Source organism: Citricoccus sp. K5 (assembly GCF_902506195.1).
Classification (GTDB): Bacteria; Actinomycetota; Actinomycetes; order Actinomycetales; family Micrococcaceae; genus Citricoccus.
On sequence record NZ_LR732817.1, the window covers coordinates 2,948,734 to 3,060,875 of the forward strand.

The 112,142-nt window shown below is 69.4% G+C and carries 108 protein-coding genes and 4 tRNA genes (1 of these 112 running past the window's edge); 44 read left to right on the plus strand and 68 right to left on the minus strand.

The window, feature by feature from the left end; translation table 11 throughout:
• Both BOSE125_RS13215 and BOSE125_RS13220 read left to right on the plus strand, forming a co-directional pair.
• Positions 1-1,100, plus strand: partial view of an MFS transporter gene (locus BOSE125_RS13215; RefSeq protein ID WP_236558007.1) — the 3' portion only. It extends 82 nt beyond the left edge of the window; 1,100 of the gene's 1,182 nt are visible here — the last part of the coding sequence; its start codon lies off the left edge, out of view; its stop codon occupies positions 1,098-1,100.
• 134 nt (positions 1,101-1,234) lie between these two features.
• On the plus strand, positions 1,235-1,762 hold the full coding sequence (locus BOSE125_RS13220; protein ID WP_159553239.1) for a septum formation family protein: 528 nt from the start codon (positions 1,235-1,237) through the stop codon (positions 1,760-1,762).
• On the opposite strand, the gene BOSE125_RS13225 is transcribed toward BOSE125_RS13220, so the two are convergent.
• The 4 genes from BOSE125_RS13225 to BOSE125_RS13240 are packed head-to-tail and all read right to left on the minus strand — an operon-like array spanning position 1,752 to position 5,162.
• Positions 1,752-3,515, minus strand: a complete 1,764-nt coding sequence (locus tag BOSE125_RS13225; protein WP_159553241.1) for an MDR family MFS transporter — start codon at positions 3,513-3,515, stop codon at positions 1,752-1,754. The two genes, BOSE125_RS13220 and BOSE125_RS13225, sit on opposite strands and share 11 nt — an antisense overlap.
• Entirely contained in the window at positions 3,512-4,141 is a 630-nt protein-coding gene (locus BOSE125_RS13230) for a TetR/AcrR family transcriptional regulator (RefSeq protein ID WP_159553243.1), read from the minus strand. The genes BOSE125_RS13225 and BOSE125_RS13230 overlap by 4 nt, the downstream gene beginning before the upstream one ends.
• A 58-nt stretch (positions 4,142-4,199) precedes the next feature.
• Positions 4,200-4,586 (minus strand): thioredoxin, encoded by a 387-nt coding sequence (gene trxA, locus BOSE125_RS13235; protein ID WP_159553245.1) that lies wholly within the window; start codon positions 4,584-4,586, stop codon positions 4,200-4,202.
• 60 nt (positions 4,587-4,646) lie between these two features.
• Complete coding sequence (locus BOSE125_RS13240) at positions 4,647-5,162, minus strand: MarR family winged helix-turn-helix transcriptional regulator (protein ID WP_159553247.1); 516 nt, start codon at positions 5,160-5,162, stop codon at positions 4,647-4,649.
• Between the two features lie 76 nt (positions 5,163-5,238).
• Between BOSE125_RS13240 and BOSE125_RS13245 the strand changes: the two genes are divergently transcribed.
• The 4 genes from BOSE125_RS13245 (at position 5,239) to BOSE125_RS13260 (ending at position 11,960) form a co-directional block, all read left to right on the plus strand.
• Positions 5,239-7,167 carry an ABC transporter ATP-binding protein gene (locus BOSE125_RS13245; protein ID WP_159553249.1) on the plus strand — a complete coding sequence of 643 codons (1,929 nt, stop codon included), beginning with the start codon at positions 5,239-5,241 and terminating at the stop codon, positions 7,165-7,167.
• Between the two features lie 139 nt (positions 7,168-7,306).
• The gene (locus BOSE125_RS13250; RefSeq protein ID WP_159553251.1) at positions 7,307-9,535 is read left to right on the plus strand and encodes a catalase; all 2,229 of its coding nucleotides are present in this window, start codon (positions 7,307-7,309) and stop codon (positions 9,533-9,535) included.
• Positions 9,536-9,652: 117 nt separating this feature from the next.
• Positions 9,653-10,411: a DUF1648 domain-containing protein gene (locus BOSE125_RS13255; protein ID WP_159553252.1), complete on the plus strand. Its 759-nt coding sequence runs from the start codon at positions 9,653-9,655 to the stop codon at positions 10,409-10,411.
• 82 nt (positions 10,412-10,493) lie between these two features.
• Positions 10,494-11,960 (plus strand): YdiU family protein, encoded by a 1,467-nt coding sequence (locus tag BOSE125_RS13260; protein WP_159553253.1) that lies wholly within the window; start codon positions 10,494-10,496, stop codon positions 11,958-11,960.
• A 4-nt stretch (positions 11,961-11,964) separates the two neighbouring features.
• Here BOSE125_RS13260 and BOSE125_RS13265 read toward each other — a convergent pair whose 3' ends face one another.
• Together BOSE125_RS13265 and BOSE125_RS13270 are read right to left on the minus strand one after the other, a co-directional pair.
• Entirely contained in the window at positions 11,965-12,498 is a 534-nt protein-coding gene (locus BOSE125_RS13265) for a metallophosphoesterase (protein WP_159553254.1), read from the minus strand.
• A 67-nt stretch (positions 12,499-12,565) separates the two neighbouring features.
• Positions 12,566-13,021 carry a VOC family protein gene (locus tag BOSE125_RS13270; RefSeq protein WP_159553255.1) on the minus strand — a complete coding sequence of 152 codons (456 nt, stop codon included), beginning with the start codon at positions 13,019-13,021 and terminating at the stop codon, positions 12,566-12,568.
• Positions 13,022-13,121: 100 nt separating this feature from the next.
• Here BOSE125_RS13270 and BOSE125_RS13275 point away from each other — a divergent pair, with 100 nt between their 5' ends.
• The 3 genes from BOSE125_RS13275 to BOSE125_RS13285 all read left to right on the plus strand — a co-directional run bounded on the left by BOSE125_RS13275 (position 13,122) and on the right by BOSE125_RS13285 (position 16,122).
• A complete protein-coding gene (locus BOSE125_RS13275; RefSeq protein ID WP_159553256.1) occupies positions 13,122-14,111 on the plus strand; it encodes a YafY family protein in 990 nt (329 codons plus the stop codon).
• 170 nt (positions 14,112-14,281) lie between these two features.
• Complete coding sequence (locus BOSE125_RS13280) at positions 14,282-15,610, plus strand: O-acetylhomoserine aminocarboxypropyltransferase/cysteine synthase family protein (protein ID WP_159553257.1); 1,329 nt, start codon at positions 14,282-14,284, stop codon at positions 15,608-15,610.
• Positions 15,607-16,122 carry a CoA-binding protein gene (locus BOSE125_RS13285; protein WP_115932583.1) on the plus strand — a complete coding sequence of 172 codons (516 nt, stop codon included), beginning with the start codon at positions 15,607-15,609 and terminating at the stop codon, positions 16,120-16,122. Before BOSE125_RS13280 ends, BOSE125_RS13285 begins: the two co-directional genes overlap by 4 nt.
• Before the next feature lie 117 nt (positions 16,123-16,239).
• On the opposite strand, the gene BOSE125_RS13290 is transcribed toward BOSE125_RS13285, so the two are convergent.
• Together BOSE125_RS13290 and BOSE125_RS13295 are read right to left on the minus strand one after the other, a co-directional pair.
• Positions 16,240-16,479, minus strand: a complete 240-nt coding sequence (locus BOSE125_RS13290) for a hypothetical protein (RefSeq protein WP_159553258.1) — start codon at positions 16,477-16,479, stop codon at positions 16,240-16,242.
• Positions 16,480-17,104: 625 nt separating this feature from the next.
• The gene (locus BOSE125_RS13295) at positions 17,105-17,911 is read right to left on the minus strand and encodes a carbon-nitrogen hydrolase family protein (RefSeq protein ID WP_159553259.1); all 807 of its coding nucleotides are present in this window, start codon (positions 17,909-17,911) and stop codon (positions 17,105-17,107) included.
• 54 nt (positions 17,912-17,965) lie between these two features.
• Between BOSE125_RS13295 and BOSE125_RS13300 the strand changes: the two genes are divergently transcribed.
• A complete protein-coding gene (locus tag BOSE125_RS13300) occupies positions 17,966-19,708 on the plus strand; it encodes an FAD-dependent monooxygenase (protein WP_159553260.1) in 1,743 nt (580 codons plus the stop codon).
• Here BOSE125_RS13300 and BOSE125_RS13305 read toward each other — a convergent pair.
• Positions 19,695-20,990 (minus strand): adenylosuccinate synthase, encoded by a 1,296-nt coding sequence (locus BOSE125_RS13305; RefSeq protein WP_159553261.1) that lies wholly within the window; start codon positions 20,988-20,990, stop codon positions 19,695-19,697. The two genes, BOSE125_RS13300 and BOSE125_RS13305, sit on opposite strands and share 14 nt — an antisense overlap.
• A 251-nt stretch (positions 20,991-21,241) precedes the next feature.
• Here BOSE125_RS13305 and BOSE125_RS13310 point away from each other — a divergent pair, with 251 nt between their 5' ends.
• Genes BOSE125_RS13310 through BOSE125_RS13325 form a run of 4 tightly spaced genes read left to right on the plus strand, consistent with a single transcriptional unit; the run spans position 21,242 to position 24,857 of the window.
• Positions 21,242-21,589, plus strand: a complete 348-nt coding sequence (locus tag BOSE125_RS13310; RefSeq protein ID WP_159553262.1) for a DUF6507 family protein — start codon at positions 21,242-21,244, stop codon at positions 21,587-21,589.
• A 2-nt stretch (positions 21,590-21,591) separates the two neighbouring features.
• Entirely contained in the window at positions 21,592-22,986 is a 1,395-nt protein-coding gene (locus BOSE125_RS13315) for a hypothetical protein (protein WP_159553263.1), read from the plus strand.
• Between the two features lie 57 nt (positions 22,987-23,043).
• Positions 23,044-23,442 carry a hypothetical protein gene (locus BOSE125_RS13320; RefSeq protein WP_159553265.1) on the plus strand — a complete coding sequence of 133 codons (399 nt, stop codon included), beginning with the start codon at positions 23,044-23,046 and terminating at the stop codon, positions 23,440-23,442.
• A 35-nt stretch (positions 23,443-23,477) separates the two neighbouring features.
• Positions 23,478-24,857, plus strand: a complete 1,380-nt coding sequence (locus BOSE125_RS13325; RefSeq protein ID WP_159553267.1) for a hypothetical protein — start codon at positions 23,478-23,480, stop codon at positions 24,855-24,857.
• Positions 24,858-24,878: 21 nt separating this feature from the next.
• On the opposite strand, the gene BOSE125_RS13330 is transcribed toward BOSE125_RS13325, so the two are convergent.
• Positions 24,879-25,313, minus strand: a complete 435-nt coding sequence (locus tag BOSE125_RS13330; RefSeq protein ID WP_159553269.1) for an SRPBCC family protein — start codon at positions 25,311-25,313, stop codon at positions 24,879-24,881.
• 239 nt (positions 25,314-25,552) lie between these two features.
• Between BOSE125_RS13330 and BOSE125_RS13335 the strand changes: the two genes are divergently transcribed.
• Positions 25,553-26,875, plus strand: coding sequence for a short-chain fatty acid transporter (locus BOSE125_RS13335; protein WP_159555181.1), 1,323 nt, complete (start codon positions 25,553-25,555; stop codon positions 26,873-26,875).
• A 48-nt stretch (positions 26,876-26,923) separates the two neighbouring features.
• Here the strand turns inward: BOSE125_RS13335 and BOSE125_RS13340 are convergent, their stop codons facing one another.
• The 4 genes from BOSE125_RS13340 to BOSE125_RS13355 all read right to left on the minus strand — a co-directional run bounded on the left by BOSE125_RS13340 (position 26,924) and on the right by BOSE125_RS13355 (position 29,681).
• Complete coding sequence (locus BOSE125_RS13340) at positions 26,924-27,616, minus strand: thymidine kinase (RefSeq protein WP_159553271.1); 693 nt, start codon at positions 27,614-27,616, stop codon at positions 26,924-26,926.
• Between the two features lie 30 nt (positions 27,617-27,646).
• Positions 27,647-27,925 (minus strand): muconolactone Delta-isomerase, encoded by a 279-nt coding sequence (gene catC / locus BOSE125_RS13345; protein WP_159553273.1) that lies wholly within the window; start codon positions 27,923-27,925, stop codon positions 27,647-27,649.
• 106 nt (positions 27,926-28,031) lie between these two features.
• On the minus strand, positions 28,032-29,246 hold the full coding sequence (locus BOSE125_RS13350; RefSeq protein ID WP_159553275.1) for a beta-propeller fold lactonase family protein: 1,215 nt from the start codon (positions 29,244-29,246) through the stop codon (positions 28,032-28,034).
• A 3-nt stretch (positions 29,247-29,249) separates the two neighbouring features.
• A complete protein-coding gene (locus BOSE125_RS13355; RefSeq protein ID WP_159553277.1) occupies positions 29,250-29,681 on the minus strand; it encodes a DUF3151 domain-containing protein in 432 nt (143 codons plus the stop codon).
• A gap of 178 nt (positions 29,682-29,859) precedes the next feature.
• Here BOSE125_RS13355 and BOSE125_RS13360 point away from each other — a divergent pair, with 178 nt between their 5' ends.
• The 3 genes from BOSE125_RS13360 to BOSE125_RS13370 are packed head-to-tail and all read left to right on the plus strand — an operon-like array spanning position 29,860 to position 33,308.
• The gene (locus BOSE125_RS13360) at positions 29,860-30,819 is read left to right on the plus strand and encodes a putative selenate ABC transporter substrate-binding protein (protein WP_159553279.1); all 960 of its coding nucleotides are present in this window, start codon (positions 29,860-29,862) and stop codon (positions 30,817-30,819) included.
• Positions 30,820-30,822: 3 nt separating this feature from the next.
• Positions 30,823-31,602 carry a phosphonate ABC transporter ATP-binding protein gene (locus tag BOSE125_RS13365; protein WP_159553281.1) on the plus strand — a complete coding sequence of 260 codons (780 nt, stop codon included), beginning with the start codon at positions 30,823-30,825 and terminating at the stop codon, positions 31,600-31,602.
• Entirely contained in the window at positions 31,599-33,308 is a 1,710-nt protein-coding gene (locus tag BOSE125_RS13370) for an ABC transporter permease (protein ID WP_159553283.1), read from the plus strand. Before BOSE125_RS13365 ends, BOSE125_RS13370 begins: the two co-directional genes overlap by 4 nt.
• Positions 33,309-33,322: 14 nt before the next feature.
• Here BOSE125_RS13370 and BOSE125_RS13375 read toward each other — a convergent pair whose 3' ends face one another.
• The 4 genes from BOSE125_RS13375 to BOSE125_RS13390 form a co-directional block, all read right to left on the minus strand.
• Complete coding sequence (locus BOSE125_RS13375) at positions 33,323-33,613, minus strand: hypothetical protein (protein WP_159553285.1); 291 nt, start codon at positions 33,611-33,613, stop codon at positions 33,323-33,325.
• A gap of 71 nt (positions 33,614-33,684) precedes the next feature.
• Positions 33,685-34,707, minus strand: a complete 1,023-nt coding sequence (gene fbaA / locus BOSE125_RS13380; RefSeq protein ID WP_159553287.1) for a class II fructose-bisphosphate aldolase — start codon at positions 34,705-34,707, stop codon at positions 33,685-33,687.
• 106 nt (positions 34,708-34,813) lie between these two features.
• Entirely contained in the window at positions 34,814-35,479 is a 666-nt protein-coding gene (locus BOSE125_RS13385) for an RNA methyltransferase (protein WP_159553289.1), read from the minus strand.
• Positions 35,476-35,805 (minus strand): hypothetical protein, encoded by a 330-nt coding sequence (locus BOSE125_RS13390; RefSeq protein ID WP_188806997.1) that lies wholly within the window; start codon positions 35,803-35,805, stop codon positions 35,476-35,478. Before BOSE125_RS13390 ends, BOSE125_RS13385 begins: the two co-directional genes overlap by 4 nt.
• A gap of 116 nt (positions 35,806-35,921) precedes the next feature.
• On the opposite strand from BOSE125_RS13390, the gene BOSE125_RS13395 reads away from it, so the two are divergent.
• Entirely contained in the window at positions 35,922-36,920 is a 999-nt protein-coding gene (locus tag BOSE125_RS13395) for a magnesium and cobalt transport protein CorA (RefSeq protein ID WP_201301210.1), read from the plus strand.
• Between the two features lie 99 nt (positions 36,921-37,019).
• Here BOSE125_RS13395 and pyrE read toward each other — a convergent pair whose 3' ends face one another.
• Positions 37,020-37,592 (minus strand): orotate phosphoribosyltransferase, encoded by a 573-nt coding sequence (pyrE, locus tag BOSE125_RS13400; RefSeq protein WP_159553293.1) that lies wholly within the window; start codon positions 37,590-37,592, stop codon positions 37,020-37,022.
• Positions 37,593-37,644: 52 nt separating this feature from the next.
• Between pyrE and BOSE125_RS13405 the strand changes: the two genes are divergently transcribed.
• Together BOSE125_RS13405 and nadE are read left to right on the plus strand one after the other, a co-directional pair.
• On the plus strand, positions 37,645-38,109 hold the full coding sequence (locus BOSE125_RS13405) for a MarR family winged helix-turn-helix transcriptional regulator (protein WP_159553295.1): 465 nt from the start codon (positions 37,645-37,647) through the stop codon (positions 38,107-38,109).
• A gap of 26 nt (positions 38,110-38,135) precedes the next feature.
• Positions 38,136-38,960, plus strand: a complete 825-nt coding sequence (nadE, locus tag BOSE125_RS13410) for an ammonia-dependent NAD(+) synthetase (RefSeq protein ID WP_159553297.1) — start codon at positions 38,136-38,138, stop codon at positions 38,958-38,960.
• A 13-nt stretch (positions 38,961-38,973) separates the two neighbouring features.
• Here nadE and BOSE125_RS13415 read toward each other — a convergent pair whose 3' ends face one another.
• The 3 genes from BOSE125_RS13415 to BOSE125_RS13425 are packed head-to-tail and all read right to left on the minus strand — an operon-like array spanning position 38,974 to position 41,296.
• Positions 38,974-39,756: a hypothetical protein gene (locus BOSE125_RS13415; RefSeq protein ID WP_159553299.1), complete on the minus strand. Its 783-nt coding sequence runs from the start codon at positions 39,754-39,756 to the stop codon at positions 38,974-38,976.
• A complete protein-coding gene (locus BOSE125_RS13420; RefSeq protein ID WP_236558011.1) occupies positions 39,753-40,895 on the minus strand; it encodes an ATP-binding cassette domain-containing protein in 1,143 nt (380 codons plus the stop codon). Before BOSE125_RS13420 ends, BOSE125_RS13415 begins: the two co-directional genes overlap by 4 nt.
• 8 nt (positions 40,896-40,903) lie before the next feature.
• The gene (locus BOSE125_RS13425) at positions 40,904-41,296 is read right to left on the minus strand and encodes a GntR family transcriptional regulator (protein ID WP_159555187.1); all 393 of its coding nucleotides are present in this window, start codon (positions 41,294-41,296) and stop codon (positions 40,904-40,906) included.
• Positions 41,297-41,501: 205 nt separating this feature from the next.
• On the opposite strand from BOSE125_RS13425, the gene BOSE125_RS13430 reads away from it, so the two are divergent.
• From BOSE125_RS13430 to BOSE125_RS13465, 8 genes are all read left to right on the plus strand, one after another.
• Complete coding sequence (locus tag BOSE125_RS13430; protein ID WP_159553301.1) at positions 41,502-42,320, plus strand: exodeoxyribonuclease III; 819 nt, start codon at positions 41,502-41,504, stop codon at positions 42,318-42,320.
• An 11-nt stretch (positions 42,321-42,331) separates the two neighbouring features.
• Positions 42,332-43,162 (plus strand): hypothetical protein, encoded by an 831-nt coding sequence (locus BOSE125_RS13435; protein WP_159553303.1) that lies wholly within the window; start codon positions 42,332-42,334, stop codon positions 43,160-43,162.
• Between the two features lie 132 nt (positions 43,163-43,294).
• Entirely contained in the window at positions 43,295-43,702 is a 408-nt protein-coding gene (locus BOSE125_RS13440; RefSeq protein ID WP_159553305.1) for a hypothetical protein, read from the plus strand.
• Positions 43,703-43,734: 32 nt separating this feature from the next.
• Complete coding sequence (locus BOSE125_RS13445; protein WP_159553307.1) at positions 43,735-45,306, plus strand: hypothetical protein; 1,572 nt, start codon at positions 43,735-43,737, stop codon at positions 45,304-45,306.
• 23 nt (positions 45,307-45,329) lie between these two features.
• Entirely contained in the window at positions 45,330-46,670 is a 1,341-nt protein-coding gene (locus tag BOSE125_RS13450) for a hypothetical protein (protein WP_159553309.1), read from the plus strand.
• 84 nt (positions 46,671-46,754) lie between these two features.
• Positions 46,755-47,429 carry a hypothetical protein gene (locus tag BOSE125_RS13455; protein ID WP_159553310.1) on the plus strand — a complete coding sequence of 225 codons (675 nt, stop codon included), beginning with the start codon at positions 46,755-46,757 and terminating at the stop codon, positions 47,427-47,429.
• A gap of 23 nt (positions 47,430-47,452) precedes the next feature.
• Positions 47,453-48,337, plus strand: a complete 885-nt coding sequence (locus tag BOSE125_RS13460) for a hypothetical protein (RefSeq protein WP_159553311.1) — start codon at positions 47,453-47,455, stop codon at positions 48,335-48,337.
• Entirely contained in the window at positions 48,334-50,247 is a 1,914-nt protein-coding gene (locus tag BOSE125_RS13465; protein ID WP_159553312.1) for a glycoside hydrolase family 13 protein, read from the plus strand. The genes BOSE125_RS13460 and BOSE125_RS13465 overlap by 4 nt, the downstream gene beginning before the upstream one ends.
• Before the next feature lie 52 nt (positions 50,248-50,299).
• Here BOSE125_RS13465 and BOSE125_RS13470 read toward each other — a convergent pair.
• From BOSE125_RS13470 to BOSE125_RS13480, 3 genes are all read right to left on the minus strand, one after another.
• Positions 50,300-50,375, minus strand: a tRNA-Phe gene (locus tag BOSE125_RS13470).
• A gap of 73 nt (positions 50,376-50,448) precedes the next feature.
• Positions 50,449-50,522: transfer RNA gene (locus BOSE125_RS13475), tRNA-Asp, on the minus strand.
• Positions 50,523-50,614: 92 nt separating this feature from the next.
• Positions 50,615-50,687, minus strand: a tRNA-Glu gene (locus BOSE125_RS13480).
• A 179-nt stretch (positions 50,688-50,866) separates the two neighbouring features.
• Between BOSE125_RS13480 and BOSE125_RS13485 the strand changes: the two genes are divergently transcribed.
• Together BOSE125_RS13485 and BOSE125_RS13490 are read left to right on the plus strand one after the other, a co-directional pair.
• A complete protein-coding gene (locus BOSE125_RS13485; protein WP_159555189.1) occupies positions 50,867-51,220 on the plus strand; it encodes a metallopeptidase family protein in 354 nt (117 codons plus the stop codon).
• Positions 51,221-51,496: 276 nt separating this feature from the next.
• Positions 51,497-53,083 carry a C40 family peptidase gene (locus tag BOSE125_RS13490; protein WP_159553313.1) on the plus strand — a complete coding sequence of 529 codons (1,587 nt, stop codon included), beginning with the start codon at positions 51,497-51,499 and terminating at the stop codon, positions 53,081-53,083.
• 102 nt (positions 53,084-53,185) lie between these two features.
• Here BOSE125_RS13490 and BOSE125_RS13495 read toward each other — a convergent pair whose 3' ends face one another.
• From BOSE125_RS13495 to BOSE125_RS13515, 5 genes are all read right to left on the minus strand, one after another.
• Positions 53,186-54,157, minus strand: coding sequence for a universal stress protein (locus tag BOSE125_RS13495; protein ID WP_159553314.1), 972 nt, complete (start codon positions 54,155-54,157; stop codon positions 53,186-53,188).
• A 61-nt stretch (positions 54,158-54,218) separates the two neighbouring features.
• The gene (locus BOSE125_RS13500; RefSeq protein ID WP_201301212.1) at positions 54,219-55,181 is read right to left on the minus strand and encodes a spermidine synthase; all 963 of its coding nucleotides are present in this window, start codon (positions 55,179-55,181) and stop codon (positions 54,219-54,221) included.
• Positions 55,171-55,731, minus strand: coding sequence for a GNAT family N-acetyltransferase (locus BOSE125_RS13505; RefSeq protein WP_236558016.1), 561 nt, complete (start codon positions 55,729-55,731; stop codon positions 55,171-55,173). The genes BOSE125_RS13500 and BOSE125_RS13505 overlap by 11 nt, the downstream gene beginning before the upstream one ends.
• Positions 55,728-56,063 carry a thiamine-binding protein gene (locus BOSE125_RS13510; protein ID WP_159553315.1) on the minus strand — a complete coding sequence of 112 codons (336 nt, stop codon included), beginning with the start codon at positions 56,061-56,063 and terminating at the stop codon, positions 55,728-55,730. Before BOSE125_RS13510 ends, BOSE125_RS13505 begins: the two co-directional genes overlap by 4 nt.
• A 50-nt stretch (positions 56,064-56,113) precedes the next feature.
• Positions 56,114-57,460 (minus strand): Nramp family divalent metal transporter, encoded by a 1,347-nt coding sequence (locus BOSE125_RS13515; RefSeq protein WP_159553316.1) that lies wholly within the window; start codon positions 57,458-57,460, stop codon positions 56,114-56,116.
• Between the two features lie 56 nt (positions 57,461-57,516).
• Between BOSE125_RS13515 and pta the strand changes: the two genes are divergently transcribed.
• The gene (gene pta / locus BOSE125_RS13520) at positions 57,517-59,610 is read left to right on the plus strand and encodes a phosphate acetyltransferase (RefSeq protein WP_159553317.1); all 2,094 of its coding nucleotides are present in this window, start codon (positions 57,517-57,519) and stop codon (positions 59,608-59,610) included.
• Between the two features lie 4 nt (positions 59,611-59,614).
• Complete coding sequence (locus tag BOSE125_RS13525) at positions 59,615-60,784, plus strand: acetate/propionate family kinase (RefSeq protein ID WP_159553319.1); 1,170 nt, start codon at positions 59,615-59,617, stop codon at positions 60,782-60,784.
• Here the strand turns inward: BOSE125_RS13525 and BOSE125_RS13530 are convergent.
• Entirely contained in the window at positions 60,781-62,529 is a 1,749-nt protein-coding gene (locus BOSE125_RS13530) for a gamma-glutamyltransferase (RefSeq protein WP_159553321.1), read from the minus strand. The genes BOSE125_RS13525 and BOSE125_RS13530 overlap by 4 nt on opposite strands.
• Before the next feature lie 159 nt (positions 62,530-62,688).
• Between BOSE125_RS13530 and BOSE125_RS13535 the strand changes: the two genes are divergently transcribed.
• Positions 62,689-63,777, plus strand: a complete 1,089-nt coding sequence (locus tag BOSE125_RS13535; RefSeq protein ID WP_159553323.1) for a DUF418 domain-containing protein — start codon at positions 62,689-62,691, stop codon at positions 63,775-63,777.
• 3 nt (positions 63,778-63,780) lie between these two features.
• Here the strand turns inward: BOSE125_RS13535 and BOSE125_RS13540 are convergent, their stop codons facing one another.
• Positions 63,781-64,734, minus strand: a complete 954-nt coding sequence (locus BOSE125_RS13540) for a glycerophosphodiester phosphodiesterase family protein (RefSeq protein ID WP_371300598.1) — start codon at positions 64,732-64,734, stop codon at positions 63,781-63,783.
• 96 nt (positions 64,735-64,830) lie between these two features.
• Here BOSE125_RS13540 and BOSE125_RS13545 point away from each other — a divergent pair, with 96 nt between their 5' ends.
• Positions 64,831-66,099, plus strand: coding sequence for a DUF445 domain-containing protein (locus BOSE125_RS13545; protein WP_159553325.1), 1,269 nt, complete (start codon positions 64,831-64,833; stop codon positions 66,097-66,099).
• A 19-nt stretch (positions 66,100-66,118) separates the two neighbouring features.
• Here the strand turns inward: BOSE125_RS13545 and BOSE125_RS13550 are convergent, their stop codons facing one another.
• The 4 genes from BOSE125_RS13550 to BOSE125_RS13565 all read right to left on the minus strand — a co-directional run bounded on the left by BOSE125_RS13550 (position 66,119) and on the right by BOSE125_RS13565 (position 69,786).
• Positions 66,119-67,159: a hypothetical protein gene (locus BOSE125_RS13550; protein WP_159553327.1), complete on the minus strand. Its 1,041-nt coding sequence runs from the start codon at positions 67,157-67,159 to the stop codon at positions 66,119-66,121.
• A 40-nt stretch (positions 67,160-67,199) separates the two neighbouring features.
• Positions 67,200-67,919 carry an alpha/beta hydrolase gene (locus BOSE125_RS13555; RefSeq protein WP_159553329.1) on the minus strand — a complete coding sequence of 240 codons (720 nt, stop codon included), beginning with the start codon at positions 67,917-67,919 and terminating at the stop codon, positions 67,200-67,202.
• Between the two features lie 7 nt (positions 67,920-67,926).
• Positions 67,927-69,309: an endonuclease/exonuclease/phosphatase family protein gene (locus BOSE125_RS13560; protein WP_159553331.1), complete on the minus strand. Its 1,383-nt coding sequence runs from the start codon at positions 69,307-69,309 to the stop codon at positions 67,927-67,929.
• A 404-nt stretch (positions 69,310-69,713) separates the two neighbouring features.
• Positions 69,714-69,786 (minus strand) — tRNA-Lys (locus BOSE125_RS13565).
• Between the two features lie 215 nt (positions 69,787-70,001).
• Between BOSE125_RS13565 and BOSE125_RS13570 the strand changes: the two genes are divergently transcribed.
• The 3 genes from BOSE125_RS13570 (at position 70,002) to BOSE125_RS13580 (ending at position 72,506) form a co-directional block, all read left to right on the plus strand.
• A complete protein-coding gene (locus BOSE125_RS13570; protein ID WP_159553333.1) occupies positions 70,002-70,676 on the plus strand; it encodes a hypothetical protein in 675 nt (224 codons plus the stop codon).
• 178 nt (positions 70,677-70,854) lie between these two features.
• Entirely contained in the window at positions 70,855-71,481 is a 627-nt protein-coding gene (locus BOSE125_RS13575) for a hypothetical protein (RefSeq protein WP_159553335.1), read from the plus strand.
• Between the two features lie 5 nt (positions 71,482-71,486).
• Positions 71,487-72,506, plus strand: a complete 1,020-nt coding sequence (locus BOSE125_RS13580) for an inorganic phosphate transporter (protein WP_159553337.1) — start codon at positions 71,487-71,489, stop codon at positions 72,504-72,506.
• A gap of 36 nt (positions 72,507-72,542) precedes the next feature.
• Here the strand turns inward: BOSE125_RS13580 and pstB are convergent, their stop codons facing one another.
• The 4 genes from pstB to pstS all read right to left on the minus strand — a co-directional run bounded on the left by pstB (position 72,543) and on the right by pstS (position 76,758).
• A complete protein-coding gene (gene pstB / locus BOSE125_RS13585; protein WP_159553339.1) occupies positions 72,543-73,322 on the minus strand; it encodes a phosphate ABC transporter ATP-binding protein PstB in 780 nt (259 codons plus the stop codon).
• 32 nt (positions 73,323-73,354) lie between these two features.
• Positions 73,355-74,536, minus strand: coding sequence for a phosphate ABC transporter permease PstA (pstA, locus tag BOSE125_RS13590; RefSeq protein ID WP_159553341.1), 1,182 nt, complete (start codon positions 74,534-74,536; stop codon positions 73,355-73,357).
• Entirely contained in the window at positions 74,536-75,504 is a 969-nt protein-coding gene (gene pstC, locus BOSE125_RS13595) for a phosphate ABC transporter permease subunit PstC (RefSeq protein ID WP_159553343.1), read from the minus strand. The genes pstA and pstC overlap by 1 nt, the downstream gene beginning before the upstream one ends.
• A 150-nt stretch (positions 75,505-75,654) precedes the next feature.
• The gene (pstS, locus tag BOSE125_RS13600) at positions 75,655-76,758 is read right to left on the minus strand and encodes a phosphate ABC transporter substrate-binding protein PstS (RefSeq protein WP_159553345.1); all 1,104 of its coding nucleotides are present in this window, start codon (positions 76,756-76,758) and stop codon (positions 75,655-75,657) included.
• A gap of 393 nt (positions 76,759-77,151) precedes the next feature.
• Between pstS and BOSE125_RS13605 the strand changes: the two genes are divergently transcribed.
• Both BOSE125_RS13605 and radA read left to right on the plus strand, forming a co-directional pair.
• Complete coding sequence (locus BOSE125_RS13605; RefSeq protein WP_159553347.1) at positions 77,152-78,324, plus strand: aromatic acid exporter family protein; 1,173 nt, start codon at positions 77,152-77,154, stop codon at positions 78,322-78,324.
• A 71-nt stretch (positions 78,325-78,395) separates the two neighbouring features.
• Positions 78,396-79,796, plus strand: coding sequence for a DNA repair protein RadA (gene radA / locus BOSE125_RS13610; protein ID WP_159553349.1), 1,401 nt, complete (start codon positions 78,396-78,398; stop codon positions 79,794-79,796).
• A 37-nt stretch (positions 79,797-79,833) separates the two neighbouring features.
• On the opposite strand, the gene BOSE125_RS13615 is transcribed toward radA, so the two are convergent.
• Entirely contained in the window at positions 79,834-80,559 is a 726-nt protein-coding gene (locus tag BOSE125_RS13615) for a hypothetical protein (RefSeq protein ID WP_159553351.1), read from the minus strand.
• Positions 80,560-80,637: 78 nt separating this feature from the next.
• Between BOSE125_RS13615 and BOSE125_RS13620 the strand changes: the two genes are divergently transcribed.
• Positions 80,638-81,558, plus strand: coding sequence for an A/G-specific adenine glycosylase (locus tag BOSE125_RS13620; RefSeq protein WP_159553353.1), 921 nt, complete (start codon positions 80,638-80,640; stop codon positions 81,556-81,558).
• Between the two features lie 85 nt (positions 81,559-81,643).
• Here BOSE125_RS13620 and BOSE125_RS13625 read toward each other — a convergent pair whose 3' ends face one another.
• The 23 genes from BOSE125_RS13625 to dacB all read right to left on the minus strand — a co-directional run bounded on the left by BOSE125_RS13625 (position 81,644) and on the right by dacB (position 105,572).
• Complete coding sequence (locus BOSE125_RS13625; protein ID WP_159553355.1) at positions 81,644-81,841, minus strand: CsbD family protein; 198 nt, start codon at positions 81,839-81,841, stop codon at positions 81,644-81,646.
• Between the two features lie 80 nt (positions 81,842-81,921).
• Positions 81,922-82,434, minus strand: a complete 513-nt coding sequence (locus BOSE125_RS13630; RefSeq protein WP_159553357.1) for an amino-acid N-acetyltransferase — start codon at positions 82,432-82,434, stop codon at positions 81,922-81,924.
• A gap of 128 nt (positions 82,435-82,562) precedes the next feature.
• Positions 82,563-85,100, minus strand: coding sequence for an ATP-dependent Clp protease ATP-binding subunit (locus tag BOSE125_RS13635; RefSeq protein WP_159553359.1), 2,538 nt, complete (start codon positions 85,098-85,100; stop codon positions 82,563-82,565).
• A 152-nt stretch (positions 85,101-85,252) separates the two neighbouring features.
• The gene (locus tag BOSE125_RS13640; protein ID WP_115932523.1) at positions 85,253-85,552 is read right to left on the minus strand and encodes an Lsr2 family protein; all 300 of its coding nucleotides are present in this window, start codon (positions 85,550-85,552) and stop codon (positions 85,253-85,255) included.
• 405 nt (positions 85,553-85,957) lie between these two features.
• Positions 85,958-86,233 carry a hypothetical protein gene (locus tag BOSE125_RS13645; protein WP_236558018.1) on the minus strand — a complete coding sequence of 92 codons (276 nt, stop codon included), beginning with the start codon at positions 86,231-86,233 and terminating at the stop codon, positions 85,958-85,960.
• Complete coding sequence (gene lysS, locus BOSE125_RS13650) at positions 86,233-87,774, minus strand: lysine--tRNA ligase (protein WP_159553361.1); 1,542 nt, start codon at positions 87,772-87,774, stop codon at positions 86,233-86,235. Before lysS ends, BOSE125_RS13645 begins: the two co-directional genes overlap by 1 nt.
• Positions 87,775-87,858: 84 nt before the next feature.
• Positions 87,859-89,937, minus strand: a complete 2,079-nt coding sequence (locus BOSE125_RS13655) for a M13 family metallopeptidase (protein WP_159553363.1) — start codon at positions 89,935-89,937, stop codon at positions 87,859-87,861.
• Positions 89,938-89,995: 58 nt separating this feature from the next.
• On the minus strand, positions 89,996-90,466 hold the full coding sequence (locus BOSE125_RS13660) for an SRPBCC family protein (protein WP_371300792.1): 471 nt from the start codon (positions 90,464-90,466) through the stop codon (positions 89,996-89,998).
• A 163-nt stretch (positions 90,467-90,629) separates the two neighbouring features.
• Positions 90,630-91,643: a pantoate--beta-alanine ligase gene (gene panC / locus BOSE125_RS13665; RefSeq protein WP_159553367.1), complete on the minus strand. Its 1,014-nt coding sequence runs from the start codon at positions 91,641-91,643 to the stop codon at positions 90,630-90,632.
• A 52-nt stretch (positions 91,644-91,695) separates the two neighbouring features.
• A complete protein-coding gene (locus tag BOSE125_RS13670) occupies positions 91,696-92,604 on the minus strand; it encodes a Rossmann-like and DUF2520 domain-containing protein (RefSeq protein WP_159553369.1) in 909 nt (302 codons plus the stop codon).
• Positions 92,601-94,214, minus strand: a complete 1,614-nt coding sequence (locus BOSE125_RS13675; protein WP_159553371.1) for a PH domain-containing protein — start codon at positions 94,212-94,214, stop codon at positions 92,601-92,603. The genes BOSE125_RS13670 and BOSE125_RS13675 overlap by 4 nt, the downstream gene beginning before the upstream one ends.
• Positions 94,211-94,735, minus strand: a complete 525-nt coding sequence (locus BOSE125_RS13680; protein WP_159553373.1) for a PH domain-containing protein — start codon at positions 94,733-94,735, stop codon at positions 94,211-94,213. Before BOSE125_RS13680 ends, BOSE125_RS13675 begins: the two co-directional genes overlap by 4 nt.
• On the minus strand, positions 94,713-95,264 hold the full coding sequence (locus BOSE125_RS13685; RefSeq protein WP_159553375.1) for a DUF3180 domain-containing protein: 552 nt from the start codon (positions 95,262-95,264) through the stop codon (positions 94,713-94,715). Before BOSE125_RS13685 ends, BOSE125_RS13680 begins: the two co-directional genes overlap by 23 nt.
• On the minus strand, positions 95,261-95,839 hold the full coding sequence (gene folK, locus BOSE125_RS13690; RefSeq protein WP_159553377.1) for a 2-amino-4-hydroxy-6-hydroxymethyldihydropteridine diphosphokinase: 579 nt from the start codon (positions 95,837-95,839) through the stop codon (positions 95,261-95,263). The genes BOSE125_RS13685 and folK overlap by 4 nt, the downstream gene beginning before the upstream one ends.
• Positions 95,836-96,225, minus strand: a complete 390-nt coding sequence (gene folB, locus BOSE125_RS13695) for a dihydroneopterin aldolase (protein ID WP_159553379.1) — start codon at positions 96,223-96,225, stop codon at positions 95,836-95,838. The genes folK and folB overlap by 4 nt, the downstream gene beginning before the upstream one ends.
• Before the next feature lie 3 nt (positions 96,226-96,228).
• A complete protein-coding gene (gene folP / locus BOSE125_RS13700) occupies positions 96,229-97,167 on the minus strand; it encodes a dihydropteroate synthase (RefSeq protein WP_159553381.1) in 939 nt (312 codons plus the stop codon).
• 85 nt (positions 97,168-97,252) lie between these two features.
• Positions 97,253-97,864, minus strand: a complete 612-nt coding sequence (gene folE / locus BOSE125_RS13705; protein WP_371300794.1) for a GTP cyclohydrolase I FolE — start codon at positions 97,862-97,864, stop codon at positions 97,253-97,255.
• Positions 97,865-97,965: 101 nt separating this feature from the next.
• The gene (gene ftsH, locus BOSE125_RS13710) at positions 97,966-100,131 is read right to left on the minus strand and encodes an ATP-dependent zinc metalloprotease FtsH (RefSeq protein WP_159553383.1); all 2,166 of its coding nucleotides are present in this window, start codon (positions 100,129-100,131) and stop codon (positions 97,966-97,968) included.
• Between the two features lie 207 nt (positions 100,132-100,338).
• On the minus strand, positions 100,339-100,890 hold the full coding sequence (gene hpt, locus BOSE125_RS13715) for a hypoxanthine phosphoribosyltransferase (protein WP_159553385.1): 552 nt from the start codon (positions 100,888-100,890) through the stop codon (positions 100,339-100,341).
• Positions 100,891-100,926: 36 nt separating this feature from the next.
• On the minus strand, positions 100,927-102,165 hold the full coding sequence (tilS, locus tag BOSE125_RS13720; protein WP_236558020.1) for a tRNA lysidine(34) synthetase TilS: 1,239 nt from the start codon (positions 102,163-102,165) through the stop codon (positions 100,927-100,929).
• On the minus strand, positions 102,135-103,307 hold the full coding sequence (locus BOSE125_RS13725) for a zinc-dependent metalloprotease (protein ID WP_159553387.1): 1,173 nt from the start codon (positions 103,305-103,307) through the stop codon (positions 102,135-102,137). The genes tilS and BOSE125_RS13725 overlap by 31 nt, the downstream gene beginning before the upstream one ends.
• Positions 103,308-103,330: 23 nt before the next feature.
• Positions 103,331-103,816 (minus strand): DNA-binding protein, encoded by a 486-nt coding sequence (locus tag BOSE125_RS13730; RefSeq protein WP_159553389.1) that lies wholly within the window; start codon positions 103,814-103,816, stop codon positions 103,331-103,333.
• Between the two features lie 85 nt (positions 103,817-103,901).
• Positions 103,902-105,572, minus strand: a complete 1,671-nt coding sequence (gene dacB, locus BOSE125_RS13735) for a D-alanyl-D-alanine carboxypeptidase/D-alanyl-D-alanine-endopeptidase (protein WP_159553391.1) — start codon at positions 105,570-105,572, stop codon at positions 103,902-103,904.
• A 120-nt stretch (positions 105,573-105,692) separates the two neighbouring features.
• On the opposite strand from dacB, the gene BOSE125_RS13740 reads away from it, so the two are divergent.
• Together BOSE125_RS13740 and BOSE125_RS13745 are read left to right on the plus strand one after the other, a co-directional pair.
• Entirely contained in the window at positions 105,693-106,274 is a 582-nt protein-coding gene (locus tag BOSE125_RS13740) for an inorganic diphosphatase (RefSeq protein WP_159553393.1), read from the plus strand.
• A gap of 138 nt (positions 106,275-106,412) precedes the next feature.
• Entirely contained in the window at positions 106,413-107,054 is a 642-nt protein-coding gene (locus tag BOSE125_RS13745; protein WP_159553395.1) for a hypothetical protein, read from the plus strand.
• 3 nt (positions 107,055-107,057) lie between these two features.
• Here the strand turns inward: BOSE125_RS13745 and BOSE125_RS13750 are convergent, their stop codons facing one another.
• Together BOSE125_RS13750 and serS are read right to left on the minus strand one after the other, a co-directional pair.
• The gene (locus BOSE125_RS13750) at positions 107,058-107,885 is read right to left on the minus strand and encodes an HAD family hydrolase (RefSeq protein WP_236558190.1); all 828 of its coding nucleotides are present in this window, start codon (positions 107,883-107,885) and stop codon (positions 107,058-107,060) included.
• Positions 107,886-108,114: 229 nt separating this feature from the next.
• Positions 108,115-109,419 (minus strand): serine--tRNA ligase, encoded by a 1,305-nt coding sequence (gene serS, locus BOSE125_RS13755; protein WP_159553399.1) that lies wholly within the window; start codon positions 109,417-109,419, stop codon positions 108,115-108,117.
• 136 nt (positions 109,420-109,555) lie between these two features.
• Here serS and BOSE125_RS13760 point away from each other — a divergent pair, with 136 nt between their 5' ends.
• Positions 109,556-110,788 (plus strand): diacylglycerol kinase family protein, encoded by a 1,233-nt coding sequence (locus tag BOSE125_RS13760; RefSeq protein ID WP_159553401.1) that lies wholly within the window; start codon positions 109,556-109,558, stop codon positions 110,786-110,788.
• A 3-nt stretch (positions 110,789-110,791) separates the two neighbouring features.
• Here BOSE125_RS13760 and pheA read toward each other — a convergent pair whose 3' ends face one another.
• Entirely contained in the window at positions 110,792-111,724 is a 933-nt protein-coding gene (gene pheA, locus BOSE125_RS13765) for a prephenate dehydratase (RefSeq protein ID WP_159555201.1), read from the minus strand.
• A 71-nt stretch (positions 111,725-111,795) separates the two neighbouring features.
• A complete protein-coding gene (locus BOSE125_RS13770; protein ID WP_159553403.1) occupies positions 111,796-112,122 on the minus strand; it encodes a rhodanese-like domain-containing protein in 327 nt (108 codons plus the stop codon).
• Positions 112,123-112,142 lie beyond the last annotated feature (20 nt).

The window sequence follows — 112,142 nt, forward strand, 5'->3', positions numbered from 1 at the left end:
ACCGTTTCGCGGTCAGCCCGCTGCTGGTCTTCCTGGCCGTGGACCTGGGCGCCTCCCTGGACGAGGCGGTGGCCGTGGCCGGGGTGTACTTCCTCGCCTACGGCTTTACCCAGCCGCTCTGGGGCGGCCTCTCGGACCGGTTCGGGCGGATGCGGCTGATGCGGATCGCCCTGGCCGGGTCCGTGGTGTTCGGCCTGCTCTCCGCGATCGCGCCCACCCTGCCGCTGCTGATGCTCTTCCGCTGCCTGACCGGCGCGTGCTTCGGCGGGATCATCCCCACCGCCATCACCTTCATCGGGGACACCGTGCCGCCACTGCGCCGCCAAGCCGCGCTGGCGGACAACATGGCGGCCATCGCGGTGGGGACGGCGATCGCGACGGCCGCGGCCGGCATCGTGGGCGAGACGGTGGGCTGGCGGCTGATGTTCGCCCTCCCGCCGGTGCTGGCCGTGGGCTGCATCGTGGCCCTGTGGACCACCGCCGAACCTCCGCTGCCGGCCCGGCGGCCCCTGCTGGGGGCGTTCGCCGAGGCGCTGCGGCACCGCTGGATGCTCGCGGTGATCGGGCTGGTGTTCGTAGAGGGGGCCGTGGTGCTGGGGTTGCTGACCCTGCTGGCACCGGCCCTGCAGGACCAGGGGCTGGACGCGTCCGTGGCGGGCCTGGCCGTTGCCGCGTACGGGGTGTCCACCCTCGCGTGCAGTCGGCTGGTCCGGCCCATCCTCCGCCGGCTGTCCGTTCCGGCGACCATGGCCCTGGGCGGGGCCGGCATGGTGGCCGGCTATGCCGCCGTCGCCGTCCACGTCTCGGTGCCGACCGTCGCGTTCGCCGCCGCGGCGCTGGGCTGGACGTGGGCGCTGCTGCACACCTCGCTGCAGGCCTGGGCCACGAACGTGTTGCCGGGACTGCGTGGAACGGCCGTCGCGCTGTTCGCCGCGTCCCTGTTCGCCGGCAGCTCTGTGGGCACCCTGGTGGCGGGCCCCCTCGCCGACGCCGGCCAGTGGGCCTGGCTGTTCGGTGCCACAGCCGCGGTGGGCGCGGTGCTGGTGGGGCTCGTGGTGGTGGCGCAGCGGCGCTACCTGCGCTCCGACCCGCCGTCCTGAAACACTGCGGCCAGTACGGATCCGAACGTTGAATCGCGGCCCGACGAGCTATGATCCTGTGGTCATCACCGCTCATCGCCCCCGCCGGAATGCTCCCCCCGCCGACGTCCGGGCTCGCACCGAAAGTCCTGCACATGTCCTTGCCTCGCCCTGCCCGGACCCTGGTTCCGGCCGCCCTGTTGACCGCCAGCCTCCTGACCGTCTCCGCCTGCTCCGCTGTGCCAGAGGAGGTGGACGAGGCCGCCCGGGCCTTCGGGGTCGAGCTCAATCCCGAGCGGACGGACGCCAACGACCTGGTGGCGGGTGAGTGCTTCATCGAGCCGGAGGCCGACGAGCTCATCGGCGTCAGCACCGTGGATTGCGGCGAAGAGCATGACAACGAAGTGCTGCACGTGGTCTCGGTCCCTGGGTCGGTCGAGTACCCGGGCGAGGATCCCGAGCTGTGGTGGGAACACCAGGAGGTCTGCGCCGGCCAGGTCTTCGAGGATTACGTGGACGAGGCCTGGGAGGACTCACCCGACTGGGACTTCTATCCCCTCCTGCCCAACGAGTACTCCTGGGAGAGCGGCGAGCGGAACATCCACTGCGTGCTGTACCGGATGGACGGCACCTCCTGGACGGGCAGCCCCGCCACTGGGGACGCCGAGCCCGTCAGCGGCTGAGCACTTCGCTCCGGCCCGTCTTCGCCTCCGCCGACTGAGGCTCGTCGGCCCTGGGCCCTTCACCGGCCGTGGCAGGGATGGTCGCCCGGGCTGCCTCAGGAGAGACGATCGACATGCTTCCGGTGGCCAGCGGTTCGGTCTCGACCGCACGCTCGATCCGGGTGGCCAGCGGCTTCTCCTTCACGAAGCACAGCAACACGGCGGCGAGCAGGGCCAGCGGCGCGATCCACAGGAAGATCGGCGTCAGGGCGTCACTGTAGGCGGTGATCACCGTGTCATGGAGCGGCTCCGGCAGTCCCTGCACGGCGGCGGGGGTCAGCGAGTCGGCGTTGCCCATCTGACCGGATGCCGCGGCGGGAATCCGCTCGCTCATGAGGTTCGCCAGGCGGGACGCGAACAGGCTGCCGACCAGCGAGGAGCCCAGGGTGGCACCGATCTGACGGAAGTAGTTGTTCGAGGCCGTGGCGGTCCCGACCATGGAGATCGGGAAGGTGTTCTGCACGATCAGCACGAGGATCTGCATGGACAGGCCCAGGCCGAGGCCGAGGACCGCCATGTAGGTGCAGACGATCCAGATCGGCTGATGCGGATCCATCAGGGACAGCAGACCCATGGCGCCGGTGATCACGAAAGCACCGACCACCGGGTACCACTTGTACCTGCCGTACTTGGACACGAGCTGCCCGGACACCGTGGAGGTGACGAGCATGGTGGCCATCATGGGGATCATGGCCAACCCCGCCACGGAGGCCTCCAGGCCGAACGACATCTGCAGGTAGGTCGGCATGTAGCCCAGCGCGCCGAACATGGCGACGCCGACGAACAGCCCCGAGATGGTGGTCAGCACGAAGTTGCGCTCCCGGAACAGCGTCATCGGGATCAGCGGCTCGGCGGTGCGGCGCTCCACCAGCACGAAGACGACGGCGGCCACCACGAACACGGCGATGAGGCCCAGGATCATCGGGTCGGTCCAGGCGTAGGTGCTGCCGCCCCACGTGGTCACCAGGACCATTGAGGTGGTGGCGACGGCAATCAGCGCCATGCCGGCCCAGTCGAGCGTCAGGCGGCCATGGTTCTTGCGGGGGAGCTTGAGGAAGAAGACGGCCGCCAGCAGTGCCAGCACGCCGATCGGCAGGTTGATCCAGAAGGCCCAGCGCCAGCCGGGGCCGTCCGTGAACCAGCCGCCCAGCAGGGGGCCGATCACGGAGGACAGGGCGAAGACGCCACCCATGATGCCCATGTACTTGCCGCGCTCACGGGCGGGGACCACGTCCGCGATGGCAGCCTGGGACAGGATCATCAGGCCGCCACCGCCGAGTCCCTGGATGACGCGGGCCACGATCAGGGTGGTCATGTCCGGGGCCAGGCCGCCGACCACGGAGCCGGCCATGAACACGGAGATGGCGAAGATCAGCAGCGGCTTGCGGCCGATCTGGTCACCGAGCTTGCCGTAGATCGGCATGGCGATGGTGGTGGCCAGGATGAACGCCGTGATGACCCAGACCATGCTGCTGACGCCGTTGAGCTCACCGACGATGGTCGGCAGGGCGGTCGAGAAGACGGTCTGGTTCAGGGAGGCCAGCAGCATGGCCAGCATGAGGCCGATGAACAGTGGGACGAGCGTTCCCTTCGGGACCGCGGAACCGGACGTGGCCTGGGGTGTGGCCGGGCCGGCGTCGGACACGGTCTTCTGGACCGGTGCGGCGGGGGCGGATGCGGACCCCTTGAGAGCATCCTCGGGGTGGTGGGTCATGAAAGCTTCCTGTAGAGGTCCTGATAGAGGTCAAGGGCGTCGTCCACGGAGGACTGTGCGAGATATCCGCCGGCCGCGCCACGGGTCACGATGAGATAGCGCAGCGGGACGCCGGCCGCCATGGTGAGCATGCGGGCTGTCCGCTCCACGCTGTGGCCGTTGAGCCCGCCGGACCATGCCGGGTGGTCGGCCATGGCCGTGGCGATCATCTGATAGACGAGGTCCTCGCCCTGCATCATCATTTCCCGGCGCCGCAACAGCAGGTGCGGGAACTTCTCGAAGAGTCTGCTCCGCCGGTCAGCATCACCCTCCGCGTACGTGCTCCGGCCGACGGTCAGCAGGAGTTCCGTGGTGCGGTGAATGAGCCCCTCTTCATCGAGGAAGTCCTCGGGAAGTTCAGGCGCGCTGGGCGGCATCACGCCGAGAATGGCATCTTCCTTGGTGGGGAAGTAGTTGAAGAATGTCCGTTGGGAGATTCCAGCCTCGCTGGCAATGGCCTCGACGGTGACGTGCTTGGTGTCATCATCGAGGGCGAGTTCTGCGGCAGCGTCATGGATGGCGTGCCAGGTCTCGGTCTTCTTGCGCTCGCGAAGGGACGTCGAAGCAGGGGTATCCGTGGGGGGCATGCCTCTATTTTTGCACGACTGCACTTATTGCGCAACTGCAAAATTGCAGTGATGCAGCTCACCCCAGGCGTGCTGGGTCAGGCTGCGCAGCCTGCTCCTCCGCCATGCGGCGCACCTTGGCGATCTCCATGCCCTTGACCTGGTCCAACAACTCTCCGAGGGCAGTACCGGGCAGGGCTCCGGCCTGGGAGAAGACCAGCACGCCACCGCGGAAGGCCATCAGCGTGGGGATGGACGTGATGCCGGCCATCGCGGCCAGCTGCTGCTCGGCCTCGGTGTCCACCTTGGCGAACACCACATCGGGGTGCCGTTCGGAGGCAGCCTCGAACACGGGGGCGAACTGGCGGCACGGGCCGCACCACGCGGCCCAGAAATCCACCAGGACGGTGTCATTCTCAGCAACGGCGGTGCCGAAGGTCTCTACGGAGAGGTCAACGGTGGCCATGGGGCTCCTGTCAGGAGAGAGGTCGGAATCTACACCCCTCAACCCGTCCGCCCCGGCCTGCTATTCCTGGGCGCGCGCCAGCTCGGTCAGCAGCCGGGCCAACTCGGCCTGGTCGGGCGGGGACAGCACAGAGAAATAGTCGCCGGCCTCCCGGCGCCGGGCCTCACGGACGTCTTCCCGCAGCTGGACGCCGGCCGTGGACAGGCTGATGCGGGTGGCCCGCCGGTCCTCGGGGTCGGGCCGGCGCTCCACGAGCCCCTTGGCCTCGAGCTGGTCGATGACCTCGGTGGCCGAGCGCGCGGCGATCCGCAGGCGGTCGGCAATGTCCTTCAGGCGCAGGCCCTCCTCGATATGCCGGCCCGCCTCCTGGCAACGGCGGTGGTCAGCACACGCCCCGTGACCATCCGGCCCATGCCCGTGGGCACCACCCCCCACGGCCTGCAGGGCCCGGAACTGATACGGCGTCAGGTCGAAGGGGGCCAGCTGATGACTCCAGCGGTGGCGCAGCCGGCGGAAGGCGGCGTGCATGAGGTCGCCGAGGTCGGGGGTCTCGGCCGGGGGGCCACCAGCAGTCATGCCCCTCATCCTACGCGATTATTGACTTCCAACCTCTTAGTGAGGTAACCTCTCTAAGTCTCCTGAAGGGAGGACCATGAGCAACTCCGCCCCCCACACCCCCTCCGACCCGCCCAGCGGCGGAGGCCGCGGCCCAGCCAAGGTGGACCCGGCTGACAAGACCCAACTGCAGCGCCACCCCGTGTCCCTGCGCCGCATCGCGGCGCTCTTCACCCCGCACAAGGTGACCATCACCGTCGTCGTGCTGTTGATCTCCGTCTCCTCGGTCGTCAATCTTGCCCAGCCGTTCCTGGTCCGCGGGGTGATCGATGACGCCTTGCCGAACCGGGACCTCTCCCTGTTGGCCCTCCTGGCCGGTGCGATGGTCGCCGTGGCGGCCGTGACCGCCGTGATCGGCGTGGTCCAGACGTGGATGGCCACGCAGATGGGTCAGCGGGTCATGCACACCCTGCGCGTCAAGCTCTTCACGCACCTGCAGCAGCAGTCGCTGGCGTTCTTCACCAGGACCCGCGGCGGCGAGGTCCAGTCCCGCCTGACGCATGACATCGCAGGCATGCAGTCCGTGGTCACATCCACCGCCACGGGCGTCGCCACCAACCTGACCACCACGGTGGCCACCGCCGTCGCCATGGTGGCCCTGTCCCCGCAGCTCTCGCTGATCTCCCTCGTGGTGCTGCCGCCGGCCATCTGGCTCTCCCGCCGGGTGGCCATGATCCGACGCGCCGTCACCGCCGAACGCCAGCAGACGCTCGCGGCGCTGCACACCCAGGTGGAGGAGGGCCTCTCCGTCTCCGGCGTGCGCCTGACCAAGACCCTCGGCACCACCGAGCGGGACGCCCGCCGCTTCACCGACCGCTCCGAGGCGCTCTTGGGCCTGGAGATGCGCTCCCAACTGGCTGGCCGCTGGCGGATGGCCACCATGCAGATCATCTTCGCCGCCATCCCCGCCGTCATCTACCTGGCCGCCGGCTTCCCGGCGACCTCCGGCGGCATGACCATCGGCACGCTCGTGGCGTTCACCGCCCTACAGGGCACCGTGTTCCGCCCCGTCATGGGCCTGCTCGACATCGGCGTCCAGTGGGTCACCGCGCTGGCCTTCTTCTCCCGCATCTTCGAATACCTCGACCTCGATCCCGAGTTGAAGCCGCCGTCCTCACCCGCCGCGATCGAGCCGAAACAGGTCCGTGGCGAGGTGCGCTTCGAGAACGTCTCCTTCGCCTACGACGACGGCGCCGCCCCCACCGCGGACGGCGCGCCTGCCGCGGGGCGCAACCCGGGGACCGGGCCACGCCACGTGCTCGACGGCATCGACCTGGTGATCCCGGCTGGGACGTCCACGGCCGTCGTCGGCCCCACGGGGTCAGGCAAGTCCACGCTCGCGTCACTGCTGCCCCGGCTGTATGACGCCACGGGAGGCCGGGTGACGATCGACGGGACTGATGTCAGGGACATCGCCCCGCAGGACCTGGCGAGGATGGTCGGGGTGGTCTCCCAGGAGACGTATCTGATCCACGCCTCTGTGCGGGAGAACCTGCTCCTCGCGGACCCGGAGGCCACCGATGCCCGCCTCTGGGAAGTCCTGGGCGCCGCCTCGCTGGCTGACACCATCGCGGCCCTGCCCGACGGGCTGGACACCCTGGTCGGCGCCCGCGGACACCGCTTCTCCGGCGGCGAGCAGCAGCGGCTGGCCATCGCCCGGACCATCCTGCGCGATCCTCCCGTGCTGGTCCTGGACGAGGCGACCTCCGCGCTGGACAACACCACCGAGGCCCGCGTCCAGGCCGCCCTGGACCGCCTCTCCGTGGGCCGCACCACGCTGATGATCGCCCACCGCCTGTCCACGGTCACCGAGGCGGACCAGGTCGTGGTGCTCGGCGCCGGCCGGATCGTGGAGCAGGGACCTCCGGCTGCGCTCCTGGCCGGGAATGGCCCGTTCGCTCTCCTTGCCGCCCGCGGCGAACAGCCGACGGTCACGGCCCTCAGATCGCCAGTCGCCACGGGCTAGCCAGGCCACCGGGGGCCGTGCCTAGGGTGGCCACGGACCCACCCCAGTCCTGCAGTCCGGGATCCCGTCCCGCACGACGTCGTCGGCGCCTTCCGCGCCACAGGTCACGGCCTGCAGGGCCCGACGAAAGGCCAGTTCCATGCCCGAGCAGCAGCCTCCGATCCCCGGCTCCCCCGGCAGCACCGAACCCACCATCGAGGAGCCCACCACTCCGGCCGGGCCGCTGCCGCCCTCGCCGGACCAGTCCGGGCCGGCCACCGTGTCCCCCACCGGCCAGGAGACGGGCACCCCACAGGAGAAGGTGGCCCAGGGCGGGAAGTTCCTCACCACCGCACACGGCGCCCGACTGAAGGACTCCGACCACTCCCTGCGGGCCGGCGCGCGGGGTCCGGCGCTGCTGCAGGACCACCACTTCCGCGAGAAGATCAGCCACTTCGACCACGAGCGGATCCCCGAGCGGGTGGTCCACGCCCGGGGCGCCGGGGCCCACGGCGTCTTCCGCGGCTACGGCTCGGCTTCGAAGATCAGCCGGGCCGGTGTGTTCGCCAAGGGCAAGGAGACGGAGGTCTTCGTCCGCTTCTCCACGGTGGTCGGCTCCCGCGGGTCCTCGGACCTGGCCCGGGACACCCGCGGCTTCGCCACGAAGTTCTACACGGACGAGGGCACCTGGGACCTCGTGGGCAACAACATCCCGGTGTTCTTCATCCAGGACGCGCTCAAATTCCCGGACGTGGTGCACGCCGTGAAACCACACCCGGACCGGGAGATCCCCCAGGCCCAATCCGCCCATGACACCTTCTGGGACTTCGTCTCCCTGCACACCGAGGCCCAGCACCACACCATGTGGAACATGGCCGACCGCGGCATCCCGCGCTCCTTCCGGATGATGGAGGGCTTCGGGATCCACACGTTCCGCCTCATCGCCGAGGACGGCTCCACCGTGCTGGTGAAGTTCCACTGGAAGCCGAAGCTCGGCGTGCACTCCGTAACCTGGGAGGAGGCGCAGATCATCAGCGGCGCCGATCCGGACTTCCACCGCCGGGACCTCGCCGACGCCATCGAGGCCGGAGCCTTCCCCGAGTGGGAGCTGGGCGTTCAGGTCTTCGAGGACACCGAGGACCAGATGTTCGCGGGGATCGACCTGCTGGACCCCACCAAGATCGTGCCGGAGGAACTGGTGCCGGTGGAGCCGATCGGCCTGATGACCCTGAACAAGAACACCTCGAACTACTTCGCCGAGACCGAGCAGGTGGCTTTCAACCCGAACAACCTCGTCCCGGGCATCGACGTCACCAATGACCCGCTGCTGCAGGGCCGCCTGTTCTCCTACCTGGACACCCAGATCACCCGACTCGGCGGACCGAACTGGAACCAGCTGCCCATCAACCGCCCGCACGCCGCCGTGAATGACATGCTGCGGGACGGCATGCACCAGACCGCGGTGCACACCGGGGTGGCCCCCTACCGGCCGAACTCGCTGGACGGGGGCAACCCCTTCGAGACGCCCGACGGCGACCGGCCGTTCATCGATCACCCCGCCCCGGTGCCCGCCTCGGTGAAGGAACGGGCCCTGCCGGCCTCGTTCGACGACCACTTCAGCCAGGCCCGGTTGTTCTTCCAGTCCCTGTCCGAGGTGGAGAAGGAGCACACGGCGCAGGCCTACACCTTCGAGCTCGGCAAGTGCTACGAACAAACCGTCCGCGAGCGCCAGTTGAAGGCCCTGGCCGCGATCGACTCGACCCTGGCGCAGGTCGTCGCGGATGGGCTGGGCCTGCCGGTGCCGAAGCCGGCGGAGTCCCCGGCCGACGTCGTACCATCCCCGGCACTGTCCCAGGTGGGCCGGGAATGGCCCCTCGACGGACGGCAGGTGGGCATCGTGGTCGGACCGGAGGTCGATGCCGGCGAGCTGTCCGGTGCGGTCACCGCGGTGCACCAGGCCGGACTGGTGCCGCTGGTCATCGCGCCGAGCGGAGGGGATGCCGCCACCCGGCTGCTGGGCAAGGACCTGACGGCCCAACGCACCTACCTCACCGCCCGGTCCATCGAGTTCGACGCCGTCCTGATCGCCTCGGCGACGCCGCCGGCCCCGGACGCCGCCAATGGGCTCGACAGCAAGGTCGGGGCCTCCACCCCGGACGGCATCGATCCCCGGGTCTCCCTGCTGCTGGGCGAGGTGTGGCGCCAGGCCAAGGCCATCGGTGCCTACGGGGCCGGCGAGGACGTGCTGCGCACGGCCGGGTACCTGGAGGGTGCCGGCGTCGTCACCGGTGCCGGCGGCGAGGAAGCGGTCCAGCAGCTGCTGCGCCTGATGCCCGCGCACCGGGTCTGGGATCGGTTCCCGACGACGGGCCGCTTCGCGACCGCCTGATCCGGCCCCGCTCCGCCCCAGCATCCGGCCGCCCCTCCGGCCCGCCGCCGGCCACGGCGCCTCCATCGGCGTCTGACCTGCGGCGGGCCGGTCTGGGGTGCCGGTTAGGATCGGGGCGTGAGCGATGACAACAGCCCCACCCTGCCCGGTCTCCGCCAGGGCAGGTCAGCCGCTTGGCTTCCGTTCCTCCTGAGCGTGCTCGCCCTGGCGGCCGTCGTTGTCTGGGGACTCCGGGTCTACCCCGACCTGCCCGAGACCATACCCACGCACTGGGGCCCCGGCGGGGTACCCGATGCCTGGGAGGAGAAGTCCTTCGGCACCGTGTTCATGCCGCAGATGATCGCCGCCGGCACCACCGCGCTGATGGCGGTCCTGGCGCTCATCATCCCCGCGCTCATGAACCCGCCGAAGGATCCCTCGGCGTGGAAGCGGTACCGGCTGGAGGGTGCCGAGCGTGCCACCATCTCCGTGCTGGGCTGGATCTCCCTGTTGACCGTGTTGTTCGTCGGGTACCTCGGCGTCCAAGGCTGGGTCACGCCGGATGAGGTCTCTTTCAAGTGGCCGATGGCCCTCTACCTCCTCCTGGTCTTCCTCATGATCTTCCTGCCCTACCGGCGCTGGAGCCGCTGGGCAGACGCCCAGGCTGGCGAGCACGGCTTCACTCCCACCGCAGAGGAACAGGCCGAGGAGAAGCTCTGGCTCCCCGGGGGGATCTACAACAACCCGGATGAGCCGCTGATCTTGGTCCCCAAGCGGGAGGGCCACGGCACCGGGGCCACCATCAACGTGGGCAATCGCGCCGGCCGGATCACCGTGATCGTGTTCCTCGTCGTGTTCGTGGGTGGCCCGTTGGCGCTCGTCTTCGCGGTCGGCTGATCGGTTCCCGCGTCATAGTCGATCTGGCGATGGTGCCGGTGGAGGCTCGTCCACGCAGGGGTACCCGGATACCGTGGAGAGCGTGAGCCGCTTTCCCCAACCCACCCTGTCCCTGCAGGCGAACTTCGCCTCCGATCTGCCGGAACTGGCCATCCCGTGGCAGGCCGAGGAGACCCCGGAGCCGCGGCTGTTGGTGGTCAACGAACCATTGGCCGCCGATCTCGGCCTGGATCCGGAGTGGCTTCGCAGTCAGGACGGCGTCAGCCTCCTGACCGGCAACCGCGTACCCGAAGGTGCCACACCCGTGGCCCAGGCCTATGCGGGACATCAGTTCGGCTCCTACGTCCCCCGGCTGGGTGACGGCCGGGCCCTGTTGCTGGGCGAGATCACGGACACCGGCGGCCATCGGCGGGACATCCACCTCAAGGGTTCCGGGCGCACGCCCTTCGCCCGCGGCGGGGACGGGCGGGCCGTCGTCGGGCCCATGCTCCGGGAGTACCTCATCAGCGAGGCCATGCACGGGCTCGGCATCCGGACGACCCGCTCGCTGGGGGTGGTCGCCACCGGCCGGACCGTCCTGCGCGAGGAGGGTCCGTTGCGCGGGGCCGTGCTCGCCCGGGTGGCGGCCAGCCACCTGCGCGTCGGCAGTTTCCAGTACGCCCGCAACCATGAGGATCCTGCGCTGCTCCGCCGCCTGGCGGACCAGGCCGTGGCCCTGCACTATCCGACGGCGGCTCAGGACGAGAACCCTTACCTGTCCCTGCTGCGCGGCGTCTTCAGGGCGCAGGCCGGCCTGGTGGCCCAGTGGCTGCTGGTCGGGTTCGTGCACGGGGTGATGAACACGGACAACATGACCATCTCCGGCGAGACCATCGACTACGGCCCCTGCGCCTTCATGGACGCCTTCGACCGCAACGCCGTGTACAGCTCCATCGACACCGGCGGGCGCTATGCCTACGGGAACCAGCCGGCGGTCGCCCAATGGAACCTGGCCCGCTTCGCCGAGGCCCTGCTGCCGTTGCTGGACGAGAACGAGGACCGGGCGGTGGCCCTGGCCACCGAGGCCCTGGGAGAGTTCCCCCGGGAGTTCGGGACCGCCTTCTCGGCCGGCATGCGCCGCAAGCTGGGCCTGCCGGCGGATTCCCCGGACAAGACCGTCGGCCCGCTGATCGATGACCTCCTCGCCCTGCTGCACCAGGACCACGTGGACTACACCCAGTTCTTACGCCGCCTGGGCCAGGCCGCTCGCGGAGACCTAAGCCCGGTGCAGGCCGTGTTCACCGACCGGCCCACCCTCGACGCCTGGATCGAGCGCTGGCAGTCCTTCACCCCGGATCCCGAGTCGATGGAGCGCGCGAATCCGGCGTATATCCCCCGCAACCATCTGGTCGAGGAGGCCCTCGAAGCCGCATCGGCCGATGACCTGGCGCCCCTGTACCGACTGCTGGAGGCCGTCAGCGAGCCCTTCCGCGAACGCCCCGGCTTCGAGCGCTACGCGGAGTCCCCGCCAGAGGACTTCGGTCAGTACCGCACCTACTGCGGGACCTGAACGGTCAGGGCGTCCGGTCCACGGCGACCAGCCGGACGTCCGCCAACCGCCCGTCCTGCACCGCAGCGGTCATCAGGGTGCACTCGGGTTGCCTCCGGCGGTCCGTCGGCGAACCCGGATTCAACAGTCGCAGGCCGGGATTCGCCGTTTCGTCGCCGGCCACCGAGTCCCAAGGGATGTGGCTGTGGCCGAAGATCAGCACGTCGTCCTCCACGAACGCGGTGGCCATCCGCTGTTCCCGGCCACGGGCCGCCCCGGTCTCATGCGTCATGGCGAACCGGACGCCACCGATCTCCACCCGCGCGATCTCTGGCAGTCGCCGGCGCAACTCCGCGCCGTCATTGTTGCCCCACACGCCCACCAGGCGATGGGCTCGGGCCTGGAGCTCGTCCAGCACCTCCGTAACCTGCCAATCCCCGGCATGGAAGACGACGTCGGCCGCCTCCACGGCCTGCCACACCTGCGCGGGGAGGGCGCGCGCCCGGGTGGGGACGTGCGTGTCCGCCAGCAGCAGCAGGCGGACCGGAGCGGTGGACATGCCCTGAGACTAGCGGCCTCGCCGCGGATCGAGTCGTGTCGATCCGCGGCGCAGGAAGCAGAAGTGGTCAGGCAACGGTGACGGTGACGCTCCAAGTGACACCGAACCGGTCGGTGAGCATCCCGAACCCGGCGCTCCAGGCCGACGCAGCCAGCGGCTCCACGATGGTCGCGTCCACAGCGAGGGCGTCCCAGTAGCCCTGGAGCTCGTCGAGGGTGTCAGAGCCGATCGAGACGAACAGCGCCTGGTCGGTGACGGTGGTGTTGTTCTCGCGGCGGGTCGAGCCGCCCCCCGCGATCGGGCCGTCAGTCTGGCCAGGGATGTCGTAGCCCATCAGCCGGAAGCCGTTCTCGGCGGCAACGAGACCGAACACCACCTTGTCAGCACCAGGAACATCTGCCGGCATGCCGAAATCGGCGTAGGTGTTGATGACGGTGTGACCGCCGAAGACGGACTGGTAGAACTCCAGCGCCGAGCGCGCGTCGCCACGGAAGTTGAGGTGGGTGGTCGTCTGAATGGTCATCTTCACTCCTTGATGAAAGTCGGCCGGATCCGGCCGATGCCTCAACGGTTCCAGGCGTATAGGCACGTTTCTGTCCTAGACTCGAATTAGGGTGAGAAACATGACGACAACATCACGGTTGCTGAACTTGTTGTCGCTGTTGCAAACGCGACGGGACTGGCCGGGGTCGATTCTGGCGTCCCGGCTAGAGATCAGCGACCGCACGGTACGCCGGGACATCGAACGGCTACGGGACATGGGCTACAGCATCCAGGCCACGATGGGACCGGATGGCGGGTACCGGCTCGACGCGGGCAGCGAGCTCCCTCCACTCCTGTTCGACGACGACCAAGCCGTTGCCGTGGCGATTGCCCTGCAAGCGGCACCAGCGGTGGGAGCAGGGATCGAGGAAGCGGCGATCCGCGCCCTGGGGACGATCCGTCAGGTCATGCCCTCACGGCTACGACACCGCCTCGACGCGCTCGATGTCACCGCGATCGACCGTCCCGGCGACGCCGTATCCACACACGTCTCGCTCGACGTTCTCGTCACACTCGCCAACGCCATCCGCGACCGGACGAGCCTTCGGTTTGACTACGCTGCACGCGACGCCATGCAAGACGACCAGCAACTCCCTGCCCGCCGGGTGGAGCCTCATCACCTCGTCACCTCCCACGGGCGGTGGCACCTCGTCGCGTGGGACCTCGACCGCGAAGACTGGCGCCTCTACAGCGCCGACCGTATCCATCCACGCACACCCAGCGGCCCCCGCTTCACCTCTCGAACGGTGCCCGGCGGCGGCGTGGGAGAGTTCGTCTCCGCACGATTTAAAGGTTCCGATGTCAACGGATGGCCCTGCCGCGGGACCGTGATCCTGAACCTCCCTGCTCGCGAGGTCTTGCCATTCGCCGGAGACGGCACGGTCGTCACCCTCGACGACCACCGGTGCAGTCTCGAAGCCGGCTCATGGTCATGGGGGTCGCTCGCGGCCTCCTTCGGAAGATTCGAAGTACCAATGGAGGTCATCGGCCCTCCAGAACTCGCCACTGCGTTCGCCACGCTCGCAACGCGATACGCGACAACGGCTCACAACGTCGTGGCGCAAGACTAACCAGTAGCCGCGCCTCTCGAGGCCGTCCCAGGTCATCTTGCGACCCCCAGTTAAGGAGAACGGGCCGGCGTCGGGAACAATGAATGCAACGGGACCGTTGCGCCAGTCACCGCCACCCGGCACCGCCCTGGCGCACCACCCCCGACCCTGTCCCCGCTGGAAGGATCTTCGTGGCAGAACACCAGTTCGGCTTCCGTACCCGCGCGCTGCATGCCGGCGCCGTCCCTGATGCCGTGCACGGCTCCCGCGCCGTGCCGATCCACCAGACCACCTCCTACGTCTTCGAGTCCGCCCAGGACGCCGCGAACCTCTTCGCGCTGCAGAAGTACGGCAACATCTACTCCCGCATCGGCAACCCCACGGTCGCCGCCTTCGAGGAGCGCATGGCGGCGCTGGAAGGGGGCATCGGGGCGGTCGCGACGGCGTCCGGCATGTCCGCCGAGTTCGTCACCTTCGCCGCGCTGGCCGGCGCGGGAGACCACATCGTGGCCTCGTCCAAGCTCTACGGCGGCACCATCACGCAGCTGGATGTCTCGCTGCGCCGCTTCGGGGTGGAGACGACCTTCGTGGACTCGATGGAGGCGGCTGACTTCGAGGCCGCCATCCAGCCGAACACGAAGGCCGTCTACACGGAGATCGTGGCCAACCCCTCGGGAGACATCGTGGACCTGCCGGGCCTGGCCCGAGTCGCCCACGCCGCCGGGGTGCCGCTGATCGTGGACGCCACCCTGACCCCGCCTTACCTGATCCGCCCCTTCGAGCACGGCGCGGACATCGTCATCCACTCCGCCACCAAGTTCCTCGGCGGCCACGGCACCACCCTGGGCGGCGTCGTCGTCGAGTCCGGGTTGTTCCCGTGGGACAACGGCAGGTTCCCGGCCATGACCGAGCCCGTACCCTCATACGGCGGTGTCTCCTGGTGGGGCAACTTCGGCGAGTACGGCTTCCTGACCAAGCTGCGCTCCGAGCAGCTGCGCGATTTCGGCCCCGCCCTGCCGCCGGCCTCCGCCCAGCAGCTGATGCTCGGCCTCGAAACCCTGGCCCAGCGCATGGACGCCCACCTGGCCAACGCCCAGCGGGTGGCCGAATGGCTCGAGGCCGACGATCGGATCTCCTGGGTGAACTTCGCCGGTCTGCCCTCGCACCCGCATCACGAGCGCGGCAAGGAATTGCTCCCGCTGGGTGTCGGTTCCGTGTTCAGCTTCGGGGTCAAGGGAGGGCGCGACGCCGGCGCCTCCTTCATCTCGCACCTCCAGCTGGCCAGCCACCTGGCCAACATCGGCGATGCGAAGACCCTCGTCCTGCACCCTGCCTCCACCACGCACCAGCAGCTCAGCGCCGAGCAGCTCGTCTCCGCCGGCGTTCCGGAGGATCTGATCCGCCTGTCCGTGGGCATCGAGGATGTGGAGGACATCCTCTGGGACCTGGACCAGGCCCTCGAGGCCGCCGTGAACGGCGCCGCCAGCACTGTCCCCGCCACCGAGGAGGTCTCCGAATGAGCACCGCACTGCCTGACCGCACCTGGACCGGCCCGTCCGCACCCGAGCGGCTGCGCCTGCTGCGCGAGGCGAAGTCCATCGCCATCGTCGGCGCCTCGGACAAGCCGGCCCGCGCGTCCTACTTCGTGGCGACCTACCTGAACAGCTCGACGACGTTCGACCTGTACTTCATCAACCCGATCCTCGCCGAGAAGGGCACCGAGATCCTCGGCCACCGGGTCTACGCCTCGCTGGCTGACCTGCCCGTGGTGCCGGACCTGGTGGAGGTCTTCCGCAAGGCCGAGGACACCCCTGGCATCGTGGAGGAGGCCCGTGCCATCGGCGCGAAGACCGTCTGGCTGCAGCTGGGCATCTGGAACGAGGACGCCGCCCACGCAGCCGAATCGGGCGGGATGAACATGGTCATGGACCGCTGCGTGAAGATCGAGCACGCCCGCTTCCACGGCGGCCTCAACCTGGCCGGCTTCAACACCGGGGTCATCTCCTCGAGGCGCCAGCAGCTGGACCGCTAGACCGGCCCACCCCGCGTGCAAGGGACCCCACCTCGATCGTTGTGACGGGGTGGGGTCCCTTGGTGCCCGGGACGACGGAGATGCGCCGTTCCGGGCATTCGGCGTTGAGGCGTGTCCTCAGTGCCGGGGCGGCTGGGGCCCGCTGCCACGGCTTGGATCGCCGGGATGGCCGCCGCGGCCATCGGTGAAGCGACGCGCGGCGTCCAGGACTCGATTGAGGCCAGACGAGTGGCCCGCGCCGGAGGCCTTGCCGCCGCCGCGCCGCCGCACGGCGTCCGTCGCCTGATTGATCATCTTCCGCCCCCGCGGACTGCTGGCGAAAGACTGGGCCTTGTTGGCCAGGTCCTTGAAGTTCATGGTCTCCTCTTCGTGGCGTTGTGTTGGGACCTCATCGGACAGAGTGAGACCCCGGGCTACCGGCTGCGGAGGGGAATCGCATTCGCCGGACCCGGGGTCCCTGTCATCACTCGCACCTTCATCACTCGCACCATGATGAGGTGCTTTCAGCATAGGAAACGAACTTGTGCTCGCACCCCACACTGCCTGTGAGAAGGCTGTGACCCGTCGCTGAGCGCTGACGCCGACTCCCCCTAGTAGCCGGCGCGGCGCGGGTAGACCCTCCGCACATGACGAGACCCCGGGCTGTCGGCCACCGTGAGGCGAACCGGACCCGGGGTCCCTGTCATCACTCGCACCTTCATCACTCGCACCTTGATGAGGCTCTTCCAGAGTAGGGACCCGACATGGGGGCGAACCGCACGCGGCCTGACCGTTGGCTGATCGACCCGGAGGGTACGGCTCACGAGGGGCCGGTGGACATGGCAGGGCCCCGGGTAGTCCGGCGGCGTGAGGGGAACGCCATCTGCCGGGCCCGGGGCCCTCTGTCATCACTCGCACCTTGATGAGGTGGTTCCACCCTAAGAACCGGGAGTGAGAATCGCCCGGGCGCCAGCTGGGAGGTCCCTGGCAATGCTGGAACCACCTAGGAGCCGGCACAGCCCAACTGGTCCACGTCCGTGCGACGGTTGGCCAGCACGGGCAGGAAGGAGCGCACCTCGTCGATGCGCTCTCGGGTGACGTCGGCGGTCTCGATCGCCTCGCCCTCCTCGCCGAGGAAGGCCACGGGCACGGCCAGCGGATCGATGATGGCCGAGTGGCCCACGGTGTTGTCACTGCGCGTGCCCGCGGCCACGATCCAGACGGTGTTCTCCACGGCCCGCGCCTTGAGCAGCAGCTGCCAGTGCTCGATCTTGTAGTCGCCCTTGAACCAGGCGGCCGGCACCAGCACGACGTCGGCCCCGGCCACGGCCAGCGACCGCGCCACTTCCGGGAAGCGCAGGTCGTAGCAGGTCATGATGCCGAACCTGAGGCCGCCGAGTTCCACCATCAGGGTGCCCCGGTCGCCGGCGGTGATGCGGTCCGATTCCTTGTACTTGAAGGCGTCGTAGAGGTGCAGCTTGCGGTAGGTCCCCAGGATCTTTCCCGTGGCGTCCACCGCCACCACGGTGTTGTAGGGCCGCCCGGTGCCCGAGGGCTCGTACCCGCCGGCCACCACGGCGATGGAGAGGTCTGCGGCGATCCGCGTGATCTCGGAGACGAAAGCCGACCAGCCGGCGTCGACGGCTTCAGCCAGCGGGCCGTCCACGTGCCGCACGGTGAACATGGACTCCTCGGGGAACAGCACCAGTTCGGCGCCGTCGTCCTTGGCGGATTCCGCCAGACGCCGCAGCGTGGCCACGTTCTCGGCGACCACACCCGTGGGGCGGAATTGTCCGACGCTGATCCTCATGTGACCGTCCTCCTCGCATGGCGTGAAACCGTCCTCCCAGCCTAACCTGAGGCCATGTCCGCCGCCCCAGACCACGGTCCCGGACGCCGGGTCTCCACCGACGTCCTGGTGGTCGGCGCAGGACCGACGGGGCTGATGGCGGGCGCCTGGTGTGCGAGGCTCGGGCTCCAGTCCCTCGTGGTGGACGGCAAGACCGGGCCGACCCGCGAGTCCCGGGCCCTGGCCGTTCAGGCCCGCTCCCTGGAGGTCTACCGGCAGCTCGGCCTGGTGCAGGCCGTGCTGGACGGGGCGACCCCCGCGACGTCCGTCAGTCCCGGATTCCGCCACCGCACGCTGGGCACCGTGCGGCTGGACCGGGTGGGCCAGCAGCTGACGCCCTTCCCGGGGATCACCATCTTCGAGCAGAGCGCGAACGAGGAGCTGCTGGCCGGCCACCTCCGGGACCGGCACTGGCCCGTCGCCTGGGGCACCTCGTTCCGGTCCTTCACCACCGATCCCCGGGCGGCAGGGTCCGGCGGAGCCGTCACCGTCGAACTGGACTCTTCTGAAGGGCTGGTTCAGGTCAGCGCCCGGTATGTGGTGGCCGCCGACGGTGCCTCGTCAGCGGTCCGGCGTGCCCTGGGCATCGCCTTCGAGGGTGCCACCAACCGGTTCGAGTTCTACGTGCTGGACGCCTACGGCGTCACGGGCACCGAGTCCGGCATCACCCTGCGCGCCTCCCGGGAGCACTTCATGCTGGCTTTTCCCCTGGGCGACGACGGCCGCGGCGGGCGGCGCGCACGCCTCCTGGGGATCCTGCGCGCCGAAGACCGGATTCCAGCGGATCCCGACCAGGGCGCCGGCACTGCGGCCGCGTCCCCCGCTGACGAGGCCGCCGCCGAAGCCCGCGACGAAGTCCGTGCCCGGGCGTCCCTGGCCGAGGAGTTCGGCGTCCGGTATGCCGGCACGGATTGGTACAGCACCTACCGGGTGCATCATCGCGTGGCCGCCGCCTTCCGGGCCGGCCGGGTGTTCCTGGCGGGGGATGCCGCGCACATCCACTCCCCCGTGGGCGCGCAGGGGATGAACACGGGGTTGCAGGACGCGCAGAACATCGTCTGCACCATCGCCGATGTCCTCGCCGGCCGGGAGCCCGAGGACGTCCTCGACCGCTATGAGGCCGAGCGCCGGCCGGTGGCCCTGAACCTGGTCCGGACCACCGACGTGGTGTTCGGAGCTGTCACCTCCATGGCCCCCCTGGCGCGCTTTGTGCGGACGCGGGTCTTCCCCCTCGCCGCCCCGGTCCTCCTGCGCGCGGCGCCTCGACTTCCCCTGGGCGGACGGATGTTCGGCTACCTCTCCCAGATCCGGATCCACTACTGGATGCCGGGGACGGAAGCGGACCGCACCGGCCCACGGCGGCGGCGCCGCGGCACGGTCCTGGGTCGTCGCCTTCCCTGGGTTCCCGACGCCGGCCCTACCGGTCCGGTGCCCGGCGGGGACGGGCGCGGGGACAACCATGAGGCGCTCAACACGGCCGAATGGCAGGTGCACGCCTACGGTCCGGCCGCCGACCGGTTGGCGCGGGACCTGGCCGACCGCCATCAGGACAGGGCTGCGGGACGCGCCGGGCCGGCGTCAGGTGAGACGAACAACCCGGGTGCCGGGCCGGCGTCGGGCCTGCCGGTGTTCAGGTTCCGGGCGGCCCCGGAGGCGGGGCTGCCGGACGGAACGGCACTGCTGATCCGCCCGGACGGCTTCGTCGCCGAGATCTTGGACGACTCTTCGGTTCCTGCTCGGAGGGTCAGTCCTCGATGAGGTCGCGGACCTGGACCACCTGGTCGCGGCCCGGGCCGACGCCGATCGCCGACATCCGGGTTCCGGACATCTTCTCGAGGGCCAGTACATAGTCACGGGCATTGGCCGGCAGATCCTCCATGGTGCGGGCGCCGGAGATGTCCTCGGTCCAGCCCTCGAAGTACTCGAAGATCGGCTTGGCATGGTGGAACTCGGTCTGCGTCATGGGCATCTCGTCATGCCGCACGCCGTCCACGTCATACGCCACGCACACAGGGATCTGCTCGATGCCGGTGAGGACGTCCAGCTTGGTCAGGAAGTAGTCGGTGAAGCCGTTGATGCGGGTGGCGTAGCGGGCCATCACCGCGTCATACCAGCCGGTGCGGCGCGGGCGTCCGGTGTTCACGCCGAACTCGCCGCCCACGGTGCGCAGGCGCGTGCCCATGCCGTCCTCGTCGAAGAGTTCGGTGGGGAACGGGCCGGCCCCCACCCGGGTGGTGTAGGCCTTGACGATGCCGATGGTGCGGGTGAAGCGGGTGGGGCCGATGCCCGCGCCCACGGAGGCGCCACCGGCGGTCGGGTTGGAGGACGTCACGAACGGGTAGGTGCCGTGGTCCACGTCCAGGTAGGTGGCCTGGCCGCCTTCCATCAGGACGACCTTGCCCTCGTCGAGGGCGTCGTTGAGCAGGATCGTGGAGTCCACGACCATGGGACGCAGCCGCTCCGCGTAGGACAGGAAGTACTCGGCGATCTCGTCCACGGTGATCGCCCGGCGGTTGTACAGCTTGACCAGCAGCTCGTTCTTCTGGCGCAGGGCGCCCTCGATCTTCTGGCGCAGGATCGACTCGTCGAAGATGTCCTGGACGCGCACGCCGAGACGGCCGACCTTGTCCATGTAGGTGGGGCCGATGCCGCGGCCGGTGGTGCCGATGGCGCGCTTGCCGAGGAAGCGCTCGGTGACCTTGTCCATGGTCTGGTGGTACGGGGCCACCAGGTGCGCATTGGCAGAGATCTTCAGGTGGTCGCAGCGCTGGCCACGGGCCTCGAGTCCGTCGATCTCCTCGAACAGGGCCTCGAGGTTGACCACCACGCCGTTGCCGATCACCGGGACGGCGTTCGGAGACAGGATGCCAGCCGGCAGCAGCTTGAGCTCGAACTTCTCACCGCCGACGACGACGGTGTGTCCGGCATTGTTGCCGCCGTTGGGCTTGACCACGTAGTCCACGCGGCCGCCCAGCAGATCGGTGGCCTTACCCTTGCCCTCGTCGCCCCACTGGGCGCCGACGATCGCGATTGCTGGCATGAATGCATCTCTCCTGAGCAGGTCACGGCAACCGTTCTTGCGGCGGTCCCGTCCGGCCCTCGACATGGAAAACGCCCCCGGTGACCGCTCCCACGGTTCTCTGCCGTGCGGTGCATCACACGAGGGCCTTACAACCGGAGTTTACCAGTCAGTGCCCATGGGGAGTTCTGCCCATCGCCCGGCCTCCGCCGTCCGCCTAGGCTGTCGGCGGAACCAACAGGGTTCCCAGGACTCTGGAGCGGGGAGATCTCATGACGAACTGGCACGTCGACGAGGAGCCGGCGCGGTCCACCGTGCGCACGGCCACGTCGGAGATCGATGAGATCGTCGAGTTCGCCCCCACCATGACCACCCGCTTCGAATCCGCCGCCACGGCGTGCGACCATCTGGAGATCGGCTCGGCGATCGACGACCTGCTGCAACAGGTAGCCGACCCCCTCCTCCAGGCCGTGGCCGGCTCAGGGAGCAACATCTGCTCCTCGACATCCGAGCTCATCAACGCGATCGTGAACGCCGATCTGACCATGGCTGCCGACGCCGAGGAGGACATCTACACCATCCCCGAGGCCCCGGCCGCAGGACCCCAGGCGGAGGGATAATCATGGCCGTCGACACCAGCCAACTGCCCACCCGATTGCCCTCGTCCGGGACGATCGACCCCGCGGCGAGGAACGTCCGCTCCCTGGGGACCACGGTCAGCGGTCACTACGCGGATGCGGCCCAGATCTGGACCCAACTCAGCGACGGGCGCCTGATCACACCCCACAGCGAACGTGTGTACACGGCGTTCGTGGACGTGATGAAGCCGTACGCGGACGCCTATGAGACGCTGACGGACGAGGCCGCCACGGCCCTGGAGGACTTCTCCGAGGACATCGAGGGGCTTCGGAACCGGTATACAAATGCCAAGGCCGACGCGGCCACGCACAACACGATGCCGGAGGCCGACCGCCCGGACGACTACGCCGATGCCGGCGCCGGCATCCAGACCCGCGTGGACGCCGTGGCCGAGGACTATGACACCGCGGTCCAGACCTGCGCCAACGCCCTCAAAGGTCTCAACCCCACCTCCGGCGTGACCGTCAACGCGAACCTCTCCGACGCCATGCTGGCCATCGGCGCCTCCCAGAACACCGCGGCGTCCGGCGGCGCCGGCGCACTGAGCCTGCGCACCCGGGACGGCAAGCTCTACTTCCAGTTCGACGCCCAGCACTACCAGACCCTGACGGGCAAGCCCGGAAACTGGCAGACCTCCCGACTCTCCTCGGCCACCCTGGGACAGCTCGGCGTCCCCCAGAGCTACCTCAACCGGCTCAATGACGCCGCCACAGGCGGAAACCGCTTGAGCAACAACACCTCTGGCGCCATGCTGCGCGGCCTCGACCCGAAGACCCCGCTCGGCGCCCTGGTGGCCCGCTACCCCTTCCTGAAGAACACCAAGCTGAACGTCGACGGCGGCCGGGGCACCTTCCGCGTGCAGCTCACCTCCGGGACCGGTCGGCCCCCCAGCGGGACTCCGACCTCGGTCACGGCCCTGACGAGCCGCCTGCGCACCGTCGAGCGGATCGCCGGAAACCCCGCGCTCGGGCGCACCCTGCTGGTCGGCGGCGCGGCGCTGACCTTCACCGGCGAGTACGGCAGCTCGTACAACGAGTCACTGATGCGCAATCCGGACGCGAGCGAGGCCGAGCACCACCGGACGGCCGCCGTGGATGCCGGGGTCGTGGCGGGAGCCGAGACGGCGGGCGCCCTCGTCGGGGCCCGCGTGGGGCAGGTCGCCGGGGCGGCCGTGGGTCAAGCCCTCATCCCCATCCCCGGCGTGGGTGCCGCGATCGGCGGCGTGGCCGGCAACTTCATCGGTGGCTTCGTCGGCGGGAAGGTGGGCAACAGCGTGGGTCAGGCCATCAACGAGTTCCGGCACACGGACGGCAATGTACTGGAGAAGGGTGCTGCCGCCGGCAAGGCGTTCCTGTCCTCCCTCAACCCCTTCGACTGAGTTCGGTCCCGTGGTCCCCCAGCGGATACGGTGGACGGAACCGAACCGAGGAGCCGGATGACCCCCCTGCAGGAACACCTGTTCTTCCTCGCCATCACGGTGATCCCCGGACTGGCCGGCCTCATTCCGGGTTGGCTGGCGTGGACTGGCAGATACCGCAACTGGGCCCGGCAGCCGAAGTCCACCTGGTCCACCACGCGGTACAACATGTTCCCCCTGCACATCGGGTGGATCGGGATCACCTGGGTCGTGTTGTGGGTCAATAACTGGTACGAGCACTTCCTGCCAGTCCTGCCGGTCGCCCCTCCCGGGTTTTGGATCTTGTTTCCCTGCTTGGTGATCGGGATCGTCCTCAACTTCTGGTGGCCTCGCTTCCTCACCCCTGCCTGGCATCGGGACTGGGTGGACCGCGGCGGTCGGTATGACACCCCGCTGCGCGGCCCCGACGGCCCCTGACCACGGACCTTCCTCTGAACCGGAAAGAGCACTCCATGACACCCTCAGCGCCGGCCCTGACCACCGGCTACCTCGGTATCCTGCAGTTCTACCCGGCACCCCACTGGGTCCCGGAGTCGGTCCGCCCGGAGATCGAGCTGATCGCCACTCTCCCGGTGGACGAGGACACGTTCCGCCCCTCGATCGTGGTCACGGCCAACCCTTTCGAGGGCAGCATCCGCGAGTTCAGCGTCAAGGCCCTGACGGGGCTGACCTCCACCCTCCGCGCCTGCCGGATCATCGACGTCGGCGGCTGGGAGCGCCGGTCCGAGGACCGGCCACAGGAGCATCTGGGCGTCGAGACGGACACCTCCCTGCAGTCCCGGCGGATCGAGTACCTCCACCGCGCGGACAACGGCCGGCTGGTCTCCGGCGTGGACCACCTGGTGCTGATGGACGGTTGGGCGGTCCAGATATCGACCACCTGCGCGGTCCAGGACCGGCTCTTCCTCACCGCGGACCTGGAGGCGATGGCCCGCAGCGTGGAGCTCGCGCCGGGCGGCATGGCCCCTCCCTCGGCACCGGTCACGGCCGAACCCGGGTATGACGCCATTGCCTCGGCGGCCTACGACCTCCCCGTCGAGGATCTCACGCCGTGGCAACGCCCTGACGGCATGGACCGCGGAGGCGACTGGCTGACACCGGCGGCGGTCGAGCGGCTCCAGGAGCTCGGGGCCGCCGGCCACGGACGCCTCGGGTGGCCGGGGCATGACGGGTCGGCGGCTGAGCTCGAGGCCACGGGGCTGGTGGAGGACGGCCGCCTGACCGAGGTCGGAGACCTCCTCTCCGCCACCCTGCTGGAGTCGGCGTTCCGCCTGCGCCTGACGGGTACCGCCGGGGGCGGTGACCACCTCGTCCAGGTGTTCGGCCTCTCCGATGTGGCCCTCATGGTCTCGCAGCCGGGCTTCGGCGAACGGATCCTCGGCGGGCCATGGGAGGCTCCCGGGCCCGAGCACCTGCACGTGGGCATGGTCCCGCTTTCCGAGCTCTCGGCTCGGCTGCTCGCGTGGGCGGGGGCCGCCCCTGCGTGGAACCTCCTGCCCACCCCGGCTCTGATCACGCCCGCGGCCTACGACGCCCGGCTGGCAGGGCCGACACCACCGCCCGCCGGGGCCGACCCCGCCCTGACGGCCCTGTGGGACCAGCCGTGGTGGGTCTGGCGGATCGAGGCCGACGCGGACGGTGCCGAGGGCTTCCCCGAGACAACGGTGCTCACCACCCCTCAGCGCGGCACATACCGGGTCGGTCTGGTCCCCGACCCGGCCACGGGGCAGGACCGGGTACTGCTCTGGCCGGTGGAGAGTTCGTTCCTGCTGGCCCTGGTGGAAGACCTCATCCAGGCCGCCCACTTCGGGCGTGCACCCCAGCTGAGCTGAGGGCACAGTGGGGTTGAGCGCTCAGGGCGCCTTCTCCGCGTAGTCGCGCAGCGACTCGAGCTGTCCGGCGTCCGCGTCGGCGAGCGCGGCGGCCAGGCCGAGCGCCTCCACGCGTAGTTCCTCCGCCGCTCGCACGGCGATGCGCAGGTGCACCCGGGTGGCGCCGGCGTCGGGCAGCAGGAGGTAGCCGTATTCCACGCGGACGTCCGCGTCATCGGCACCGGAGACCATGGTCAGCCCGTGCCCGGGCTCATAGGTGGCCAGTGTGTACTGGCGCTGATGGCCGCCGGTCGCATAGGAGAGCTCCTGGCCCGGCCCAGCCGGCCCGTTGACGTGCATCTCCTCGACATCGGGGAGCCACGCCGGCGCGGCGGCCCAGTCCGTGAGCAGCTCCCACACCCTCGGAGCAGGCAGGTGGACCACGATGTCGTCTTCGAGGGCCGCGATGGTCAACATGGTCCGATCCTCGCCCCTGGACGCCCTCGGTGTTAAGGGGTGAAACGCCGCTAGGTTCCACTGCGCCCAGACCATGCCTGCCTATGGTGGTGCCAGTCACATTCGCTTAGGGGCCTCCCAGCGCCACCACCGCACCGTAACGCGCCGGCCCCGCACCGTCAGGAGCCATCGGCATGTCCAGCACCCCGGGAACCACCGAAACGCCGCCGCGCAAGGAAGGAACCCCGCTCTCCCGCGCCATGCGCCCCGTCAACCACGTGGTGGAACGGTTCATCCCGTCCGCCCTGGTGTTCTCGATCGTCCTGACTTTCGTCGTCGCGATCCTGGCGCTGATCCTGACCGGCACCGGCCCCGGCGACCTCGTGGTCCACTGGGGCGACGGTCTGGCCGGGCTGCTCGACTTCATCACCCAGATGGCGCTGATCCTGCTGCTCGGGCACATCCTGGCCAATACCGGACCGGTCCGGCGCGTACTGGCCTTCCTGGGCTCGGTCCCCCGCACGGAGCTCGCCGCCTACGTGTTCGTCTTCGCCGTGGCCGCCGTGGCCAGCCTCGTCACCTGGGGGCTGGGCCTGGTGGTCGGGGGCCTGCTGGCCCGGGAAGTCGCCTACCAGGGGCGCGAGCGCGGCCTGAAGCTGCACTTCCCCATGCTGGTGGCCGCCGGCTTCGCCGGCTTCGTGGTCTGGCACATGGGCTATTCGGCATCCGGTCCCCTGACCGCCGCCACCGAGGGCTCCTTCCTCATGGAGTCCCTCGGCGGACAGCCCGTGCCGATCAGTGAAACCGTGTTCTCCTCCTGGAACATGATCGCCGCCGTGGTGACGATCCTCGTGGTGGCCCTGGCCCTGTTCCTGGTGGCCCCGCGCCGCGGTGACAAGATCGTGGAGCTGGCGAAGGACGCGCGCGAGCAGGCCGATGACGGCCAGGAGGAGATCGTGACCCCGGCCGATCGCGTGGATGCCAGCCGCCTGCCGACCCTGCTGCTGGGCCTGATGCTGGTGGCCTACCTGGTGCTGCACTTCGTCCAGGGCGGCACGCTCACCCTGGACACCGTGAACTGGTCCTTCCTCGCCCTGATCCTGCTGCTGGTGCGCAATCCCTTCGAGCTGATCCACCTGACCAAGAACGCCGCGTCCAATGTGGGGGAGATCCTGCTGCAGTTCCCCCTCTATGCGGGCATCCTGGGCATGATGACCGAGTCTGGCCTGGTGCAGATCCTCTCCGACGCCTTCGTGGCCATCTCCAATCCCACGACGTTCGGCATGCTGGCCTTCCTGTCCGCCGGCCTGGTGAACTTCTTCGTTCCCTCCGGCGGCGGGCAGTTCGCGGTGCAGGGGCCCATCATGCTCGGAGCCGGCGCCGATCTCGGTGTGGACCCCGCGATCACCATCATGGCCGTGTCCTACGGCGATCAGTGGACGAACATGATCCAGCCGTTCTGGGCCATCCCCCTGCTGGCGATCGCCGGGCTGAAGATGCGGGACATCCTCGGCTACACCACCGTGGTGCTCATCGCCTCCGGGCTCGTGTTCGCCGGGACGCTTCTGATCGTCTCCCTCTGACGCCACATGCGTCAGCAGACTCCGTGCCCAGCCATGCGGCGCGGCCGGTCACTCCGCGCCGAGCCGCCCGCCGGACTCCTCGAGATAGCAGACCCCGCACAGGGACTCGTAGGTGACCTCCACGCCGTCGATCGCCACCTGGTCGCCCTCGAAGACGAAGCGTTCGCGCCGGGACTCGCGCGCACCGGCCACCGGGCCGGCGTCGTGCCCCGTCACCGTGTCCACCACCTTGCGGGTATTGAAGATGGCCTTGCGCCCGCACCGGCAGATGGTCTTGAGCTCCTCGAGGGAGTGGGCCAGCTCCATGAGCCGGGCCGAGCCGGGGAAGGAGGCTGTGCGGAAGTCGGTGCGGATGCCGTAGGCCATCACGGGGACCCCCTCGAGCACGGCGATCCGCAGCAGGTCGTCCACCTGGGCGGGCTCGAGGAACTGGGCCTCGTCCACGAGCAGGCAGGCGACGGGCTTGACCTCGCCGTCCAGGTGCGTGAGGAGGGCGGTGGGGTCGTCCCGGCGGGCCTCCTGGCGGAACAGCGCCATGAGATCGGCCCCGGGCGGGATCAGGAAGTCGGCATTCCGGGTGACGCCCAGCCGGGAGACGATCTGGTCCTCGCCCTTCGAGTCCACCTGGGGCTTGGCCAGCAGTACCCGCTGCCCGCGTTCCTCGTAGTTGAACGCCGCCTGGAGCAATCCGGTCGACTTTCCGGAGTTCATCGCCCCGTAGCGGAAGTAGAGCTTGGCCACGATCGAGAAGTCTAGTGCTGGTCCGGTGCGCTACTTGATCGAGTTCGGGTGCTTCGCCAGCGGAGTGACCTTGATGTCCATGTAGGGGTACATGGGGAAACCGCTGAGGATGGTGTGCAGCTCGTCGTTGTCCGCCACGTCATAGACGGAGTAGTTGGCGTATTCGCCCACCACGCGCCAGATGTCCCGCATCCTGCCCTCGCGCTGCAGGTTGCCGGAGTACTCCTTCTCCTTGACCTGGAAATCCGCCTTGGTCTCCTCGGTCATCGACTCGGGGAAGGTCACGTCCATCCGTGCCAGAAACAGCATCGTCACTCCTTCGTACGGCGCATCACGCAGTGGTTGCGCTGGGGCTGAGTTCGCCGAGGGCGTTCGGCCGTTGTCACTATAGACCGCCCGAGTTAGGCCCGACGGGTCAGCCCCGGGGCAGGACGAAACCGGGCCGCCGCACGGTGACCCGGGTTCGCGCCTCCCCGGGGATGCCCTCGGCATCCAGAGGAAGCCCCACGACGGCGTCACCCCGTTCCAGCGCGACCAGCAGCGTGGGTGCCCCGCCGGGATGGCCGAGCGCTAGGTGGCGCGGCCAGTTCCCGCCGCACGGCACCTCGGCGATGAGTTCGGGGGTACCGGCGCGGTGGATCACCCCGATGGTGTCGCGGCCGCGGTTGGCCACATAGATCAGCGCACCGTCCGGGGAGAGCACCAGGTGCGAGGGCAGGTTGTCCTGGGCGGATCCGGGATCCTGGTCCTGAGCGTGGGTGGGCACGATGGCGACCTCGCGGAATCCCCCGGCAGTGGCGTCCAGGTCCAGCACGTGCAGCCGCGAGTCCAGCTCTCCCACCACGGCCAGGTGCCGTCCATCGATGCCGGCCTCCGGCAACGGGGGCAACAGCGCGAGATGGCGGGGACCGGTGCCGGCGGGCAGGAGGTGGACCCAGGATGGCGTGCAGTCGGTCACGTCCACACCCGCAGTGTCCCCGGGAGCGGTCCCCGCCCCGTTCCGGACGATGTCCTGGAGGGAGTACTCGAGGAGGCGGTCGGCGCCCAGGTCCGTGACGAGCAGGCGGTCGTCGTCCAGGAAGAGCACGAAGTGCAGGTGAGGGGCCTCTTGGCGGGAAGCCACCGGCCCGGACCCGTCCGGAGCCTGGACCGCCACCGGCTGGCCCAGCAGACCACCCTCGAGGACGGGAGCCACCGTCAGGGTGCCCGAGTCGTAAGAGGCTGCAGCCAGCCAGGTGCCGGAGGGATTGAGGTCCGCATGGCAGGTGTTCGCGCCACCGGTGGGCACACGCTGGGAGGTGGTCCAGCCGACGTCGTTGCCGGGGGAAGGCGCGCGCACAGCGGACGGGGACAGGACGGCGATCTCGCCCTCGGGCAGGTGCAGGGCGGCATACAGCTTGCCCTCCGAATCCGTGCCCGCACGGCCACGGACCAGCCATGAGGGGGCGTCCGGGCCGCCACCGGCCACCGCGTCCGCGGGGTCCGGCCAGCCGGTGGTTCGCACGAGTCCGCCGGCGTTGGCCAGGACGGGAGAATCGGCACCGGGGGTGTTGAAGGTGCCCACGAGGACGGTGTCAGCCCCTGCGGGGCCGTCGCTGCCGCCTGCGCCGACGGCGGGGTTCGGCACCATGGCTCAGCCCTGGGCGATCTGTTCTGTGGCCGTGGGATCGGCGTCCACCAGGAAGGCCTCGATGCGGTGGACCTCTTCGCCCTCCCCGATGGCGGCGGCAGCCTGGCCGAGCATGTAGAGCGACCGCAGGAAACCGCGGTTCGGCTCGTGGGAGTAGGGCACCGGACCGGCACCCCGCCAGCCCGCACCCCGCAGCGAGTCCAGGCCACGGTGGTACCCCACCCGGGCGAAGGCGTAGGCATCGATGGTGCGCCCCTCGGCCCAGGCGTCCTCGGCCATCAGGGCCCAGGCGAGGGAGGACTTGGGGAACCGGATGGCGATGTCCTCCGGCAGGTCGCCCGCCTCGATCCGCGCCAGGACCCCCGGTTCCTCCGGAAGCTGCGTGGGGGCGGGCTGCATGAGGTTCTTGCCGACGATCGACGCGTCAGAGGACATGGTGCTCCTTGGTGCGGGTGGCTCCGGGGGGCGGACGGCACCGGTACTGTCGCGGTGGCCCACGCCGGAGGAGGACTGGACACCTACGACCCTACCCGTGGAACCCCGCCTGGCCCGTGGGTCGGGTCACCGCCGATCAGCGCCGATTCCAGCGAGGCCCGTTGGCTAGGATGCCACCATGCGCACCTCCCACCGCCGTCTTTCCTGGTCAGTCGCAGGCCTTAGCCTCGCCGTGGCACTGGCAACCTCCGGTTGCGGCGGGACATCCGAACCTTCCGGCTCCGGCACAGACGGTGCCGCTGCTGCCAAGGAGCACGGGGAAGGCCCTTTGCGCATCAGCGCCATCCCGGACATGGACCCCTCCGACCTCGCCGAGCGCGAGAAGGCAATGGCCGCCTACCTCGCCGAGGAGCTGGGCGTGGAGGTGGAGTACGTCCCCGTCAGTGACTACGCCGCCTCCGTCAGCCTGTTCGGCACCGGGGACCTCGACCTGGTCTTCTACGGCGGTCTGACCGGCGTCCAGGCACGGCTTCGCACCGAGGGGGCAGAAGTGCTGGCTCAGCGGGACATCGACGAGCGCTTCCGCAGCGTCTTCATCGCCCATCGCGACGCCGGCCTGGAACCGGTCGACGACGTGGCCGGGTTGGCGGAGCTGGCGGACACGCGGTTCACCTTCGGCAGTGAGTCCTCCACGTCCGGGCGCCTCATGCCGTCCTACTTCCTGGACCAGGCCGGGGTGGACCCGGCCGCCGACCTCGACGGCGAGCCCGGCTTCTCCGGCTCCCACGACCTGACCATCGACCTGGTGGAATCCGGCAGCTACGAGGCCGGTGCCCTCAACGAACAGGTGTGGCGGTCCCGGACCGAGGCCGGAACGGTGGACACCGAGAAGGTCCAGGAGATCTTCACGACCCCGGAGTACGCCGACTACCACTGGATCGGTTCCCCCGGTGTGGACGAGCGGCTGGGGGACGGTTTCACCGAGGACCTGCGGCAGGCCCTCATGGACCTCGACGGCTCCGACACCGAGGAGGCGGCGCTTCTCGAGGCCTACGGTGCGGAGGCGATCGTCCCGGCGGAGGCCTCCGACCACGAGCGGATCGAGGAGATCGGCCGCACGCTCGGCCTGATCCGATGACGCATGACTGACCCGAGCACGGAACCGGCCCCCGCCGTGGCTCTGCAGGACGTCACGGTGTCCTACGGGAGCCGTTCCGCCCTGGACAAGATCACCCTCCGGATCCAGCCCGGCGAACGGGTGGCCCTGGTGGGGCCCAGCGGCGCGGGCAAGACGACTCTGCTGGGACTGTGCAACGGCACCGTCGCCCCCACCTCCGGTCAGATCCACGTCCTGGGCACGGACCCCGCCCGCGCCTCCGCCCGTGGGTTGAGGGCGTTGCGGAGCAGGATCGGCTCCGTGCACCAGCAGCTCAACCTCGTGGGACCGCTGCGGGTGGTGCACAACGTCAACGCCGGTCACCTGGGCAGCTGGGGACGGTGGCGGGCCCTGCGCTCCCTGGTCCGCCCACTCCAGGTGGACGAGGCCCGCGAGGCCCTGGACCGGGTGGGCATCGCAGGGCACCTGTACCAGCGCACCGACCGGCTCTCCGGCGGGGAGCAGCAGCGGGTGGCGCTGGCCCGGGTCCTGGTGCAGGATCCAGACCTCGTCCTCGCCGACGAACCGGTCTCCAGCCTGGACCCGGCTCGCGCCGACGAGGTGATGGGCCTGCTCTGCGGAGTACTCAGCCTGGACCGGCCGCGCCGGACCCTGCTGGTGAGCCTGCACGACTTCGACCTCGCCGTGCGGCACTGCGATCGCGTGGTGGGACTGCGTCAAGGCCGCGTGGTCCTCGATCTCCCCACCGCCGAGGTGGATGCGCAGGCCCGGGCGCGCCTCTACGAGCTGGAACCCGACCGGTGAGCCCCAGCGGCCTGACGGCCCTGACACGACTGGAGGGGCCCGGCCGGCATCCCGGCCGCCAGTCCGGTCTGCAACCCGGCCAGCAACCCAGCCAGCGACCTGACCGGCGCGCCCGGTGGCGACTGCGCGGCGGTGGGCGGATGTGGGCCGTCGCCTGGGTGCTCGTCCTCGTGTGGTCCGTGGGCAGCTGGCTGATCGAAGACGGCGCCCTGGTCAACACCCGGGGCTGGCCGATGTTCGCGGAATTCTTCGCCGCGGCGCTCGCCCCGGACCTCTCGGCAGACTTCCTGGTCCGCATCGGCGAGGCGACCCTGACCACGCTCTCCTTCGCGATCCTGGGAACGCTGCTGGCCGTGGCCGGGGGCCTGGTGGTCGGGGTGCTCACCTCGGAGACCTGGTGGGCGGCCGGCTCGCCGTCCCGCGGCCGGTCACTGGCCAGCCGCACAGCTCGCCGGGCCGGATGGCTGGTCACCCGGCTCGGTTTGGCTCTGCCGCGGGGCATCCACGAGGCCGTCTGGGCCCTGCTGCTGCTCAGCGTGCTGGGCCGGGATCCACTGGTGGGGGTGCTGGCGATCGCGATCCCGTTCGGGGCCATCACGGCCAAGGTCTACGCCGAGATCATCGACGAGTCCGCCCGCGGCCCCTTCGAGGCGCTGCGGGCATCCGGTGCCCGGCGCGGGACCGCGTTGCTCTACGCCGTGGCACCGGTCGCCCTGCCGGACCTGGCCTCGTATGCCTTCTACCGGTTCGAGTGCGCCGTCCGCTCCGCCGTGATCCTCGGCATGGTGGGTGCCGGTGGCCTCGGCTTCGAACTGGTCCTGAGCTTCGCCGGCTCTCGTCATGGCGAGGTCTGGACGCTGATCTTCACCATGGTGTTGCTGGGAGCCGTGGTGGACCGGTGGGGATCCGGCCTCCGTCGTGCTGGCGGGCGCTGGCGCACCGGCGGGACGGTATTGATCACGGCCGTCCTGGCCATCGCCGCGCTCGTGCACCTCGGGCCGGACCTGTCCCGGGTGTTCACGGAGCGGACCGCCGGCCTGTTCGCCGGCCTGGTGGATGATCTGCTGCCCCCGGCACTGCCCGACGGCGGGTGGTCCCGGTTGCTCGAGGACGCGCTCGAGACGCTGCAGATGTCCCTCGTGGCGGGCACGATCGCCGGCGTGGCGGCCGTGGGCGTGGCCTTCGTGGCGGCCCGCAACAGGGGCGCCGGCGTCAGTGCCGCCCGACGGCTGGCCGGGGCGGCGGCCCGCTGGCTGCTGTTGTTCACCCGGTCCCTGCCGCCGCCGGTCTGGGCCCTTCTGTTCCTGTTCCTGTTCCTGCCGGGGCCGTTGCCCGGGGCACTGGCGTTGGCCGCCTACAACTTCGGAATCCTGGGGCGGTTGTGCGCCGAGGTGGTGGAGAACCTCGACCGGCGCTCCCACGACCATCTCATCGCGGCCGGCGCCCCGCCGCTCAGTGCCTTCAGCTACGGGATCGTTCCCCAGGCCGGAGGGCGGTTCCTGTCCTATGGGCTGTACCGCTGGGAGGTGGCCATGCGGGAGACGGTCGTGGTCGGCGTCGTGGGGGCCGGCGGTCTGGGGCGGCTCCTGGAGGATCAGCGGGTCTCCTTCGACTACGGCGGCATGAGCGGGACCATCCTGGCCCTGGTGGTGCTCTCAGCCCTGGTCGACCTGATCAGCAGCGCTGTGCGCCGCTCCCTGCGCTGACCAGGCCAGTCAGGTCACTCGTCCCCGAGGCCCAGCTCCTTGGCTTTGCGCTCCCAGGCCTCATGCTCGTTGTCCCGCAGTTCCCGCTTCTCCACGCGGGCCTCGAGGCGGTCGATGCGGCGCTCGACCTCGGGTCTGACCTGCCCCGATTCCAGGGCCTCGATGCGCTTCTTGAGGCTCTCGAGTTCCTTCGGGTTGGACTCGTTGTCCGAGCCCGGAATGGCCTTGCCGGTCACCATGCTGAACACCATGAGGCCGCCCCAGACGAGGATGGCGATGATGGCGATCCATGCGAACCAGGGCATGGGCTTCTCCTTCTCAAGGACGGCGGCCGGGGCATCCGCTGCGGAACGCGACCGGCCGGCGTCGTGATGGATTATTTGATGGACTTGCCGGCGGAGCCGAGTTCCTGGCAGGCCTGCCCCACGCGGGCGGCCATGGACTCCTCGGCCTTGGCACCCCAGTTGCGCGGGTCGTACAGCTTCTTGTTGCCGACTTCGCCGTCGACCTTCAGGACACCGTCGTAGTTCTGGAACATGTGGGTCACCACGGGGCGGGTGAAGGCATACTGCGTGTCCGTGTCCACATTCATCTTGATGACGCCGTAGGACACCGCGTCCGAGATCTCCTGGGAGGTGGAGCCGGAGCCGCCGTGGAAGACGAGGTCGAAGGGCCGGTCCTTGCCGATGCTGGCGCCGACCTCACGCTGGATCTCGTCCAGGATCTCCGGGCGCAGCGTCACTCCGCCGGGCTTGTAGACGCCGTGGACGTTGCCGAAGGTCAGGGCCGTGATGTAGCGGCCGTTCTCGCCGGCGCCGAGGGCCTCGATGGTGGCCAGGCCGTCCGCCACGGAGGTGTAGAGCTTGTCATTGATCTCGTGCGCCACGCCGTCCTCCTCGCCGCCGACCACGCCGATCTCCACCTCGAGGATCTGCCGGTTGGCGTGGGTGCGGGCCAGCAGCTCGCGGCCGATGCGCAGGTTCTCCTCGAGGGTCTCGGCCGAACCGTCCCACATGTGCGAGTTGAAGAACGGGTCACGGCCGGCCTTGACCTCGGCTTCGGAGGCGTCCAGCAGCGGCATGACGAAGCCGTCCAGCTTGTCCTTCGGGCAGTGGTCCGTGTGCAGGGCGATGTTGACGTCGTACTGCTTGGCCACCTCGCGGGCGAAGGCCACCATGGCCAGCGAACCGGTGACCATGTCCTTGACGGAAGAGCCGGAGAAGTAGGCCGCGCCACCCGTGGAGGCCTGGATGATGCCGTCCGAGCCGGCCTCGGCGAAGCCACGGATCGCGGCGTTCAGCGTCTGGGAGCTCGTGACGTTGATGGCCGGGTAGGCATAGCCGCCCTTCTTGGCGGAGTCGATCATTTCGGCGTACTTGTCCGGTGAGGCGATGGGCATTGCGGCTCCTTGACATCGATAGGTATCGGGTGACCCTGTCCATGGCCCATCCTAGTCAACCGCGCTGGTCACCCAAGGCCCCGGACCCGCCCGGGCCCACGCCCCGTCAGGGGCGCTGGCCGAAGACCTGCTGGCGGATCCAGGCGTGCATGGCGATGCCGGCGGCGGAGGCTGCATTGATGGACCGGGTGGATCCGTACTGTGCGATGGACAGCGTGGCCTCGGCCGCCGCATGGACCTCCTCGGAGAGCCCCGGCCCCTCCTGCCCGAAGACCAGCACGCACCGCTCGGGCAGCGGGAACGTCTCCAAGGGCACGGAGTCCGGGAAGATGTCGATGCCGATCACGGCCAGCCCCTCGGACGCGGCCCAGTCCGTGAAGTCCTCCACGGTGGGGTGGTGGTGCACGTGCAGATAGCGGTCCGTGACCATGGCCCCGCGCCGGTTCCAGCGGCGCCGGCCGATGATGTGCACCCCCGCCGCGTTGAACGCGTTGGCGGTGCGCACCACGGTGCCGATGTTCAGGTCGTGCTGCCAGTTCTCGATCGCCACGTGGAACGGATGCCGCTTGGTGTCCAGGTCCGCCACGATCGCCTCGAGCGTCCAGTACCGGTAGTGGTCCGCCACATTGCGCCGGTCGCCGGCCCGCAGCAGCTCGGGGTCCCAGTGCTCCCCCGTGGGCCAGTCGCCCTCCCAGGGGCCCACGCCCACCTCACGCTCGGGTGCGTCCGGAACCGGCGCACCCGGGGCGGCCGGGCCGGCGTCGGGCGTCACTTGAGGCGGTCGACGAGCGCCCAGGAGGCGAGCGCGGAGGCCCCCGCCACGGTCAGGACAGCCGGCCACGGGCCGATCTTCTTGGCGAGCGGGTGGGAGGCACCGAAGCCGCCGATGTACAACGCGGACAGCGCGACGGTGGTGGCGGCACCGCCCTTGGCGGCCCACGTGCGGCCGGCGTAGGCACCGGCCGCGGCCAGGACCACGCCGCCGAGGGCGCGGACCCCGGTCTCGCGGGCGGTGAGGTAGCCGCCGACGAGCCCGAGGGCGGCCAAGGGGGCGGTCACAACGGATTCTGCGGGCTTGAACACACCGGTTTCGCTCATGGACACCACGGTAGCCCGCCCAGCCATTCATCACGGCCGCGCTACCTGTCGAGACACACCGGGACGACTAGACAGTTGGCGCTTTCGTGATGGGAAATGCAGAGCACAATGGACCCGTGACCATCGTCGACAACGCCATCTACAAGGACGGCCAGCGCATCCTGGCGCCCACCACGCTGCAGGAGACTTTCGAGCAGTGCAAACGGCTCGGCGGGATGGCGTGGGTGGGGCTGTACCGGCCGGATGAGGCGGAGCTGCAGGAGGTGGCGCACGAGCTCAACCTGCACGAGCTGGCGGTGGAGGATGCCCTGGTGGGCGGGCAGCGGGCCAAGCTCGAGCGCTATGACGATGACCGCTTCTTTGTGTTGATCCCCGCTCGGTACCTGGACGAGTCGGAGACGGTGGAGTTCGGCGAGCTCAACGTGTTCGTGGGCAGCGACTTCGTGGTCACGGTCCGCCATTCGGAGGTCCCGGACCTCGCCCGGGTCCGGCGACACCTGGAGGAGCAACGGCCGGAACTTCTCTCCGCCGGTACCTCCGCCGTGGTGCACGGGATCCTCGACTCCGTGGTGGACGACTACTTCCCCGTGGCCGAGGGCCTGGAGAACGACATCGGCGAGATCGAGGACGAGATCTTCGCCGGGGACGGCAACGTGACCCGCCGCATCTACGAGCTCTCCCGCGAGGTGGTGGGATTCCAGCGGGCCATCCGGTCCCTGCCTCACATGTTGGAGACCTTGATCGAGCACCTGGAGGGGGATCCGGGCAAGGTCGAGGTACTCCGCAAGCTGCGTGACGTGCACGACCACAGCGTGCAGCTCAACGACCGCGTCGCCTCCATGCGCACGATGCTCGAGCATGCCCTGGAGCTGGACTCCACCCTGACCTCGAAGAAGCTCGCCGAGGTCTCCGTGGCGCAGAACGAGCAGGTCAAGCGCATCTCGTCCTGGGCGGCGATCATCTTCGCCCCGCAGCTGGTGGGCTCGATCTACGGCATGAACTTCGACCTCATGCCGGAGTTGCACTGGGTGTGGGGCTACCCGTTCGCCCTGGGGCTGATGCTCGCCGTGGCGCTGACGCTGTTCGTCCTGTTCCGCAAGAACGACTGGCTGTAGCCCGCCAGCCTCCGCCACGACCCGACATCCCAGGTTACGATCACGCCCGACGTCGAAACGCGCCGGTGCAGTCGACGCGTGTCGTGCTCGTAACCGGGGTCAGTCGAGGCCGAGCTCGTCCTTGCCGAAGGCGTACAGGTACTGCACCCCGGCCTCCTCCTCGATGCGTTCGGCGGCGCCGGTGTCCCGGTCCACGATCACGGCCACGGCCTGCACCAGGCCGCCGGCCTGGCGGACTCCCTCGACGGCGGTCAGCGCCGACCCTCCGGTGGTGGAGGTGTCCTCGAGGACGACGACGGGGCGTCCTTCCACGGACGGTCCCTCCACCTGACGGCCCATGCCGTAGGACTTCTGCGCCTTGCGGACCACGAAGGCGTCCAGGTCCCGGCCCTGGCGGCCGGCCTCGTGGAGCATGGCGGTGCCGACGGGGTCCGCGCCCATGGTCAGGCCGCCGACGGCCTGGGCCTCGACGCCGGCCTGGTCCAACAGGTTCAGCATGACCCGTCCCACCAGCGGGGCGGCCTCGTGGTGGAGGGTGATGCGGCGCAGGTCGATGTAGTAGTCGGCCTCCTTGCCGGAGGAGAGGGTGACCCTTCCGCGCACCACGGCCAGCTCCTTGATGAGTTCCAGCAAGCGGGCACGGTCCTGGGTCTGAGTCGTCATGGACTCCATCCTAGATTCCCCGACTCTGGATTCTCCGGCAGCGCACTCCTAGGGTGGTGCCATGAGTGACCCCATTGACCGGGAGGCCCCGTCGGGCAACCCCACCGAACAGATGCTCAGCTACTGGATCAACCTGGTGGACACCCTGCTGACCACGCGCGTCAACGAGTCCCTCGCCGAACACGGGCTCACCCGCGCACAGTGGCAGCTGATGAACACCCTGACGGCCCGGCCCCAGACCACCGAGGAACTCAGCCAGTCACTGGCGCCCGCCGCGGCCACCACCGAGGAGGGGCCACGGACGGTCGAGGAGCATCTGGACGAGCTCGTCGAGTCGGGCTGGCTGGTGGCTGAGGGCGGGATGTACACCCTGACCAGCACGGGACGCACGTCCGGCGAGCGCGTGGCCGCCGTGGTGGAGGAACTGCGGGCGGAGATCACTGAGGGGTTCGATGACAGCCAGTACCAGATGGTGGTCCAGGCACTGAAGACCATGGCCAGGAACCTCGGTTGGGAACATGCCTGAAACATCCATGCGCCTAGGCTGGCCCCATGCGTGAACTGCAGCGAGAGATCATCGCCGAGATGGGCGTCAGCCCCGAGATCGATCCGGCCGCCGAGGCGGCCAGACGCGTGACCTTCCTCCAGGACTATCTGCGGTCCTCCGGTGCCCAGGGATTCGTCCTCGGCATCTCCGGAGGTCTGGACTCCACCCTGGCGGGCCGCTTGGCGCAGTTGGCCGTCGAAGGGCTCCGGGCCGAGGGCGAACAGGCCGAGTTCATCGCGGTCCGCCTGCCCTACAACGTGCAGCATGACGAGGACGATGCCCGGGCCGCCCTGGGCTTCATCGGCGCCGACCGCGAGGTCACCTATGACATCGCCGCCGCCGTGGACGGGTTCGAGTCCGAGTTCGCCTCCGCCATCGGTGAACCGATCTCCGACTTCAACAAGGGCAATGTCAAGGCGCGCGTGCGCATGGTCGCCCAGTATGCGATCGCCGGGGGCCGTGGCCTCCTGGTGATCGGCACGGACCAGGCCGCGGAGTCCGTGACCGGATTCTTCACCAAGTACGGCGACGGCGGCGCGGACGTGCTGCCGCTGTTCGGTTTGAACAAGCGCCAGAACCGTTCGCTGCTCCAGCACCTCGGAGCGGCCGAGAGGCTGTGGGCCAAGGTGCCCACGGCGGACCTGCTGGACGGCAAGCCGGGCCAGACCGACGAGGCCGAGCTCGGCCTGGACTATGACACGATCGACGATTACCTCGAGGGCCGCGCCATCCCGGACGAGGCCGCCCAGAAGCTGGAATCGATCTACCTGCGCTCCCGGCACAAGCGCACCACACCGGTGACGATCCTGGACGGCTGGTGGCGCGGCTGAGGTTCGCCCGGGCCTAACGCCCCACGGGAACCTTGCGCATCACCAGCCAGGACACCCCGTTGGCGAGGACGGCGATCACGATCAGCAGGCCGGAGATCTTGGCGATGAGGTTCGTCGAGAAGAACGTCATGAAGTCCATCCCGGTGCCCAGCACCAGGGCCAGCGCCCCGAGGATGACCACCAGCAGCCCGGCGATCCCGGCCATCACGCCGTACTGGCCCCACCGCAGGTAGACGGCGGCCAGTCCGGCCCCGACCGAGAGGCACGCCAGGGTGATCGCGAAGCTGATGAGCAGGGCGGCCCCCAGGTCACCGTCGCCGAGCGCGTAGACGTCGAACATGCGCGCTCCCGTGAACCAGTGGCCGGTGGCCTGCTCCAGTAGCAGGAAGGCCCCCATCAGGGCGGACAGGAAGGCGGACTGCACCACGATCCACAGGGCGGTGCCGGCCCAGTAGTGCCGGCGGGTGGATCCCATCATGCCGATGGCGAAGGGCATGGTCCGGGCGTAGGCGTAGACGCCGATCGTCACGATGAAGCCCGGCCAGGACCACAGTGCCGCCTGGTTGTAGCGGAAGCCGTCGGCGAGCTCTTCTGCCGTGGCCGGCGTCAGGGCCACCAGCAGCAGGAAGATGACCACGCACACGGCGGCCACGGCGGCCAGCATGATGATCGGCACCCAGACCATCTGCATGCGGTCCACGAAGTGCAGCCGGACGATCCGCAGCACGGGGTTCATCCCGCCGTGGGCGGTGGCGGCCGGAGCGGGCCCGGCCTGGGTCAGGGTTGCGGTGCTCATCGTGACTCCTTCGGGGATTCGGTGGCGGGCTCGCCCACGGTGTCGGTGGGCCGCGAGCCGATCGCGGCCACCAGGTCTTGGAGTCCGACCGGACCGATCTCCAGGTGCTGCTCGGCCGCGGCGGCGGCCAGGCCGGCGTCGGGCTGTCCGGCCAGGGTGACGGAGGACAGGCCGCCGATCCGGCGGGAGTGCAGGATGCTCCTGCCCTCCGTGAGCTGCCCGACGGCGGCCGCCGGGCCGGAGAGGGAGAAGGCGGCGCTGCGCGCCGAGTCCGCGTCGGCGTCCATCAGGATCCGGCCGTCGTCGATCACCAGGACCTTCTCCAGCAGGTCCGCGGCCTCGTCGATGAGGTGGGTGGACATGATGATGGTGCGGGGGTGCTCCAGGTAGTCCTGCAGCATCACGTCGTAGAACAGCTGGCGGGCCGTGGCGTCCAGGCCGAGGTAGGGCTCGTCGAAGAAGGTCAGCGGGGCCCGGGAGGCGAGGCCGACGACGATGGCGACCGAGGACAGCTGCCCGCGGGAGAGCTTCTGGATCTTGGTCTCCACTGGAAGCCGGAACATCCTCACCAGTCGTTCGGCGAAGCTCTGGTCCCAGCTCTCGAAGAACCAGGGGGCGGACTTCAGCACGTGCCCGGCCTTGAAGGACTCCGGGTACTTCTGGTTCTCCCGGGCGAAGCACAGGTGGGAGGCCGTCTCGATGTCCTCGAAGGGTTGCCGTCCCATCACCGAGACCTCCCCGTTGCTGGCCCGGTCCTGGCCGGAGAGGATGGACAGGGCGGTGGTCTTGCCGGCGCCGTTGCGGCCGAGCAGGCCGCAGATGGAGTTGGCGGGGATATCGAAGTCGAGCCCGTGCAGGATCTCCTTGCGGCCGAAGGACTTCCGCAGCCCGCGCACGCTGATCACGGCCTCGGGGTTGATCGGCTGCCCGGCCGGCAGCGGCCTGGCCTCGTGGCTCAGGGCGTCGGCGGCATGGCCGGTGCCGGCGCCTGTGCCGGGCTCGGCCCGGAAGGACGCGGCCGCCGTGCCGGACATGGTGCCGGACGAGGTTCCGGGCGTGGTTCCGGATGGGGCGTCGCGTGCGGTGTGGTTGATGCCGCCGGGAGCGGTCTCGGGAACGGTGTTGGGAGTGACGTGCATGATTCCCCCTACAGGGATGATCGGGTGGTGTCTGCGGTGGTCGTGAGATCGGCGGCGGTACTGCGGATCATCTCGGACAGGTCCTCCGGGGTGATCTCCAACCGGGCCGCCTCGGTGAGCAACGGGTGGATGTACTGCCGGGTGAAGGCCTCGCGGCGGGTGCCCAGCAGCTGCTGCCGGGCACCGGGCGCCACGAACATGCCGATGCCCCGTTTCTTGTAGAGGATCCCCGTGTCCACCAGCAGGTTGATCCCCTTGTTGGCGGTGGCCGGATTGATGCGCAGGAACGCGGAGAACTCGGTGGTGGAGGGCACCTGCGTCTCCTCCGGGTAGGTTCCGTCCACGATCCCCTGCTCGATCCGGAGCGCCAGCTGGCGGAAGATCGGCTGCGTGGCGTCCATCTCCATGCGGCGCTCCATTCCTGGGGTCAGAACCGACCGCTACAGCCGGCCAGGTCCATTGGTTCATTAGTTATGTAACTAACCTAGCAACCTGCCTACGGCCTGTCCACCCCCGCTTTCAGTTGAGTTCGGGTGGGCGGTCGACGCGAGCACCCACCCGAAATCGACTGAAATCCTTCTGCCCCCGGTTCGTTAGGCTGGCCAGGTGAAGATCGCGACCTGGAATGTGAACTCCCTCCGTGCCCGAGCCGACCGCGTCGAGTCCTGGCTCGAACGCACCGACGTGGATGTCCTGGCCATCCAGGAGACCAAGTGCAAGGACGAGAACTTCCCGTGGGAGCTCTTCGAGCGCATGGACTACGAGGTGGCCCACTTCGGCTTCTCCCAGTGGAACGGGGTGGCCATCGCCTCCCGCGTGGGCCTGGCGGACGTCGAACGCACCTTCTCCGGCCAGCCCGCCTTCGGCAAGGGCGGCCTGGATCCGGTCCAGGAGGCCCGCGCCATCGCGGCGACCGTGGGCACCGGGGCGGATGCGGTACGCCTGTGGTCCCTCTACGTCCCCAACGGCCGCGCCCTCGAGGACGAGCACATGCCCTACAAACTGCAGTGGCTCCACGTCCTCAAGGAGCAGGCCGCCGCGGACCTCGCCGCGGACCCGAACCTGCGCTTGGCCCTGACCGGGGACTGGAACATCGCCCCGCAGGACGAGGACGTCTGGGACATCCAGTTCTTCCGGGACCAGGGTCTGACACACGTGTCCGCACCGGAGCGCGCCGCCTTCCACGCCTTCGAGGAGGCCGGGTTCCAGGACGTCGTCCGCCCGCGCCACCCGGGACCCGGGGTCTACACCTACTGGGACTACACGCAGTTGCGCTTCCCCAAGAAGGAGGGCATGCGCATCGACTTCGTCCTGGCCTCCCCGGCTCTCGCCGACTCCGTCACGGACGCCTGGATCGACCGCGAGGAGCGCAAGGGCAAGGGCGCCTCGGACCACGCCCCCGTGGTCGTGGACTTCGGCCCCTGAGCCGGAACGCCATGGAGTACCAGTCCGAGCTGCGCGTCTACCAGCCCCTCGCGGCCTTTCCCGACGCCGTCCAGGCCGAGTACCAGCGCGCCAGCCGCCGCACACGCGCGGAGGCCGAGCAGGAGGCCGCTGGCCGCGCCCAGCGCCGGCTGCTGCGCGACGTCACCGACCCGTTCCCGCACGGCCGTGACCTGGTCCGGGTGCTCCGGGTCCCCGTGGCCGACGGCGAGGCCCCGGTCTCCGAGTACTTCTGCCCGGATGAGATGGCCCTGCGGAGCGAACTCGCGGCCGAGCAGCTGGCTGACTCGATGCGCCCGCAGATCTTCACCCTGCTCGTCCCGGAGGCGGCCCGGCAGGCCAACATCGAGCGGCTGGCGGACCGGCTGGAGTTCGGCGACGCCGAGGCCCTGCACCAGGTCCACACCCGCACTGCAGTGTGGGGCGTCCCCGCCAGCTGGTTCGCGCTGGTGCACGAGGACGATGAGGTGACCGTGATCGGGGACCCGGACTCCCCCGAGTCCGTGCGCCTCACCGTGCCGCTGGAACTGGCCCTGGAGCGGGCCCGGCACGCCGCCGTCGTGCTCTCCCTGCACGCCCCGGACATGGACCTGCTGAACGATGTGACCGTCCTGGTGTCCTGGCTGGAGTCCTTCCACCCGGATTCCCGCGTGGAGCTGGACTACGGCGGGCTGGCCCGGCTCGTGTGGCCGGACGATTCCCCCTTCGACGTCCGCACCGCGATCGAGGCCCTGGAGGACGGGGAGACCGAGGCCGCCGTGATCGCGAACCACCGGATGGTGCGCCGCTGGCTGCCGGTCCGGCAGCTGGGCCGGGCGAGCTGAGCCCTGCGCCGAGTGGTTGTCCACATGGGGAGTTCTCCCCATCGCACCGGACTTGCGAACGCGGTGTAATGGTGGGCGGGAGAATCGAGGCCGACCGCGGCCCGGGCCACCACCACAGGGTAGGACTTCGCAGTGGGATTCAGTGACTACGAGATCAGCGCGGATCCCGCGCGCGCGATCGTCGAGTCGGCACGCGGCCGGTTCCAGGACCTCGACGGCATGGAGAACAAGCTCGAGGCCACCGGCGATGCCGTGGCCTCGGCGGCGGACGAGGACAAGATCACCAAGGCGTTGAAGGACTCCTATACGAACTTCCAACGCCCCTTCGTGGTGACCATGATCAGCACTGCGGACAACATCTTCTCCACGACGGACAACGTCATCAACATCTATGACAACGCGGACTCCTCCATGGAGGACGATGCGAAGGCCACGGCTGTCGAGGACATGGGCTACGAGGCAACCAAGTACGACAACGTCCCGGATTACAGCGCCACCGACTCCACCGGCGACCAAGGCAAAGAGGAGACCTCCTGGTGACCACGGCCCTAGGACCCACTCACGCTGGCATCATGTTCACATCGTTCCTCCCGGACCCGCTGCCGGACGGGGAGGCCGTCAAGACGGCAGCCAAGGAGTACACCACACACGGGACCACGATGGACGATGCCTACGTGGAGACCAACACCACGTGGGGCACCCTGCCCGAGAATTTCCAGATCCCCGAACCGGACATGGCGACCACCCTCACGGCCCTGCGGGACATGGTGGAGCCCCTCGGTGCTGCCGTGGTAGACGGCATCGATGACATCGAGTCCGCCATGGACGCCTACGGTGACGCAATCGTCGGGTTCAAGACAACGCACCAGCGGCTCAGGGAGCGGGTCGACGAGTACAACGCGCTGCCCCCCACGGAGTTCACCGCCTCGCAGAAGTCCGAAGCCATCGAGGACGGAGAATCGCTGCCGACCACGAGGACCGAGACCCGCCGCGCCGTCCTCGAGACGGACCTCCACCAGGCTCAGGAGGAATACGAGGGGTACATCGACACCTGCGTCTCCGCCATTGAGGCGGCCACGCCGGCGGTGGTCAAGGACCAACCTGCGAACGTCACGGCGAACATCAAGCTCATCCAGAAATCCTATGAGCTCGCCGCCACCTGGTCCGAGCGTGGCGCGGCCTTCCGCGGCGCCGGCCAGGGCCGCATGCGGTTCATCTGGCGTGCTGATGTCAACACCCTCTCCGATTTCGTCAAGGACGGCGTCCCCGGCTGGAAGGCCGTGCACACGGAGGGCACCTGGCTCAACAAGGCCCCCGGGTGGTTCAAGAACAGGATTCCTGATCCCGCGAACTTCACGGACCTGAATGCCGTCAAGGCAATGGACAGCTGGTATGAGTCCGGCATCACCAAGATGTCCCACGCCTCCGATCGGTTCAGAGGCATGCTGATGGCGTCCATGCCCGCTCCGGTCTTCAACCAGCTGGACAAGCTGAAGAACAGCCGCGCCGGTAAGTTCCTCAGTCTGAACTCGGTCAAGAAGGTCAACGGCAAGTGGAAGGTCGAGGTCAACGTCGGCGGTAAGCGCTCGTACCTGGTCCCGGAGAAGATCCGGTCCCAGATGGGCAAGTTCGACAAGGCCAACGACTTCTTCAAGAAGGTCGGGGACAATCCGGTCGTCAAGAACGGCGGGAAGGTCCTCGGCGCCCTGGACATGGGGGCCACCTACTACGAGTCCTACGGCAACAACTACAACGAGGCATTGCGGGAGAACCCGAACGGCTCTCCCGATGCGGTCCGCAACGAGGCGATCACCTCGACGGCCATCGAGGGCACGGCTGAGAACGCCGGCAAGGTCGTCGGCGGCGTGGTCGGCCGTGCTGCCGGTGCCGCCGTGGGCCAGGCCCTGATTCCCATTCCCGGAGTGGGTGCGGCCGTCGGAGGTTTCGTCGGGGGCGTCGTCGGCGACTACGTTGGGGGCAAGGTCGGGGCTGCCGCTGGCGAATTCATCAATGACTGGCGTCAGGGCGGAGCCGACAAGGCATTCGGGGACGCCGGGAAAGCGATCGGTGATGCGGGCAAGGCGATCGGTGATGGCGTCAAGGACGTCGCGTCGAGTATCGGCAAGAAGTTGTTCGGCTGGTGAGCCGAAACGGAAAGGTCCAATCCTTGAACACTGTCACCATCACCGGTCGTACCGACCGGGCACAGATGACCATCCCGGAGCACTGGAGCGCCGAGGACATCCGGGACGAGATCGAGCTGTTGTCCGTCCTGAAGGGTAAGGACGGGGTCTTCGCCCCCAACCTCGTGGTCACCCTCAACGCCTACGACGGTTCGATGGCGGAGTTCCTGTCCTCAGCGGTGGGGAACATTTCCCAGACCCTGACCGAGGTCCGCTTCATCGACATCACCCTATGGAATCCCGGAGGCGCCCTGCCCGGGCAGACCCCTGCACTGGACGGCCGGGCCGTGACGTATACCCACGTCTCCCCCGCGTCCGGAGAGGTCCTTCGCACCACGGACTGGCTCTTCATCGAGAACGGGCTGGCCGTACAGGCCACGGGAACCACGGCGGCCCCGGACTGGATGGCCCTCGGTCCCGAGCTGGAGCAGATCGCTTCCTCGCTGGTGGTGGCCGAGGACGCCGGCACCGCCGGTGCCCCGGTCCGCACAGAGTTGCCCGAGGGCGCCCTAGACGAGCTGGCGAGCGGAGAATTGGGAGCTCCGGTGGAATCCATCAGTGGCATCGGCCGGACCCAGACCTTCGATTACGCCGGCGCCTGGGTCCACGCCTCGGCGCTCGCCCTCTTGGACGAGATGGCCGAGGGATTCAGGATCGGACGGCTCAACGCCGATTCCTACCGGGACCAACTGGCCGAGCTGGAGAGCGCCGGACTGGCCCAGGGCACCAAGCTGACGGACACCGGGGAGTACGCGTGCCTGCACCTCGATGAGCCGGACGCCTCGTTCCGGATCAGCGCCGCCGGGTCGGGTGGCGCGATGTACTACCAAGCCTGGCTATACGGCCCCACGGCCCTGGTCACCGCAGGAACCGGATATCACACCCAGGTCGGACTCCAGGCTGACGAGGCACCGTCGCGGGACCACGTCAACGTCCGGATCTTCCCGATCACCGAGCTGGCGCGGGAGATGGCCTCCTGGCTCGGCGTAGGCCCGGCCTGGCCGCTGCCGGCGCTGCCAGCAGGACTACCGGCGGAACGCCTCGAGCAGCGCTGGGCCGGCAATACCGAGATCCCCGAGACAGCGAATCCCGTCTTGGCTGCCCTCTGGGAGCAGGACTGGTTCACCTGGGAACTCTCGGCCCAGGGGCCGGAGGGCGAGATCGATCCGGTCGCCTACCTCAACGGAGGCCCCCTGGGGCACTACCGCCTCGGGTCCGAGGACGGGCGCACGTGGCTGATGCCCACCCCGTCGGTCTACCTGTACGACCAGTTGGACGACCTGATCGCCGCTGCCATCTACGGCCGACCCGCCCGGCTTCGCTGACACGTTCCACGGACCGTTTCGCAGCCCATTACCCTCAGGGCATAGCCTGACTGTCCACGTGGATCCAGAATCGAAAGGCCCCGCATGTTGTTGCGCACCATCATGACCACCCCGGCATATCTGGGGATGCTCGTCCTGATCGGCGGGGCCGCCGCCTTGCTGTTCTACATCGCCTGGCGGTGCCTCAACGGGGACACCCGCACGTGGGCCCTGCTGCCGCCCTTCCCGTTTCAGGTATCCAAGCACAACACCTGGCCGTTCATGCTCCTGATGATCGGCCTCACCCTGCTGACAGCCCTGCCCTCGGTGTTCTTTGAGGCCGCCCGGATGGAAGAGGCCCGAGTAGCCACGTGGAACGTCGTCTTCATCCCCCTGGCCCTGGTAATCCTCTCCTTCATCTGGTGGCCCCTGGCCTGGACGCCCCGCTGGTTCCGCAACTGGGCCGCGCAGAACAACCCTGGCGCCACCCCGTGGACCCTGGAGGAGATCGAGCGCGTCAAGGCAGCGCCCCCCTCCAAACGCCGCAACCGCGCCATCAAGGACATCGCCCGCCTCGCCGGTGAGGAGCATGTCAAGGGCATGGTCCCCGAGGGCATTCTCGACAAAGTCGAGGAAAAGGGAATCAAGTACGACGAGAAGCACGGCATCACCCCAGGCATGGACAGCTTCGAACGCGCCAAGATCATCAGGGCCAACCGTGCCCGGTGGAAAGAAGAGAAACGCCAACAGAAGCAAGCCCGCCGCAACCACCAGTCCTGAACCTGACGCGGAGCGGTCCTCTCATGACCGAACCGAACATTGACATCCTCACCAACCCGGTCTCCTGGGTGTTCCTGCTCTTCGTCGTCGCCCTCGCCGCCGTCCCCCTGTGGACCGGGGGACGAATGCTCCGCGGCACGGTGCGCCACTGGACCCTGGCCCCCAAGATCCCGTTCCAGATCCCGGACCGCAACACCTGGCCCTTCATCCTGGTGAGCTTCGGCCTCGCCATCTCCATCGCCATCCTCTCCATCCCCTTCGAAATCGCCGGCTGGGAGCACGGACGGCAGTTCATCTGGAATGGTCCCTTCTGGATCCCCTGGGTGGGCGTGGCACTGGGCGTCTTCTACTGGCCCCTGGCGCTGACCCCCCGGTGGTACAAGCGCTGGGTCAACCACGAGGACTACCCCGACGTCTCCCCCTGGCGGCCAGAGGAGGTCCGCGCAGTGTTGACGCGGCCCGCCGACAAGAAGCGGGACCGCATGATTAGAGACATGGGTTGGTGCGGCATCGATGTGAAAGCCGCCTGGTCTGAGGCCGGCCTGCCCGGAGAACCGCCCGAGGAGTGGTGGGCGAAGGCCACGCGCCAGGGCGACCAGAAGTACGCGGACATGGGCATCACCGAGGACATGGACGCCTTCCAACGGGCCGACATCATCCGTTCGTGCGCACCGCCAGAAGGCCAAAGCCGCCAAGAGAGCCGCCCGCTAGACCCACCACGACTAACTGACGGCCTCGGGACGAAGGCGTCCGCCAGACGGTTGGCAGAGACTGAAGCGGCAGCAGAAACAGGTCCGCGGGAACAACTAGGACGTCGGCGTCCCGGACTGCGCCGCCCAGCGGAGTCGCCGGGCAGCAGGTCGGCCCCTGACCCGGGGGGCCGGTGGCCGATAGGGTGTGCCCCATGACCACGGGACCGCTGAGCACCCCACCGTCCGAAGCCCGCAATCATCCGGAGAACCCATGGTGGGTTGATGCCGTGATCTACCAGGTCTACCCCCGCTCCTTCGCGGACGCGGACGGGGACGGCATGGGCGATCTCGCCGGCGTCACGGCGCAGCTGCCGTATCTCGAAGAGCTCGGGGTGGACGCGCTCTGGCTCTCACCGTTCTACGTCTCCCCGCAGCGGGACGGCGGCTATGACGTGGCTGACTACCGGGACGTGGACCCCCTCTTCGGCAGCCTGGAGGACGCCGAACGGCTGTTGGACGCCGCCCACGAGTCAGGGCTCCGGGTGATCGTGGACCTGGTTCCCAACCACACCTCCTCCGCCCATCCCTGGTTCATCGAGGCACTGTCCGCGGACCCGAGTACCGAGGCCGGCCGCGCGGTCCGCGATCGCTACCTGTTCCGGCCCGGGACCGGTGCGGATGGCGCGGAGCCTCCGAACAATTGGCAGTCCACGTTCGGCGGGCCGGCCTGGACCCGCACCACGAATCCGGACGGCTCGCCAGGAGACTGGTACCTACACCTGTTCGACTCCTCCCAACCGGACCTGAATTGGGACAACACCGAGGTCCGGGATGAGTTCGAGGACATCCTGCGCTTCTGGCTGGACCGCGGCGTGGACGGCTTCCGCGTGGACGTGGCCCACGGGCTCGTCAAGGCCGAGGGTCTACCGGACCACCATGCCCGTCCTGGCATGGTCACGGACGCCGAGCCCCTCGCCGCCACGGGAGATGCCGACTCCGGCCAGGACGTCGCCGGCCACCGGGAGGCCAACCCGCAGGACCACGCCCACCCCGTCCCGTATCACGACCAGGAGGGGGTCCACGAGATCTACCGTTCGTGGAACGCCGTCCTGACCGAGTATGACCACGACCCGGTACTGGTCGCCGAGGCCTGGGTGTCCCCGCTGGAGCGGTTGTTCCGCTACGTCCGCCCGGGCGAGATGCACCAGGCCTTCAACTTCACCTTCCTCCTGGCAGGGTGGGACGCGGTGCGCATGTCCGATGCGATCACGGTCTCCGTCCAGGAAGCCGAGAAGGTCGGGGCGCCGAACACCTGGGTGCTGTCCAATCACGACACGGTCCGGCACGCCTCCCGCTTCGGACTCTCCGACCCCACGCGCTATCCCAACGGCCTTGGCGCGGAGGACGAACAACCGGACGAGGCACTGGGCTGGAAGCGCGGCCGCGCTGCGGCGATGATCGAGCTGGGACTGCCCGGATCGGCCTACATCTACCAGGGAGACGAACTCGGCCTGCCCGAGCACACGACCCTGGACGACTCCCTCCGCCAGGACCCCACGTACGTGCGCACCGAGGGTGCGGAGAAGGGCCGGGACGGCTGCCGCGTCCCCCTGCCCTGGCGCGCCGACGCCCCCGGATTCGGCTTCGCCGTCGGGCATCACGCCGATGCCGGTCCGTCTCCGTTCACCCCAGCAACCCCCGGGCACGACGCCGGCGCGGCACCTCTCGCTGCCGCGGCACCTTGGCTGCCCCAGCCGGAGTCGTACGGGACGTACGCGGCGGACCGGCAGGTCGACGTCGCCGGTTCGACCTTCGAGCTGTACCGGCAGCTACTCGGCGTCCGCGGGGAGCTGGACCTGGGCACCGGAACCTTCGCGTGGTCTCGTTTCCACAGCCCCGAGCTCGGCGTGCTGGCGTTCACCGTGGCCACGGGCGGCGGTCAGCATGGGTATGACCTCGATTCCGGTGACCTCATCCCGGAGAAGGTCGCGCTGGTCATGGCCAACATGGGCCAGACGGCGGTGGAGGTCCCCGAGGAGTATGCCGCGGCGATCTTCAGCCACGACGAGGCGTTGCAGGACGGGCAGCTGATGCCCGATTCCGCCGCCTGGTTCCTCAAGCGCTGAGGTACCGGGACGACGAAGGCCCCCACTCTGGCGAGTGGGGGCCTTCTCCTGCTGGTGGCTCCGACCGGCGTCGATCCGGTGACCTTTCGATTTTCAGTCGAACGCTCTACCAACTGAGCTACAGAGCCTGGCATCTCCGGCCGAAACCGGTGATCGCCAAGATCCTCCGAACCGGGAAAACCGGCGATCGGAACATCCGAGCGACCCTGACGGGACTTGAACCCGCGACCTCCGCCGTGACAGGGCGGCGCGCTAACCAACTGCGCTACAGGGCCAGTGTGCGAGAACTAACTCTACCAGACTGATTCCGGGCTTTTGACCACGAGTGGCCGGTCCAGCCGGAAGGGCTGGTCGTGCAAGTACTGCGTACCCCCAACGGGATTCGAACCCGTGTCGCCGCCGTGAAAGGGCGGTGTCCTAGGCCTCTAGACGATGGGGGCCAGAACACTTCGGGTTCCCGAAGTGGACCCATAGGAGTTTAGGACGTCGAGGCCCCCTATCGCAAACTGTGTCCACGCACTCGGGGCAGGATGGAGGGGTGAACGACGATCCCAGCCCTTCCCCCGCCGATCCTGCCGATCCCACTGATCCGTCCGAGCCCGACCCCGTCGGCGTCGACATGTCCGAGGACGACTTTGACCAGGCGGTGTCCGATGCCCTGGATGCCATCCCCCCTGCCCTGGCTCAGCGACTGTCCAACGTGGCCGTCTTCGTGGAGGAGGAGTACGAACCGGAACCATGGGAGGACCCGGAGATGGAACTGCTGGGCCTCTACGACGGCATCCCGCTGACCGAACGGGCTGAGATGCCGTTCCAGCTCCCGGACCGGATCGTCGTCTTCCGTGGTCCCTTGTTGCGGATGTGCAACGACCGCGAGGAACTTGTCGAGGAGATCACCGTGACCGTGGTCCACGAGGTCGCGCACTTCTTCGGGATCGACGACGACACCCTGCATGCCCTGGGATGGGGCTGACCGTCCGGGGCGTCCGTTCCACCCGGGAACGGCAACACGCCCGGCCATACGCCGGGAAATGACACCATTGTTGTTTATGATTCTGATGGGACTCGTGTTGCTTTTGTGACAAAAGTGCATCTATTGTCACTACCGTGGCGCCTTTTGGCAGGCACGTGACCATCACGCGTTATTCCCGTGACGGTGACGTGACCATCCCGCACCGTGGTTCGGCCCATCCTGACGATGACCGGACCTGCCAACCCCCTCGCACGGGTGCCACAGTGAGGAACTGCCGTGAACACCCGCCGCACCGTGGGAGTGACCGCTGTCGTGGCCGCCGTCGCCGCCACCGCCCTGGCCGCCGCATCTCTGCCAGCCGTCTTCGACGCGTCCTCGGACACCGTCCAGGCGAACCTGCAGCGCGCCGACCAGTCGACTGACGCCACCGAACCGGACATTGACCGCCCGAAGATCCCCGCCCTTGATGACGTGGTGGCCGCCAAGGAGCAGTCCTCCTCCAAGTCCGCGATGGCCGATCGTCTGCAGGTCTCCATCCGCCAGTCCGCGGAGCGGGAGCGCCAGGCCGAGGCCCGTGCCCAGCAGGCCAACGAGGGCGTCCGCACCGCCAACGAGGCCCTGGCAGAGCGTAACGAGACCGCCAACGCGGCCCGCCACCGCGCCGATGCGACCACCGAGGCGGCTGGCACCGCCCGCGATGAGTCCGGCACCGTGGCCGCGGATCTGTATCGCGGCGGACAGGCCAGCGCCGGTGAGGTCCTCCTCGGCGACGAAGACGTCTTGGCCCGCCAGGCCACCGCGGAGAAGGTCGCCGCGGACAAGGCCCGCGTGGCCGAGGAATCCGCGCGCCAGGCCGCAGAGGCCGAGGAGCTGGCCCGCCAGGCCGAGGCAGCGCAGGCCGCCCAGGCGGAGGCCACAGCCGCCGCCGAGGAGCAGCAGCGTCGCCTCGAAGCAGCGGCCCAGGCTGCCGCGCAGGCCGAGCAGCAGAACGAGGCCGACCGCGAGCAGCTGATCTCCCTCCTGGCCGAGCTCGAGGACCTCACCGTGGCCGAGGCCACCAGTCAGGTCGAGGCCATGGAACAGTCCGAGCGGGACAACGCCCTCCAGGACGCCATCGCCGCCTCGGAGCAACTGGCCGAGGAGCCGGCGGCGGACGCTCCGGCACCGACCGCCGCACCCGCTGCCGGCACCGATCCGGCCAGCACCGCACCGGCCACCACGGTTCCCGTGATCCCCGCGGCCCCCGCGAGCACCCCCACGGCAACGGCCACGCCGTCCGCCACCGCCACTGCCTCGCCGTCCCCGACGAAGTCGGCAACGGCCTCCCCCACTCCCACGAAGACGCCGACTGCGACGCCGACCCCCACCCGGACGGCCACCCCGACTCCGGCTCCGAGCACGCCGGCCGCCCCGAAGCCCACGAAGACGCCGGCGCCCACCAAGACGGCCGCCCCGAAGCCCACCCCGGCCCCGACGTCGGGCTCATGGACCTCGACCGCCACCACCTGGGCCGTCAACAAGGCCAATGAGGCGGGCACCTTCTACACCTGGGGCGGCAACGGCCCGAAGGGCTATGACTGCTCGGGCTTCACCCGGGACGCCTTCGATGCCGCCGGCAAGTATCTGCCGCGCACGTCGACCGACCAGTACCGGGCCGCCAAGCAGTACGTCCCGCTGTCCCAGCTGCAGCCCGGTGACCTGGTGTTCTGGTCCTCCAACGGCGGCTCCAGCATGTACCACGTGGCCGTCTACATCGGTGACGGCAAGATCGCGCACGCCCGCAACCCCACCATGGGCATCTCCGTGACCGCGCTGAACTACGGCGGCATGTACAACATCCACCCGTACGCCGGGCGCTACTGACCCGTCGGGTCAACGCCTTCCCGCACAGCTCACGACGCCGGCCGGTCACCTTCCGCAGGGAAGGCGACCGGCCGGCGTCGTGAGTGGTGTGAACACCTCAGGTCAGGAGAAGGTGGGGCCGAAGCTCGCGCGATGGGCCAGGCGGCTGTCCTTGAGATACGGGACCACCATGACGGGCCCGTGCGCGTGAGAGATGACGCCCTGGGAGGTCGAGCCCAGCAGGGCGCCGGCGAAGCCGCCGTGGCCGCGGGTGCCGACCACGGTCAGCCGGGCCGTCTTGGACTCGTTGACCATGACATCCACAGGGACACCGTCCACGATGTCCGAGGTGATCTCGAGGGCGGGGAACTCGGATTGCAGCCACTCGATGCCAGCCTCGAGCCGTTCCCGCATCTCACCGACCAGGGACTGCTCGTCCACGGTGGCGGGCAGCCAGGCGACGGCCCCGGAGATCGGCGGCATGGCGATCACCACGCGCAGCGGTGACTGACGGACCTCGGCCTCGAGGGCGGCGGCGAGGGCCGCGATCCGGCCCTGCTCAGAGCCGTCCACGCCCACGATGACGGGCACCCCGGCGGCGGCGCGGGAGGCATGCTCGCCCTTGGGGACGATCACCACGGGGCACTTGGCGTGAGCGGGAAGGGCGGAGGCCACGGAGCCGAGCAACCGGCCGAAGAAGCCACCGCGTCCGCGGGAACCGGCCACCAGCAGGTTGGCGTTGGCGGAGTAGTCGACGAGGACACCGGCGGCGTCCCCCATCTCCACGCGGTGCACGAGCGGCACCTCGAGGCGGCCGAGCTGGTTGACCACCCCCTGCAGCACCTGCATGGCGCCGTCACGGATCATCGTGTCGTCCGGGACGCCGTAGCCGGCCTCGAGTGCCGAGGCCGCGAACACGGGCATCGTGTAGGCGGTGACGAGGGTCAGCGGCAACCCGCGCAGTTCGGCCTCCCGGGCGGCCCACTTGGCGGCCGAGACGGACTGCTCCGAACCGTCCACACCCACCACGATGCCGTGGGTGGTGGCGGCATCCTGGGTGGTCGGGGTGTTGTCCTGTTCGTGCGAACCGGTCATGACGGCCTCCTGTCATTCCTGCCCGTTGTCTCCGTTGACACGGGATGATGGTGATTCCAGTTTAGGACCCTTGCAGCGGTTCCTCGCAGTACCTGGCCCCGGCCGTGAAGTTATCGAGGGGTTCCACCAGGCGTGTGGGCAGGGGGTCGGAGAGCAGGTGGCGTACGAGGGCGTCCCGGCGGGCGCCCCCTCCGGTCAACGGTCCGTTGCTCGCCGCGAAGACGATGTTGCCCCGGCGCCGGCCCTTGAGCATCTGCGGATCGGCCAGCGCGGCGACCGTGGAGAACGCCTCCCGGAGGGTCGCCGCCTCCTGCCGGGCTGCCGTCAGGTCCGGGCCGCCGCCGTGGTTGACGAGGTAGATCCCGTCTCCCACCACGCGGGCCGCGGCCTGGGCGGCCTCCACCCCGATCAGGTGTCCGGGCGTGAACTGCTCCTTCGGCGTGGCCCCGGCGAACACGTCTCGGATGATCACGTCCCGGCTGCCCTCATGCGCTCCGGCGAGCACCTCGCCCGCCTCCGCCACCCGGATGCGCAGCTGCGGGGCGCGGGGCAGGGCGAACCGCTCCCGTGCCAGGGCGGCCAGGCCGGCGTCGAGCTCGACGGCGGTCTGCCGGGCATTCGGGAACCACACGGCCGCCCAGCGGGCCAGGGTGCACCCGGCTCCACCGAGATGCAGGATCCGCAGCCCGGCATCCGGCTCCCAGCGGTGCATCACGACGGCGGCCATCCACCGCATGTACTCGAAGCCCAGTTCCAGCGGGGTCTCCGGATTGATCTGGGACGACTCCGCCCCGTTGAGCTTGAGCAGCCAGGCGCCATCCGTGAACGGGTCCGGCGTGATCTCGGCGGTGCCGGCGTCGATCGGGAAGACTCCCGGCTCGAGGGCCGGCTCGGCGGCGCCGCGACGGCTCCGTTCCCCGCGGTGATCCTTCCGGCCTCCCTGCGCGCCCTTCGCCCCGGCCTTGCCGGCCTTCGCCACGCTCTTGCCGCTCTTGCCGGACGTGGAGCCACGGTCACGTGCCACGGCGCACCATGAGCCGTTCCGTCAGCCCGGCCCAGGGGCCGTCCATCGGGACCGGGTCCCCCACCGCGGCGAATCCGTGCCGCCGGTAGAAGGACCGGGCGCGGGCGTTGTCCTCGACCACCCACAGCAGGCAGGGGCCATCGCCGATCGCCCGCTCCAGCAGGGCGTCGGCCACGCCGCTGCCCTGGGCCTCGGCCAGGACGTACAGCGCGTAGAGCTGGGTCTGCGGCAGGTCGGCATCCTGCGGTACCTCGGGTTCCTCAGGTTCCTGCGGTTCTTGGACGGGTCCGGCCGCAGCCAGGCCCACGCAGCGCCCCCGGGAGTCCTCTGCCATCCAGAGGACCTGCCCTCGCGCCATCAGCCGGCGCCAGTGCTCGGCCTGGCGGTCCAGGGTGGCCTCCGCCGCAGCGAAGAACGACTCGTCCCGCAGGTGCCCATAAGCCTCCCGCCAGGACCGGGCCTTCATGGAGAGCACGGCCTCAAGGTCCGCGGGGGCGGCGTCGCGAACGTAGTAGCGGGTGCCGGCGGCACCGTGTCCTCGGGGGGTCACTGGTCCTTCAGTGCTGCTTCCAACCGTTCCAGCTTGCCATCCAGCTCGCCGGTGTGGCCGGGACGGATGTCCGCCTTGAGGACCAGGGAGATGCGGGATCCGTAGGGGGCCACGGCCTCGACGGCCTCCTTGACCACGCCCATGACCTCATCCCATTCGCCCTCGATCTCCGTGAACATCGAGGAGGTTCGGTGGGGCAGGCCGGAGCCGCGGACCACCTTCACGGCCGCGGCCACGGCGTCATGCACGGAGCCGTCCCCGGGCTGGCTGTGGGCGGCCGGGCCATCGGGACGGGGGTTGCCGGAGGGGGAGACAGAGAAGGCGATGATCATGTGCCCAGTCTGCCCCACCACCCCCGGCGGATCGAAGCCCCCGGGCCGGGTCAGCCGCCGAAGAGCGGGGAGACCGCCTTGACCAGTTCGTTGGCACCCAGCACCACGAACACCAGGGCGGTGATGCCGAGCAGGCCGTTGTGCACCCAGTTGTTGCGGAACTGGGAGGGGACCAAGCGCTTCTGGTTGTTCAGGATCAGCAGGGTGACCGCCAGGAACGGCATGAACAGGGCGCCGAGCGTGCCGTAGAGCAGGATCAGGAAGATCGGCCGCTCCAGGAACAGCAGGGACATCGGCAGGATGGTCAGCCAGATCAGGTAGAAGCGGGCCGGCTTCGACTTCAGCGACGGGGCGTCATCCTGGTCCAGGCTGTCCGCGGGCTTGCGGAAGTTCGTCCAGAAGTCGGCGAACATCAGCGAGACACCGTGCCACACGCCCAGCAGGGAGGAGAAGGACGCGGCGAAGAAGCCGATGAGGAAGACGTAGGAGTAGGCCTCGCCGTAGCGTTCGGCCAGCACGTTGCCGACATCCAGCAGCCCCTCGTCGCCGGCGGAGATGGCCAGTCCGGCCGAATGCAGCAGCTCCACGCCCATGATCATGGTGGCGATGACGAAGATGCCGGTGAGGCTGTAGGAGACCGCGTTGTCATACCGCATGACCTTCATCCACTTGGGCCGGTTCCAGCCCTTCTCGCGGAGCCAGTACCCGTAGGCCGCCAGGGTGATGGTGCCGCCCACGCCGCCGGCCAGGCCGAGCACGTAGAACATGGCACCGTCCTCCTCGGGGATGCGCGGGATGAGGCCGGTGAGGATGTCCCCGATGTTCGGTGCGGTCAGGAACGCGGACCACAGCACCGTGATGAACATGATGCCGATCAGCACGGTCATCAGCTTCTCGATGAGGTTGTACTTGTTGAGCCAGACCAGGCCCATGCCGATCAGGCCGGAGGCGATGGCGAAGATCTTGGAGTCCACCGCGGGGAAGAGCGTCGCGAGTGGCAGCGCCACCGAACTCATGGCGGTGGCCCCGTAGACGAAGCCCCAGATGATGATGTAGATGCCGAAGTACCAGCTGGTCCAGACCCCGAGGGTGCGCCAGCCCTGGAAGATCGTCTTGCCAGTGGACAGGTAGTACCGGCCTACGCCCTCCACGAGCACGATCTTGAAGATGACCCCGAGGACCACGGCCCACATCAGGGCGTAACCGTAGCGGGAGCCCGCGGTCAACGTGGCCACCAGGTCCGCCGCGCCCACGCCGGTGGCCGCCGCGACGATGCCGGGACCCAATGAGTTCCACTTGACCTTGACGGGTTTCTCGGTGATCTCGGCGTCGGTGAAACCGACGATGTTCGGATTGTGGACAGGATGCCCCGTGTCCACGTGGTCGCGTCTTGACATCTGTGCCCCTCGTTACTACTCCGTGCGTTGTGCACCACAGACTAGTGTGGTTTGCCGTGAGTCAAGGAATCTTCGTCACCACCACCACCAACGGCGCCGGCAAATCACTCGTCACCCTCGGGATCGCCGACTCCCTCTACAAGAGGTCCGGCAGCATCGGCTACCTCCGCCCGGTCGTACCCGGGGACTCCGTGGAGACAGACCCCATGGTCCAGTTGATGCGGGAGGACTACGGGCTCGACGCCGGCCTGGCCCGGGGCGGCGTGACCGCCGCCGAAGCGCGGCGCATGGTGGCCGAGGGCCGCACCGACGAGCTCTACGAGCGCTGCGTGGCCCTGTTCGAGAAGATGGCCGGAGCCTGCGGCATCGTGGTGGTGGAGGGCAGTGACCTGACAGGCGCTGATCCCGCCGTCGAGCTTGATCTCAACGCCGAGCTGGCCCGCCACCTGAGTCTTCCCGTGGTGGGCGTGGTGTCCGCCGCCGGGTTGGACGGCACCGCTGCGGCCGACGCGGTGGACTTGGCCCGGCGCACCCTGGACGAGTCCGGCGTGGACCTGTTGTCCATGATCGTCAACCGGGCCGATCCGGCCCGCCTCGAGGAGATCGAGACCGCCATCCGGCCCGGCCGCCATGAGTGGCCCGTGTACGTGCTGCCGGAGTTGCCGGAACTGTCCCTGCCGTCCGTCTCCGAGGTCGCCACCGCGCTCGGGCTGACCCAGGTGGCCGGGAACCTGAACCTGGACCGCGACGTCTCCGAGGTCAAGGCCGTCTCCATGGAAGGCGGCAACTTCCTGCAGATCCTCCGTGAGGGCGCCCTGGTGCTGGTCTCCGGCGACCGCTCGGACGCCGTCCTGGCCACCGTGGCCTCGTCACTGGCCCCGGAGTTCCCCGTGGCCTCCGGGATGATCCTGACCAACGGGATCGAGCCCAACGAGCAGATCCGGCGCCTGTACGCCGAGGCCCCGTTCCCCATCTTCACCACGTTCGCGGACACCTTCAGCACGGCGCGGGCCGTGTCCGCCGTGCGCAGTGAGCTCTCCAGCGCCCAGCCCCGCAAGACGGCCGCTGCCCTGGGAGCCTGGCACCAGCGCGTGGACGGCACGGAGCTGCTGCAGCGCATCGACCTGCCGCGCGCCGCGCGCACCACGCCCCTGCGTTTCCTGCACGGGCTGATCGAACGGGCCCGGTCCGAGCGGAAGACGATCGTGCTCCCGGAAGGTGAGGACACCCGCATCCTCCGCGCGGCCGAGATCCTGCGCCGGCGAGACGTCTGTGACCTGGTGGTGCTCGGCCACGAGGCCACCATCCGGGACCTCGCCGCCAAGGAGGGGGTGGACCTGGCCGGGCTGACCCTGGTGGACCCCTCCACCTCCGAGGCCCGCGAGCGCTACGCCGAGGAGTACTCCCGGCTCCGCGCCCACAAGGGGATCGACCTGGAACGCGCCCGGGACATCATGACCGAGGGCGCCTACTTCGGCACGATGATGGTCCAGCTGGGAGACGTGGACGGCATGGTCTCCGGCGCCGCACACACCACCGCGAACACGATCCGCCCGGCACTGGAGTTCGTCAAGACACGGCCCGGCGTCTCGATCGTCTCCTCCGTGTTCTTCATGCTGCTGCCGGACCGCGCCCTCGTCTACGGGGATTGCGCCGTGAATCCGGATCCGAACGCCGAGCAGCTGGCGGACATCGCCTACGCCTCCTCGCTGACGGCGCAGCAGTTCGGGGTGCAGCCGCGCGTGGCCATGCTGTCCTACTCCACCGGGGGTTCGGGGACCGGGGACGCCGTGGACAAGGTCCGCACGGCCACCGAACTCGTGCGGGACGAGCACCCGCAGCTCAAGGTGGACGGCCCCCTGCAGTACGACGCGGCCGTCAACGCCTCGGTGGCCGCCTCGAAGATGCCGGATTCGGAGGTGGCCGGCCAGGCCACCGTGTTCGTCTTCCCGGACCTGAACACCGGCAACAACACGTACAAGGCAGTCCAGCAGTCCTCCGGGGCCGTCGCCGTCGGGCCGGTCCTGCAAGGGCTGAACAAGCCGGTCAACGACCTCTCGCGGGGCTGCACCGTGGACGACATCGTCAACACGGTGGCCATCACCGCCATCCAAGCCCAGTCCGGCCAGTCCGGCCGACCGGGAGAGTGAACCCATGCTGATCCTCGTCATCAACTCCGGCTCCTCGTCGCTGAAGTACCAGTTGCGCGAGGTCGCCGCGGACGGCACGGAGCCTGCGGAGCCCGTGGTCGCCCAGGGCCTGGTGGAACGCATCGGCGTGCCCGGCTCCGGGGTGGACAACCACGCCGAGGCCCTCGAGCAGATCGATGCGGAGCTGGAGCAGGTGCTCCAGGGCCGTAGCATCGACGCCGCCGGTCACCGTGTGGTCCACGGCGGGGAGCGCTTCAAGGCCCCGACCCTGGTCACCATGGAAGTCATCCGTGCCATCGAGCGCCTGGCACCACTGGCCCCGCTGCACAACCCCGCCGCGGCGCAGGGTCTGCGCGCCATTGCCGAGAAGTGGCCGGACATGCCGCAGGCCGTGGTCTTCGACACCTCGTTCCACCAGTCGATGCCCGAGGAGGCCTGGCGGTATGCCCTCCCGGACTCCCTCTACACGGAGAACGGCATCCGTCGGTACGGTTTCCACGGCACCAGCCACGATCTCGTCACGGGGATCGCCGCGGAGACGCTGGGCATCCCGCGCGCCGAGTTCAACGCGGTGATCCTGCACCTGGGCAACGGCGCCTCCGCCACGGCCATCCGCGGTGGGGCGTCGGTGGACACGTCCATGGGCTACACGCCGCTGGCGGGGCTCGTGATGGGCACCCGGTCCGGGGACGTCGACCCCTCGATCATCACGCACCTCATCCGCAACGGCGCGTACGACGCGGAGCAGATGGACCGGTTACTCAACAAGGAGTCCGGGCTGCTCGGCATGACCGGCAACGCCGACATGCGCCAGGTCATCGACTCCGCCCACGCCGGCCACCGGCGGTCCCGGACCGCGCTGAAAGTGGCGTCCTACCGCCTCGCGAAGTACGTGGGCGGCTACCACGTGGCTGTCGGCGGCGCCCAGGCCGTGGTCTTCACGGCCGGCATCGGGGAGAACTCGGCGCCGTTCCGCTCGGCCGTGCTGGACCGCCTGGAACCCCTGGGCATCGCCTACGACGCCGAGGCGAACCTTGAGCGGTCCGACGCAGCCCGCGTGATCTCCACCGAGGAATCGGCCATTCCCGTCCTGGTGGTGCCCACGAACGAGGAGCTGGCGATCGCCCAGCTCACCCTCGCGGTGGCGCAGGAGCACGGCGCACTGGGGCGCTAGTCCGCCGGGACCACCGCCACGTCACCCTCCCGCCGGGAGTCCTGGGCCCCGGTGATGGTGCCGGTCTCGTAGTCGATCTCCAGCGCCTGCACCGAGCCGAAGACGGCGTCGGCCCGCTCGGTCACGCGCGGCTGCCACCCACGCTGGCGGATCAGGGCGGCCACGTCCTGCGCCGGCTGCTCCTCCAGGGAGAGCACACCGTCCTGGAGATAGTGGCGCGGTGAGTCGACCGCCTCCTGCAGCGGCGCCTCCTGGAGGGCCCAGGGCACCATGACGGTGGCGAGGATCGAGGGGATGACCTGCCCGCCCGGCGATCCCAGGCCCATGACCACGCGGCCCTCGGAGTCCAGGACCAGGCTGGGCGCCGACCAGCTGACGGACTTGCGCCCCGGCTCCGGCTGGTTGGCGGGGGTGTCCAAGGACTCGAACCGGGACAGCTGGTTGTTGAGGAAGAACCCTCCCACGGTGCTGCTCTCCGCACCGCCCCAGAAGCTGGTGATCGTGTTCGTCATGGACACGGTCAGTCCCTCGTCGTCCACCACGGTCAGGTGGGTGGTGTTCCCCGCCTCAGCGGGCTCAGCGGGCTCAGCGGGCTCAGCGGCTGAGGAGAGCGCCGGCGCCACCTCGGTCCGGGCCAGCTCGGCGTTGGCCTCCGGATCCGTGAGCCGGTCCACGGGGACGTCCACGAACGCCGGGTCCCCGAAGGACTCCGTCACGCTGGCATCGGCCACCCGCCAGGCCGCGGCCATGGCGTCCACATACTCCGCGGACCCGGGCTCGGCCTCCGCCACCCCGAGCGCCTCGGCGACCTGCAGGAATTGCACGACGGCGGCACCGGGCAGCGGCGGTGCGGCCGAGACGTACTCGTAGTCGCCGACCGGGCCGCTGACCGGTTCGGTGGTGTCCGTCTCATAGGCGGCGAGGGACTCGGCATCGAGTCCGTCCACGGCGGTGAGGTCCTCCGCCAGGCTTCCGGTGTAGAGGGCGTCCGGGCCCTCCTCGGCCAGCGTCTCCATGGTGGCCGCCAACTCTGCCTGGACCAGGGTCTCTCCCTCCCCCAGCGGAGCGGCGCCTCCCGAGCCCTCCGCGCCCTCACCGGCTGACCCGGAGTGGAACGCGGCGATCCCCTCGATGGCGCCGGGCCCGTAGTCGGAGCGCATCCGCTGGGCCAGCAGGGGCGAGACCGGAAACCCCTCCTCGGCCAGCTCGATGGCGGGGGCCAGCAACTCGGACCACTCCAGGGAGCCGTGTTCGGCGTGCAGGGTGGCCATGCCGTCCACGAAGCCCGGGACACCGGTGCCGGAGGCCGGGATGTCCCCGTCCTGGGCCACGGTCTCGCGGTAGTCATAGGCCAGCGGGTCCCCGTCTCCGCGGGCGACCAGGGCCGAGCCACCTCCCCCGATGCCCGAGGCGAAGGGTTCCACCACGGCCACGGCGAAGGCGGTGGCGACGGCGGCATCGGCGGCGTTGCCGCCCCGTTCCAGAATCTCGGTCCCGACGTCCACCGCCGCCGGGTGTCCGGCGGCGACCGCCTGCTCCTGGAGCGCTGATGCGGAGGCGGACGGGGCCGGCGTCGTTGCGGGGGTGCCGTTCGAGGGACCGGAGACTGAGGAGGACGGAGAGCCGGAGGCCGGGTCCGATGGTTCCTCCGGGGCCGGGGAGGCGCATCCGGTCAGGGCCAGCAGCACGGCCGAGAGGACGGCCACGCAGGACAGGGCGGGGACGGAGGTGCGGGTCCGCTGCATCAGGGTTCCTCGGGTGCTCGAGTACGGCGGGCCCGAGCGATACTAACGGTTCCGTCTGTGCACGGTCTGGGCGGCGGCTGGGCGCGTCATCCAGTCGCCGTCCCTACACTGCCCACGACCTCCCCCGCCACCACCACCGCACAGGACAGAATGGCTTCCATGACCCCAGCCAACGTGCCGGCCGCCTCGGGTTCCCCCGCTGCGTCTCCGCCCTCCGGCGTGCGCCTGACAGGCCTCGACGCGGCCCGGGCTCTGGCCATCATCGGCATGATCGCGGTGAATGTGGGCCCCCGGGGTGAACCGGGGATCGCGGGATTCATGTACGACCTGCCGGTGGGGCGGGCCTCCATCCTGTTCGTGGTGCTGGCCGGCGTGGGAATGTCCTTCCTGACCGGATCCGCCCGCCGGCCCGGTGGGCGGCTGCCGTGGAGGACGGTCCTGTGGCGCTCCGCACTGCTGTTCGCCGGTGGGCTGGCCCTACAGGAACTGGGGCACGACGTCAGTGTCATCCTGGCCGTGTACGGGGTGCTGTTCCTGCTGTCCCTGCCGCTGCTGAAGGCTCCGACCCCGGTCATCGCGGCCCTGGCGGGGGCCCTGCTGGCGGTGGGGCCCGTGGTCTGGATCGGGGCGCAGCTGGCCTCCGGGACCGCCTTCCAGTTCGCTGACCCGGACCTGAGCAACGACGCTCCCCACCTGCTCCACCGGATCTTCCTCTCCGGCTCCTACCCGGTGCTGGTGTGGTGCGTCCCCTTCCTGGTGGGGCTCATCCTGGGACGGGCACCCCTCACCGACCGCAGGCTGCAGAAGCGGCTGGTGGTGTGGGGCGGGGTCGCGGCCATCGGCGCCTATGCACTCTCGCAGGTCCTGGTCCGCATGCTGGGCCAGCCGGGGAACGAGATCGGCTGGGACCGGCTCCTGTCCGCCGTCGGGCACTCGCAGATGCCGTTGTGGCTGGTCTCCAGCATCGGCACGGCACTCGTGGCCCTCGGCGGGTTCCTCTGGGCCGGGGACCTCGTGGACCGCCGCCTGGGCATGCTGGTCTCGGCCGGACGGCTCTCCCTCACGATCTACGTGGCGCACCTGTTCGTCCTCGCGGCCATCATCCGGCCGGAGCCGCACACCCTGCTCCGGGGCTACCTCATCACGATCGTGTTGTCCGCGGTGCTGGTCCTGCTGGCCCACCTGTGGGTGAAATGGCGGCCGATCGGGCCGTTGGAGCAGCTCATGCGCCTGCCCCGGCGACTCTGAGGTTCAGGCCCCGGTACCGACCAGCACGCGCTCACGGCGGCGGACCCGCTCCAATACGCGGGCCGGCAGGTTCGTGGTGATCTGCTGCACCCCGGCCCTCAGCAGCAGGTCCACGTCCTCATCCCGGTCCGCCGTCCACACCCGCAGGGTGCGTCCCGCCGCGAGCCACGCCTTCACGTCCGCCAGGTTCTCCCGCACATAGGCCAGCCCCGGCCCGGCGATGCCCGCGCGGCCCTCCCAGATCAGCCGTTCCGCATCCGCCACGGCCTGCCGCAGCGTGGCCCGCACGGCAGCGCGGCTGAGCGGACCCAGGTTGAAGCGGCTCGGCACCGGCGCGTCCGGGACCACGGAGAGCAGCTGACACAGGTGCTCGGAGCCCACCGACGGCGCGAGGTACTGCAGGGAACCGGCGTAGAAGCTCATGAAGGTCACCTCGACCGCCCCGATCCTCGAGGTCTCCGGATCCCAGCCGGCGCCCAGCAGCCAGGACAGGGCGCGTTCCTCAAGCTCATGGCCGAAGGGGCTCGGATGCTTGAGTTCCAGGGCCAGCCGCACGGGACGGCCGGCGGCGGCGAGCAGCTCGACCAGGTCCGGCAATGTCAGCAGCTGGGCCGAGGCCGGGCCGTACTCAGCCGGAATCCGCGCCCCCTTCCATCGGTGGAAGTCGAGCCGGCGCAGCTGGGCCAGCGTGTGGTCGGCCACCGGTCCGGACCCGTCGGAGGTGCGCTCCAGGGTCGGATCGTGCAGGCAGACCAGGTGCCGGTCCCGGGTCAGGTGGACGTCCACCTCCACGCCGTCCGCGCCCTCGGCGAGCGCGTGCAGGAACGCCGCGCGGGTGTTCTCGGCGTAGGCTCCGGAGGACCCCCGATGGGCGATCACCAGCGGTCGTCGCAGCGGCCGGTGCCGGTCAGCGTCGGTAGGGTTCGGGGTGGTGCCGGGGCTCGGGGTGTCGGACACGCCCTCAGGTTACGGGGCCCGTCCCGAGAGAACCGCCGGCGAGAGGCGACAGGCTGGTTAACTTGTGCTGACACTTTGATCCCCGCCGGAGGACCCATGGATAACCAGATGCCCGACGCCGGCCCCTCCGAGGCCCAGCGCGCCTCCGCCCTGCGCCGGATGAAGGGGGTGGCCACGGGCGTCCTGGTGCTGCTGGCGGTGGTCTTCGTGGTCTCCTTCGCCCTGCAGGACGACTACCCCTGGCTGCGGTATGTCCGGGCGGCAGCGGAGGGCGGCATGGTGGGCGCCCTCGCCGACTGGTTCGCGGTCACCGCCCTGTTCCGGCACCCGATGGGCCTGAAGATCCCGCACACGGCGATCATCCCGCGGAAGAAGGACACCATCGGGGAGTCCCTGGGAGCCTTCGTGCAGGAGAATTTCCTGGACGGGGAGGTGGCCCGGGAGAAGCTCGCCGGACTGAAGCTCGCCGGCCGCGCCGGGGCCTGGCTGCGCCAACGCCCGCATGCGGAGCGGGTGGCGGCGGAGGTGTCCGCCTCGGCCGAGCGGATCCTGGACGCCATGGACGATGTCCTGGTGCGGGACCTGGTGGCCAACCTGGCCCAGAAGCACATGATCGAGCCCGATTGGGCGCCCACCCTGTCCGAGGTCCTGGGCAAGGTGACCGCCGAGCGTCACCATGACCAGGTGGTGGACCTGGTGGTGTCCCGGACGGGGGACTGGGTCACCCGGCACCCCGAGTTCTTCCTGAACAGCGTGCGGCAACGCTCCCCGCAGTGGGTGCCGGGCGTCGTCGACCAATTGCTGGCCGAGCGGATCCATGCCGAGGCCCTGAAGTACCTCGCCGCCGTGCGGGAGGACCCGGACCACGAGCTGCGCCGCTCCGTGGACGACTGGCTCGCGGATCTGGTGACCGACCTGCACCGGGATCCGGCGACCAGGGCGAAGGTGGAGCAGGCCAAGAGGGAGCTGTTCAACGATCCGCGCATGCGGGAGTGGGCCGAGCGGGCCTGGGCCACGACCAAGTCCGCACTGCTGACCCAGTTGCGGGACCCCGGCTCAGACCTGCACCTGGCACTGGTGGCTGCCCTGCAGGACCTCGGCGTCCGGCTCGAGGAGGACCCGGCCCTGGCGGACCGGGTGGACGGCTGGGCCTCCGACGGCGCCCAGCACCTGGCCCGCCGCTACGGACCGGAGCTGGTAGGGATCTTCGGGGAGACCATCCAACGCTGGGACGGCCGGCAGGCCTCCCGCACCATCGAGCTCTACCTCGGCCGGGACCTGCAGTTCATCCGTATCAACGGCTCCATCGTCGGCGCCCTGGCCGGCCTGGCGATCTACACGGTCGCCACCCTGGCCTTCGGTTAGCTGCACCGACCGGGGCGGCTCATCGGCCGCGCGTGCGATTCCGGCGGTGCTCGGCGCGGGCAGCCTCGACGTCGGCCGCGAACCCGGCCGGGTCCTCCGCCTTCAGGGCGTCGAGGGTCCCGTCCGCCCGCAGTGCCTCGATGTCCGCGCGCACGCCCTCCTCGAGCAGGTCCGCCAGGTCCGGATCCGTCCCGGCGTGCTCCGAATCCGCATCCACATCCGCTCCGGCCGTCACACGCCCCGCTCCCCGGGAGCCGCCGGCGGAGCCCTTGGGCTTCTTGCCGGCCGGCAGGGCCTGGAGGTCCGTCACCAACCGCCCGGGCAGTGATTCCGGCAGCGGCCCGAAGATGTTCTGGGCGGCCTTGATGACGCTCTTGCCCATGGCCCGGTTGCCGACGCCGCCGATCACGGCGCCCACCCCGAACGGCACCAGTCGGCCGAGCATGCCGGCACCCTGACGGACGATGAACTTCTTCATGAACATGCGCTTCATCTGCTGGAACAGCACATCGGAGATGCCGGATGCCCCGGAGATCGCGGCCACGGCGCCGCCCAGGGGGCCGGATCCGGAGCCGTTCGCCTGGGTGGTGAAGTCCCGCAGGAGCTTGCGGCCGTCGTCACCGAGCATCACGGCCATGACGAGGGTCTGCGCGCGCTGCGGGTCATCGGTGGTCACCCCCATCAGTTCGGCCACGGACTGGGCGTACAGGGCCGTGGTCTCGAGGAAACCGATGGTGGCCGCGGCGGAGAGGCCCAGGGCGGCGGCCGTGCCGACCCCCGGCACCACGGCGGTGCCCCCGACGGCGGCCCCGCCCCCGGTGACCGCGGTCAGGTACTGCTTGCCCAGGCGTTCGGCGAGCTGTGCAGGCGTCTCGTCCGGGTGCGAACGGCGCAGGCGGTTGAGGTTGCGCAGCACCAGCGGGCGCTGGACCTCCACGGCCCGGAGCACGATCTTATGGAACGCCGGCGTCGGGTTCCCATGCGGATCCACGGCCCGGTTCAGGGCGAAATCGGTCGCCTTCTGCCCGGCGACGGTCGAGATGATCGATTTCTTTGCCATGGTGGTGGCCTCCTGGAGCTGGTGGATCCTGCCGACGACGCTACCGGAGCGCGTGCTTCAGGAAGATCCGGACATCCCGGGCCTCCTCGGCGCTCATCCCGTGCCCCATCCCCTCATAGGTGCGAGCCGTGAGCCGGGTGTTGTCCTCAAGCCAGTCCGCCGTGTACGCGATGGCGTCCGGGTTGATGACGAGGTCCTCCACGTCCCGGCCCCAGAAGAAGGGCCTGGGTCCCGGGCCCTCGGGGGGTGAGTCCAGGGTCTCCAGCAGCGGGTTGGAGAGCACGAAGCCGCTGAGGCCCACCACGCAGGTGAAGGCCTCCGGGCGGAGCCGGTACACCGTGGACGCCATGGCCATCCCCTGGGAATGGCCCAGCACCGAGACCGTCCGGAATCCGCTCCGGGTGACCTCCTCGGCGTCCAACAGGTCGAAGACGCGATGGGCGGCCGCCACCACCTCGGCGAAGTCGTTCGTCAGGAAGTAGTCCAGCAGGAACCAGCCCCAGGCGCCCGGATCGGGCCCCGGACCGGACCCGGCACCGTCCGTGCCCTCCATGACCGGTGCGGCGCCGGCGTCGATCTCGAACCCACCGCGCACGGCCAGGCCCGTGGCGTTCTCGGGAAGCATCCCGAAGTAGGCCTGGGCGGCCCGGACCTCATTGGCCCCGTAGCCGTGGACGACCAGCACCAGGTCCGTGCCGTGGCGCTGGGACTCAGGCCGGGACCAGACCACGTGGTGGCCGGTGGACAGTGTCTCTCTCACTCGGCCGTCAGCCGCTTCCGGAGCCGAGGTCGAGGTCGGTCCAGACCAGGCGGTGCTCGCTCGGGGTCGAGTCGTTGGGCTCACCCGGTTCGCCACCCGGCGCGTTGGCGCGAGTCAGGTGCGAGCCCAGTTGGCCGGACTGGGGCCAGAAGACACCGGACGCCGCGGTGGTCAGGGACGAGGACGGCAGCAGGTAGTCCGACCGAGCCACCGTCCAGTCACCGCCCTCACGGCCCACCACCTCGGTGGCCATCGGGTGCTCATCCTCGGTGATCACCGCGGCGCCGCGCGAGGTGGGTTCGGGGTCCTGGACGGCCTCCGACTCCAGCAGGCCAGCGATGACGGAGGGATGCTCCTCCTCGTCCAGGTCGGTTCCGGTCAACGGCCCGAACTCTCCGGCCAGAATGAACGGTTCGCCCTCGCTGAGCCCACCGGACTGACCCTCGTCGTCCACGATGTAGCCGGACTCTGCCGGGTCGCCGGAGACGTAGTCCGCCCACAGCCGCATCTCGTCGTGGTGGCGTTCCGCTCCGGCAAGGCCGTCTCCGCCATCTCCCGGCCGGGCCGCCAGCACGTGCACGGTCTGATCGCCGACCTGGACGGGGATATCCCAGTGTGAACTGGACGAGAGCCGCAGGACGGACCGCTCGAGATCTGAGAAGGTGTCCTCCGGGATGGCATTGCCCGGCATGGAGTCCCACGGCAGTTCCTGGAAGGTGCGGATGCCCTCCGTGTCCAGGGGATGTTTCGAGTACAAGACCATGCCGTGCTGGCCGGCGAACTCTCCCGGGCCGAAGGTGTCTCCGGGTCCGCCGATGACGCCGTCGTTGTCCAGGTCCGCCCCGGTGTCCACTCCGTTGTTGACCTCGGCCACGTACATGTAGGGGTAGTCGATACCCTGCTGACCACCGGTCCCGACGGCCAGGTAGTTCGTCCGGAAGGACTGGGCGAGTTCCTCGCCCCCGTCCACGTCCACGTCGGTCAGCAGCACGAGATCCGGCGCGGCCCGCTGGACGGTCTCGGCCACCTGCTGCCCCTGCTCATCTCCGGGAGTGGAGAGATCCTCGGTCAGCTCTCCGGGGGCGGAGCGGCTCAGCCCGGCCGAGAAGGTGGCCACGCGCAGGTTCTCCGGGGCGGCAGACGGCACCTTCCCCTCCTTGATCCACAGCATCTGCCGCAGCAGGTCGGGATTCTCGGGAAGGGCGTCGTTGAAGTCGAAGGAGGCCAAGCGCTGTGCCGGCGAGACCGAGGCGTGCACTGCGGGAGCCTGCAGGATGGCCGGTGCGGCCGTCGCCGCGGGTGCACCAAGCAACGCCGCCACGGCGGCTGCAGGCACAAGGGCACCGCCAAGCACCATGGGCCGGCGGAGCACCCGGGGGAAAGCACTCATGCGGACCACCCTAGGCACGGACGTTGCTCCGGGGGTAGGGCCAAACCGGGCCCACATCGCCAGGTCACGGCACCGGCCGGGCGGTGACCGCCGGCCACGGACCAAGCCGAAAACCGCGAGGACAGCGCGTGTCGCGGCCACTATCTCCAGAGTGGTTCAACAGCCCCACGCCTCATTCGGACGTCAGAGCCCGTGATTCGGTTATCAAATCTTGATCTCGGCGCAGTCACCGAGACATCCCTGAAACATTCGAGCGAGCGACTGGCATCCTGAAGGATCGAGATGGCGGGAGATGGCGGGAACTGTCAGCGTTCCGGCCAGGACGAGGAGCGCTCAAACCCTGGCACAGTGCACAGAAACGGCCCCTGACCCGGCATGATGCCGATTCAGGGGCCGTTGCGCGGTGGGCCCTGCGGGGATCGAACCCGCGACCCGCGGATTAAAAGTCCGATGCTCTGCCAACTGAGCTAAAGGCCCTGGCCAGCCGGTGGCCGCGTCCCATGCTAGCGGACGGCGGCACCCGAGAGGCGATCGTTCGGCCAGCGTCCGGGGGGCGGGACCGTACCGCACCGCCGGCGAAGGCGTACCGTGGAGTGGGTTCCCGGTGGCGCCGCCCGTTGCAGCATTACGCCCGGCGCGGCACTGAGACCCCAAGCAGACACACCCCCCATCCCCGGAAAGGTGGCCCTCCCGTGACGTCCTCCCGGAATCGTTCCGGCCGGTCCCCGAGCTCGACGGCGGCCGGCACCGTCCGCCATCACCGGCCTCGGCCGTTCGCCCCGGACCAATTCGCCGCCTTTCAGGGCGGCACCGACCCTGCCGCCACCGCAGAGGGTGCGGCGTTGCTGGCGCGCGCCCTGGTCGACGGCGGCCGGTCCACCACAGACCAGGCCGCAGTCCGTCGGCTGGTCGGCCTGGTCGAGGAGGCTGGGATAGACACCGTGGCCCAGTGGTGGGCCGATGCCCCGGCGATCTCCCTGAGCGGTGTCCTCTGGCGGCTGTACGCGCTCCGCTCAGCGACGGTCCGCAACGGGGCCCAGTGGGCCGCCTGGTACCGTGCCGGCCACGAGGCACATGTGGCCCGCGCCGTGGCAGGGCCGGTCGAACCGCCCGGTGCCCGAGAACTGCAGCAGCTGACGACCGACATCCTCACCGGGGCGTTCACCGGAGACTTCGACGTGGCACTCGAGCGGGCCGCCGCCTATAGCCGGGTCATCTGCCTGGGCCAGGCACACCACTCCGAGGCGCTCGAAGCCGGTCAGCCGGCCCAGGCCGCCGTCCTGCTGCGCCAGGCCAAACGGCTCCTGGGCACCGCCGAGGAACTCGAGGAGGCGGCGGCCGCCTGGCGCCGCGGCACGCTCGATTGAGCCGATGGCTGACAACATCGGCCCCGGTGGACATCCCCGCCCCCGAACGCGCACACTGGATACCGGTGCCGGGCCGCGGTAACCCCGGGCTCCAATATTCTGCCGCTACGAGCGGCCACTCGCCGAGAGGCGTTCCCGGTCCGGCACTGCCCCCTTTTGCGGGATACCCTCTTCTTTGATGAACCTCTCACTGTCCTCCCTCCTTGCCCCGGACACCGCCAGCCTCGAACACCTCGCGGCCCTGGCGGATGGCCTGGGTGCCGCCGTGCACCAGGTTGCCCAGTTGATGGGCTCCTCCACGGCCGCCGCTGAGGAGGTCAGCACCCGCCTCTCCGAGATCGACAGCGAGTCCAGCGTCCGCCACATGGCCCTGCTCACCAGCCTGCGGAGTTCCTTCATCACCCCCCTGCCGCGCCAGGACCTCTACCTGATGGCGGACGGACTCAACAATGCCGTGGAGAAGGTCTGCAATGCCGGACTGCTCATCGTCTCCACCGAGCAGTACCGGCTGCCGGCCGAGGCCATGGACATCCTGGAGACCCTGGGCCGGCAGGCCGAGCTGCTCAAGGAGGCCACGGCCCAGTTCCGGACCCTCGACGCCCTCGAGGAGACCTGGATCCAGCTCCAGCGCAATTCGAAGCGCGCCGAGCGCGTCATGGTCGAATGGGTCTCCGGGATGACTGGCGACCTGCTGCAGCGCAGCTACAACCGGCAGCGGGAGGCAGCGCATGCCGTGGATGCCGCCATCGTCGCCGTCCGGCAGATCACCGTCCACGTCGGCAGCGTCCTGGTGCAGGAGTCCTGACGGACGTGTCCCCCCTCGTTCTGGTCCTGCTGTGCCTGGTCCTCGCCCTCACAGTCGGGTACGGGTTGCTCAACGGCATGCGGGACGCCCCCAATGCCATCGCCCTACCCGTCCGCAGCCGGGCCCTCACTCCCGGGGTGGCCCTGCTCCTGGCCGCTGTGATGAACCTCGGTGGCGGCATCCTGTCCGGTGGCCTGCTGACCGCCGTGTGGCAGGAGCTTCCCCCCGCCATCCCCAACGGCGGACCGGGCCTGCTGATGGCCGTCGTCGCCCTGGCCGTGGCGATCGGGTGGGGGTGGTTCGCCTGGCAGCGCGGCCTGCCCGTGTCCATGACGCATGCGCTCATCGCCGGTCTCATCGGGGCAGGCGTGGCCCTGACCGTGACCGGTGACGCATCCTTCGAGGGAATCTGGTCCCCCGCGCTGGTCACCGCGATGCTGGCGGGACTGCTGCTGACCCCGCTGCTGGGGTGCTTCCTGTCCTGGATCCTCGTCACCCCGGCCACCTGGGTGGCCCGCGATGCCGCACCGGGCACGGTCAATCACACCGCCCGCATGGGGCTGGCGATCACCGGTGCCGCCAACGCCCTCGGCCACGGCGTGCAGTCCGGCCAGCGCATGACCTTCATGGTCGCCATCGCCCTCACCGCCATCGGCCGGCCCGATGCCATGGGCTGGTGGGTTCCGGTGGCAGCCGGTCTCACCCTGGCCATCGGCACCCTGTTCGGCGGGTGGCGCGTTGCCCACACCCTCACGGAGAAGCTCGTGCACCTGGACCCGCTGCGCTCCGCGGTGGCCTCGACCGTCAGCGCCGGGCTGCTGTTCGTGGGCTCGTTCGCCCTCCACCTGCCGTTGTCCTCCACCCACGCCGCGGCGGCGACCATCCTGGGCGCCGGCCAGAACCAGCGTTACACCGCGGTCCGTTGGCAGCAGGTCCAGCGGGTGATCGGCTACTGGTTCGCGACCTTGGTGGCGCCCGCGGCCGTGGCGCTCATCCTCGCCGCAGCCGCCAGCCCGCTGTTCTGAGGGGAGCCGGGCCTGGAACGCCCCGGCCGGTGACGATCAGCCGAAGCGGCCGGAGACGTAGTCCTCCGTCTGCTTGTTGGCCGGGTTGTTGAAGATGACGGACGTCTCGTCGTATTCGATGAGCTTGCCCGGCTTGCCGGTGCCGGCGATGTTGAAGAACGCCGTCTTGTCCGCCACGCGAGCGGCCTGCTGCATATTGTGCGTCACGATCACCACGGTGAACTCGTTCTTCAGCTCGTTGATCAGGTCCTCGATCGCCAGGGTGGAGATCGGGTCCAGGGCGGAGCAGGGCTCGTCCATGAGGATCACGTCCGGCTCCACGGCGATGGAGCGGGCGATGCACAGGCGCTGCTGCTGGCCACCGGACAGGCCGGAGCCGGGCTTGTCCAGCCGGTCCTTGACCTCGTTCCAGAGGTTGGCGCCGCGCAGGGACTTCTCCACGATCCCGTCCGCCTCCGAGCGGGACATCCGGGCGCCGTTCAGCTTGTGGCCGGCCAGGATGTTGTCCCGGATGGACATGGTGGGGAAGGGGTTCGGTCGCTGGAAGACCATGCCCACCTGGGTGCGGACGGTCACCGGGTCCACGCCCGAGGCGTAGACGTCCTCGCCGTCCAGGAGCAGCCGTCCCTCGGCGCGCGCGCCGGGGAGTACCTCGTGCATGCGGTTGATGGTCCGCAGGAAGGTCGTCTTGCCACAGCCCGAGGGGCCGATGAACGCGGTGACGGACCGGGGTTCGATGTTGATGTTGACGCCTTCCACAGCCAGGAAGTTGCCGTAGTAGACGTTGAGGTCAATGGCTTCGATGCGCTTTGACATGTGAATTCCTCTGTCTTTCGTCTCTGCTCGGCTTAGCGGCCGGTCTTCGGCGCGAACGCCTTGGCGATGACGCGTGCGGCCAGGTTCAGCAGCATCACGATGACGATCAGGACCAGGGCCGCGGCCCAGGCACGGTCCGCCGAGGGCATGCCGGCGGCCGGCGCGGTCGGGTTCATCAGCTGGCGGTAGATGAACACCGGCAGGGCCGTCATCCATTCGCCGAACGGGTTCCAGTTGGTCGCCGCCGCATAGCCCGCGGTCACCAGGATCGGTGCCGTCTCGCCCGTGACGCGGGCGATGGCCAGGGTGATGCCGGAGGCGATACCGGACATGGCCGTGGGGAGCACGACCTTGAAGATGGTCCGCCACTTGCGCACACCGAGGGCGTAGGACGCCTCCCGGAGCTCGTTCGGGACCACCCGGAGCATCTCCTCGGTGGACCGGACCACCACGGGGATCATCAGCACGGACAGGGCGATGGCCGCCGTGAGGCCCATCTTGATCATCTGCACGTGCCGCGGCGACTCCCCGATGAACGTGGTGATGAACAGTTCCACCACGGCGAACGCGAACAGGCCGGCCACGATCGAGGGGATGCCGGTCATGACGTCCACGAAGAACACGATGGAGCGGGAGAACCAGCCGCCCCGGCTGTACTCCACCAGGAAGATCGAGGTCAGCAGGCCGATCGGCACCGAGATGATCGTGGCCATCAGCGTGATCATCAGGGTGCCGGCCAGACCGTGCAGGAAGCCGCCCTGCAGGGAGGCGCCCTCATTCTGTGTCGCGATGTCATCCGCGCCGGTCACGCCTGCCATGTCCGTCCACAGCAGCTGCGGATTGGCCAGCAGGGTGGGCAGACCGTTGGCGAACACGGTCCAGATCACGGAGATCAGCGGGATGAGGGCCAGGATGAAGGCGGACCACACGAGGTTGCGCCAGATGCCGTCCGTGGCACGGCGCTTGTTCTCGATGACGTAGGTGGTGACGTACATGCCGACGATGTAGAGGACCGCGGCGAAGATCAGCCAGCCGGTCCAGCTGAAGGACCCGCCGCCCAGCAGGGCCGTCAGGCCGGCGGCGAGGACCAGCGCACCGATGGCGACGGCGATCCAGGTCCAGCGCGGCATCTGGCCGGCGGTCAGGGAGTTCTTCCTGGTTCCGCCCGGCTGCGGGCTGGTTCCCCGCTGGGTGGTGTCAGTTGAGGTGGTCATCAGTTCGCTCCCGAGAATTCCTTGTGCCGGTTGACGATCCAGCGCGCGATCATGTTGACCACGAGGGTGATGATGAACAGCATCAGGCCGGCTGCAATCAGCTCGGACTGGCGCATGCCGAACGCCTCGGGGAAGTTCAGCGCGATCTCAGACGGGATGGTCGCATTCCGCCCGGAGGTGATGATGCTCCAGGAGAAGATGCCCGGGGAGAGCACCAGGGTGACGGCCATGGTCTCGCCGAGGGCGCGGCCCAGGCCCAGCATGATCGAGGAGATGATTCCGGCGCGGGCGAACGGGAAGACGGTCATCCTGATCATCTCCCAGCGGGTGGCACCGAGCGCCAGGGCGGCTTCCTCGTGCAGCTTGGGGGTCTGGATGAAGATCTCGCGGCAGAGGGACGTGATGATCGGCAGGATCATCACGGCCAGCACGATCGCGGACGTCAACAGGGCCCGGCCGGTGTTGCCGGCATCGCCGCCGAACAGCGGGATCCAGCCCAGGTACTCGTGCAGCCACTTGTAGATGGGCACCACACCGCCGGCCAGCGTGGTCATTCCCCACGCGCCGAAGACCACGGACGGGATGGCCGCCAGCAGGTCGATGATGTAGCCGACCGGGGTCGCCACCGACCTGGGGGCGTAGTGCGAGATGTAGAGCGCGATCCCCACCGCCACCGGGGTGGCCAGCAGGATGGCGATGATCGAGGCGATCAGCGTGCCGGCCATGAGCGGCCAGACGTACTGCCAGAACGTGTCCGCGCTCTCGATGCTCTCCTCATCGGAGAAGACCTCCGGCCACAGGGCCGGCAGGGATTCGACCACCAGGAAGATCGCGACGAACGCCAGGACCATCAGGATGACGACGCCGGCCGCGAGGGCCAGGCCGGAGAAGACCTTGTCCCCTGCGGCACCGCCGCTCGACGCCGTGAGCGACGACTTCTTCGCCGGCTCAGTGGCTGTTTCAGTCACGGTGACTCCCCTCGGAGTTCGTGGTGCGGACCCGGAGTCCACATCTCAGGAATGGATAGCGTGTCAAGCATGGCACAGCCGCCGACCCTACTTGAGAGGGTCGGCGGCTGGGCCGAGAGGCCGATCAGCACCGGCCGGAACCGGCGATGATCAACCCTGGACGGAGATGGCCTGGATGGACTCCAGAGCGGCTTCGCGGGTGGCCTCGGAGATCGGGGCGTTGCCCGCGGAGGACTCGGCAGCGGTCTGACCCTCCTCGGACACCACGTACTCGCCGAAGGCCTTGGCCGTGTCAGCGGTCTCCTGGTCCTGGTACTGGTTGCAGAAGATGTGGTACGAGACCAACACGATCGGGTAGACGCCGGCCTCGGTGGTCGTGCGGTCGAGCTCGACGGCACCGGCCTCGCCCGGCGCAGCCTTCTCGACGGCGGCGGCAGCAGCATCGGCGGAGTACGGCACGTACTCCTCGCCGACCTGGACGGCCACGGTTCCGAGCTCTCCGATCTGGGAGGCATCGGCGTAGGTGATGGCACCGTCGGTGGACTGGGCCAGGGAGACGACACCGGAGGTCTGCTGGGCGGACTCGGCGGTGATCTCAGAGGGCCAGGTCTCGACGACGTCGTAGGTCCAGGACTCCGGAGCCGCGGCCGTGAGGTAGTCGGTGAAGTTCTCGGTGGTGCCGGAGTCATCGGCACGGTGCACCACGGTGATGTCGGTGTCCGGCAGCTCGGCATCCGGGTTCTGGTCGGCGATCGCCGGGTCGTTCCAGGTGGTGATCTCGCCGGTGAAGACCTGGGCGATGGTCTCGGCGTCCATGTTGACCTGGTCGACACCCTCGAGGTTGAAGGCGACGGCAACCGGGGAAATGTAGGACGGGACGTGGAAGACACCCTCCGGGCCACAGATCTCCTCGGCGGAGGCCATCTCCTCTTCGTCCATGGCGGCGTCGGAGCCGGCGAAGGAGTACTGGCCGGCCAGGAAGCCCTCGCGGCCGGAGCCGGAGCCCACCGGGTCGTACTGGACGGTCAGGTCCGGGTGGACCTCGGTGACACCGTTGGTCCAGGCGGTCATGGCGGACTCCTGCGAGGAGGCGCCACCACCGATCAGGGTGCCCGAGACCTCGGCCGGGGCACCCGACTCGGAGCCGGCCGGAGCGGAGGACTCGGTGGAGCCACCGTTGCCGCCGCAGGCGGTCAGGGCCAGGGCGGCGACAGACAGGACGGCGGCGTAGCGCCCGATGCGAAGAGCCTTCACGAATATGCCTCTTTCGAGTTCGATGACAGTGCAGGCGAGGCCGTCACCACTGCTTGTCCGAGTGGCAACTGACGAAGCAGGGCAGGGATGCCGATGGCCTCTATCCACGAGAAAGCTATGGGGGCAAGGTGACGCGAGGGGCGGTGCAAGATTAACGCGAGCTTAACGAGGCCACGGCATCGAATGCGACACCACCGCCCCGACGCGCGGGAAGGCCAGTAATGGCGCGGAAGTCGCCGGCGTCTCCGGAGATTTCATTGACGGCGTGAGTAATCTCACGCTGCCCCGAGTGCCGTCAGTGTCCCCTCGGGGCTCCCCGACGGTCCCGTGGCGACGGGTCCCGGCCCGAACGATCGTCCGCCACCCCGGTCGGTCCCGCCTAAGCTAGTCGGCATGGAGCAGCAGCCCGCGTCCGGCTCCTCCTGGACGAGAACGGTGACGAAGGCACGGCAGTGGTGGGCCCGCACGTGGTCCTTCGCCACCCGCCGGGCACGCTCAGGCGCCTCCCGGGTCACCTCGGCGCTGGTCCCTGCGGCCGTGACCTCCCTGTGCGCAGTCCTGGCCTACGTCTTCGCCGAGCTCGTCCTGGGTCACCAGGATCCCCTGTTCGCCGCTACGGCAGCGCTGATCGCCCTCGGCTTCAACCGGGATCCGAAGGTGCGCAAGGTCCTCGAAGTGGCCATCGGCTGCACCCTGGGCATCCTCATCGGAGACCTGATGCAGGCCGTTCTGGGCCAGGGCTACTGGCAGGCCGTGCTGGTGGTCTACACCTCCATCCTGGTGGCCCGGTTCATCGACTCCGGGGCCACCTTCACGCTGCAGATGAGCTTGCAGTCCGTTCTGGTGGTGCTCCTGCCCGCAGCGGAGGGCGGGCCGTTCACGCGCAGCCAGGACGCCGTCGTCGGCGGCCTCATCGCCCTCGTGGTGACACTGCTGATGCCGAAGAACCTGCGCAAGGAGGCCGCTACCGGGCTGCGGGATCTCTACGGGACGCTCACGCGCGCCCTACGCGACTGCTCGGAGGCCCTGCGCTCCCATGAGTCCCGGACCGCGTGGATGGGGCTGGTGGCCTGCCGCGGCACGCAGACGGCCGTGGAGAACCTGCGCAAGGACGTCAAGAACGCCCGCGAGCTGGCCACCTTCTCCCCCACCAAACGCCGCGCCCGGCCGGAGCTGGACGAGACGGCCCACACCGTGGAGATGTCCGATCTGGCGGTGCGGAGCATGCGCGTCGTCGCCCGCCGCGTCATCAGCGTGATCGACAACGGCGCCTTGGACGACGAGGGGACCAGATTGCTGGCGGACTGGTTCGATGAGGCCGCGGACGCCGTCGGAATCCTGGGCCGGTCGCTGGGAGAGCCGGCGGCAGCCGGTCGGCACAAGTCGCTCTCCGTGGCCCGGGACGCCCTCGGTGGGGCGGCCGCGCGGCTCGAACCAGCCGAGCTGGGCGCCACCACACTGCACGCTGAGGCGCTCGTCATGCTGCTCCGCCCCATGATGGTCGACCTCATCGAGGCCACCGGCTCCTCCCACGACGAGGCCGTCGGGTACCTGCCGCGCCTCTGATTCCGGCGCTCAGCCGGCCCCAGAACTGGTCCCTGAGCCAGCGTGTCCGTGCGCGGCACTAGCCTTGATCCATGGCGACGAAGACCAGCAGACGTGTGAACCCCGGCTACCGCTGCAGCGAGTGCGGGTGGACGACCGCCAAGTGGGTGGGTCGGTGCGGCGAGTGCCAGGCCTGGGGCACGGTGACCGAGGCCGGCGCGGACGCCTCGTCCGGCCGGACCCCCGCCGCCATGGTCGCGACTCCGGCCGTGCCGATCGGTGAGGTCGACGCCTCACAGGCCCGCTTCCACACCACCGGGGTGTCCGAACTGGACCGGGTGCTCGGCGGGGGACTGGTTCCGGGCGCGGTGGTGTTGATGGCCGGCGAGCCCGGCATCGGCAAATCCACCCTGCTGCTGGACGTGGCCGCCAAGGTGGCCCGGCACCGGCGTCCGGAGGGTTCCACGCGGTCCGTCCTGTACGTGACCGGGGAGGAGTCCGCGGCCCAGGTGCGGCTGCGTGCCGACCGGATCGGCGCCGTCGCCGACACCCTGTTCCTGGCCGCCGAGACGGATCTCGGCCGGGCCCTGGGCCAGATCGAGAAGGCCGAGCCGGACCTGCTGATCGTGGACTCCGTCCAGACCCTGCAGTCCCAGTCCGTGGACGGCACCGCCGGGGGCGTCACCCAGGTGCGCGAGGTGGCGGCCAGCCTGATCAACGAGGCCAAGAGCCGGAACATGACCACCGTGCTCGTGGGCCACGTGACCAAGGACGGCTCCATCGCCGGCCCCCGCCTGTTGGAGCACCTGGTGGACGTGGTATGCCAGTTCGAGGGTGAACGGCATTCACGCCTGCGCCTGGTCCGGGCCGTGAAGAACCGCTATGGGCCGACGGACGAGGTGGGGTGCTTCGACTTGGGGGATGCCGGCATCGTCTCCCTGGAGGACCCCTCGGGACTGTTCCTGTCCGGGACCCTGAATCCCGTGGAGGGCACCTGCGTGACGGTGACCCTGGAGGGTCGGCGGCCCCTGGTGGCAGAGGTCCAGTCCCTGCTGACACCGTCCGGGCAGGGCAGCCCCCGCCGGACCGTCAGCGGGCTGGACTCGGCCCGGATCAACATGATCCTGGCCGTCCTGCAGCGCCGTGCGGGCTTCCCCCTGAACCAGGACGACTGTTATGTGGCCACCGTGGGCGGGGTGCGGCTGACCGAGCCGGCGTCTGACCTGGCGGCGGCCCTGGCCATCGCGAGCGCCAAGCTCAATGCGGTGGTGCCCAAGGGTCTGATCGCCTTCGGGGAATTGGGACTGGCCGGAGAGGTCCGCCCCGTGCCCGGCATCGGCCGGCGCATTCGGGAGGCCGCCCGGTTGGGATTCCGCCGCGCCGTGGTGCCGAAGTCCCCCGAACCGCTGGGTGAGTTGCCGGACGGCGTGGCGGTGGCCGAGGTCCGCACGCTGACGGAGGCACTGGAGACCATGAAGGAGTGGGCCTCCTGATCCCCCAAGCCCTCTGACCCCAGCCTTCTGAGCCCGGTTACTGCAGGTTGAACGTCACCGGCTGGGCCTTGAGCTCTCCCAGGGACACCTCGAGGCGGTACGTGCCGCTGCGGGGTTCCGTGGCGGTCTCGCCGCAGTCCTCGGCGGAGCGCACGCGCGGCCAGGTAAATCGGGCACGCTCCTGCTCATCCGGGGAGATCTCCACCAGGGCGTCCTGGCCGTCCACCTGGCAGTCCTCCGTGGAGAAGATCCGGTCCGAGCCGGAGTACACCGTGAACACCTGCTGCGTGGTGCCGAGGTTCGCCTCGCAGGGCTCCTCACCCGTGTTGTCCACGCGCAGCTCCAGCACCGGTTCCTCCCCGTCCCCGTAGGTCGGCTGGTCCGTCGCGGCGGAGATCACGATGTCCCCGGGCGGACAATTGCCCGCGGCCGCGGCCGCGGCCTCGCCGGAGGCCGAGGGCGAGTCCGACGGGTCATCACCGGCCCCGTCGGTGGCGCCGGATTCGGGCGCGGTTCCCGTGGCGGACGCCGATGGCGAGGCCGCGGCCTCTCCGGAGGGGGTGGTGCCCACGCTCGCGGACGACGTCGGCGCGGGGGCGTCCTCACCGGCGGCCGGCCGGAAGAGCGAGACGAGCCACCAGACTAACCCCACCACGATCGCCAGGACCACCACGAGCAGCACCACGGCGACCAGCCGGCGACGGCGGTACACCGCGCTCGATTGCGGTCGCAGCAGGTCGTTGTTTCGGGGCTCACCGGGCATGCCTCCAGCCTAAGGACTGCGGTGGCCGGTCCCGGACTGGCCACGCCGAGGATCGGCCGGCGCACTACAGTAGACGGCATGTCTGCGCCGGTGATCACGTCTACCCTCCACCACCGGGTCAACGACTGGTTCTCCCTCCACGCCCGGGATCTGCCGTGGCGTCACCCGGAGTGCAGCCCGTGGGGTGTCCTCGTCAGTGAGATCATGCTGCAGCAGACCCCCGTGGTGCGGGTGCTGCCCGTCTGGACGGCCTGGATGGAACGCTGGCCCACGCCGCGGGACCTGGCCGCAGAGCCACCGGGCGAGGTCATCCGCGCCTGGGGCCGTCTGGGATATCCACGCCGGGCCCTCCGGCTCCAGGCTGCCGCCGCCGAGATCGCCGGGTCCCACGGGAATCGGGTGCCGGACCGTGTCGACCAACTCCTCGCCCTGCCCGGCGTCGGTGCCTACACGGCCGCCGCCGTCGCCTGCTTCGCCTTCGATCAGCCTGAGGTGGTCGTGGACACCAACATCCGCCGGGCACACGCGAGGATGGTCTCCGGCCGGGCGCTACCGGAGGAATCCCTGACCACCGCTGAGATGGCCTTGGCCCGGGACCTCATGCCCGAGGATCCGGAACAGGCCTGCCGGTGGAATGCCGCGGTGATGGAACTGGGGGCGCTGATCTGCACGGCCCGCTCCCCCCAATGCGAGCTATGCCCGGTGGCGGACCTCTGCGCCTGGCGAGCGGCCGGCATGCCGGAGCCGCACTACAAGCCCACGGGCCAGGCCTGGGCCGGCACCGACCGCCAAGTGCGGGGCGCCATCATGGCCGTGCTCCGCGACCGCGGCTCGGTGGCACTGTCCGCACTTCCCGCACTCACGACGTCGGGCGGCACCTTGGGCGTGCATCGTCCCGAGGCCGCCCAGTATGAGCGGTGCGTGGACAGCCTGGTGTCAGACGGGCTGGCCATCCGGAACGGCAACGGCCCGGAGGCCATGCTCAGCCTGCCTGGCTGAGGGCCCCCGGGCCGTCCGGTGCCAGAGCCCCCCACCTCCGCCTGGATGGCGGCCGGTGACTCCGGCGACTGCGTTGGTCAGTTGATCAGTTGTTCTTGTTTCCGCCGAAGAGGTCCTTGGCAGCGTCCTTGACGTCCTCGACCTTGTCCTTGATACCGGCCTTGGCCTCATCGGCCCGGCCCTCGTTCTTCAGACGGTCGTTGTCCGTCGCCTCGCCCAGACCCTGCTTGGCCTGGCCCTTGACCTCATCGGCCTTGTTCTCAAAGCGATCTCCGGTACCCATGGTCTCCTCCTCGCGTCGGTGGATGGCCGGCACCTGCCGACCCTTGCCCCTGCAGTCAAGCACGGCACCCCGAGCTGTGGCTACAGGGAGACGATCATGCGGGTGTTGCCGAGGGTGTTGGGCTTGACGCGGGCCAGGTCCAGGAACTCGGCCACGCCCTCGTCCTGTGAGCGCAGCAGCTCGGAGTACACCTCCGGGTCGACGACCGACTGGTCTGCCATGACCGTGAATCCGTGGCGGCTGAAGAAGTCGACCTCGAACGTCAGGCAGAACACCCTGGACACTCCCAGTGCGCGGGCCCGCTCCAGCAGCCGGTCCAGGATGCGATGGCCCACCCCGTGCCCACGCCATTCGCTAGAGGTGGCCAGCGTGCGCACCTCGGCGATGTCCTCCCAGATCACATGGAGGGCGCCGAATCCCGCCAGGGAGCCGTCCGGAGCCTCAGCCACCATGAACTCCTGGATGGCCTCGTAATAGGCCACGGCCTCCTTCTGCAGCAGCACGCGTTCACGGGCCAGTGGCTCCACCAGGGCGCGGATGGCATGGACATCCTGAGTGCGCGCGGGCCGGATGACGAGTTCAGTGGAGTCCATCGGTTCAGTGTAGGACTCCGGCCGCGGCATCAGTCCCCTATGCGGCAGAGGACCCGCCCTCCAGGGGCGGGTCCTCTCAATACCAGCTGCCGTGGAGCCCGGGTCCGGACTGACGGCGTGGCCGGCCCCTACTGCCCGGTGGTCGAGGCCTCGATCTCCGGGTGCTCCGGAGCCGCTTCCAGAGCCTCGGGCTGATGGGCGACGGCGAAGGTGAGCTTGGCCGTCTCCGCCTCCCCTTCCAGATCAACGGTGATGGCAGAACCGGGCGTGATCTCCCCGAAGAGGATCCGCTCGGAGAGCTGGTCCTCCACGAGGTGCTGGATGGTTCGGCGAAGCGGGCGGGCACCCATGGCCGGATCGTAGCCCCGATTGGCCAGGAACTCCTTGGCCGGGGTGGACACGCTGATGGTGAGATCCTGCTCATCCAGTCGCTTCTGCAGGCGCGCGATGAACAGGTCCACGATCTGCACGATCTCGCCCTTGGACAGCTGCGGGAAGACGATCACGTCATCCACGCGGTTGAGGAACTCCGGCCGGAAGTGCTGGCGCAGCTCCTCCTGGACCTTGCCCTTCATCCGGTCGTAGCCGGTCTGGGTGTCCGCGGCGGACTGGAAGCCCGTCATGACGCCCTTGGAGATGTCCTTGGTGCCGAGGTTCGTGGTCATGATGATCACGGTGTTCTTGAAGTCCACCACTCGACCCTGGGAATCGGTCAGGCGGCCGTCCTCCAGGATCTGCAACAGGGAGTTGAACAGGTCCGCGTGGGCCTTCTCCACCTCGTCGAACAGCACCACGGAGAACGGGCGGCGGCGGACCTTCTCCGTCAGCTGGCCGCCTTCCTCGTAGCCCACATAGCCGGGAGGGGCACCGAAGAGACGGGAGACGGTGTGCTTCTCCTGGAACTCAGACATGTCCAGCGTGATGAGGGCTTCCTCGTCACCGAACAGGAACTCGGCCAAGGCCTTCGCCAACTCGGTCTTGCCGACGCCCGTGGGCCCGGCGAAGATGAACGAGCCGGAGGGCCGGTTCGGATCCTTCAGGCCAGCGCGGGTGCGGCGGATCGCCTGGGACAGCGACTTGATGGCCTCGTTCTGGCCGATGACCCGCTGGTGGAGTTCGGCCTCCATATTGCGCAGGCGGTCGGTCTCCTCCTCGGTGAGCTTGAAGACCGGGATGCCGGTGGAGGTGGAGAGCACCTCAGCGATGAGATCGTCGTCCACCTCGGCGATGCCCTCGGTGACCGAGGTCCGCCATTCCTCTTCCTTCTGATTGCGCTCGTCCGTGAGCTTCTGCTCCTGGTCGCGCAGGTTGGCGGCACCCTCGAAGTCCTGGCCGTCGATGGCGGCCTCCTTCTCGGCGCGGACCTCGGCGATCCTGGCCTCGAACTCCTTGATCTCCGGCGGCGTGGTCATCCGCTTGATGCGAAGCCGTGCCCCGGCCTCGTCGATCAGGTCGATGGCCTTGTCCGGCAGGAACCGGTCCGAGACATACCGGTCAGCCAGGGTGGCGGCCGACTTCAGCGCCTCATCCGTGATCGAGACACGGTGGTGTGCCTCGTAGCGATCACGCAGCCCCCGGAGGATCTCAGTGGTCTCCTCGACGGAGGGCTCGTTGACCTGGATCGGCTGGAAACGACGCTCCAGCGCGGCATCCTTCTCGATGTGCTTGCGGTACTCGTCCAGGGTGGTCGCACCGATGGTCTGCAGTTCGCCGCGGGCCAGCATCGGCTTCAGGATCGAGGCGGCATCGATGGCACCCTCGGCGGCGCCCGCACCCACGAGGGTGTGGATCTCGTCGATGAACAGGATGATGTCCCCACGGGTGCGGATCTCCTTGAGGACCTTCTTCAGGCGCTCCTCGAAGTCACCGCGGTAGCGGGAACCGGCCACCAACGAGCCGAGATCCAGCGTGTACAGCTGCTTGTCCATCAGGGTTTCCGGGACATCGTTGCGGACGATGGCCTGGGCCAGGCCCTCAACCACGGCGGTCTTGCCGACGCCGGGCTCACCGATGAGCACGGGATTGTTCTTGGTGCGGCGGGACAGCACCTGCATGACCCGTTCCATCTCCAGGGCACGTCCGATCACCGGGTCCAGCTTGCCCTCGCGGGCGGCGGCGGTCAGGTTGCGGCCGAACTGGTCCAAGACCACCGAGCCGGCCGGGGCTCCCTCGGACTGGCCGCCGGCGGAGACGCCGGCTCCGGCGGTCTCCTTGCCGCCGGCACCGCCCTGGTAACCGGACAGCAGCTGGATGACGGTCTGGCGGACCCGGTTGAGGTCAGCGCCGAGCTTCACCAGCACCTGGGCGGCCACACCCTCGCCCTCGCGGATCAGCCCCAGCAGGATGTGCTCGGTGCCGATGTAGTTGTGGCCGAGCTGGAGGGCCTCGCGCAGGGAGAGCTCCAGGACCTTCTTCGCCCGCGGCGTGAAAGGGATGTGACCGGAGGGGGTCTGCTGACCCTGACCGATAATTTCCTGGACCTGCTCGCGCACGGCGCCCAGGGAGATGTTGAGCGACTCGAGGGCCTTGGCGGCCACTCCTTCGCCTTCGTGGATCAGACCGAGCAGGATGTGCTCGGTACCGATGTAGCTGTGGTTGAGCATTCGCGCTTCTTCCTGCGCGAGCACCACCACCCGCCGGGCACGGTCCGTGAATCTCTCAAACATTTGGGCACACTCCTTGCTGACTGTGGTGTCGATGCTACGCACCGCAGGACGACTTCGGGCGGCTGTTCGCCACTGGGAGAACAGCCGCCCGAAGGGGCGTGGGAACAGCGCGAGGGCGAGAGCGGAGCGGTCAGCCCTCCCCGCGCCACGGACTACTTCTTGGCGTTCCGGTAAGCCTCGACGATGTCCCGGTGCAACCGCCCCCGGCGGGAGACCTCGTAGCCGTTGTCCGCGGCCCATTCGCGGATCTTCGCCGCCTCATTGGCGGGTGCCGGCGGTGCCACGGCGCGGGCCTTGCGGATGTACCCCTTCAGGGTCGTGCGCAATTCCTTGGCGTGCTCCGCCGACAAGTCGATTTCATAGTGACGCCCGTCCAAGGAGAACTGAACGGTTTCTTCGGCTGGTGTTCCGTCCAGATCGTCAACCAAGACCACTTCCACTTTCTGTGCCAAGACTCCCCCTAGGTGTTCTGCTTATCCCTCTCCAGCATCCGTTCAATCGGCCGCGATGATTCACGGACAATGCATCGGCATTCTGGAATCTGATCCACTGATCTTGATTCGAATACCGAGTATTGCGGAGAAGATAAGAAACGTTCAACTCAGAAGCGCTTGCGCTCAATTATTCCATGCGAACTCACAGGTTCGGAATGCGTGATGTTTCCGAACAGCAAAGAACCCCATCGGATTCTTTCATCCTGATGAGACAGTGCATTCACGGGTCAATTCACTGATCAAGGAGTGAAGATATTCCTGTGCCATCGGCACCAGAATGGCGTTGTTCTCACGGCTCTCCGCTTTCCCAGAATCAGGGAGCCGGGTCCCGGCCACGGCCGTCACCCAGCACGGGCCGGAGGCTCAGTCGCGGGGAGGCTGAGCGCGTCCGTCGAGCCGACCGGAACCGTCGAGCCGATCGACTTCTTCGATCTGATCTGAGCCGTTCTGACGGTCCGCTCCTGAGCCGGGAGCTGCTCGCTGGCGAGCCCACTCCTGCGCCTCGCGCTCCTCGAGCTGCGCCTTGGCCTGGCGCTCTCCAGTGTCCACTCGGAACACCGAGCGCATGACGAGCCAGAAGATCAGGGCCAGACCCACGGAGGGGGCCAAGACGGAGAAGTAATCCCAGAAACTTGCCATCACTGACCGCCTCCGGGGGCCTCTGGCTTGAGCAGGGGGAACAGGATGGTCTCCCTGATCCCGGCACCGGTGAAGAGCATGACGAGCCGGTCGATGCCGAGACCGATACCGCCCATGGGCGGGGCCCCGTACTCGAGGGCCCGCAGGAAGTCCTCGTCGAACTGCATGGCCTCGTCGTCACCGGCGGCTGAGGCCCGGGACTGCTCCACGAGCCGCTCGCGCTGGATGACCGGATCGATCAGCTCGGAGAACGCGGTGCCGCGCTCCATTCCACCGATGATCAGGTCCCAGGCCTCGATGACGCCCGGCTGGTCCCGGTGCGGGCGGGCCAGCGGCTGTGCGGCCGGTGGGTAGTTGTAGACGAACGTGGGGTTCACCAGCGTGGGCTCGACGATCTCCCCGAACAGCTCGAGGACCATCTTCTCCGCGTCCCAGAAGGGGTCGAAGGACACCTGGTGCTCCTCGGCCACGGCTCGCAGCTGTTCCACCGGGGTCTCCGGCGTGATCTCTCGGCCCACAGCCTCGGACAACCCCGGGTACACCTCCACCCAGGCCCACTCGCCGTCCAGGTCCGCCGTGCCGTTCGGCGTCTCGACGGTCCGGCCGGCGCCCACGGCGTCCGCTGCGTTCAGGATCATTTCCTTCATGCGGTCCGCCATGGCGTACATGTCCGCCCAGGCCTCGTAGGACTCGAGCATGGTGAACTCGGGTGAGTGCGTGGAGTCCACGCCTTCGTTGCGGAAGACGCGGCCGATCTCGAACACGCGGTCGATCCCACCGACCACGGCCCGCTTGAGGTAGAGCTCCGTGGCGATGCGCAGTGTCATGTCCTGGCCGAAGGCGTTCAGGTGCGTCTCGAACGGGCGCGCGTGCGCGCCGCCGTGGACGAGCTGCAGGACCGGAGTCTCGACCTCGACGTAGTCGCGCGCTTCCAGGGTGTTGCGGATCGAGCGGATGATGGCGGCGCGGGTGTGCACCATCTTCCGGGCCTCCGGCCGCACGATCAGGTCCGCATAGCGCTGGCGGACGCGGGTCTCCTCGTTGAGTTCGGCGTGCAGCACGGGCAATGGCCGCAGGGCCTTGGAGGCCATCTGCCAGGAGTCGGCCATGATGGACAGCTCGCCCCGGCGCGAGGCGATGACCTCGCCGCTCACGGCCAGGTGGTCGCCGAGATCCACGAGGTGCTTCCAGTCCGCGAGGGAGTCCTCGCCGACGTTCGCCAGGGAGACCATGACCTGCAGGCGGACGCCCTCACCGCCGTCGCCGCCTTCCTGCAGGGTGGCGAAGCACAACTTGCCGGTGTTCCGCAGGAACACCACGCGGCCGGCAACACCGACCCTGTCTCCGGTCTCCGTGCCGGGCTCGAGGTCGGGGTAGGCCTCGCGGACCTGCTGCAGGGAGTGGGTCCGCCCGACAGTGACCGGGTACGCCTCGCGTCCGGAGGCCAGCATCTCGGCGCGCTTGTCATGGCGCACCTGGCGCTGGTCGGCACTGGAGGCGGGGTTCGTGGGGGGCGGAGTCTTCTCGGTGGTCACGGTCATCCAGTCTACGTGCCCCCGGTAGGACGCCAATTGCCGCGCGTGCGCGCCACCACCTGCGCGCCACCACCTGCGCGTCACCTGCTGTCACCAGATGGTGACGCGATCCTCCGGATCCAGCCACATCGCATCACCGGGTTCGGTGCCGTAGGCCTCGTGGAACGCGTCCAGGTTCTTCACCACCTGGTTACAGCGGAACTCGTTGGGTGAGTGCGGGTCCGAGGTGATGCGCGTGATCGCGGTCTCCGTGCGGGTCAGTTGGCGCCAGCACTCGGCCCAGGAGGCGAAGAACGCCCGGTCCTGCTCGCGGGAGGCCTCGTCGGCGTCGGCCCGCTCGGCGGGCCCGTCGGTGTTCGGGAGGCCTTCGGAGACGGGCCCGTCACGGTCAGCGTCGGTGCCGCCCGCCCCGAGGTTCTCCTCGCGCCAGATACCCAACGCCTGGGAGGCGATGCCGAGTCCGCCCAGGTCACCGATGTTCTCGCCGAGCGTGAGCTCGCCGTTGACCTGGTGCTCGGGGGCCTCAGCGGGCCTGAGCACCTCATACTGGCCGACGAGCCGGGCGGTGCGTTCCTCGAAGGCCGCACGGTCGGCGTCGGTCCACCAGTTCTGCAGGGAGCCGTCTCCGGCGTATTGGGAGCCCTGGTCGTCGAAGCCGTGGCCGATCTCATGGCCGATGACCGCGCCGATGGCACCGAAGTTCTCCGCTGCCAGCCGGTTCGGGTCGAAGAACGGGGGCTGGAGGATGGCGGCGGGGAACACGATCGCGTTCTCCAGCGGGGAGTAATAGGCATTGACCGTCTGCGGGGTCATGTGCCATTCCTCCGGGTCCGGCCCCGTCTCGATCTTGGCGAGGTCGCGTTCGAACTCGAACGCGTTGGCGGCCCGGACGTTGGCGATGAGGTTCTCCGGATCCACGGCCAGGGACGAGTAGTCGATCCACTTCACGGGGAACCCCACCATGGGCTTGAACATGGACAACTTCTCCAGGGCCTTCTGGCGGGTGTCCTCCCCCATCCAGTCAAGGGTGCTGATCGACCGGCGGTAGGCCTCGATGAGTGCGGAGATGAGGCCGTCCATGGCGGCCTGGTGGCCGGCCGGGAAATGCTTGGCCACATACAGCCGGCCGACATCCTCGCCCACGGCGCCGTTCACGAAGGCGACGCCGCGCTTCCAACGGGGCCGGACCTCCTCGGTGCCGGCGATCTTGCGGCCGTAGAACTCGAAGTTCTCGTTGACGAAGGCCTCGGTCAGGTAGGGCGCGGCGGACCGGAGCAGCTGGAGCTGTAGCCACCGCTTCCACGTGCCCAGGTCCTCCTCCACGAGCAGCGTCTGCATCGCGGCCAGGAAGTCCGGCTGCCAGACGACGACCTCTGCACTGCGGCCACCCGTGGCGCCGACACCCTCGAGCCAGCGCTCGGCCAGCGGGAAGGCCTTCAGCAAGGCGGTCTGGTCCAGGAGGTTGTACCGGGCCACGGCGTCACGGACCTTGACGACGTCCCAGTGGGCGGCGGCGATCTTGGTCTCCAGGTCCACCACCCGGTCCGCGTCCCGCTCGGCCTCGTCCCGGTCCCCGCCAATGCCGGCGAGCATGAACACGTTGTCCACGTGCTGGCGGTAGTCCGTGACCAGCTCCGCGAACTTCTCCTCGCGATAGTAGGACTCGTCCGGCAGCCCGAGGCCGTCCTGGATCAGGTGCAGCAGCATGCGCTCGGGGTTCCCGGCGTCATTCAGGGATCCCGTGCCGATCAGCCCGCTGACCCCGGCACGCTGCAGTTGGCCGGAGAGGTGGATGAGCTCCTCCGGCGTGGAGACGCCCTCGATCTGGGCGAGGTCGGCGACGATCGGTTCGAGGCCTCGCTCCTCCACTCCGGATTCGTCCATGAAGGAGGCGTAGAGGGCGCCGATCCGACCACGGGCGCCGTCGTCGTCATGGCCCGCGGCGAAGGGGCCGGACTCACGCCCCGCGCCCGGGCCGGACCAGAAGTGCGCGGCCGCGTCCTCGGCGATGTGTCGCACGGCCAGTTCCGAGGCGTCCCGCAACTCCATGAACGCCCCGTAGGCACCCTGGTCCGCGGGGATCGAGTTGGACTGCAGCCAGGCACCGTTGACGTGCCGGTAGAGGTCCTCGCGGGCGCTGGGCTGCCGGGATGGGGTGGTTTCAGTCACGGATGCTCCTAGGAAGGGCCGGGCATGTCCACCGATCCTAGCGGCGAAGGGCCCCGACTCAGACGAGCGACTGAAGACGGCCCAGGGACTGGTCCATCTGGTCGGAGCTGATGGCGGGGAAGATGTTCTTGGCCAGCAGCTCCTGGTCGGTGACCTGGGACCAGTCGTAGGTCAAGGAGACCTCCGTGGTGTCCTGGTCCACCGGTTCCAGCTGGTACACCCACTGCCAGCCGCCCGGCTCCCCGCCGACGGGGCCCGGCTTCCAGCCCACGAGCTTGTTCTCGTCATAGGCCACCACGTGGTTCTCACGCTGGTAGTCGCCGCCCTGGGACTCGGCGTGCATGTTCATGACGAACGTGTCGCCGACCTGCTGGATGCGCTGGGACTTCTCATCTGCACGCACCATGTCGGAGCCGTCGAACTCCCGATGCCGGGCCGGAAGGGTCAGGATCTGGAAGATGTCCTTGGCCGGGGCCTCGATGGTCCGGGTGACAGTCTGCTTCTTCTCGCCGTGTGCGGTCTCGTTCATCGTCATGCTGCACCCTAAACACGTCCGGCGCCGGACGTGCAAGGGCAGTGGCGCGCCAGTCTGTCAGCCGGACCGGTCAGGCGGAGTCAGCCGGACCGGTCAGGCGGAGTCAGCCGGAGCGGTCAGCCGGAGCCAGCCGGAGCGGTTGCCGGCCCGCCCCGACCTACCGCCGAGTGGCCGGCAGGATCATGTTGTCGATGAGCCGGACCGATTCGACGGTGGCGGCCACCAGGGCGAGCGCCTCATGTTCCAGCGGGGCGGCGAGCTGCTCGGAGCTCAGGGGCTCCAGGGTCGAGTGGTCCACGATCTCCAGATAGTCCAGGCCCGCCAGGGGCTCGGCCCGGACCAGCGCGCGGGCCGCCTCCAGATCGAGGGGGCGGCCGGCGTCGGCGGCCAGGCGCAGGGATTCCAGGGCGCGGTGCAGCACGAGGGCAGCCTCCAGCCCCGCGGGGGACAGCCGGGTGTTCCGGCTGGAGAGCGCGAGGCCCTCCGGCGAGCGGACCAGCGGGACCGGGCGGATCTCGAGGTCGAAGTCCAGGTCCACCTGCATCCGTCGCAGAACGGCCAGCTGCTGGGCGTCCTTCTGCCCGAAGTAGCTGCGCAGCTGCGCCGGGGCGGGTGGCATCGCCGCGTGCCAGAGCTTCGCGACGACGGTGCAGACGCCGTCGAAGTGCCCCGGGCGGGCGGCCCCCTCGAGGACCTCGCCCATGTGGCCCGCGGTGACGGTGACCATGGGCGCGTCCGGGTAGCCGGGATACATCTCCCCCAGGTCCGGGGCGAAGACCAGCTCGCAGCCCTCGGCACCCAGGATCGCCCGGTCCGCCTCGAGGGTGCGCGGATAGTTCTCCAGGTCGGACGGATCACCGAACTGCAGCGGGTTGACGAACACCGAGGCGATGACGATCTCGTTCTCCTCGCGGGCCTGCCGGACCAGGGCCGCATGGCCGCCGTGCAGCGCGCCCATGGTCGGGATCAGCCCCACGGTGGGCTCTGGGATCCCGGCGGCGACGGCGGCCCGCACCCTCTCCGCGAGCGCGGCCTTGAATGCCGCCCGGGTGGTGTGCACGGCGGGCAGGTCACCGGCCCCCGTGGGCGGCTGGCGAGCCGTGTCCTCCAGGGTCAGGCCGGTGCCGGCGGGGACGGGGGTGCGGTCGGGAACACGGTCGAGCGGGGTCACGCAGGTGAGTCTAGGGCGGTTCAGGCGGGGCGCTGCCCGTGACCCGCGAGGCTCACTGCTCCAACAGGTCCAGGAGTTCTGCCACGCTCGCCTCGGACAGCGCGCCCCGGGCCAGGGCGCGCTGTGCGGTCGCCGTGGCCATGGCCCGGTAGGCCTGCCCGACGTCAGCCGGGATCCCCTCGGCGGCAAGCACCTGCAGGTGCCGGCGCACCGTGCCCACGTCACCGCGGGCCACTGGCCCGGTGAGGGCCCCGTCCCCGTTGGCGAGGGCGTTCTCGAGGGAGGCGTTCAGCAGCGGGGAGAGCATCCGGTCGGTCTGCTCCACCCCGATCGAGGCCAGGACCTGCGTGGCCTGCGCGGTCAGGGTGACGAGGTGGTTCGAGGCGTGCGCCAGGGCCGCGTGGTAGGTCCCGCGGTCTGCCTCGGCGATGACGGCCGGCTCCCCGCCCATCTCCACCACGAGCGCCTGTGCCACCGGCAGCACGATCGGGTCGGCGGTGACGCCGAACATGCAGTCCTGCAGCCGGGCCAGGTCCAGGGTCAGTCCCGTGAAGGACATGGCGGGATGGATCGCCAGCGGGATCGCCCCGGAGGCCCTCACCGGGTCCAGCACGGACACTCCGTGGGCCCCGGAAGTGTGGACCACGAGGTGGCCGGTCTGGAAGTGACCGGCCTCGGCGAGTCCGGAGACCAACGCCGGCAGCACATCGTCGGGAACGGCGAGCAGGACCATCTCGGAGCGGCGCAGGATCTCGGGGATCTCGAGCACCGGCACCTCGGGCAGCAGGGACTCCGCCCGGCTGCGGGAGGCCTCGGAGACGGCATGCACGCCCGTGACTGCGTGGCCGGCGTTGCGCAGGGCGGCCCCGAGCACGGCACCGACCTTGCCGGCTCCGATGACGCCGACGCCCAGCCGGCCCGGCCGGTTCTGCGGCTCGGCGGCCCAGGGCTGGGTGCTCACTGCTCGATCACCTGCTGCGTGCGCTGCTCGAAGCGGTCCAGTTCATCCTGGCGCATCCACTGGTTGCGGTCCCGCATGCGGCGGGAGACGGCGGCGATGTCTGCCTCCTCGTTGAACAGTCGGACGGCAACGTCCACATCAGCATGCGGCAGCACCGGCACCACCGGGCCAGCGGTGGAGTGGAACCGCAGGGTGGCCACGCGCAGGCGGCGCTCGAGGGGACCCTGGTGCAGGCCGATGGACTGGATCCGCTCGTGCGGCATGAGCACCAGGTAACGCTCGAGCCTGCCCGAGCGCAGCAGGACCATGGTGTCCGTGGACCGGTACGCGTTGCGCTTCCAGGTCAGCGGGTCCAGCCACCACACGCGCCTCGGGGAGTGCGTGAAGCCCTGCCCGTCGCCGCTGCCGGTGATGCCTTCACGGATGACCTCCGGCGCGTCCTCCACGCCCGGGTCCGGCGCCACCACGGAGAGCACGCGCATGACGTCCTCGATGGTCCCGACGGGCAGCACCGTCGACTTGTCGGCGCCGCTGCCCTCCGTCACGGCCCCATAACCTGCCACGTTGACGCTCATCTTGTACCAGCCGAAGGCCCGCCACAGCAGGCCCTGGCTGATGCGCACCGCCTGGACACGGCCTGGCGGCACGGTCTGCTGCGAGGTCTCGAGCAGGCCGTACCGCAGGCGCAGCCCGTCCGGAGACGTGGCGACCGTGAAGTTGTAGCCCTTGTTGAAACCGCCCCACGCGACGCCGATCAGGGAGAACACGAAGGGCAGCAGGACGAACAGCAGGATCAGCCACCAGCTGTCCTCGCCGTCCTGTGGGATGGTCATGTCCAGGATCCAGGCACCCAGGACCAGGAGGACGATGATCGAGACCATCACGATCATCGCCGTGGACAACAGCACCGAACCGATCATCCGGCCAGCGGGGACCTTGAGCATGACGTGCTCGGGCGCCTCCGGAAGGGACGACGTCGGGGCTGCGGCCGGGCGCGGGCCCTCGCTCAACTCCTCGCCCGATTCCGCAGTGGCCGCCACGGCACCCTGCCGCGCGACCTCCTCGGGGGCCGCCCCGGCACGGATGCCCGCGGCACGGCCCATGATCTCGGCGCGGAGGATGCGGGCCTCGCCTTCCTTGATGAAGGCCAGCTGCATGGCCGTACTGCCGCCGTCCGCGGCCTCGAACTTCAGTTCCGCGAGCCCGAAGATGCGCGCCACCAGCGGCTGGCGGATGTCCACGGCCTGGACGCGGTCATAGCGCACACGCCGGTGCTGACGGAAGATCACGCCGGTGTCCAGCAGGACCTGTTCCTCGGCGAGCTGGTACTTCGTGAAACGCCAGGAGAAGTAGTAGATGATCACCATGACCACGAACACCCCGCCGTAGATCGCCAGGGTGATCCACAGGCCCTCGGCGGCCTGGAACTCGCCCTGGCCGACCAGCGCCCGGACCATGTCCTCGCCGAACGACTGGGTGGCGAAGAACAGCATGGCGACGAGGATCACCCAGCCACGCACCCACGGGCTGATGGGATGCACGCGGTGCCATTCGCCGTCGGCGGCTTCCGGACGGCCCGCGCCGGGGGGCTGCTCCTGCGGCGCCGTCACAGTCCGGCCAGTCGTGCCTGTCCGCGAGCCATGAGCTGGTCGCGGAGCCGTTCACTGTCCTCGGCCGGGATGCCCTCGATGGTGGCGTTGGTGGCCGCGGACGCGGTCTGCAGTTCCAGGGAGCGGATGCCGAAACGCCGCTGCACGGGCCCCTCCTTGATGTCGAGGTACTGGAGGCGGCCATAGGGGACGGCCAGCACGCGGCGGAACCAGAGCCCGGATTTGAACACGAAGTCGTCCTCACGCTCGGCGTAGCCCATGGCACGCACACGGCGTGGGACGAGGACCAGGTCCACGAGGCCCCACACCAGCACGATTCCCGGCAGCCCCCAGGCCAGCCAGGCCGGATAGGCGGGCCAGACGTCCACCAGCATGAGGACCAGCGGGACGGCCAGGACCGCCGTGATGATCAGCGTGGTGAGGCCAGTGGAGATGAGATGGGCCGGGACCAGCTTCGGGGACACCGGGGTCCACTCCACCTGCTCCAGGCCGGCCACATCATGATTTGTTCGTCCGGGCATATCCGCCTTCCCCCTCCGCGCCGTAGGCGGGCCCGGTCTGTCCCCGGTGCCCCTCGCCGTTGCGGCCGTTCGCGTCTGTGGTGCCGTCCGCCCCGTCTTCAGGGGGTATCCGGCAGAATTGCTCCACGATGTACCCCACGATAACCAGAACCAGCCCCCCGACCACCATCAACAGCGCATCGTTCACGGTGGGGGTGCCGAAGCCGGTGGCCGAGGTCAGGTGGACAAGGACTCCCCCGTGCCAGCCGGCGATGAGCGATCCGGCGTAGGCGCCGGCCTGTGCCAGGGCCAGGGTCCGAGTGGCCACGAGCGGGTTCATCCGGGCTGCGGGCGGGCGCTTCTTGTCCCGCTGGACGCGGATACCGAGCACCAGCACCAGCAAGGCGACGGATCCGAGGGTGATCGTGGAGGAGCGCACCAGCACCGGCGCGACCACGCCCGCCTCGGCCGTCAGCAGTGCGGCCACCCAGCCCAGACCGCCGGAGACGAGCAGGATCAGCAGCAGCCACAGGGGGCGGATGCCGCTCATGAGGCAGGCCTTCCGGTGTCGATGGGCAGCCGCCGCACCGAGCCGGCGTCGTCCGCCTGTGCGGCCAGGTCCGCGACGCGCGCACCGCCGAGCGTGGCCTCGGGGTCCACCCACGACCACGGGGTGAGCACGAACGCGCGGAGGTGGGCGCGCGGGTGGGGAAGGGTGAGCTCCGGATCGTCCGAGGCCAGGTCCGCGTAGGTGATCACGTCGATGTCCAGGGTGCGGGGACCCCAGCGCACCTCGCGGGTGCGATGGTGCGTGTGCTCGATCGCCTGGCCGGCCGCGAGCAGGCCGCGCGGGGACAGGTTCGTCATGAGGGTCAGCACGAGGTTCAGGTAGTCGGGTTGGCCCGGAGGCCCGCCGACCGGCTGGGTCGCCGCGACCGGGGACACCCCGGTCAGCTCGATCCCCGGGGTCTCGGCGAGCTGGCGGACCGCGTCCTTGAGGGTCGCGGCGGCCTCTCCCAGGTTCGCCCCGAGTGCCAGCACCGCCGGGACCGGGGCGGACGGGACACGGTCGAGGTCCGGCCCGTGATGCCCGGTCTCGTCGGCGGGCGAGGCGGGCGAGGTCACGTCCGGCTCCGGAAGACCGTGACCGCGACGTCGGCGAAGTCCGCCTCGATGGGGGCGTGCGGTTTGTGCACGGTCACCTCGACCGCGGTGGCCACGGGCTGTCCGGCGAGGAGGGCGCGGGCGATGCGGTCCGCGACGGTCTCGATGAGGTCGAGGGACTCCCCCGTGACCACGCCGAGCACCGTCTCGGCGACCTGGGCGTAGTTGACGGTGCGGGCCAGGTCGTCGCCGGCGGCGGCCGGTGCCGCGTCCAGGTGCACCACCACGTCGGTGGTGAAGTCCTGGCCGTCCCTCTTCTCCTCGGCGAAGACACCGTGGAATCCGCGGGCGGTCAGCCCGGTGAGGGTGATGCGGTCGGCCGGGTGCCCGGCGGTGCTCTCGACCACGGCTCAGGCCCTCCGACGGCGGGCGCTGGTGGCCTCCGGGTCCAGCCAGGCCCGGGCGGCCTTGACCGCGTGGAGGCTGGGCTCGATCTCGTGGACCCGCACTCCCCACACCCGGTGCAGGGCGGACAGGGCGGACACGGCTGCGGTGGCGTGGTCGCGGTCCGCGGGCGCCGGCTCGGCGCCGGCCTCATTGGCCAGCAGGGTGCCGAGGAAGCGCTTGCGGGAGGCGGCCACGAGGACCGGGAAGCCGAGGGACTGCAGGCGGTCCAGGCCCTTCAGCAGTTCCCAGTTCTGCGCGCCGGCCTTAGCGAAGCCCAGTCCCGGGTCCAGGATAAGCTGCTCGGGCTGCACCCCGGCCGCCAGGAACGCGTCCTTCAGCCCGGTCAGCTCCCGGGCGACGTCCTCGACCACGTCCCCGTAGTCCGCGAGGGAGTCCATGGTCTTGGAGTCACCGCGGTTGTGCATGAGGATGTACGTCGCCCCCGTGCGGGCGATCAGCTCGGGCATCTCGGGTTCGTAGTTCAGCCCGGAGACGTCGTTGATGATGACGTCACCGATCTTGAGGGCGGCCTCCGCGGTGACGGCGTGCATGGTGTCCACGGAGACCACAGCGCCGGCCTTCACGAGGGCCTCGATGACGGGCAGGATGCGGTTCTGTTCCGTGACCGGGTCGATTGCCTCCGCCCCGGGACGAGTGGACTCCCCGCCCACGTCGATGATGTCCGCACCGGCGTAGTGCAGTCGCAGCCCCTGCTCGATGGCGGCATCCGCGGCGAGGTACTGCCCGCCGTCCGAGAAGGAGTTGTGGGTGACGTTCACGACGCCCATGATCAGCGTGCGGTCCGTGGGCAGGTCGCGGAGAGTGCGGCGGCGAACCTTGCGGACCACCGAGAGGGGGCCCGTGTTGGGCCCGGTTCCGGTCTGTGCTGCCATCGAGTCCATCGGTGGTCCTTTCATCGCGGTGGCCGGTGGCGCCGGTGGCGCGCGGCAGGTCAGAGATGCAGGCGGTGGCGCGGTGGCGCCGCGCTCAGCCGTGCAGGATCAGGCTCATCGCCTCGGAACGGGTGGAGGAGTCGCGAAGCTGGCCCCGGACGGCCGAGGTCACGGTCTTGGCGCCGGGCTTGCGGACCCCGCGCATGGACATGCACATGTGCTCGGCCTCGATCACCACGATGGCTCCGCGGGGACTCAGGTGTGTCATGAGAGCCTCCACGATCTGCGTGGTCAGCCGCTCCTGCACCTGGGGACGCCGGGCGAAGACCTCCACCAGCCGGGCCAGCTTGCTCAGCCCGGTGACCAGCCCCTCCGGGGAGGGGATGTAGCCGATGTGGGCTGTGCCGTGGAAGGGCACTAGGTGGTGTTCGCACGTGGAGTAGAACGGGATGTCCTTCACCAGCACGAGTTCCTCATGCGCGATGTCGAAGGTGGTGCCCAGGATCTCACCGGGGTCCTGCTTCAGGCCGGCGAAGAACTCGTCGTACGCCTTGGCCACGCGCTTCGGGGTGTCCTGGAGACCCTCCCGGTCCGGATCCTCGCCGATTGCCTCGAGGATCTCGCGCACGGCGGCCTCGATGCGCGGACGGTCCACACCGGCTGGGGCCAGCTCAGCCTCGTCGTCCACGTCCACGTCCACGTCCACGTCCCTCAGGGTGTTCTGTGTCTGCTCCACGATTCCGATCCTATCGGTGGGTGAACCGGCGCGGTGGCCGTGCCACCGGGCGGTGGCAGGTGGCGGACCGGTCAGGTCTGGTCGGCACGCGGCAGGTCCGTGGGACCGGCGGGTCCCCCGGGCCGGCCGGTCCCTCCGTCGGGCTCCCCGGGCAATTGACTGCCGGGGGTGGGATCCACCGTGGGGTTCAGCGAATCCGAGGAGGATTCGGGGTCCACGGGAGGCTCCTGCTCCGGATCGGAGTGACCGCCATGGCCGTCGGAATCCCCGCGGCCGGCGTCGCGCCCCTGGCCGTTCGACGCGGCCTTCTCCTCCAGGGCACGGCGCTCGGCGGGGGACAGGATGGGCGGCTGGTCGGAGACCGGCCGGTCCTCACTGGAGAGCCATACGGTGCGGGGCTCGCGCTGGCGGATCTCAGAGAAGATCTCGGCGATCTGGGCCTGGTTGAGGGTCTCCTTGGCCAGCAGCTCATAGGCGAGCCGGTCCAGGATCTCCCGGTTCTCGTTGATGATCCAGTACGCCTCGTCATGGGCCTGGTCCAAGAGCTGACGCACCTCGGCGTCCACCATGCCGGCGACCTGCTCGGAGTACTCACGGCCGCTGCTCATGTCCCGGCCCATGAAGGGCTCGCCGCTGGCGGAACCGAGCTTCACGGCACCCACGCGCTCACTCATGCCGTACTCGAGGACCATCTTGCGGGCCGTGTCCGTGGCCTTGGAGATGTCGTTCGAGGCTCCGGTGGACGGATCGTGGAAGATGATCTCCTCGGCCACGCGGCCGCCCATGGCGTAGGCGAGCTGGTCGAGGAGCTCGTTGCGGGTGACGGAGTACTTGTCCTCCTCCGGGACCACCATCGTGTAACCGAGGGCGCGTCCGCGCGGCAGGATCGTGATCTTGGTGACGGGCGCTGAGTTGCGCAGACCGGCCGCCACCAGTGCGTGGCCACCCTCGTGATAGGCGGTGACCTTGCGCTCGTGCTCCTTCATCAGGCGCGAGCGCTTCTGTGGTCCGGCCATGACCCGGTCGACGGCCTCGTCCAGGGCGCGGTCGTCAATCAGCTGCGCGTTGGAGCGGGCGGTGAGCAGGGCGGCCTCGTTGAGCACGTTGGCCAGGTCTGCACCGGTGAAGCCGGGGGTGCGCTTGGCCAGCGAACGCAGGTCCGTGCCGGGGGCCATGGGCTTTCCCTGTGCATGCACGGAGAGGATCTGGTGGCGGCCCTCCATGTCCGGGGCCTCCACGGGGATCTGCCGGTCGAAGCGGCCAGGGCGCAACAGGGCGGGGTCCAGGACATCGGGCCGGTTGGTGGCCGCAATCAGGATGACGTTGGTGGTGGCGTCGAAGCCGTCCATCTCCACGAGCAGCTGGTTCAGGGTCTGTTCGCGTTCGTCGTTGCCGCCACCCACGCCGGCACCGCGGTGGCGGCCGACGGCGTCGATCTCGTCCACGAAGATGATGGCCGGGGAGTTGTTCTTGGCCTGCTCGAACAGGTCACGCACGCGGGAGGCGCCGACGCCGACGAACATCTCCACGAAGTCGGAGCCCGAGATCGAGTAGAACGGCACGCCGGCCTCGCCAGCCACGGCCTTGGCGAGCAGGGTCTTGCCGGTACCGGGAGGGCCGTACAGCAGCACGCCCTTGGGGATCTTGGCGCCGACGGCCTGGAACTTGGCAGGCTCGGCGAGGAATTCCTTGATCTCGTGGAGTTCCTCCACGGCCTCCTCGGCGCCGGCCACGTCCACGAAGGTCACCTGCGGCATGTCCTTGGAGATCAGCTTCGCCTTCGACTTGCCGAACTGCATGACCTTGCCGCCGCCGCCCTGCATGCGGGACATCAAGAACCAGAAGACCAGGCCGATGAGCAGGAAGGGGATGATGAAGCCCAGCATGGACAGCAGCCAGTTGTTCTGCACCGGCTCATCCGTGAAGCCGTCCAGACCGGAGGCGTCAATGGCCTCGACCACGTTGTCCGCGCGGGCCGTCGAGTAGTAGAAGTAGACATCTGTGCCGAGGTCACGGCCGTCCTGGGAATAGGACTCGCGCAGGGTCAGGTCGACGCGCTGCTCACCGTCCTGGATCTTGGCCTGGGCGGCCTTGTCCTCCTCGAGCAGGACCAGTCCCACGTTGGTGTCCACCCGGGCGGAGGACCCCTGCGTCAGCGCGGGGATGATCAGCATCAGGAACACGGCGGCCAAAACGATCCAGATGATCGGGCCCTTGAAGACCTTCTTGGCTTTCAACAACTCTCCTGACCTTGACCTACTTCGATGAGCACGGCGCGCCCATCAGGTACGGCTACGTGCCGTCAGCCCCGTTGCGGAGCGGGGTCACTGGCACAGGGCACAGCCGTACCCGTCCACGGTACCGGGGGTTAGTCTACGGCCGGGGTCTGGGAGTCCGCCGTTCGCGGGCGGTGGAATGGCTGCCGGCGCCCGCGGCGGACGGCGTCAGGAGTAGACGTGCGGGGCGAGGGTCCCGATGAAGTCCAGGTTGCGGTACTTCTCGTCGAAGTCCAGGCCGTAGCCGACCACGAACTCGTTGGGGATGTCCTGGCCGACGTACTTGACGTCGATCTCGACCTTCATGGCGTCCGGCTTGCGCAGGAAGGCGCAGATCTCGACCGAGGCGGGGCCGCGGGACTCGAGGTTGGTCTTGAGCCAGGACAGGGTCAGGCCGGAGTCGATGATGTCCTCGACGATGAGCACGTGGCGACCCATGAGGTCGGCGTCCAGGTCCTTGAGGATCCGCACCACGCCGGAGGACTGGGTCCCCGAGCCGTAGGAGGAGACGGCCATGAAGTCGAGGGTGACGTGCGAGTGCAGTGCGCGGGAGAGGTCGGCCATGACCATCACCGCCCCCTTGAGCACCGCCACCAGGAGGACGTCCTTGCCCTCGTAGTCGCGGTCGATCTGGGCTGCCAGATCCTTGATGGTGTCCTGGATCTGCTCTGTGGTCATGAGCACATGATCCAGGTCGCCGTGCACGTCCTGTGCTTCCATGCGGGCTGCTCCTGCTGCGGGTTTCTGTGGTTTGCGCTACCGGGAAGGCGCCGGGGGATCTGGGGAATCTGGGGGGTCCGCGGACTCCAGGACCTCGCCGGCGTCGAAGTCCAGTGTTGCATACCCGCCGGTACGACGACGGCGGGAGACCACGCCGCCCGGCAACTGGACCGGCCCGGCCGAGGTCCCCCCGCCGGCCCGGCCGGCGATCAGCCGGTCCACGGCCAGCACGCGTTCGCGGCTGGGCCGCTCACCGCCCGCCGCGACGACGGCGGTGCCGATGACCCGGTACCGGATCGCGTCCGTCAGCGCCGCCAGTTCCTCCAGCGGCAGGAACACGTGCGCGCCCCGGTCGGCCGTGATGTCGGGACGGCTGCCGGTGCCGGAGGTGTGCTCGCCGGACCTGTGCCCCACGAGTCGGCTGTACTCACGGGAGGCCCACTGCTCGAGTGCATCGGCGTCCTCGGCCGCGATGTCCGCACTGCGCGCCAGGGCCGCGGACAGGCCGGGGCCCAGACCCTCGTCCGGATCCTCGAGCGCGGGCAGCACACGGGTGCGGAGCCGCGAGCGCAGATAGGCCGGGTCCGCGTTGGCCGGGTCCTGCCACCAGCGCACACCGGCCCAGCGGCAGATGGCCTCCGTCTCCTGCCGCGTCAGGTCCAGCAGCGGACGCAGGATCAGCCCCCGACGACGGCGGATCCCCGCGAGCGACCGTGTCCCGGATCCGCGGGCGAGACCCAACAGGACCTGTTCGGCCTGGTCATCGCGGGTGTGCGCCAGCAGCACGGCGCCGGAGTCCAGGCGCTGGGCAGCGGCCTCGAGCGCCGTGTAACGGGCCCGGCGGGCCTCGGCCTCGGGTCCGTCACCGGTGGTGGTGACCTGGACGCGCTCGACCACCACCGGATCGAGTCCCAGTCTCCGTGCGATGGCGGCGGCGCGGTCTGCCACGGCGGCGGAGTCCTCGTGGAGACCGTGATCCACGACCACGGCACCGGCACCACCGGCCAGCGCCGGGTTGGCCCGGGTGCGGACCGCCTCCGCGGTGGCCACGGCGAGCGCGAGGGAGTCCGCGCCGCCGGAGAGGCCGACCAGCGGCATCCGGCGGCCCGGGGTGGCCGCGGCGACCGCGTGCACGGCGCGGTGGAGGACCTCCGGCCAGCGGGAGGCGGGTGGCCAGGCCTCAGGACCGGCCGGCGTCGTGCGGGGGTCCGGGCCGGCTGATGCCGGACCGTCCGGTACCGGGCTCAGCCCGTCTCCCGGATGCGCTGGATCCACTGTTCCGGGTGCTGGATCTCCTGCTCGCCGGGCAGGTTCTCGGCCGCCTCCCACACCACGTTGAAGCCGTCCATGCCGAGCTCCCGGACCACGTGCTTCACGAAGCGCTGGCCCTCCCGGTACTGGCGCATCTTGGCGTCCATGCCCATGAAGCGGCGGATCCAGCGGTCCAGGGAGGAGCGGGTGGCGCCGCGGTGGTCGAAGCGCTGGCGGATGGTCTTGACGGTGGGGACCACCGAGGAGTCGATGGCATCCATCACCACGTTGGCGTGCCCCTCCAGGAGGGACATCACGGCGTTGAGGTGGGCGAGCCGTTTCTTGTCCTCGGGGTCCTGGATCAGCTCGAGGAGACCCATGGAGGCGGGGTGCTCGTCCGTGCCGAGCTCGGCAGAGCCCTGGCCCCGCTCCACCGAGGCCGGGTCAGCCTCGGGTCCCTGCAGCAGGGCGCGGACACGGGCGGAGAGGCGTTCAGGCAGGGTGTCGGCCTTCTCGAACATGCCGGAGACCAGGGCCGTGATGTGGGACTGCAGGTATTCACGCAGCCACGGGGCGGCGGCGAACTGCACGCGGTGGGTCTGCTCATGCAGGCAGACCCAGAGCCGGAAGTCCTCCGGGTCCACGTTGAGCTCCACCCTGACCTCGGCGATGTTGGGTGCCACCAGCAGCAGGCGGCCGCCCTCGGGCCCGGCGGAGGTCCCGCCCGGCCCCGGCAGGGCACAGAACGGCTCGTACTGGCCGAGGACCTTCGAGGAGAGGAACGCCAGGACGGCGCCGGCCTCCATGGCGGTGGCGACGGTGCCGAGTCCGGCGGTGGCGCGGGCATACTCGTCCGGGCGGATCGACTGGACGTGCTCGAAGGCCGGCCCCAGCAGGGTGGAGAAGGCCTGGACATTGGCCTGCGTCCAGGTGGGACGGTCCACCACGAGCACCTCGGAATCGCGCAGGTCCTTAGCGGCGTCCAGCCGGGTGATCCGGTGGACGTGGTCCACGGACACCTCGGCGGCCTGGCGCAGGCCGTTGGCCTCACGCTCTGCCTGGTGACGGGTGAACCGCGGCCCGGCGGCACACAGGCGGGCCGCGGTGGCGGCCGCCAGGTCCCAATTCACCGGGGACGGGATGGTCTGACTGGAGACGGATTCCATGGACCCATCCCATCACATGGCGGTCAGCCGCGCAGGGCGGCCGCCCGATCGAGGACGTCGGCGAGGGCGGCGGCACCGGTGGCACGGGCGGCCTGTGCCGTGGCACGGAGCTGCTCGCCGGTGGCCAGCCCGCCCAGGGGGACGGCGAGATCGGCATCCGAGAGGGCGCCGGCGTCGGGCGTCAGGAGGCGGGCCTGCCGGGCCCGGGAGGCGTGGGTGCTGAGCACCGGCTCCGAGGCCTCCACCTCGGACAGCACCCGGGTCAGGTCAGTCTCGTCCTGGCGCTCCTCCAGCATGACCAGGCGTTCATAGACGGCTGGATTGCCGATCTTGATGCGCTGCGCGTTGATCAGCTGGGACAGCATGGGTGCGGAGAGTCCCAGGACGCGGGCCAGGGAGCGCTGGCTGAGTCCGTAGGCGGCCATGATGACGCCGAAGCGCTCGGACAGGGAGATCCCGTAGATGGCCTGCTGCTGGGCGAGACGCTGATCGGTGTCCGGCGAGGGCATGGGATTCATCCTAGCCGATCGTTTGCGAAGGCAAAGGTGCTGGCGGGATCCCGGAGGAACTCCCCAGTGAAACGGCGCACCGACCCTAGCGGCAGCCGCACCCGGCCAGCGCGACGGCCCCGCGGTCCACGGCGAAACGGGCGTTGGTCAGCACGCCCGGCTGATTGTTGGCGACGAAGCTGAACAACAGCGTCCGGCCGTCCTCGGTCTGGACCGTGCCGGTCAGTGAGGCGACGGAGCTGAGCGTGCCCGTCTTCGCCTGCACGTTGCCCGCGGCATCGGTCCCGACCATGCGCTGCTCCAGCGTGCCCTGCTCCCCGGCCACGGGCAGGCCGGTGACGGCCGCCTCCAGGTCCGGGGCCGTCGTCGCGACCTGCATGGCGGCGGTCAGTTGGGCGGCGGACACCAGGTTCTTGCCGGACAGGCCGGACGCATCCACCAGGGCCATCCCCGTGGTGTCCACCTCGAGATCCGCGAGGGTCTCCTTGATGGTCTGCGCGGCGCCGGCGAAACTGCCCGGGGCGCCGGCGGCGAGCGCCAGGTTGCGCCCGGTGGCCTCGGCGACCTGATTGTCCGAGGTCTGGAGCATGTAGGCCATCTGCTCGGCCAGCGGCGCGGACTGTACGCTCGCCAGTTCGATGCCCGGTGAAGCCGGCGCCGGTGACGTCAAACCCGGTGAGATCGGTTCCGCCGATGCCGACTCGGTCGACGTCGGCTCAGCCGCGGCCGTTTCGGCCGGAACCCGGCTCGTCTCCGCGGCGAGGGTGATGTCCAGTCCGAGGGTCTGCGCGTGCGCGGCCAGCTGGTCCCGGAACACCTCGGCGGCATACAGCGCCGGGTCGTGGAGGCGATCGGTGTCCCTACTGGGCACGGCCCGGCCGCCGTAGGTGGCCATCGGCTGCACCGCGGAGGCGTTGCCGGAGGACACGATGTCGCTGCTCCAGTCCGGCGAGGCCGAGGGGCCCTCATAGCCGGAGTCATCGAGCTGGACCGACACCGTGCCCGTGGTGCCCTGCGCCTGGAGCGCCTCGGCCGTCCGGAGGGCCAGCGTTCCGAGTCCGGCCCGGCCGTTCGCCTCGTCGGCGTTCGCCCCGGTCCCCAGCATTACGTCTCCCCCGGCCTCCAGCACGACGGCGGTGCCCTCCGGTCCCGCGGGCATGCCGACGGCCGCGGTGGTGTAGCGGTGCTCCGGTCCGAGGACCTCCAAGGCGGCCACCGCGGTCAGGATCTTGACGGCCGAGGCCGGCACCACGGCGGTGTCCGCCCCCTGGTCGTACAGCAGTTCCCCGGTCAGTCCGTCCCGGACCGCGGCGGAGACGGAGCCGTCCTGCACCGTCAGCGCCTCGTCCAGCACCGGTTCCAAGACCTCCGGGTCCGGGCTCGGAACCAACAGCGGCGTCAGGTCCGGGAAGTCCAGGAACTCGGTCAGGGTGGCTGCGGCGGACGCCGCCGCCAGTGGTTCGGCGGTGCTGGAAGGCTCCGCGGCAGTGGGAGACGGGGCTGCGCTGGAAGGTTGGCCGGGCTGGGAGGAGCCGGCCTGCGTCGTGCTGGTGGCGGTGGTGACGCTGGTTCCGCTGCTGGAGGACGCACCGGTTGCCGTGCCGGAGGACGCCGGGACCGGGATCACAGTACAACCGGCCAGCAGCGTGGCCGCCGCAACCCCCAGCGCTGCTCGCGCCGCTGCGGCCGTCCGCGCCGTCAAGGAGGCCGGTCTGCCCGCGCGGGCAGGCCGTCGCGGGGCGGGGCGTTCGGTCACGGTGGGGCTTTCCTGGTGGGGCGCGGGATACCCTTGATTCTAGACGCCGCGCCTGGCAGCGCCATCCGGCGCGGTGACCACCGAAGCCCACCGAAGAAGCAGCGCCAAGGAGCACCGTCCATGAGCCATGACGTCACCATCGAGATCCCGGCCGGATCCCGCGTCAAGTACGAGTTCGATCACGAGTCCGGTCGCCTGCGCCTGGACCGCATCCTCTTCACGTCCATGCAGTACCCCACGCACTACGGGTACTTCGAGGACACGCTGGGAGAAGACGGCGACCCGCTGGACGCCATGGTGTTCCTGCCCGGCTTCGACCTGGTCCCCGGCGTGATCGTGGGGGCCCGCCCCATCGGCGTGTTCAACATGACCGACGACGGCGGGGGCGACGCCAAGCTGCTGTGCGTTCCGGAGGACAAGCGCTTCGACCACATCCAGGAGCTCGAGGACATCGACGAGTGGCTGAAGAAGGAGATCGAGCACTTCTTCACCCGCTACAAGGACCTGGAGCCCGGCAAGTGGGTCAAGGCCGAGGGCTGGCAGGGTCGCGAGGCCGCCGAGGCTGAACTCGCCGCCTCGGTCAAGCGCTTCGCCGCCCATGGCGAGGAGACCCCGGAGGACGAGCCGCAGGGCCGCGACGTCGAGACCGCGGAAGAGGATCCCGTCGTCTCGGCGAACGCCCCTCAGGGCCGCGAGTCCTGATCACCTCACTGTCCTGACTCACGTCGAGGGCCATTCCCATCGGTGGGAGTGGCCCTCGGCGTGGTTAACAGGCTCGAGGTGGTCAAGACGGATGTGGCGTTGCCGGCCGCGGCGCAGGTTGCTGGCAGAATCGGGGCCATGTCTCACTACGTCCTGACGATCAACCAGCGTGATTCGCGGGAGGTCGGGGACATGGTCGGCGACCTGTTGCGATCGCTGCGGCCCGTGGGCACGGTGGTGCCCTTCCAGCGCTCCTTCGGCGACGAGGCCATCGGCATCGTGCCGGACGCCCGGTCCGCCGTCGATGCGGCGATGCGGGCCCTTCGCCAGCGGCGCTGGAACGTGGGCATCGGCGTCGGTTCGGTGGGACCGGCCGACCCGGAGCGCGGCGGTTCCCTGCCGGACACCCAGGTGATCCACGACGTCGGCGGGCCGGGCCTGGTCTATGCGCGGCGGGCGGTGGAGGAGGCTGCCAGGACCGGGGTCCGCGTTCCGGTGGCCGTGGACGGGCCCGATGCGGACGTGGCCGAGGAGACGCAGGCCGTGCTGCGGCTCATCGGACAGTTGGTGCTGACCCGTACGGACGCGGAGTGGGCGGTACTCGACCTGCTGGTCCCGGGGGTCAGGGGGCAGCAGAAGCCCGTGGCCGCCGAGCTCGGGATCACGGTGCAGGCCGTCTCCAAGGCGGTGCAGCGCTCCTTCTGGAACGAGGAACATGCCTGCCGCCCCGCGGCCGAACGACTGCTGTCCCTCGTGGATGCGGTCGGACTCCCCCGCTGAGGATCAGTCCAGCAGCGAGCGCAGGACGGCGGCGGCACCGTTCTCGTTGACGTTTCCGGTGACCTCATCGGCGACCTTGACGACCTCCGGCGGCGCCTGTCCCATGGCCACGCCGCGGCCGGCCCACGCCAGCATCTCGATGTCATTGCGGCCGTCACCGACGGCCACCGTGTCGTCGATGTGCACGCCCAGATGGTCGCGCAGCGCCTCCAGTCCAGACGCCTTGGTGACGCCGGCAGCGGCGATGTCCAGCCATGCGGACCAGCCCACGGAGTACGTGACACCCTGCAGGCCGATCGACTCGACCGCCTCGCCGAACTCCTCGGCCGAGGAATCCGTGGAGAACACGACGAGGCGCACCGCGGTGGCCTCCATCAACTCCTCGAAGGTCACGCCCTCGGCCTGCACGCCGAAGCTCATGTCCTGGAAGCGTTCCGTGGACAGGAAGCGTCCACGGTCATCCTCAATGGCGTACTTTGCACTCGGCAGGCGGTGGCGCAGGGACCGGAGGGCCGGTGCCGGGTCGAAGGTCCGGCGGTCGATGACCTCGAAGCCCTCCTCGAGAGCGGTGGACAGCCTCAGGGTGACGCCGCCGTTGCTGCAGACGCTGTGCCCCTGTTCCAGGCCGATGGTCTGGATGATGGGCAGGGTTGCCGCAAGCGAGCGACCGGTGGCGATGAGCACGTGGTGGCCGGCCTCGACGACGGCACGTGCGGCATCCCGCACCTCGTCGTCCATATGGCCGTCATGGTCCACGAGCGTGCCGTCCACGTCCAGGCACACCATCTTGCGGGTGCCATTTCCATTCGGTTGATGCCCTGACGAGGTCATGTCCGAGGTGGGACGGTAGGTGGTCTGGAGGGAACCGGTGATCGGGTTCCGTTCTTCGTGCCGGTCTTCGGTGCCAGCGTTCCTTGAATTGAGCATGCCTCTAGTCAAGCAGACCGCGCGGACACGCAGTAGTCCGTTCCCTGCCGGCGGATGACGGGACGGTAAACACTCACAGGTTGTCCCCACTGTGGACATCTTGGGCTCAGAGTGGACCTCCGCCCCCGGAGGCCTACTTCGAGAGGACCGGCAGGACCTCGAGGCCACCCAGGTAGGGCTGCAGGGCCGCCGGAACATTGACGGAGCCGTCCGGGTTCTGGTGGTTCTCCAGGATGGCCACGAGCCACCGGGTGGTGGCCAAGGTGCCGTTGAGGGTGGCGACCATGCGCGTGCCGCCCTTGGAGCCGATCTTGCCGCCTCCCTCGGCGGCCACGCGCTCACGGATGTTCAGGCGGCGGGCCTGGAACGTGGAGCAGTTCGAGGTGGAGGTCAGCTCCCGGTAGGTCTCCTGGGTGGGGACCCAGGCCTCGCAGTCGAACTTGCGGGCGGCACTCATGCCGAGATCGCCGGCGGCCGTGTCGATCACGCGGTAGGGCAGCTCGACCATGGCGAGCATCTGCTCCTCCCAGTCCAGCAGCCGGGCGTGTTCCTCGGCGGCGTTCTCCGACGAGGTGTAGATGAACATCTCCAGCTTGTTGAACTGGTGCACACGGATGATGCCGCGGGTGTCCTTGCCTGCCGAACCGGCCTCGCGGCGGTAACAGGTGGACCAACCGGCGTAGCGGATCGGCTCTTCCCCCAGCTCGAGGATCTCGTCCGCGTGATAGCCGGCCAGCGCCACCTCGGAGGTGCCGACCAGGTACAGGTCGTCCCGCTCGAGCTTGTAGATCTCGTCGTCGTGCTCCACGTCGAAGCCCGTGCCCTGCATGGTCTCGGGACGCACCAGGGTGGGGGTCATCATGGGGATGAAGCCGTTCTTCAGGGCCAGGTCCAACCCCATCTGCATCAGCGCCAGCTCCAGGCGGGCACCCACTCCCTTGAGGAAGTAGAACCGGGAGCCGGAGACCTTGGCGCCGCGCTCCATGTCGATCGCGCCGATCAGCTCGCCGATCTCCAGGTGGTCCCGCGCGGTGAAGCCGTCGGCGGAGAAGTCCCGGATGGTGCCCACGGTCTTGATGGTGTTGAAGTCGTCCTCACCGCCGGCGGGCACGCCATCCTCGATGAGGTTCGGGAACCGGCGCTGCAGGCCGTCAAGCCTGCTCTTCGCCTCATCAGAGGCAGCCTCGGCTGCCTTGACGTTGGCGGAGAGCTCCTTGACCTCGGCCAGCAGCTGCTGCTTCTCCTCACCCTTGGCGGCGGCGACCCGCTCGCCGAAGACCTTCTGCTCGGCGCGGAGCTCCTCGAAAGCCGTGATCGACGAACGGCGCTCCGCGTCGGCGGACACGATCTGTTCGACGAGTGACTCGTCGGCGCCGCGGGCGCGCTGGGAGGCCACATAGAGGTCCGGGTTTTCGATGAGGTGCTTGACGTCGATCACGGGGTCAAGCCTAGTCGGCCCACCCGCCACCACCGCGAGTCGTCACTTGATGTCGCGGTTGCGCAGCCAAGCGCGACATCATCCGACCACCCACGCCGGCGCGGGAGCCGGGGCACGCCCCCGTAGACTGCTGCACATGCCCGTTGAACTGGTCCTGGTCATCATCGCCCTTGCCCTCGTGGTGGCCGCGCTGGCCTTCGTCACGGGGCTCTGGACTGGACATCGGCGCCTGCGCAGTCGCATGGACCGCCTCGACGGCCAGGTCACCTCGCTGCACGGCAACGTCCAGACCCTTCCAGGTCGGATGGACGACCTGAACGGCAGGGTCCAGGTCCTCGACGGGCAGGTCAGCGAGATCGCTGACGCACCACTGGTGGCCCGAGCCATGGACCATCCCCAGCGCGTCGCCCTGGTGCTCAATCCCTCCAAGAACGGTGCTGACAGCATCCGTACGAAGGCCACCGCCGCCGTCGCCGAGGCCGGACTGCCCGAGCTGAAGGTCTACGAGACCACCGTGGAGGACCCGGGCCAGCAGATGGCGCGGGATGCCATCCGGGACGGCGCCGACGTCGTGATCGCCGCCGGTGGCGATGGGACGGTGCGGTTCGTGGCAGAGGAACTGGCCGGGACCGACGTCGCGCTGGCGCTGGTGCCGATGGGAACCGGCAACCTGCTGGCGCGGAACCTCAAGCTGCCACTGGACGACCACCAGGCCTGCATCAACACGGCCATCCACGGGTCCACGCGCGAGATCGACTCCGTCAGCATCAAGCTTGAGGGCACCGACGGCGAGGTCAAGAAGAACACCTTCCTGGTGATCGCCGGCGCGGGCATCGACGCGGAGGTCATGGGCGACACGCGTGACGACCTCAAGGCCAAGGCCGGCTGGCTGGCCTACGGCGAGGCGGGTATGCGCCACCTGGCCGGCAAGCGCAAGGAGATCTCCGTCTCGCTCGACGGCGGCGCCCCCCAGCGGCGCAAGGTCCGGTCCGTGATGGTCGCCAACTGCGGCGAGCTCACCGCGGGCATGGACTTCATCCCGGACGCCCGGTTCGACGACGGCCTGCTGGACGTGGTCATGCTCTCCCCGCGCCATGTGGGCGACTGGGTCCGCATCGCCGCCAAGACGCTGACCAAGTCCACCACCGAGATCCCCGTGATGGAGACCCACCAGGCCACCCGGTGCCGCGTGGTGCTGCACGAGCCGATGACCGCCCAGCTCGACGGTGACGCGATCATGGAGGTCAAGGTCATCGACGCGCGGGTCAAGCCGGATTCCCTCCGGGTGCAGATGCCGGCCACGGACGTGCCGGACTCGGCCGCCGCCCCGCTCATGCAGCCGGAGGCTGTTCCACCGGCAGAGGACTGAGCCCTACCGCTCCATGATCGCCGCGACCCACTCCTGCCCGGCCCGGTAGGCCGCATCCCGGGTGTGCGCCGGGATCGAGTACTTCAGCTTGTCAGCACGGGGGTAGGACCCGAGGAACCGGATGCCCGGGATCATCCGGTACAGGGCGGCGAGCGCGGCCTTCACCCGCTCCTCGGCCACGTGGCCCTCGAAGTCGATCGAGAAGAAGTAGCTGCCCAACCCAGCCCCGGTGGGACGGGACTCGATCCGCGAGAGGTTGATCCCGCGCGTCGAGAACTGGTCCAGGATGTCCATCAGCGCACCCGGGTGGTCCTCCGGCAGGGGCACGACGACGGTCGTCTTGTCCGAGCCCGTCGGCGCCGGCACGGTGCCCGGGCGGGAGACGAGGACGAACCGGGTCACGGCGCCGGCGGTGTCCTCGATGGCCGAGGCCAGCACGGGCAGGCCGGTCTGCTCCGCCACCAGCGGCGCGCAGACGGCGGCATCGTAGGTCGTGGAGTCATCGAGCAGGCCCCGGGCCGCGCCGGCGGTCGAGTTGCCGGGGACGAACTCCGCCTGGGGGATATGGGCCGCGGCCCAGTTGCGCACCTGCGCCCAACCGTGGGTGTGGGTGGAGACCGTCCGGATCTCGTTCAACTCCAGCTGACGCCGGCCGACCAGCACGAAGCTGATCGGCACGAGGATCTCGCGCCGGATCTGCAGGTTGTCGTCCGCCGCGATGTCATCCAGGGTGGCGGTGACGCCGCCCTCCACGGAGTTCTCGATCGGCACCACGGCATAGTCGGCGGTGCCGTTGCGAACCTCGGCGAGCGCCGTGATCACCGAGCCGACGGGGTCGCACTGGGCCTGCTCCGTGCCCGGGACCTGGCGCAGGGCGGCCTCGGTGAACGTTCCCTCAGGGCCGAGGAAGACGTACCGGGCGCGCCCGGCACCCATCACGCCGCCCGTCGCGCCCGAGGTGGCCGGGCCGGCGTCGTGCGCAGTGCCGGAAGGCGCAACGGCAGCGCTCACTTGACGGTCGGTTCGGCGCCGCCGTCCGCCTCCATGGGCCGTTCGGACTCGAGCCAGGCACCGGATCCGCCGGCGATGTTGATGGCGGAGTAACCGCGGTCCACCATGAATCCGGCCGCGCGCATGGAGCGGCCGCCGGTCCGGCAGATCACGTAGTAGTCGGTGTCCGGATCCAGCTCATCGAGCCGCTCGGGCAGCTCGCCGAGGGGGATGTGCAGGGCGCCGGCAGCGCGGCCCAGGACCCATTCGCCATCCTCCCGGACATCGAGGATGGTGGCGTTCTCCGGGACATCGCCGACAGGGACGGTTTCGAACATGCTCATGGTTCCCAGCCTATAGAGCA

What these genes read in the sequence shown, in the direction of transcription:
- BOSE125_RS13335 (WP_159555181.1), top strand. Translation starts at nt 25,553, where the DNA reads ATGCGCCCCGTCAACCACGTGGTGGAACGGTTCATCCCGTCCGCCCTG.
- BOSE125_RS13550 (WP_159553327.1), bottom strand. Translation starts at nt 67,159, where the DNA reads ATGGCAAAGAAATCGATCATCTCGACCGTCGCCGGGCAGAAGGCGACC.
- BOSE125_RS13330 (WP_159553269.1), bottom strand. Translation starts at nt 25,313, where the DNA reads ATGTTGACCATCGCGGCCCTCGAAGACGACATCGTGGTCCACCTGCCT.
- BOSE125_RS13680 (WP_159553373.1), bottom strand. Translation starts at nt 94,735, where the DNA reads ATGCCCGGACGAACAAATCATGATGTGGCCGGCCTGGAGCAGGTGGAG.
- pyrE (WP_159553293.1), bottom strand. Translation starts at nt 37,592, where the DNA reads ATGGAGTCCATGACGACTCAGACCCAGGACCGTGCCCGCTTGCTGGAA.
- BOSE125_RS13630 (WP_159553357.1), bottom strand. Translation starts at nt 82,434, where the DNA reads ATGGACTCCACTGAACTCGTCATCCGGCCCGCGCGCACTCAGGATGTC.
- BOSE125_RS13250 (WP_159553251.1), top strand. Translation starts at nt 7,307, where the DNA reads ATGCCCGAGCAGCAGCCTCCGATCCCCGGCTCCCCCGGCAGCACCGAA.
- BOSE125_RS13360 (WP_159553279.1), top strand. Translation starts at nt 29,860, where the DNA reads ATGCGCACCTCCCACCGCCGTCTTTCCTGGTCAGTCGCAGGCCTTAGC.
- folP (WP_159553381.1), bottom strand. Translation starts at nt 97,167, where the DNA reads ATGGACTCGATGGCAGCACAGACCGGAACCGGGCCCAACACGGGCCCC.
- BOSE125_RS13270 (WP_159553255.1), bottom strand. Translation starts at nt 13,021, where the DNA reads ATGACCATTCAGACGACCACCCACCTCAACTTCCGTGGCGACGCGCGC.
- BOSE125_RS13760 (WP_159553401.1), top strand. Translation starts at nt 109,556, where the DNA reads ATGCCCGTTGAACTGGTCCTGGTCATCATCGCCCTTGCCCTCGTGGTG.
- pstB (WP_159553339.1), bottom strand. Translation starts at nt 73,322, where the DNA reads ATGTCAAAGCGCATCGAAGCCATTGACCTCAACGTCTACTACGGCAAC.
- BOSE125_RS13320 (WP_159553265.1), top strand. Translation starts at nt 23,044, where the DNA reads ATGACCCCCCTGCAGGAACACCTGTTCTTCCTCGCCATCACGGTGATC.
- BOSE125_RS13445 (WP_159553307.1), top strand. Translation starts at nt 43,735, where the DNA reads ATGTTCACATCGTTCCTCCCGGACCCGCTGCCGGACGGGGAGGCCGTC.
- BOSE125_RS13295 (WP_159553259.1), bottom strand. Translation starts at nt 17,911, where the DNA reads ATGAGGATCAGCGTCGGACAATTCCGCCCCACGGGTGTGGTCGCCGAG.
- BOSE125_RS13575 (WP_159553335.1), top strand. Translation starts at nt 70,855, where the DNA reads ATGAACCTCTCACTGTCCTCCCTCCTTGCCCCGGACACCGCCAGCCTC.
- BOSE125_RS13415 (WP_159553299.1), bottom strand. Translation starts at nt 39,756, where the DNA reads ATGAGCACCGCAACCCTGACCCAGGCCGGGCCCGCTCCGGCCGCCACC.
- BOSE125_RS13545 (WP_159553325.1), top strand. Translation starts at nt 64,831, where the DNA reads ATGGATAACCAGATGCCCGACGCCGGCCCCTCCGAGGCCCAGCGCGCC.
- BOSE125_RS13615 (WP_159553351.1), bottom strand. Translation starts at nt 80,559, where the DNA reads ATGCCCGGTGAGCCCCGAAACAACGACCTGCTGCGACCGCAATCGAGC.
- BOSE125_RS13265 (WP_159553254.1), bottom strand. Translation starts at nt 12,498, where the DNA reads ATGTCCACCGCTCCGGTCCGCCTGCTGCTGCTGGCGGACACGCACGTC.
- BOSE125_RS13420 (WP_236558011.1), bottom strand. Translation starts at nt 40,895, where the DNA reads ATGCACGTCACTCCCAACACCGTTCCCGAGACCGCTCCCGGCGGCATC.
- BOSE125_RS13620 (WP_159553353.1), top strand. Translation starts at nt 80,638, where the DNA reads ATGTCTGCGCCGGTGATCACGTCTACCCTCCACCACCGGGTCAACGAC.
- BOSE125_RS13285 (WP_115932583.1), top strand. Translation starts at nt 15,607, where the DNA reads ATGAGCACCGCACTGCCTGACCGCACCTGGACCGGCCCGTCCGCACCC.
- fbaA (WP_159553287.1), bottom strand. Translation starts at nt 34,707, where the DNA reads ATGCCCATCGCCTCACCGGACAAGTACGCCGAAATGATCGACTCCGCC.
- BOSE125_RS13230 (WP_159553243.1), bottom strand. Translation starts at nt 4,141, where the DNA reads ATGCCCCCCACGGATACCCCTGCTTCGACGTCCCTTCGCGAGCGCAAG.
- BOSE125_RS13455 (WP_159553310.1), top strand. Translation starts at nt 46,755, where the DNA reads ATGTTGTTGCGCACCATCATGACCACCCCGGCATATCTGGGGATGCTC.
- trxA (WP_159553245.1), bottom strand. Translation starts at nt 4,586, where the DNA reads ATGGCCACCGTTGACCTCTCCGTAGAGACCTTCGGCACCGCCGTTGCT.
- BOSE125_RS13485 (WP_159555189.1), top strand. Translation starts at nt 50,867, where the DNA reads ATGTCCGAGGACGACTTTGACCAGGCGGTGTCCGATGCCCTGGATGCC.
- BOSE125_RS13300 (WP_159553260.1), top strand. Translation starts at nt 17,966, where the DNA reads ATGTCCGCCGCCCCAGACCACGGTCCCGGACGCCGGGTCTCCACCGAC.
- BOSE125_RS13535 (WP_159553323.1), top strand. Translation starts at nt 62,689, where the DNA reads ATGACCCCAGCCAACGTGCCGGCCGCCTCGGGTTCCCCCGCTGCGTCT.
- BOSE125_RS13375 (WP_159553285.1), bottom strand. Translation starts at nt 33,613, where the DNA reads ATGCCCTGGTTCGCATGGATCGCCATCATCGCCATCCTCGTCTGGGGC.
- BOSE125_RS13350 (WP_159553275.1), bottom strand. Translation starts at nt 29,246, where the DNA reads ATGGTGCCGAACCCCGCCGTCGGCGCAGGCGGCAGCGACGGCCCCGCA.
- hpt (WP_159553385.1), bottom strand. Translation starts at nt 100,890, where the DNA reads ATGGAAGCACAGGACGTGCACGGCGACCTGGATCATGTGCTCATGACC.
- BOSE125_RS13510 (WP_159553315.1), bottom strand. Translation starts at nt 56,063, where the DNA reads ATGATCATCGCCTTCTCTGTCTCCCCCTCCGGCAACCCCCGTCCCGAT.
- BOSE125_RS13305 (WP_159553261.1), bottom strand. Translation starts at nt 20,990, where the DNA reads ATGCCAGCAATCGCGATCGTCGGCGCCCAGTGGGGCGACGAGGGCAAG.
- lysS (WP_159553361.1), bottom strand. Translation starts at nt 87,774, where the DNA reads ATGACCGTGACCACCGAGAAGACTCCGCCCCCCACGAACCCCGCCTCC.
- BOSE125_RS13310 (WP_159553262.1), top strand. Translation starts at nt 21,242, where the DNA reads ATGACGAACTGGCACGTCGACGAGGAGCCGGCGCGGTCCACCGTGCGC.
- BOSE125_RS13725 (WP_159553387.1), bottom strand. Translation starts at nt 103,307, where the DNA reads ATGGAATCCGTCTCCAGTCAGACCATCCCGTCCCCGGTGAATTGGGAC.
- BOSE125_RS13220 (WP_159553239.1), top strand. Translation starts at nt 1,235, where the DNA reads ATGTCCTTGCCTCGCCCTGCCCGGACCCTGGTTCCGGCCGCCCTGTTG.
- BOSE125_RS13515 (WP_159553316.1), bottom strand. Translation starts at nt 57,460, where the DNA reads ATGTCAAGACGCGACCACGTGGACACGGGGCATCCTGTCCACAATCCG.
- BOSE125_RS13355 (WP_159553277.1), bottom strand. Translation starts at nt 29,681, where the DNA reads ATGTCCTCTGACGCGTCGATCGTCGGCAAGAACCTCATGCAGCCCGCC.
- BOSE125_RS13530 (WP_159553321.1), bottom strand. Translation starts at nt 62,529, where the DNA reads ATGCAGCGGACCCGCACCTCCGTCCCCGCCCTGTCCTGCGTGGCCGTC.
- BOSE125_RS13390 (WP_188806997.1), bottom strand. Translation starts at nt 35,805, where the DNA reads ATGAGCGAAACCGGTGTGTTCAAGCCCGCAGAATCCGTTGTGACCGCC.
- BOSE125_RS13525 (WP_159553319.1), top strand. Translation starts at nt 59,615, where the DNA reads ATGCTGATCCTCGTCATCAACTCCGGCTCCTCGTCGCTGAAGTACCAG.
- BOSE125_RS13275 (WP_159553256.1), top strand. Translation starts at nt 13,122, where the DNA reads ATGACGACAACATCACGGTTGCTGAACTTGTTGTCGCTGTTGCAAACG.
- BOSE125_RS13325 (WP_159553267.1), top strand. Translation starts at nt 23,478, where the DNA reads ATGACACCCTCAGCGCCGGCCCTGACCACCGGCTACCTCGGTATCCTG.
- BOSE125_RS13240 (WP_159553247.1), bottom strand. Translation starts at nt 5,162, where the DNA reads ATGACTGCTGGTGGCCCCCCGGCCGAGACCCCCGACCTCGGCGACCTC.
- BOSE125_RS13560 (WP_159553331.1), bottom strand. Translation starts at nt 69,309, where the DNA reads ATGAGTGCTTTCCCCCGGGTGCTCCGCCGGCCCATGGTGCTTGGCGGT.
- BOSE125_RS13435 (WP_159553303.1), top strand. Translation starts at nt 42,332, where the DNA reads ATGGAGTACCAGTCCGAGCTGCGCGTCTACCAGCCCCTCGCGGCCTTT.
- BOSE125_RS13750 (WP_236558190.1), bottom strand. Translation starts at nt 107,885, where the DNA reads ATGACCTCGTCAGGGCATCAACCGAATGGAAATGGCACCCGCAAGATG.
- BOSE125_RS13770 (WP_159553403.1), bottom strand. Translation starts at nt 112,122, where the DNA reads ATGAGCATGTTCGAAACCGTCCCTGTCGGCGATGTCCCGGAGAACGCC.
- pstA (WP_159553341.1), bottom strand. Translation starts at nt 74,536, where the DNA reads ATGACCACCTCAACTGACACCACCCAGCGGGGAACCAGCCCGCAGCCG.
- BOSE125_RS13730 (WP_159553389.1), bottom strand. Translation starts at nt 103,816, where the DNA reads ATGCCCTCGCCGGACACCGATCAGCGTCTCGCCCAGCAGCAGGCCATC.
- BOSE125_RS13290 (WP_159553258.1), bottom strand. Translation starts at nt 16,479, where the DNA reads ATGAACTTCAAGGACCTGGCCAACAAGGCCCAGTCTTTCGCCAGCAGT.
- radA (WP_159553349.1), top strand. Translation starts at nt 78,396, where the DNA reads ATGGCGACGAAGACCAGCAGACGTGTGAACCCCGGCTACCGCTGCAGC.
- BOSE125_RS13685 (WP_159553375.1), bottom strand. Translation starts at nt 95,264, where the DNA reads ATGAGCGGCATCCGCCCCCTGTGGCTGCTGCTGATCCTGCTCGTCTCC.
- BOSE125_RS13645 (WP_236558018.1), bottom strand. Translation starts at nt 86,233, where the DNA reads ATGGCAAGTTTCTGGGATTACTTCTCCGTCTTGGCCCCCTCCGTGGGT.
- BOSE125_RS13660 (WP_371300792.1), bottom strand. Translation starts at nt 90,466, where the DNA reads ATGAACGAGACCGCACACGGCGAGAAGAAGCAGACTGTCACCCGGACC.
- BOSE125_RS13225 (WP_159553241.1), bottom strand. Translation starts at nt 3,515, where the DNA reads ATGACCCACCACCCCGAGGATGCTCTCAAGGGGTCCGCATCCGCCCCC.
- BOSE125_RS13245 (WP_159553249.1), top strand. Translation starts at nt 5,239, where the DNA reads ATGAGCAACTCCGCCCCCCACACCCCCTCCGACCCGCCCAGCGGCGGA.
- BOSE125_RS13495 (WP_159553314.1), bottom strand. Translation starts at nt 54,157, where the DNA reads ATGACCGGTTCGCACGAACAGGACAACACCCCGACCACCCAGGATGCC.
- BOSE125_RS13635 (WP_159553359.1), bottom strand. Translation starts at nt 85,100, where the DNA reads ATGTTTGAGAGATTCACGGACCGTGCCCGGCGGGTGGTGGTGCTCGCG.
- BOSE125_RS13740 (WP_159553393.1), top strand. Translation starts at nt 105,693, where the DNA reads ATGAGCCATGACGTCACCATCGAGATCCCGGCCGGATCCCGCGTCAAG.
- BOSE125_RS13365 (WP_159553281.1), top strand. Translation starts at nt 30,823, where the DNA reads ATGACTGACCCGAGCACGGAACCGGCCCCCGCCGTGGCTCTGCAGGAC.
- nadE (WP_159553297.1), top strand. Translation starts at nt 38,136, where the DNA reads ATGCGTGAACTGCAGCGAGAGATCATCGCCGAGATGGGCGTCAGCCCC.
- BOSE125_RS13465 (WP_159553312.1), top strand. Translation starts at nt 48,334, where the DNA reads ATGACCACGGGACCGCTGAGCACCCCACCGTCCGAAGCCCGCAATCAT.
- BOSE125_RS13315 (WP_159553263.1), top strand. Translation starts at nt 21,592, where the DNA reads ATGGCCGTCGACACCAGCCAACTGCCCACCCGATTGCCCTCGTCCGGG.
- BOSE125_RS13460 (WP_159553311.1), top strand. Translation starts at nt 47,453, where the DNA reads ATGACCGAACCGAACATTGACATCCTCACCAACCCGGTCTCCTGGGTG.
- BOSE125_RS13625 (WP_159553355.1), bottom strand. Translation starts at nt 81,841, where the DNA reads ATGGGTACCGGAGATCGCTTTGAGAACAAGGCCGATGAGGTCAAGGGC.
- catC (WP_159553273.1), bottom strand. Translation starts at nt 27,925, where the DNA reads ATGCTGTTTCTGGCACGGATGGACGTGACCTTCCCCGAGTCGATGACC.
- BOSE125_RS13605 (WP_159553347.1), top strand. Translation starts at nt 77,152, where the DNA reads ATGGAGCAGCAGCCCGCGTCCGGCTCCTCCTGGACGAGAACGGTGACG.
- BOSE125_RS13745 (WP_159553395.1), top strand. Translation starts at nt 106,413, where the DNA reads ATGTCTCACTACGTCCTGACGATCAACCAGCGTGATTCGCGGGAGGTC.
- BOSE125_RS13425 (WP_159555187.1), bottom strand. Translation starts at nt 41,296, where the DNA reads ATGGACGCCACGCAGCCGATCTTCCGCCAGCTGGCGCTCCGGATCGAG.
- pheA (WP_159555201.1), bottom strand. Translation starts at nt 111,724, where the DNA reads ATGGGTGCCGGGCGCGCCCGGTACGTCTTCCTCGGCCCTGAGGGAACG.
- BOSE125_RS13405 (WP_159553295.1), top strand. Translation starts at nt 37,645, where the DNA reads ATGAGTGACCCCATTGACCGGGAGGCCCCGTCGGGCAACCCCACCGAA.